The organism is Rahnella sp. PCH160, from assembly GCF_047784855.1.
Taxonomy (GTDB): Bacteria; Pseudomonadota; Gammaproteobacteria; order Enterobacterales; family Enterobacteriaceae; genus Rahnella.
Genome location: NZ_JBLOGT010000001.1, coordinates 748,486 through 863,828, shown reverse-complemented (window position 1 = coordinate 863,828; position 115,343 = coordinate 748,486). Strand labels below are relative to the sequence as shown.

The 115,343-nt window shown below is 52.3% G+C and carries 94 protein-coding genes and 4 pseudogenes (2 of these 98 only partly in view); 41 read left to right on the top strand and 57 right to left on the bottom strand.

The genetic code is table 11. The features are described 5' to 3' along the window. The 3 genes in view from dppC to dppF are tightly spaced (at most 10 nt apart) and all read left to right on the top strand, a layout consistent with a single transcriptional unit that may run on beyond the window. Positions 1-841: the 3' portion of a dipeptide ABC transporter permease DppC gene (dppC, locus tag ACM5QY_RS03955; RefSeq protein ID WP_104923794.1), read on the top strand. Its footprint begins 74 nt before the window's first position; the window shows 841 of its 915 coding nt (coding positions 75-915); its start codon lies beyond the left edge, outside the window; it ends in the stop codon at positions 839-841. Between the two features lie 10 nt (positions 842-851). After that, positions 852-1,877 (top strand): dipeptide ABC transporter ATP-binding protein, encoded by a 1,026-nt coding sequence (gene dppD / locus ACM5QY_RS03950; RefSeq protein WP_095923948.1) that lies wholly within the window; start codon positions 852-854, stop codon positions 1,875-1,877. Then, positions 1,867-2,880: a dipeptide ABC transporter ATP-binding subunit DppF gene (gene dppF / locus ACM5QY_RS03945; RefSeq protein ID WP_104923792.1), complete on the top strand. Its 1,014-nt coding sequence runs from the start codon at positions 1,867-1,869 to the stop codon at positions 2,878-2,880. Before dppD ends, dppF begins: the two co-directional genes overlap by 11 nt. 67 nt (positions 2,881-2,947) lie before the next feature. On the opposite strand, the gene ACM5QY_RS03940 is transcribed toward dppF, so the two are convergent. The 9 genes from ACM5QY_RS03940 to ACM5QY_RS03900 all read right to left on the bottom strand — a co-directional run bounded on the left by ACM5QY_RS03940 (position 2,948) and on the right by ACM5QY_RS03900 (position 16,067). Further along, positions 2,948-3,559, bottom strand: a complete 612-nt coding sequence (locus ACM5QY_RS03940) for a mobile mystery protein B (RefSeq protein WP_416119304.1) — start codon at positions 3,557-3,559, stop codon at positions 2,948-2,950. Further along, positions 3,556-4,023, bottom strand: a complete 468-nt coding sequence (locus ACM5QY_RS03935; RefSeq protein ID WP_416119303.1) for a mobile mystery protein A — start codon at positions 4,021-4,023, stop codon at positions 3,556-3,558. The genes ACM5QY_RS03940 and ACM5QY_RS03935 overlap by 4 nt, the downstream gene beginning before the upstream one ends. Before the next feature lie 202 nt (positions 4,024-4,225). Further along, the gene (locus tag ACM5QY_RS03930; protein ID WP_416119301.1) at positions 4,226-5,239 is read right to left on the bottom strand and encodes a glycosyl hydrolase family 8; all 1,014 of its coding nucleotides are present in this window, start codon (positions 5,237-5,239) and stop codon (positions 4,226-4,228) included. Positions 5,240-5,248: 9 nt separating this feature from the next. Further along, positions 5,249-5,728 (bottom strand): cellulose biosynthesis protein BcsD, encoded by a 480-nt coding sequence (gene bcsD / locus ACM5QY_RS03925; protein WP_416119300.1) that lies wholly within the window; start codon positions 5,726-5,728, stop codon positions 5,249-5,251. 18 nt (positions 5,729-5,746) lie between these two features. Beyond that, positions 5,747-9,706, bottom strand: coding sequence for a cellulose biosynthesis protein BcsC (locus ACM5QY_RS03920; RefSeq protein ID WP_416119299.1), 3,960 nt, complete (start codon positions 9,704-9,706; stop codon positions 5,747-5,749). 85 nt (positions 9,707-9,791) lie between these two features. Further along, positions 9,792-12,290: a cellulose biosynthesis cyclic di-GMP-binding regulatory protein BcsB gene (bcsB, locus tag ACM5QY_RS03915; protein ID WP_416119297.1), complete on the bottom strand. Its 2,499-nt coding sequence runs from the start codon at positions 12,288-12,290 to the stop codon at positions 9,792-9,794. Further along, entirely contained in the window at positions 12,287-14,386 is a 2,100-nt protein-coding gene (bcsA, locus tag ACM5QY_RS03910; RefSeq protein ID WP_416119296.1) for a UDP-forming cellulose synthase catalytic subunit, read from the bottom strand. The genes bcsB and bcsA overlap by 4 nt, the downstream gene beginning before the upstream one ends. A 29-nt stretch (positions 14,387-14,415) precedes the next feature. Then, on the bottom strand, positions 14,416-15,219 hold the full coding sequence (bcsQ, locus tag ACM5QY_RS03905; RefSeq protein ID WP_416119294.1) for a cellulose biosynthesis protein BcsQ: 804 nt from the start codon (positions 15,217-15,219) through the stop codon (positions 14,416-14,418). Continuing rightward, complete coding sequence (locus ACM5QY_RS03900; RefSeq protein WP_416119293.1) at positions 15,210-16,067, bottom strand: hypothetical protein; 858 nt, start codon at positions 16,065-16,067, stop codon at positions 15,210-15,212. The genes bcsQ and ACM5QY_RS03900 overlap by 10 nt, the downstream gene beginning before the upstream one ends. A 559-nt stretch (positions 16,068-16,626) precedes the next feature. Between ACM5QY_RS03900 and hmsP the strand changes: the two genes are divergently transcribed. From hmsP to ACM5QY_RS03885, 3 genes are all read left to right on the top strand, one after another. Further along, on the top strand, positions 16,627-18,609 hold the full coding sequence (gene hmsP / locus ACM5QY_RS03895) for a biofilm formation regulator HmsP (RefSeq protein WP_416119292.1): 1,983 nt from the start codon (positions 16,627-16,629) through the stop codon (positions 18,607-18,609). A gap of 236 nt (positions 18,610-18,845) precedes the next feature. Further along, positions 18,846-20,138, top strand: coding sequence for a dicarboxylate/amino acid:cation symporter (locus ACM5QY_RS03890; protein ID WP_416119290.1), 1,293 nt, complete (start codon positions 18,846-18,848; stop codon positions 20,136-20,138). A 317-nt stretch (positions 20,139-20,455) separates the two neighbouring features. Then, the gene (locus tag ACM5QY_RS03885) at positions 20,456-21,967 is read left to right on the top strand and encodes a M16 family metallopeptidase (protein ID WP_416119289.1); all 1,512 of its coding nucleotides are present in this window, start codon (positions 20,456-20,458) and stop codon (positions 21,965-21,967) included. Between the two features lie 166 nt (positions 21,968-22,133). Here the strand turns inward: ACM5QY_RS03885 and ACM5QY_RS03880 are convergent. Continuing rightward, positions 22,134-23,461: pseudogene (locus ACM5QY_RS03880) on the bottom strand (IS4 family transposase). 704 nt (positions 23,462-24,165) lie between these two features. Then, positions 24,166-25,104, bottom strand: a complete 939-nt coding sequence (kdgK, locus tag ACM5QY_RS03875) for a 2-dehydro-3-deoxygluconokinase (protein WP_416119288.1) — start codon at positions 25,102-25,104, stop codon at positions 24,166-24,168. Between the two features lie 357 nt (positions 25,105-25,461). Between kdgK and pdeH the strand changes: the two genes are divergently transcribed. From pdeH to ACM5QY_RS03850, 5 genes are all read left to right on the top strand, one after another. Further along, positions 25,462-26,238 (top strand): cyclic-guanylate-specific phosphodiesterase, encoded by a 777-nt coding sequence (pdeH, locus tag ACM5QY_RS03870; protein WP_416119286.1) that lies wholly within the window; start codon positions 25,462-25,464, stop codon positions 26,236-26,238. A 211-nt stretch (positions 26,239-26,449) separates the two neighbouring features. Further along, complete coding sequence (locus ACM5QY_RS03865; protein ID WP_416119285.1) at positions 26,450-28,504, top strand: AsmA family protein; 2,055 nt, start codon at positions 26,450-26,452, stop codon at positions 28,502-28,504. Between the two features lie 263 nt (positions 28,505-28,767). Beyond that, entirely contained in the window at positions 28,768-32,895 is a 4,128-nt protein-coding gene (locus ACM5QY_RS03860; RefSeq protein ID WP_416119283.1) for an RHS repeat-associated core domain-containing protein, read from the top strand. 5 nt (positions 32,896-32,900) lie between these two features. Further along, positions 32,901-33,236, top strand: a complete 336-nt coding sequence (locus ACM5QY_RS03855) for an Imm58 family immunity protein (protein ID WP_416119282.1) — start codon at positions 32,901-32,903, stop codon at positions 33,234-33,236. A 44-nt stretch (positions 33,237-33,280) separates the two neighbouring features. Continuing rightward, entirely contained in the window at positions 33,281-34,303 is a 1,023-nt protein-coding gene (locus ACM5QY_RS03850; protein ID WP_416119281.1) for a DUF6258 family protein, read from the top strand. A 37-nt stretch (positions 34,304-34,340) separates the two neighbouring features. Here the strand turns inward: ACM5QY_RS03850 and ACM5QY_RS03845 are convergent, their stop codons facing one another. Both ACM5QY_RS03845 and ACM5QY_RS03840 read right to left on the bottom strand, forming a co-directional pair. Then, positions 34,341-35,171, bottom strand: coding sequence for an IS3 family transposase (locus ACM5QY_RS03845; protein ID WP_416119279.1), 831 nt, complete (start codon positions 35,169-35,171; stop codon positions 34,341-34,343). Then, positions 35,168-35,500, bottom strand: coding sequence for a transposase (locus tag ACM5QY_RS03840; RefSeq protein WP_416119278.1), 333 nt, complete (start codon positions 35,498-35,500; stop codon positions 35,168-35,170). The genes ACM5QY_RS03845 and ACM5QY_RS03840 overlap by 4 nt, the downstream gene beginning before the upstream one ends. A gap of 24 nt (positions 35,501-35,524) precedes the next feature. Between ACM5QY_RS03840 and ACM5QY_RS03835 the strand changes: the two are divergent. Then, positions 35,525-35,695: pseudogene (locus ACM5QY_RS03835) on the top strand (helix-turn-helix domain-containing protein); the annotation flags it as partial. A 13-nt stretch (positions 35,696-35,708) separates the two neighbouring features. On the opposite strand, the gene ACM5QY_RS03830 reads toward ACM5QY_RS03835, so the two are convergent. The 4 genes from ACM5QY_RS03830 to ACM5QY_RS03815 form a co-directional block, all read right to left on the bottom strand. After that, entirely contained in the window at positions 35,709-36,467 is a 759-nt protein-coding gene (locus ACM5QY_RS03830; RefSeq protein WP_416119277.1) for a CDP-diacylglycerol diphosphatase, read from the bottom strand. A gap of 60 nt (positions 36,468-36,527) precedes the next feature. Beyond that, the gene (locus tag ACM5QY_RS03825) at positions 36,528-37,850 is read right to left on the bottom strand and encodes an MFS transporter (protein ID WP_416119275.1); all 1,323 of its coding nucleotides are present in this window, start codon (positions 37,848-37,850) and stop codon (positions 36,528-36,530) included. Between the two features lie 286 nt (positions 37,851-38,136). Beyond that, positions 38,137-39,261, bottom strand: a complete 1,125-nt coding sequence (gene yhjD, locus ACM5QY_RS03820) for an inner membrane protein YhjD (RefSeq protein ID WP_416119274.1) — start codon at positions 39,259-39,261, stop codon at positions 38,137-38,139. Positions 39,262-39,345: 84 nt separating this feature from the next. Then, positions 39,346-40,245 carry a LysR family transcriptional regulator gene (locus ACM5QY_RS03815; RefSeq protein ID WP_416119273.1) on the bottom strand — a complete coding sequence of 300 codons (900 nt, stop codon included), beginning with the start codon at positions 40,243-40,245 and terminating at the stop codon, positions 39,346-39,348. A 125-nt stretch (positions 40,246-40,370) separates the two neighbouring features. Here ACM5QY_RS03815 and ACM5QY_RS03810 point away from each other — a divergent pair, with 125 nt between their 5' ends. Further along, positions 40,371-41,129 carry an SDR family NAD(P)-dependent oxidoreductase gene (locus tag ACM5QY_RS03810; RefSeq protein WP_416119272.1) on the top strand — a complete coding sequence of 253 codons (759 nt, stop codon included), beginning with the start codon at positions 40,371-40,373 and terminating at the stop codon, positions 41,127-41,129. A 39-nt stretch (positions 41,130-41,168) separates the two neighbouring features. Here the strand turns inward: ACM5QY_RS03810 and ACM5QY_RS03805 are convergent, their stop codons facing one another. Continuing rightward, positions 41,169-41,915, bottom strand: a complete 747-nt coding sequence (locus ACM5QY_RS03805; protein WP_416119271.1) for a flagellar brake protein — start codon at positions 41,913-41,915, stop codon at positions 41,169-41,171. Positions 41,916-42,221: 306 nt separating this feature from the next. On the opposite strand from ACM5QY_RS03805, the gene ACM5QY_RS03800 reads away from it, so the two are divergent. The 6 genes from ACM5QY_RS03800 to mqo (ACM5QY_RS03775) all read left to right on the top strand — a co-directional run bounded on the left by ACM5QY_RS03800 (position 42,222) and on the right by mqo (ACM5QY_RS03775) (position 48,661). Beyond that, the gene (locus ACM5QY_RS03800) at positions 42,222-42,800 is read left to right on the top strand and encodes a cytochrome b (protein WP_416119270.1); all 579 of its coding nucleotides are present in this window, start codon (positions 42,222-42,224) and stop codon (positions 42,798-42,800) included. A gap of 31 nt (positions 42,801-42,831) precedes the next feature. Next, complete coding sequence (locus ACM5QY_RS03795) at positions 42,832-43,374, top strand: tetratricopeptide repeat protein (protein WP_416119269.1); 543 nt, start codon at positions 42,832-42,834, stop codon at positions 43,372-43,374. A 79-nt stretch (positions 43,375-43,453) separates the two neighbouring features. Continuing rightward, positions 43,454-43,909 carry a sigma-70 family RNA polymerase sigma factor gene (locus ACM5QY_RS03790; protein ID WP_416119268.1) on the top strand — a complete coding sequence of 152 codons (456 nt, stop codon included), beginning with the start codon at positions 43,454-43,456 and terminating at the stop codon, positions 43,907-43,909. Further along, positions 43,906-44,691 carry an anti-sigma factor family protein gene (locus ACM5QY_RS03785; RefSeq protein WP_416119267.1) on the top strand — a complete coding sequence of 262 codons (786 nt, stop codon included), beginning with the start codon at positions 43,906-43,908 and terminating at the stop codon, positions 44,689-44,691. The genes ACM5QY_RS03790 and ACM5QY_RS03785 overlap by 4 nt, the downstream gene beginning before the upstream one ends. A gap of 303 nt (positions 44,692-44,994) precedes the next feature. After that, positions 44,995-46,638: a malate dehydrogenase (quinone) gene (gene mqo, locus ACM5QY_RS03780; protein ID WP_416119266.1), complete on the top strand. Its 1,644-nt coding sequence runs from the start codon at positions 44,995-44,997 to the stop codon at positions 46,636-46,638. Positions 46,639-47,008: 370 nt separating this feature from the next. Continuing rightward, positions 47,009-48,661 (top strand): malate dehydrogenase (quinone), encoded by a 1,653-nt coding sequence (mqo, locus tag ACM5QY_RS03775; RefSeq protein ID WP_416119265.1) that lies wholly within the window; start codon positions 47,009-47,011, stop codon positions 48,659-48,661. A 69-nt stretch (positions 48,662-48,730) separates the two neighbouring features. On the opposite strand, the gene ACM5QY_RS03770 is transcribed toward mqo (ACM5QY_RS03775), so the two are convergent. The 4 genes from ACM5QY_RS03770 to ebgR all read right to left on the bottom strand — a co-directional run bounded on the left by ACM5QY_RS03770 (position 48,731) and on the right by ebgR (position 55,052). Then, positions 48,731-50,230, bottom strand: a complete 1,500-nt coding sequence (locus tag ACM5QY_RS03770; protein WP_416119264.1) for an amino acid permease — start codon at positions 50,228-50,230, stop codon at positions 48,731-48,733. A gap of 162 nt (positions 50,231-50,392) precedes the next feature. Beyond that, positions 50,393-50,845, bottom strand: coding sequence for a beta-galactosidase subunit beta (locus ACM5QY_RS03765; RefSeq protein ID WP_416119263.1), 453 nt, complete (start codon positions 50,843-50,845; stop codon positions 50,393-50,395). Further along, positions 50,845-53,901, bottom strand: a complete 3,057-nt coding sequence (gene ebgA / locus ACM5QY_RS03760) for a beta-galactosidase subunit alpha (RefSeq protein WP_416119262.1) — start codon at positions 53,899-53,901, stop codon at positions 50,845-50,847. The genes ACM5QY_RS03765 and ebgA overlap by 1 nt, the downstream gene beginning before the upstream one ends. Positions 53,902-54,071: 170 nt before the next feature. Continuing rightward, a complete protein-coding gene (ebgR, locus tag ACM5QY_RS03755) occupies positions 54,072-55,052 on the bottom strand; it encodes a transcriptional regulator EbgR (protein WP_416119261.1) in 981 nt (326 codons plus the stop codon). 211 nt (positions 55,053-55,263) lie between these two features. Between ebgR and ygjJ the strand changes: the two genes are divergently transcribed. Together ygjJ and ygjK are read left to right on the top strand one after the other, a co-directional pair. After that, the gene (gene ygjJ / locus ACM5QY_RS03750; RefSeq protein ID WP_416119260.1) at positions 55,264-56,346 is read left to right on the top strand and encodes a protein YgjJ; all 1,083 of its coding nucleotides are present in this window, start codon (positions 55,264-55,266) and stop codon (positions 56,344-56,346) included. Next, on the top strand, positions 56,346-58,727 hold the full coding sequence (ygjK, locus tag ACM5QY_RS03745) for an alpha-glucosidase (RefSeq protein ID WP_416119259.1): 2,382 nt from the start codon (positions 56,346-56,348) through the stop codon (positions 58,725-58,727). Before ygjJ ends, ygjK begins: the two co-directional genes overlap by 1 nt. A 541-nt stretch (positions 58,728-59,268) precedes the next feature. On the opposite strand, the gene cytX is transcribed toward ygjK, so the two are convergent. Next, the gene (cytX, locus tag ACM5QY_RS03740; RefSeq protein WP_416119258.1) at positions 59,269-60,522 is read right to left on the bottom strand and encodes a putative hydroxymethylpyrimidine transporter CytX; all 1,254 of its coding nucleotides are present in this window, start codon (positions 60,520-60,522) and stop codon (positions 59,269-59,271) included. 220 nt (positions 60,523-60,742) lie between these two features. After that, positions 60,743-61,399 (bottom strand): Qnr family pentapeptide repeat protein, encoded by a 657-nt coding sequence (locus ACM5QY_RS03735; protein WP_416119257.1) that lies wholly within the window; start codon positions 61,397-61,399, stop codon positions 60,743-60,745. Between the two features lie 187 nt (positions 61,400-61,586). On the opposite strand from ACM5QY_RS03735, the gene dcp reads away from it, so the two are divergent. Beyond that, complete coding sequence (gene dcp / locus ACM5QY_RS03730) at positions 61,587-63,740, top strand: peptidyl-dipeptidase Dcp (RefSeq protein ID WP_416119256.1); 2,154 nt, start codon at positions 61,587-61,589, stop codon at positions 63,738-63,740. A 49-nt stretch (positions 63,741-63,789) separates the two neighbouring features. On the opposite strand, the gene ACM5QY_RS03725 is transcribed toward dcp, so the two are convergent. Together ACM5QY_RS03725 and ACM5QY_RS03720 are read right to left on the bottom strand one after the other, a co-directional pair. Beyond that, on the bottom strand, positions 63,790-64,989 hold the full coding sequence (locus ACM5QY_RS03725; protein ID WP_416122810.1) for an MFS transporter: 1,200 nt from the start codon (positions 64,987-64,989) through the stop codon (positions 63,790-63,792). A 154-nt stretch (positions 64,990-65,143) separates the two neighbouring features. Further along, positions 65,144-65,833, bottom strand: a complete 690-nt coding sequence (locus tag ACM5QY_RS03720; RefSeq protein WP_416119255.1) for a TetR/AcrR family transcriptional regulator — start codon at positions 65,831-65,833, stop codon at positions 65,144-65,146. An 84-nt stretch (positions 65,834-65,917) separates the two neighbouring features. Here ACM5QY_RS03720 and ACM5QY_RS03715 point away from each other — a divergent pair, with 84 nt between their 5' ends. From ACM5QY_RS03715 to ACM5QY_RS03700, 4 genes are all read left to right on the top strand, one after another. Further along, a complete protein-coding gene (locus tag ACM5QY_RS03715) occupies positions 65,918-67,432 on the top strand; it encodes an MDR family MFS transporter (RefSeq protein WP_416119254.1) in 1,515 nt (504 codons plus the stop codon). 219 nt (positions 67,433-67,651) lie between these two features. Further along, on the top strand, positions 67,652-68,473 hold the full coding sequence (locus ACM5QY_RS03710) for a glycoside hydrolase family protein (protein ID WP_416119253.1): 822 nt from the start codon (positions 67,652-67,654) through the stop codon (positions 68,471-68,473). Then, on the top strand, positions 68,470-68,856 hold the full coding sequence (locus tag ACM5QY_RS03705; protein ID WP_416119252.1) for a hypothetical protein: 387 nt from the start codon (positions 68,470-68,472) through the stop codon (positions 68,854-68,856). Before ACM5QY_RS03710 ends, ACM5QY_RS03705 begins: the two co-directional genes overlap by 4 nt. Positions 68,857-68,886: 30 nt before the next feature. Continuing rightward, entirely contained in the window at positions 68,887-69,222 is a 336-nt protein-coding gene (locus ACM5QY_RS03700; protein WP_416119251.1) for a hypothetical protein, read from the top strand. Positions 69,223-69,338: 116 nt separating this feature from the next. Here the strand turns inward: ACM5QY_RS03700 and ACM5QY_RS03695 are convergent, their stop codons facing one another. Then, positions 69,339-69,818, bottom strand: a complete 480-nt coding sequence (locus tag ACM5QY_RS03695) for an Hcp family type VI secretion system effector (protein WP_416119250.1) — start codon at positions 69,816-69,818, stop codon at positions 69,339-69,341. Positions 69,819-70,127: 309 nt separating this feature from the next. On the opposite strand from ACM5QY_RS03695, the gene ACM5QY_RS03690 reads away from it, so the two are divergent. Next, positions 70,128-71,960 carry an ABC transporter ATP-binding protein gene (locus tag ACM5QY_RS03690; protein WP_416119249.1) on the top strand — a complete coding sequence of 611 codons (1,833 nt, stop codon included), beginning with the start codon at positions 70,128-70,130 and terminating at the stop codon, positions 71,958-71,960. Positions 71,961-71,970: 10 nt separating this feature from the next. Here ACM5QY_RS03690 and ACM5QY_RS03685 read toward each other — a convergent pair whose 3' ends face one another. Together ACM5QY_RS03685 and ACM5QY_RS03680 are read right to left on the bottom strand one after the other, a co-directional pair. Continuing rightward, positions 71,971-73,098: a GNAT family N-acetyltransferase gene (locus ACM5QY_RS03685; RefSeq protein WP_416119248.1), complete on the bottom strand. Its 1,128-nt coding sequence runs from the start codon at positions 73,096-73,098 to the stop codon at positions 71,971-71,973. A gap of 317 nt (positions 73,099-73,415) precedes the next feature. Beyond that, complete coding sequence (locus ACM5QY_RS03680; protein WP_416119247.1) at positions 73,416-74,051, bottom strand: carbonic anhydrase; 636 nt, start codon at positions 74,049-74,051, stop codon at positions 73,416-73,418. A 220-nt stretch (positions 74,052-74,271) separates the two neighbouring features. Here ACM5QY_RS03680 and msrA point away from each other — a divergent pair, with 220 nt between their 5' ends. After that, complete coding sequence (gene msrA / locus ACM5QY_RS03675) at positions 74,272-74,814, top strand: peptide-methionine (S)-S-oxide reductase MsrA (RefSeq protein ID WP_416119246.1); 543 nt, start codon at positions 74,272-74,274, stop codon at positions 74,812-74,814. 39 nt (positions 74,815-74,853) lie between these two features. On the opposite strand, the gene ACM5QY_RS03670 is transcribed toward msrA, so the two are convergent. The 6 genes from ACM5QY_RS03670 to ACM5QY_RS03645 all read right to left on the bottom strand — a co-directional run bounded on the left by ACM5QY_RS03670 (position 74,854) and on the right by ACM5QY_RS03645 (position 79,157). Further along, positions 74,854-75,159, bottom strand: coding sequence for a hypothetical protein (locus tag ACM5QY_RS03670; protein ID WP_416119245.1), 306 nt, complete (start codon positions 75,157-75,159; stop codon positions 74,854-74,856). A 21-nt stretch (positions 75,160-75,180) separates the two neighbouring features. Continuing rightward, on the bottom strand, positions 75,181-76,446 hold the full coding sequence (locus ACM5QY_RS03665; protein ID WP_416119244.1) for a PTS sugar transporter subunit IIC: 1,266 nt from the start codon (positions 76,444-76,446) through the stop codon (positions 75,181-75,183). 58 nt (positions 76,447-76,504) lie between these two features. After that, positions 76,505-76,807, bottom strand: a complete 303-nt coding sequence (locus ACM5QY_RS03660; protein ID WP_101077610.1) for a PTS sugar transporter subunit IIB — start codon at positions 76,805-76,807, stop codon at positions 76,505-76,507. A 176-nt stretch (positions 76,808-76,983) separates the two neighbouring features. Beyond that, positions 76,984-77,427, bottom strand: coding sequence for a PTS sugar transporter subunit IIA (locus tag ACM5QY_RS03655; protein ID WP_416119243.1), 444 nt, complete (start codon positions 77,425-77,427; stop codon positions 76,984-76,986). A 205-nt stretch (positions 77,428-77,632) separates the two neighbouring features. After that, positions 77,633-78,229 (bottom strand): P-loop nucleotide/nucleoside kinase family protein, encoded by a 597-nt coding sequence (locus ACM5QY_RS03650; RefSeq protein WP_416119242.1) that lies wholly within the window; start codon positions 78,227-78,229, stop codon positions 77,633-77,635. Next, a complete protein-coding gene (locus ACM5QY_RS03645) occupies positions 78,222-79,157 on the bottom strand; it encodes a tagatose-bisphosphate aldolase (RefSeq protein ID WP_416119241.1) in 936 nt (311 codons plus the stop codon). Before ACM5QY_RS03645 ends, ACM5QY_RS03650 begins: the two co-directional genes overlap by 8 nt. 234 nt (positions 79,158-79,391) lie before the next feature. Between ACM5QY_RS03645 and ACM5QY_RS03640 the strand changes: the two genes are divergently transcribed. From ACM5QY_RS03640 to ACM5QY_RS03625, 4 genes are all read left to right on the top strand, one after another. Continuing rightward, the gene (locus ACM5QY_RS03640) at positions 79,392-80,324 is read left to right on the top strand and encodes a sugar-binding transcriptional regulator (RefSeq protein ID WP_416119240.1); all 933 of its coding nucleotides are present in this window, start codon (positions 79,392-79,394) and stop codon (positions 80,322-80,324) included. Between the two features lie 400 nt (positions 80,325-80,724). Then, positions 80,725-81,366: a hydrolase gene (locus tag ACM5QY_RS03635; RefSeq protein ID WP_101077598.1), complete on the top strand. Its 642-nt coding sequence runs from the start codon at positions 80,725-80,727 to the stop codon at positions 81,364-81,366. Between the two features lie 172 nt (positions 81,367-81,538). Beyond that, a complete protein-coding gene (locus ACM5QY_RS03630) occupies positions 81,539-81,961 on the top strand; it encodes a DoxX family protein (RefSeq protein WP_416119239.1) in 423 nt (140 codons plus the stop codon). After that, entirely contained in the window at positions 81,958-83,541 is a 1,584-nt protein-coding gene (locus tag ACM5QY_RS03625) for an MFS transporter (RefSeq protein WP_416119238.1), read from the top strand. The genes ACM5QY_RS03630 and ACM5QY_RS03625 overlap by 4 nt, the downstream gene beginning before the upstream one ends. 93 nt (positions 83,542-83,634) lie before the next feature. Here the strand turns inward: ACM5QY_RS03625 and ACM5QY_RS03620 are convergent, their stop codons facing one another. Then, complete coding sequence (locus tag ACM5QY_RS03620) at positions 83,635-84,543, bottom strand: LysR family transcriptional regulator (RefSeq protein WP_416119237.1); 909 nt, start codon at positions 84,541-84,543, stop codon at positions 83,635-83,637. A gap of 139 nt (positions 84,544-84,682) precedes the next feature. On the opposite strand from ACM5QY_RS03620, the gene ACM5QY_RS03615 reads away from it, so the two are divergent. Together ACM5QY_RS03615 and cho are read left to right on the top strand one after the other, a co-directional pair. Further along, the gene (locus tag ACM5QY_RS03615; protein WP_416119236.1) at positions 84,683-84,991 is read left to right on the top strand and encodes an antibiotic biosynthesis monooxygenase; all 309 of its coding nucleotides are present in this window, start codon (positions 84,683-84,685) and stop codon (positions 84,989-84,991) included. A 124-nt stretch (positions 84,992-85,115) separates the two neighbouring features. Further along, entirely contained in the window at positions 85,116-85,967 is an 852-nt protein-coding gene (gene cho / locus ACM5QY_RS03610) for an excinuclease Cho (protein ID WP_416119235.1), read from the top strand. 114 nt (positions 85,968-86,081) lie between these two features. Here the strand turns inward: cho and ACM5QY_RS03605 are convergent, their stop codons facing one another. From ACM5QY_RS03605 to ACM5QY_RS03590, 4 genes are all read right to left on the bottom strand, one after another. Next, positions 86,082-86,213 carry a hypothetical protein gene (locus ACM5QY_RS03605; RefSeq protein WP_255562170.1) on the bottom strand — a complete coding sequence of 44 codons (132 nt, stop codon included), beginning with the start codon at positions 86,211-86,213 and terminating at the stop codon, positions 86,082-86,084. 70 nt (positions 86,214-86,283) lie between these two features. Next, the gene (locus tag ACM5QY_RS03600) at positions 86,284-86,520 is read right to left on the bottom strand and encodes a hypothetical protein (RefSeq protein WP_416119234.1); all 237 of its coding nucleotides are present in this window, start codon (positions 86,518-86,520) and stop codon (positions 86,284-86,286) included. Between the two features lie 262 nt (positions 86,521-86,782). Continuing rightward, positions 86,783-88,135, bottom strand: coding sequence for a glutathione-disulfide reductase (gorA, locus tag ACM5QY_RS03595; RefSeq protein ID WP_416119233.1), 1,353 nt, complete (start codon positions 88,133-88,135; stop codon positions 86,783-86,785). A 176-nt stretch (positions 88,136-88,311) separates the two neighbouring features. Then, a complete protein-coding gene (locus tag ACM5QY_RS03590) occupies positions 88,312-89,154 on the bottom strand; it encodes a 23S rRNA (adenine(2030)-N(6))-methyltransferase RlmJ (RefSeq protein WP_416119232.1) in 843 nt (280 codons plus the stop codon). Between the two features lie 322 nt (positions 89,155-89,476). On the opposite strand from ACM5QY_RS03590, the gene prlC reads away from it, so the two are divergent. After that, positions 89,477-91,537, top strand: a complete 2,061-nt coding sequence (gene prlC / locus ACM5QY_RS03585; protein WP_416119231.1) for an oligopeptidase A — start codon at positions 89,477-89,479, stop codon at positions 91,535-91,537. A 9-nt stretch (positions 91,538-91,546) separates the two neighbouring features. Beyond that, positions 91,547-92,293 carry a 16S rRNA (guanine(1516)-N(2))-methyltransferase RsmJ gene (gene rsmJ, locus ACM5QY_RS03580; RefSeq protein WP_416119230.1) on the top strand — a complete coding sequence of 249 codons (747 nt, stop codon included), beginning with the start codon at positions 91,547-91,549 and terminating at the stop codon, positions 92,291-92,293. 62 nt (positions 92,294-92,355) lie between these two features. Here rsmJ and uspA read toward each other — a convergent pair whose 3' ends face one another. Both uspA and ACM5QY_RS03570 read right to left on the bottom strand, forming a co-directional pair. Next, positions 92,356-92,796 (bottom strand): universal stress protein UspA, encoded by a 441-nt coding sequence (uspA, locus tag ACM5QY_RS03575; RefSeq protein WP_014333460.1) that lies wholly within the window; start codon positions 92,794-92,796, stop codon positions 92,356-92,358. Positions 92,797-92,990: 194 nt separating this feature from the next. Further along, complete coding sequence (locus ACM5QY_RS03570) at positions 92,991-93,134, bottom strand: hypothetical protein (protein ID WP_416119229.1); 144 nt, start codon at positions 93,132-93,134, stop codon at positions 92,991-92,993. Here ACM5QY_RS03570 and uspB point away from each other — a divergent pair. Further along, positions 93,133-93,468 (top strand): universal stress protein UspB, encoded by a 336-nt coding sequence (gene uspB / locus ACM5QY_RS03565; RefSeq protein WP_104923718.1) that lies wholly within the window; start codon positions 93,133-93,135, stop codon positions 93,466-93,468. The genes ACM5QY_RS03570 and uspB overlap by 2 nt on opposite strands. A 109-nt stretch (positions 93,469-93,577) precedes the next feature. On the opposite strand, the gene pitA is transcribed toward uspB, so the two are convergent. Next, entirely contained in the window at positions 93,578-95,083 is a 1,506-nt protein-coding gene (gene pitA, locus ACM5QY_RS03560; RefSeq protein ID WP_416119228.1) for an inorganic phosphate transporter PitA, read from the bottom strand. Between the two features lie 320 nt (positions 95,084-95,403). Here pitA and ACM5QY_RS03555 point away from each other — a divergent pair. After that, positions 95,404-96,605 (top strand): annotated as a pseudogene (locus tag ACM5QY_RS03555) (BaiN/RdsA family NAD(P)/FAD-dependent oxidoreductase). 82 nt (positions 96,606-96,687) lie between these two features. Here the strand turns inward: ACM5QY_RS03555 and ACM5QY_RS03550 are convergent. The 11 genes and pseudogenes from ACM5QY_RS03550 to ACM5QY_RS03500 form a co-directional block, all read right to left on the bottom strand. Next, positions 96,688-97,653, bottom strand: coding sequence for a LysR family transcriptional regulator (locus ACM5QY_RS03550; protein ID WP_416119227.1), 966 nt, complete (start codon positions 97,651-97,653; stop codon positions 96,688-96,690). A gap of 459 nt (positions 97,654-98,112) precedes the next feature. Further along, on the bottom strand, positions 98,113-98,874 hold the full coding sequence (locus ACM5QY_RS03545) for a fimbrial biogenesis chaperone (protein ID WP_416119226.1): 762 nt from the start codon (positions 98,872-98,874) through the stop codon (positions 98,113-98,115). Positions 98,875-98,892: 18 nt separating this feature from the next. After that, a complete protein-coding gene (locus ACM5QY_RS03540) occupies positions 98,893-99,468 on the bottom strand; it encodes a fimbrial protein (protein ID WP_416119225.1) in 576 nt (191 codons plus the stop codon). Between the two features lie 10 nt (positions 99,469-99,478). Next, positions 99,479-100,015 (bottom strand): fimbrial protein, encoded by a 537-nt coding sequence (locus tag ACM5QY_RS03535; protein ID WP_416119224.1) that lies wholly within the window; start codon positions 100,013-100,015, stop codon positions 99,479-99,481. Positions 100,016-100,024: 9 nt separating this feature from the next. After that, positions 100,025-100,438, bottom strand: a complete 414-nt coding sequence (locus ACM5QY_RS03530; protein ID WP_416119223.1) for a hypothetical protein — start codon at positions 100,436-100,438, stop codon at positions 100,025-100,027. A 128-nt stretch (positions 100,439-100,566) separates the two neighbouring features. Next, on the bottom strand, positions 100,567-101,307 hold the full coding sequence (gene istB / locus ACM5QY_RS03525; protein ID WP_416122809.1) for an IS21-like element helper ATPase IstB: 741 nt from the start codon (positions 101,305-101,307) through the stop codon (positions 100,567-100,569). Between the two features lie 13 nt (positions 101,308-101,320). Continuing rightward, positions 101,321-102,865 carry an IS21 family transposase gene (istA, locus tag ACM5QY_RS03520; protein WP_416119222.1) on the bottom strand — a complete coding sequence of 515 codons (1,545 nt, stop codon included), beginning with the start codon at positions 102,863-102,865 and terminating at the stop codon, positions 101,321-101,323. A 194-nt stretch (positions 102,866-103,059) separates the two neighbouring features. After that, complete coding sequence (locus ACM5QY_RS03515) at positions 103,060-103,818, bottom strand: hypothetical protein (RefSeq protein WP_416119221.1); 759 nt, start codon at positions 103,816-103,818, stop codon at positions 103,060-103,062. A 12-nt stretch (positions 103,819-103,830) separates the two neighbouring features. After that, a pseudogene (locus tag ACM5QY_RS03510) lies at positions 103,831-106,496 on the bottom strand (fimbrial biogenesis usher protein). 48 nt (positions 106,497-106,544) lie between these two features. Further along, on the bottom strand, positions 106,545-107,243 hold the full coding sequence (locus tag ACM5QY_RS03505; protein WP_416119220.1) for a fimbria/pilus periplasmic chaperone: 699 nt from the start codon (positions 107,241-107,243) through the stop codon (positions 106,545-106,547). 261 nt (positions 107,244-107,504) lie between these two features. Then, positions 107,505-108,068: a fimbrial protein gene (locus tag ACM5QY_RS03500; RefSeq protein WP_416119219.1), complete on the bottom strand. Its 564-nt coding sequence runs from the start codon at positions 108,066-108,068 to the stop codon at positions 107,505-107,507. Between the two features lie 742 nt (positions 108,069-108,810). Here ACM5QY_RS03500 and ACM5QY_RS03495 point away from each other — a divergent pair. After that, positions 108,811-109,935: a serine hydrolase domain-containing protein gene (locus ACM5QY_RS03495; RefSeq protein ID WP_416119218.1), complete on the top strand. Its 1,125-nt coding sequence runs from the start codon at positions 108,811-108,813 to the stop codon at positions 109,933-109,935. Between the two features lie 221 nt (positions 109,936-110,156). Continuing rightward, the gene (locus tag ACM5QY_RS03490; protein WP_416119217.1) at positions 110,157-111,170 is read left to right on the top strand and encodes an FKBP-type peptidyl-prolyl cis-trans isomerase N-terminal domain-containing protein; all 1,014 of its coding nucleotides are present in this window, start codon (positions 110,157-110,159) and stop codon (positions 111,168-111,170) included. 61 nt (positions 111,171-111,231) lie between these two features. Here the strand turns inward: ACM5QY_RS03490 and olsF are convergent, their stop codons facing one another. Continuing rightward, positions 111,232-112,941 (bottom strand): bifunctional ornithine lipid synthase OlsF, encoded by a 1,710-nt coding sequence (gene olsF / locus ACM5QY_RS03485; RefSeq protein ID WP_416119216.1) that lies wholly within the window; start codon positions 112,939-112,941, stop codon positions 111,232-111,234. 169 nt (positions 112,942-113,110) lie between these two features. Here olsF and ACM5QY_RS03480 point away from each other — a divergent pair, with 169 nt between their 5' ends. Further along, positions 113,111-113,767, top strand: a complete 657-nt coding sequence (locus ACM5QY_RS03480) for a helix-turn-helix domain-containing protein (protein ID WP_416119215.1) — start codon at positions 113,111-113,113, stop codon at positions 113,765-113,767. Between the two features lie 19 nt (positions 113,768-113,786). Here ACM5QY_RS03480 and ACM5QY_RS03475 read toward each other — a convergent pair whose 3' ends face one another. Together ACM5QY_RS03475 and ACM5QY_RS03470 are read right to left on the bottom strand one after the other, a co-directional pair. Further along, complete coding sequence (locus ACM5QY_RS03475) at positions 113,787-114,881, bottom strand: Ig-like domain-containing protein (protein ID WP_416119214.1); 1,095 nt, start codon at positions 114,879-114,881, stop codon at positions 113,787-113,789. 115 nt (positions 114,882-114,996) lie between these two features. Continuing rightward, positions 114,997-115,343, bottom strand: partial view of a SinI family autotransporter-associated protein gene (locus tag ACM5QY_RS03470; RefSeq protein WP_416119213.1) — the final stretch only. It continues 544 nt past the right edge of the window; 347 of the gene's 891 nt are visible here — the last part of the coding sequence; its start codon lies off the right edge, out of view; it ends in the stop codon at positions 114,997-114,999.

Below are 115,343 nucleotides of genomic sequence, written 5' to 3'. Positions count from 1 at the left end.
ATTCTGGCACTACTTCAAGCGTAATAAAGGGGCCGTCACCGGTCTGGTTTATATCATCATCATGCTGATCCTGGCGATTGGCGCGAACGTTATTGCCCCGCATGCGCCGGCTGAACAGTTCCGCGATGCGTTGCTGCGCCCGCCGGTCTGGATGCAAGGCGGCAGCTGGAAATTCCTGCTGGGCACTGACGACGTGGGCCGCGATATTCTCTCGCGTCTGATGTACGGCGCGCGTTTGTCGCTGCTGGTCGGTTGTCTGGTGGTGGTGCTTTCCCTGGTTCTCGGCGTGGTTTTCGGCCTGTTTGCCGGTTACTACGGCGGTATCGTGGACGCCATCATCATGCGTGTGGTCGATATCATGCTGGCCCTGCCAAGCCTGTTGCTGGCGCTGGTGCTGGTGGCGATCTTCGGCCCGTCGATAGTCAACGCCTCGCTGGCGCTGACGTTCGTCGCCCTGCCGCACTACGTCCGCTTAACCCGCGCGGCGGTGCTGGTGGAAGTGAACCGTGACTACGTGACCGCGTCGCGCGTCGCCGGTGCCGGTGCTGCGCGCCAGATGTTCATCAATATTTTACCTAACTGCTTAGCGCCGCTGATTGTTCAGGCATCGCTCGGCTTCTCCAACGCCATCCTCGATATGGCCGCATTGGGCTTCCTCGGCATGGGCGCACAGCCGCCAACGCCGGAGTGGGGCACCATGTTGTCTGACGTTTTACAGTTTGCTCAAAGTGCCTGGTGGGTCGTGACCTTCCCCGGTGTGATCATTCTGCTGACGGTACTGGCATTTAACCTGATGGGTGATGGCCTGCGTGATGCCCTCGACCCTAAACTCAAGCAGTAAGGGGTTGGAGATGGAAACAACATTAACGAATGACGTTCAGGTCGGTAAAACATTGCTGACCGTGGACAAACTCTCCGTTCACTTTGGTGACGAAGGTACGCCGTTCCGCGCTGTAGACCGTATCAGTTACAGCGTGAAGCAGGGCGAAGTGGTCGGGATTGTCGGTGAATCCGGCTCCGGTAAATCGGTCAGTTCACTGGCGCTGATGGGGCTTATCGACTTCCCTGGCAAAGTGATGGCGGAAAAGCTGGAGTTTGGTGGTCGTAATCTTCAGGGGATCAGCGAGAAAGAGCGCCGTCAGATTGTCGGTGCGGAAGTCGCGATGATTTTCCAGGATCCGATGACCAGCCTGAACCCGTGTTACACCGTCGGTTTCCAGATTATGGAAGCCATCAAGGTGCATCAGGGTGGCAACAAAAAGACCCGCCGTCAGCGCACCATCGACCTGCTGAATCTGGTCGGTATTCCTGATCCGGCTTCGCGTCTCGACGTATATCCGCATCAGCTTTCCGGCGGGATGAGCCAGCGTGTGATGATCGCGATGGCGATCGCCTGTCGTCCAAAATTGCTGATTGCCGATGAGCCGACCACCGCGCTCGACGTGACCATTCAGGCGCAGATTATTGAGCTGCTGCTTGAGCTGCAACAGAAAGAAAACATGGCGCTGATGCTCATCACCCATGACCTGGCGCTGGTGGCGGAAGCTGCGCATCACATCATCGTGATGTACGCCGGTCAGGTGGTGGAATCGGCCAAAGCCACGGAGATTTTCCGTGCGCCGCGCCATCCGTACACGCAGGCGCTGCTGCGTTCCTTGCCGGAATTTGCGGCGGATAAAGCCCGCTTGCAGTCATTGCCGGGCGTGGTGCCGGGCAAATATGACCGCCCGAACGGCTGTCTGCTGAACCCGCGCTGCCCGTATGCAACTGACCGTTGCCGTAAAGAAGAACCTGCGCTGCGTGACCTCGCGAACGGGCGTCAGTCGAAGTGCCATTATCCGCTGGATGATGCCGGGAGACCTACTTATGAGTCCTGATAACACCCAACCGCAGCCGCTGTTGCATGCGATTGACCTGAAAAAACATTACCCGGTGAAGAAAGGGATGTTTGCCCCGGAACGTACCGTCAAAGCGCTCGACGGCGTGTCTTTCACGCTCGAACGCGGGAAAACGCTGGCGGTGGTCGGTGAATCCGGCTGCGGGAAATCCACGCTGGGCCGTTTGCTGACCATGATCGAAGTGCCGACCGGTGGTGAACTTTATTATCGCGGGCAAGATTTGCTGAAACCTGACGCCACGGCGGAAAAGCTGCGTCGTCAGAAGATCCAAATCGTGTTTCAGAATCCTTACGGATCGCTGAACCCGCGTAAGAAAGTCGGTCAGATCCTCGAAGAACCGTTGCTGATCAATACCAAACTGACTGCCGCTGAACGCCGTGAAAAAGCGCTGGCGATGATGGCGAAAGTCGGCCTGAAAACCGAACACTACGATCGTTATCCGCACATGTTCTCCGGCGGTCAGCGTCAGCGTATTGCTATCGCCCGTGGCCTGATGCTGGACCCGGATGTGGTGATCGCAGATGAACCGGTTTCTGCGCTCGACGTTTCCGTGCGTGCGCAGGTGCTGAACCTGATGATGGATTTGCAGCAGGATCTGGGGCTGTCTTACGTCTTCATCTCTCACGATTTGTCCGTTGTGGAACATATCGCTGACGAAGTGATGGTGATGTACCTTGGCCGCTGCGTGGAGAAAGGCTCGAAAGACGCCATCTTCAGCAACCCGCGCCATCCGTACACACAGGCGCTGCTGTCCGCCACACCGCGTCTGAACCCGGACGAGCGTCGTGAACGTATCAAACTGACCGGTGAGCTGCCAAGCCCGCTGAACCCGCCAGCCGGTTGCGCGTTCAACGCCCGCTGCCGCCGCGCGTTCGGCACCTGCAAGCAGTTCCAGCCACAGCTGAAACAATACGGTGACCAGCTGGTTGCCTGTTTCGCCGTCGATCAGGATGAAAACGGAACCACGCAAACCGTCGCGTAATTCTGGCTGATCTACAGAAATGACAAAGCCCGCGAAAGCGGGTTTTTTTGTGGGGCCGGGAGTATCACTATGTCCCTGTAGCAAATTTTATAAGCGGGTCATATTCGCCAATGTCGGCTCTTCGCAGCGCAAGAATATACGCCGCGCGATGTTTATCAGGGGAGACTAACTCTCCACCGGAATTACCCCAGTTGAAGAAACTGCTCCCTAATGATTTGCGCAGGACATCGCAAAATATGCGGGAATGCCTGCCATTACCGTTTGGAAATGGATGGATCCAAACGATATCTCTGTGAACTCTCAGGCAGGTTTCATCGGTGGAACAGATATCGTTTTCTATCCAGAAGACCGCATTATCCAGCACATTCCTTACCTGTGTTGAAATGGCATGAGGAGGGGTGTTTCCGATATTAACTTCTCTTCTCCTGAACTGACCCGCCCATTCCCATGTTTTGTCGAACATATTTCTGTGCAATTGTATGCAGAAATCCACGGTGAGTATGTGCGAGTAGGTTAGCTTCTGCTTGCTGAGTCTGGTTAACGCACTTTGAATATTCAACTTCTCAAACTGATTGAGATCTTCTCTTGTATCGATGTAATCAGGGATTAAACCGACAAGGTCATCAGGGCTCAGTTCCGTTGCCCCATCTGGGAGATCTCTGTTGATATTTTCGCTCATTTTTCATCCCAAAAATCACGCGGCCATTTTTCCAGCAGGTCACTTTTAATTTTATCCTGAGTGGCGTTCTGGAAATTTTTTGATGTCGGTTGCTGCTCCAAAGACATATGTATTTCGGTGTATTGATTCAGAAACTTTGCTTTTTTTTCCGCTTGTCGTTCTCTTATCGCCTTAAGTGTCTGGCTCTGTTTGGGGACTAGAAAGTACACGAGTTCGCAATCCAGACCTTCAGCCACTTTTTCCAACGTGTTTAGCGTCAGAGAACCGTCTGCCTCTCCTTTTTCAATCAGTGATATCCGCGACTGACTGAGTCCGCATCTTTCACCGAGTGCGCGTGCACTCATTCCAAGCGTCGTTCTGATGAGCTGTATCCAGCCTTTCCTGGGCCGCTTAACTTTACGCTGAGGTTTTGTTTCATCGAGAAGGTTATCTACCTGTTTGATTTTTAGCTCTTTATCCCACATGGCGTCACCTTTTAATTGTATATATGCAATAAATCATCGAATATTTTATTGTATATATACAATAGATTTTGATAAATTTCATTGTATATATACAATGAAATGCGAATTATTTTATTGCATATATGCAATTATTTAGACGTTCTTTCTCATAAAAAAAGCCCGTCAGCTTTCACCGACAGGCTTTTTTACTGCAATAAATCCCTTAACCTTTATGACTCGCCCACCAGCTCAGCAGCTGAAGGCTGGAAGAATAATAGTCATCCTTCGGTGCCAGAGTCGGGCTGATGGCACTGGCGTTGGCCATGGTGAAATCACGGATGGCTAACAGACCCGGCGACATGTTGTAGCTGGCTTTGGTGCCGGTCATGACGTCAATCCAGGCGGGCGTCGTATTACGCGGCGATTTCTGCCACCAGAGAATGAACGGAGCCAGCTGCGGGCTTCCCGGGTGTGCCCAGCCGAGATACAGCGGGATACGCACGGCGTCGTAGCTGAAACGCGTTGGCCAGCGGGTGGCCGGTTTCATCGTGCCGTCTGCCTGAATGTCCACCCAGTCTGTCGGTAAACGGAATTCACCAAAAGCCATTTTGCTGAGCATTGCGGTGCCGCTTTCATCGAGTTGTTTCCACACTTTCAGGTGACTGCGTTCGAAGAACGCCTGCCAGGCCGGGAAGATGAAATATGACGGGTTGACCGTGATGTTGCTGGTCTGATTAAAGCCTGATACGCCCGGCAGCATCACTTTGTAGCCTGCGTAATCAATTACAGTATGTTTGAGCAGCGCGGCCTGCAATTTGTCAGAAGCCTTCGTGTAGCGGGATTCATTCCATTTATCCCCCGCCAGCAGCAGCGCCCAGGCGATGAGCACATCGCCGTCAGAGGCATTATTTTTATCCGTAACATGGACACTGTTATTCGGGTCATAGCGCCATGAATAGAGGCCAATATCGTTACGGTAAAGCGTTGTGTTTGCCCACTGCCACAGTTTGTCGAATGTCGCCTGATCGTCATTGAACACGGCCAGCAGCATGCTGAAACCCTGTCCCTCTGTATGGCTGACGTTTTTGTTGGCAGTATCAATAATTCGACCATCTGGCATCAGAAAGCGACTTTTATAAGCCGACCAGCCGGCATCCTGCGCCATTACTGAAGAACTGAAAAATGCAACAATAAGGCTGAACCACAGCACGAGGCTGCAGCGCCGAAATAACCCCATATAAATTCCTTACAAACCATTTTGATAGCGGAAAACGAAGGCGCCTTCCGGTGTGTTTTCCTGCCAGCGCAGAGGAACATAGGGCTGCCCGCCTTGTGATAACAACCATTCAGCATACAGACCTTCAAACAACGAAATCAGGGCGATGCGCCACAATTCGTCATCCTGTCCTTGCGGGGAAACCGGCCAGGCAATGTGCACCAGCGCCAGTTGTTGCTGAGTGGCTTCGAGCTTCACCACACCCCAGTCAAAATGGCTGAGAATATGGTTAATGTTATCTTCCAGTTCACCCAGCGTCGAAGAGGCCGGTAACGCATGCTGACGCGCCAGATTATTGCCCATCAGTGTGATAAAACGACGGCCATCTTCATCGTCAGCGGATGCCAGAATACCTGAAAATAGCACCTGCACCAGGCTTTGCCAGCCTGGTGTGGTGAGACGCTGGCGGTAATACTCCTGCGCAACTTGTGCATAGTTTTGTTCTTGCATGGTTTTATTCCACCAGGATTAATTTTGGCCCATCAGATAACGGAAGTAGACCTGCGCGGTGCTTTCGTTGTAATCGCCGAAAGTATCGTAGCCAACTTGTCCGCCAATCTGCATGTTTTTGTTCAAATGATAGTTACCGCCAACACCTGCGCTCCAGCCAATACCATTCTGGGTTTTACCCGCGTAATACGCTTCAGAGCCATAGCCGGCATTTACCAGTTCTTCCAGTTGTTTCTGCAGATCGGCGTTATTTGGGAAGTACGCACTCTTGTCCTGAGAATAGGACTGATAACCCACCGAGCCGGACAGTTTCAGATCCCAGTCGTCATACTTCTGGGTGTATTCCACCGGGAAGGAGACGCTGACGTAGTTCTGCGGGCTGAAGTAACCGCCCTGGCCGTAGGAGTAGTAGCTGAGGTTCTTGTCGAAGTTCATGTAACCGACGTTGATCCCCGTTTTCAGTTCGCGGTCGTCATAACGGTACGGGCGAATGTACAAGCCCGCATTGGCACTGACCGACTGGTTGCTCTTCACGTTGTTACCCAGATAGCTGTAGTAACCGCCTTCGGCGTAGAAACCGGCATCACCGTCATCATAGGACAGATTCACGCTGCCGCCGTTTTTGGTGACCTGACCCCAGGTTTTGCCGCTGTAGGTATCTTTGGTGCCGACGTAAGAAAGAATACTGTCGGTCACTGCACGACGTTCAGCCGTCAGGCGCAGGGTGGTGAAATCAGTCAGTTTCGGAGCCCACTGCACGCCCCCGACCAGCGAGTTCAGATCCTGCCCGAGCGGTGTACTGCCGACATCGGCTTTATAGCTGTCGCCGGTCAGTGCCGCGTTGACTTCTACACCTGTCGCGCTTTGGTTACCGCCGGAAGGCGCCGCGTAGGTGGTCGGATCCGTGGCTGTGATGGTGTTGTAGGCCGCACACTGCGTCGACGTGGCGTTGGTCGAGCTACAGTTGGCGGTGTAGCCCGCTGCGGCTGCGGTTTGCAGTTTTGCAAAGGTGCTGTAACTGGCAATATCCAGACCTGCGGCGGCGGCGGCGGTCGCGACGTCGCTCTCCGCCGACTGTGCCTGCGCCAGCGCACCTTGCCCATAACGGGCATTGCCGGTGCCGGACGGGCTGCCTGCGCTCAAGGAAACCGGTGTCACGCCGATGCTCAGACGCGAGGTGTCAAACGGCACGAAAGCAAAGGTCATTGGCGCTTTCGCTTCGGTCAGCTGGCTGAGGCCGCTTTCACCGTCACGTCCGCGAATCGACATATCCCCCTGCGCCCAGGTCGCGGTTTTGCCCTGCAAATCGTCGAGCATGCCGTCGATCTGTTTTTCCGTTGCGGTACGTTGTGCCACGGCGGTCGGTACGGCAGGTGTCGGAATATTGCCCGGAATGGTCACCTGATCAGACTGCTGCCAAGGCAACACGGTGCCGTAAGAAGATTGTGTGGTCGGGCGCCCCGGTGAAGTCCGGGTTGAGCGGTTTATAAACGGGTTGTCGCTTATCTGCAAACCGGCCACCTGCGCCGTGCCGTCTGCGCCTTCCAGGCCAATCATCTTGCCCTTCGCGGAACGCAGTAACGCCAGCGCCTGCTGGTGATCGCCCTGAGCTTCGGCCACGCGCGCTTCGAGTAACAAACGGTCCGGCGTGCGTTCGCCGCGCAGGCCGTTCATCAGCTCCTGCGCCCGTTTATTATCGCCTTCACCCAGCGCGACGTTGATGGCACCCACGCGCGCATCCTGCGCTGGTGTATCGTTCAGCATCAGATAGTTATAAACCTGACCGGCCTGTTTATTGAGTTTGCCGGACTGATAAAGGCGCGCCATCGCCAGCATCAGATCCCGGTTTTGTGGATCAGACTGCAACGCGACGACCAGTTTGTCGTAAGCGGCGGCGTACTGGCCCTGTTCACGTAACTGGTCGGCCTGCGTGATCACGAAACCGTTACGCAGATTGGCCAGCGCCGTCGCAGACGTGCCGGACTGAATTTGCGGATTTTGCAGGAAGGCCTGCGCTTCCATGCCCAGCCCGGCGGAATTGAGCACGGTGATCTGATCGGCATAATCGCCCGCATTGCCGTTCACGCCCTGACGCATGTTCTGGCGGACCAGTTGCACGGCCAGCGGTAACTGGCCGGAGGCGGCGAGATTTTTTGCCAGTAAACCGACATCGGCTGGCGCGGAGGGCGGGTTCTGCGCCAGTGCGCGCAGGGTGTTGGCCGCCGCCGCGCTGTTGCCCTGTTGCAGATAACCTTCGGCATCCGCCATTTGTGCATTGAAGTTGGCGCGCTGCGCCAGTTCACGCATACCCTGATTCTGACTGTTGCGCGGAATGCGCGAGAGCAGGGCGTTGGCGGTGGCCCAGTTTTTGGTTTCGGACGCAAACAGCGCGGCGGCGTAAAGATCGGCCGATGACGCGCCCGGACGCGAAGACGGTGCCATGATGGACTGCGCCTGCGCGGTTTGCCCCTGCGATTGCAGAATGCGCGCCATATCCAGTTTTACCCAGACGTTCGACGGCTGGCGTTCCTGCGCCTGCTGAAGAATATTCAGTGCGCGCTGCGGATCGTTGTTGGCAACGGCCTGCGCCGCCTGACGGCGCATCGGTTCAATCACATCGGCGACGGTCGGCGGATTCATCTTCGCCTGCAAACTGGCTGGCAGCGTTTTCAGAACCTGACTGGCTTCAGCGGTTTTGTTTTGCTGACGCAGCACGTAGAACAATCCGGCGCGGGCGTCGGCGTTGTCACCCAGTGCGCTGTACTGCTGCTCCGCACCGGCGAGATCGCCTTTGCGGCGCAGAATATCCGCACGCAGCAAACCGGCTGACTGACCTTTTTCACCGCCGACGGAAGCCAGCGGAGTCACGGCGGCCAGTGCGGCGTCATAACTGCCGGATGCGGCGGCGTCTTTGGCTTTCGCCAGTTGGGCGTAGAACGCAGAATCCTGCGCCTGATTGCCTAACTGGGCACTGTTCGCGCCGCCCTGTGCGGCGGCTTTACTGAGATACTGCGAGGCTTCTTCAAAGTTACCGCTGCGCTGTGCAATATAACCCAAACCGGCCAGTGCATCGGCGTCGTTCGGGTTATCGGCCAGTACGCTTTCAAACTTGGTTTTCGCACTGGTGACGTCGCCGCTGTTGAGCGCGGTGAAGCCCTGGCCTTTCGCCGCGCCACCAATGTTTTTCTGGAAATACGCCATCACGCCGGTGTCATTGGGATGACGCGCCTGATAGGCCTGATACAAGTCGCGGTCGCCTTCCTGCGGTGCCATCCACAGCAACGCCTGGCGCAACGAACGGTCAGCTTCGGAGCTGGAACCGGCCATCGTGCTCAGCAGCTTGATCCCGTCGCGGCGGGTGGATTCCTGATAAGTCAGTACTTTGCCCAGCCCGAGACGCGCCTGCGTGTCGTCCGGGCGTGCCGCTACGCGCTGTTGTAATCCCTGAATGGCCTGTGGCTGGAGCGATTTGTCGCCCGCCATGGTCAGATAATATTCGGTTGCCAGACTGTCGAGCGGCTGGTTGCCATTGAAAATGGTGCGGTAAGCCGAAAGCGCGCCGCTGACGTTACCCTGCGCCGCCATCTGGCGGGCAGCAGCCAGTTGCGCCGGCGGAATTGACTGCATCGCTTTGGCGCTGTTGAGCGACGCCAGACGCGGGTCATCCGGTGAAATGCTGGAGAGTTTCTGACGCCACTGGTTCGCCGCCGTTTTGTCGCCGCTTTGCATGGAATACAGTGACATCAGATACAACGCCTGCGCGTTGTTCGGCTCGACCAGCAGCACTTTCTGCAAGGCATCTTTCGCCAGATCATCATGGGCACGTTCATGCCAGTAAGCCGCCTGATCGAACAGGGCTTTCATGGCCGGATTGGTCGTATTCGCCGCAAAAGTGGTGGCACTGAAACTTGCAACGCCGGCGATCCCTACCAGATAAATAGCCCTGATCACCGCCAGCGACAGTTTATGTTTTCTCATTTTCCAGCTCCGGTAATCGCCAGGTTATAGCCGGGAGTAACGGCTACCTTCATTGTTATTGTTGTTCTTCTTAAGACGACGCTTTTCATTTCTGACCCAGACGTTTAGCCGCATGACGACGCAACACGACGAACAGGCTCAGGCCAATCAGCAGTGAAACCAGTGTGGCAATCAGCGAGAGGATCACGATATGCGTACTCGCATACCACAACACCATCATGTACCACGGCATCTGGCCGGTCGGGAATTGCTGGCCAACGGAGAAGCTGCGAATGCCATTTTCATCGGTAATAATCGCCAGATCACCCCGCACGTTGGCGTTGATTTTGGGTGATTTGAGGTCGTTATGAATTTTCAGCAGTTGTTGGTCATCCGTGCCTGCTGCCACAACGACGACGTGATCGTTAGACCAGCGTGAACGGTAGCTGACGAAGCCGCGCCATGCGCCGGTAGACGACAGATAGCGGTCAGCATCAACCGGCTGGCGGTACCAGTCGCCAGTCAGCCACGCCACGATACGCTGGACTTCGGTCGGTGTTTTCACGCCCATCGAACCGGCATTGACGCTAAACGGTGAATCCGCCAGCAGTTGCTGGTTGAACGACGTATCGCCCAGCGTGGTGACGGCCAGAATATCGCGGTCAAACAACGCATTATTTTTCTCATCGCCTTTCAGACCAAAAGCGACTTGTACGTGATTCACCGGGACGCCAGTCGCTTTACCTGCACGGGCCGCCAGGTTCATCAGCACATGGATTTCATCCGCCGAAGGCGCTTCGGGCAGCAACATCAGTGTGTCGGTAAAGTCCGCCAGTTTGGAGTACGGATAAGACGCACCGACGAAATACGACAGGTTCGGCAACTGCGCGAAATGGTAGCTTCCGCTCAGGTCGATAAAGGATTTCGGATCGATACGACTCTTGATGTTGTCGCTGGTCAGAATACTGCACGGCGCATCTTTTTTCGGCTTGATGTCGAAATAGAATTGCAGCTGGTTATCCCCGTAAATCAGGTACGGCGCGAGCTGGAGGGTATAACGTTCCTGACGGCTGTCACCGCCCAGGCGACGCCAGATGTTTTCCACCAGACCGACTTTGTTTACCGTCAGGCTGCGCAGGAAGTTGCTGTTAATGGAAACATTGAGACGCGAGCTGTCTTCATCAATCCAGTTTTCTGTCGGGAAGCGGTAATCGATGCGCACCGGAATGTTGTGGCCATCCCACATGAACAGGTCGGGCGCGGCGCGGAAAGCGACCTGAATACCGTCGTGGTAAATCCCGTTGGAAATCAGGGAATCCGGATCTTTACCCGCCAGTTCACCCAGCGTGACCGGGCGCGAAGTGTCAATCCAGCGCGGCGCGTCATACAGCTTGCTGGAGGGAATAGTTTGCTGCGTGACGTCCAGACGTTCGGCGTTGTTCGGCATTCCGCCGCTGATCAGGCGGTAAGCGGCCTGACGCAGTTCGTTATCGTCGTTGCCCAGTACCAGCAGCAGTTTATAAATGGGGTTAATCGGGTTATCGATAATCTGAATCGACGCGCCGTTGCTGGCCGGTAACGTCAGTGAACCGATTTTATCGCCCGGTTTACCAAAAAGAATGCCGTTCTGATCCGGCAAATCGTTCAGGATGACCGGGAAATCGACGCTGCGATAATCGGACAACATGCCGAGATAAGAAGAAACCATCGCCGCTGCGCTGACATCGCCGGGTTTCATCGCAGCGGAGAAGCCCATCGTAATTTTCGATTCCTGCATTTGCAGGCCATCAAAGAACGGACGCGGGAAGTTACCCAGATTGCGGCCAATATTCAGCTGCTGACCTTCCAGACCAATGCTGGTGGTCGGCAAAATCGTGACCCAATATTTGTCGGACTGATCTTTCTCGCAGGTCATGGTGTTGCTGTCATGCACGCGGAAGCTCAGGTTGTTGTTGGACACCACCATCGCAGACGGAATATCCAGATCGTAAACATCCCCGCCGTTGCTGCTCTGATTGAGCGGCAGGTTGCCCAGCGGCTGGCCGTTGAGCATCAGTTCCAGCGTAGTATCACGCGCAATCAGCGCCGGGGAGATCTTCAGCGCCAGCGACAGGTGGGCGTTGGTCACCACTTCATCGGCAGGCAGCGTAAAGATAATCCCGGACTGTAACTGGCCGCCGCTGAGGGTCAGGCCGTTGGGCTGCCCCATTTCAGCCACGGTGATATTACTGGTGACCGGCTGGACCAGCGGAACAACCGGCGGCACAGACGGATCGGTGGCCACTGTGGCAGGTACTGCGCTGGTATTCACCGGCGTGGTATCAGGCTGAGGCGCATCGCCTGCCGCAACCGCCGCCGCTGGGGCCGGTGCGGCTGCACTGACGGGCGCACTTTCGCCCGGCATCGGGGTAACCGGCGGCAACCATGACGGCGCAGCAGGAAGGCTGGTCGCCGGATCAACGGCCGGAGCCGCAGCGTCTTCAGCATGGGTTAACGGCAGGCTGCTGAATGTCAGCAGGAGGCCGGTGCAGATTTTCCTGAGCAGGGACGCACCCGGCACAGCAGATAACCGGCGCTTTACGGTCTGTTTACGTGGTCGATTCATGCTGCTTCACTCTTGCTGGTGGCGTCAGCGGGTTTATTTTTGGCACGGCGCTCTTTCCAGGTGTTGTAGAACAGCTCAAATACGCAACGGATAATGCTGATCAGAGATTTGAACGGGTTGTCTGGCGGGTACTCTTCGCCAATCCAGGCGTCAGCACGGCATAACACAACGCGAACCAGTTCACGACGTTTCGACAGCGGCAGGTTTTCAAATTGCAGACGCAGCCGCTCTTTGTTGCCGCTGATTTGTGTCACCGGAAAACTCTCTGCACCGGAGGAAAGCTGAATTTCTACTTCTTCAATTTCTTCGTCGATGTAACGCACATCCGGCGTCACCAGTTGCACGCCGCCCATCGACATATCGATTGTGGTCGTGCGCAGTGAAATCCCGTTTGCATAGTGAATGATGGCCGGAATAGCGACATCAATACGGATGGTTTTACGCACCTGACGGGTTTCTTTCGCTACAGCAATGGCCGCCAGCAGGATCAGCACGCTGAAACTGCCCCAGGCGACGTTCAGGGCGATAACGCTCGGATCGATGGCAAAGTAGTCATGGAAAATCGCGCGTACCACGCCGTAACCAATCCCGATAATCATCAGAATGGCGACAATCAGGTGCGGTTTAACGATGTTGAAGTCAAAGAAGCCGACATCCAGCAGGCCGCCTTTGTCTGTTACGTTAAATTTCCCGCGTTTTGGCGCGAGCATCGTAACCAGCGTCGGCAGGATCAGATGGAATGCCATGACGGTTTCATAGATCTCACCCCAGAACGTGTAGCGGAAGCGGCCATTCATGCGGGAGTTGATATGCAGGGACATCACCAGGTGCGGCAGCGCGTAAGCAAAAATCAGGCTGGCGGACGAGGAAATGATGTTCAGGTTGAACAGCAGGAACGCCAGCGGTGCGGTCAGGAACACCACGCGTGGCAGGCCAAACTGGAAGTGCAGCATGGCGTTCAGATAACACAGGCGTTGCTGCCATTTCAGACCCCGGCCAAATAACGGATTATCCACCCGGAAAATCTGCGTCATGCCACGCGCCCAGCGGGTACGCTGGACGACATGCAGGCCGAGACGTTCTGTGGCCAGACCGGCGGCCAGCGGGATATCCAGAAACGCGGTATTCCAGCCACGACGCTGCATTTTCAGCGCAGAGTGGGCATCTTCTGTGACGGTTTCAACAGCAAAGCCGCCGACTTCTTCGAGTGCAACGCGGCGGATAACGGCACAGGAACCGCAGAAGAACGTGGCGTTCCAGTTATCGTTGCCCTGCTGCACCGGGCCGTAGAACAGCGCACCTTCGTTTGGCATGGTGCGGCCTGCGGAAAGGTTACGTTCGAACGGGTCAGGCGAGTAGAAATAGTGAGGCGTCTGGATCAGCGCCAGACGCGGGTCTTTCAGGAAGCTGCCGACGGTGGCCTGCAAAAAAGCACGCGTGGCGACGTGATCGCAGTCAAATACGCAAATCAGCTCGCCTTTGGTGAGTTTCATCGCATGGTTCAGGTTACCGGCTTTGGCGTGGGCGTTATTATCCCGGGTGATATAACCCACGCCCGCATCGGCGGAGAACACGGCAAATTCGTCGCGCTTTCCGTCATCCAGCACATATATTTTGATTTTGTCTTTCGGATAATCGATGCACTGCGCCGCCAGAACGGTATCGCGCACCACATCGAGGCTTTCGTTATAAGACGGAATATACACGTCAACGGTTGGCCATAGCGTCGTGTCATCTGGCAAGGGTTCAATGGAGCGTTTCAGCGGCCAGGTCGTTTGCAGATAACCGAGTAAAAGAATAAGCCAGACGTACAGTTCGGCGAGGAATAATCCGATCCCTAAAATGGCTTCAATCGTGGAATTAAAATGCAGTGTTTCTGTCGCGCGCCAGTAAATATAACGCGTCGACATAATAATGGACATGATGACCATGACCACACTGATACGCCGGCTCTTGCTGATGCCGAGCAGGAATAAAAGCCCGATACTGATCAGACCAAAAATGTACTGCTTTTGGCTGTCCATAGGGGTGATGATGATCACTGCCGCCACCGGCAGCAGCAGAAGCACAAGTAAGGAAAACAGGAATTTATTCATCGCTTTGGGGTCGCTGTTAACAGTGATAGTTAATAACTGCCAGATTTAGGCGCGGCGTGTAATTCACCATCACCGACTTTAATCCCTAAAATGGCGGCGACTTTCTTGCTGATCAGTTCAATATCAAAAGCCGAAGCCGATACCGGACTAAAATCAATAATAGAGCGCTGCGAGGCGTTGGCCTCTGGCACACATTCATCCCTGTGGATCGTGCCTAATAATCTTTCGTTCAGACGTTGCTCAAAGAATTGCGTGACGTCGCGGCTTAATGTTCTGCGCGTGTCACTTTGGTTAACGACGTAATATTCCCCCTTTTTATTGTTCAAAGGTGTGCCAATTAATTTATTTTTTTCCATTAATGGCAGCAGAGATAATGACGCGGTATCGGCCAGCATGACCACAACATGTAAATCAGCAATAGCCTGCACGGCTTTTAAGGCCGGGCTTGGGCCGGGAGGAAAATCGGCAATAATAATTAAACCTGGATAATTCAGGACGGTGTTCAGTCCCCGCGGTAAAAAATTCGGATCAGACGCTAACTGGTGTTCGAATTCCAGACGCTGATCTTCCGTCACTTCGCCGTAAGGTAATACAAACGTGTTTGAACCCGCTTTGAGAATAAACTGACTCCAGTCGGATTCATTGCCTGAACCGGCGACAAAGCCGCGGGTATCGGAAATAGGTACACCAAAATGAAGGCGAAGGGCGTTCTGCACATCAAAATCGATAACCAGTACTTTGCTGCCACTGCGGGCGAGCGAATAGGCCAGGTTCGAGGCCACCGTGGTTTTTCCTACCCCACCTTTCGGTGAACAAACGCAAACTAACGGCATGAGGCAATCATCTCTAACAGGGGTTGAAGCGGTGTGTCGCGATGTAAATAAGCGCCGGCAGGCTGCGGAGCCCGCTGTTTAAACATTTGTTTAAAGCGCTGGTTAGCATCAGCAGACGCCGGGGCTGCGTGTGTAACGGGCGTAGTGCTGGTTGTGTACGGGCTGACCGGTGCGGGTTGGTGTACAGGCGCGGGCTGATACACCGGAACTGCGGGCTGTACAGGTTGGCTTCGCGGCGGTGCGGCCTGCTGAACAGGGGCAGGTGCCTGAACCGGAGCCGGGGGTACAGGCGCTTCGGGCATTACTTTACGCAATGAATCGAGCAAACCCGAGCCGGTATCAGGAACAACAGACTGAGCGTGCAACGTCGGCGCGGCGTGAACCGGCTGATGTTTTCCGGGCTGCGCGGCCGGCACGGGAGCAGGCTGTGGCGGAGCAGGCGGCAGCGTTTCACGCAGGGCCTCGAGTAACCCAAAACCGGCGGCTGGCGGCGGCACTTCCGAGGATATTGGCGTAGCCTGAGTGTGTGCAACAGGCTGAGCCGCCGGCGCTTGCGGCACAGGTTGCTGATTCAAAGGGGCGTGCGTTGTCGGGAGTTCGTTCACCGGCTGCGAGGCAGAGAGTGAAAACTCATCGGCAGAAATAGATTGTGGTGTGGGTTGCGTCGAACGGCCATTGTCGAGTGGTCCTACCGGGTCTTCGCTGGCTGACACTTGTTTGATCAATGTCCATTGGTTCATGGAGCCGGTAATGGATTCACCCGTTGATTTTTCGTTAAGCTCTTTATAATCAAGCTGTTCCAACTTCGTTTTATCCATAAAACGTTTAATGTCGTCATATTTATTCATAAATCCCGCCCGCTAGGATTATATATATAAGTATTTTCTGAGCGTCAAAGCGCCCCTAAAAAGGCCGCTAACAAAGGATGTGAACCGTTTAATTTTCTTTAGGTTTTTAGTTGGAATCAGACACGTCTTAATATATCAGCTCTTTAACAGCATAGAGCACTTTTTACAAAAAATAGGATTTTCACGCATAAATAGCACCACATTGATAACTGGTTGTCACACAAGGTTTTTGATATTAATTATCTGCTTTTTTGTGTTAGCGCAGACTAATCATTTGCCTCTGGTGTGATCGGCAGCACACAATCTTCATTAAGTATCTTGAAGTCGGAATCTTATTACGCTGCTAAGTATTCAATGACATCCCCTAATGTATGTTTACCGTAAGAGAAATACCCTTAAGAGTTATGAGTGTAGATGCTGCCCATCAAACGTGTTGTTTTTTATAGTCAAACATTGTGAATCACCTCGAAATAACCGGTAATGAGGTATACTGCGCAGAAGTACCGTTCCTGTTAGGGTATGTGGGGCAAATCAGCCCGGGAGTTGAGGGAGAAATAAGTTGCGGGTCAGGCGTTCATTAACGATTAAGCAGATGGCGGCGGTATCCAGTATCGCTTCAATCGCCGTTTGTATTTTTATCGTCATCCAGTTGTTTCACTTTGTGCAACAACGGAGGGACGATTACGCCCAGCAACTTGAAAATATTGCACATTCTGTCCGCGAGCCGTTGTCGCAGGCGGTGCTGGATGTTGATCTGGAAGAAACGCAGGACATCCTCAATACGCTGCAACCGGTTGGGATACTCAGCCGCGCCGACGTCGTGATGCCCAATGAGATTGCGGCCTTACACACGCATTTCCCGCCCGGCAGGCCGGTTCCGCAATGGGTGACGCGCGGTTTTAACCTGCCCGTCACCATTTCTGTTCCTCTTTATTCTGCGGCTGCCAGCCCAAAAGCGCCCAAACCGCTGGCCTACCTGGTACTTCAGGCGGATTCGTACCGGATGTATCAGTTTATCGTCAGTGCGCTCTCGACCATGCTGACGACGTATTTGCTGCTGGCGCTGATCCTGACTATCTCGGTGAGCTGGGTGATTAACCGTCTGATTGTCAAACCGTTACGCTCAATTGCCAGCGAGCTGGAATCGCTGCCGGAAAGCGAAGTGCCTTATCACCAGTTGGCGATGCCGGAACGTCATGAAGACGATGAAATCGGCATGCTGATCCGCAGTTATAACCGCAATCAGTTACAACTGGAGAAAGCACAGCAGAGAATGAACGACGCGCTCTTACCTTCAGAAAATTGTCTCAATAATGAAGAGCAATTTATGCTGCGCCTGCAACACCGGTTGCATTCGTCGGAGCCCGAAAAAGGCTTCCACCTGATGCTGATCGGTATTGAAAGTCTGCGCGATGACGGGCATGTCGATTGCCCGCTGATTGCTTCCATTATGAATGTGCTGCCGGAACACTGTTTGCTGGCGCGTCTGAGTTATAACGAATTTGCGTTGCTGGCAGGTGATGTGTCGCGGCCATTTATGGCGATGCGTCTCGCGCGACAAATGATGGAGCGCATTAATGCGCCGCAGGAAAACGATTCCGGCAATATGTCCCTGCATCCGACGGGCAGCATCGGCATAGTCCAGCACACGGGCGAAACGCCGGTCACGGCGCAGCAACTGATGATGAATGCGCGCGCAGCCAGAGTGTCGGCGTATCAGCGGGGGAAAAACCAGATCCTGTTCTTCGAACCGGAGCTGACAGAGAAAATCCAGAAGCGTCTGTTGCAGGAAAACGAAATTCTGCACGCGATGGAGCAGAGCGATTTCACGTTGTTCATTCAGCCGCAGGTCAATATGGCGACCGGCACGGTCGTGGGGGCTGAAGCCCTGCTGCGCAGGAAAATGGCCAATGGCAGTTATGGTCTGGAAAGCGATTTCATTGTGCTGGCCGAAGAAATTGGCGTGATGAGCATGTTAGGTTACAAAATCCTCGAGCTGGGCTGCGGCATTCTCGCCGACTGGCAACAGCGCGGCATTACCTTGCCGCTCTCGGTGAATTTGTCCGGCGTTCAGGTACAGCAGCGTAATTTCCTGCCTGAACTGCGCAGCCTGCTGAGCCGCTACAAAATTAATCCGGGGCAACTGGTGCTGGAAATCACTGAAACGGCGCGCATTGATGATTTAGATCGCGCGCTGTTGTTGCTCAGCGAGCTTCGTGCCGTGGGCGTCTCAATTGAACTGGACGATTTCGGTCTGGGTTATTCCGGTCTGGATTATCTCAACCGCCTGCGTTCTTTGCCTATCGATGTCATCAAAATAGACCGCAGTTTTGTCAGTGTTCTGCCGGAAGACGAAGTGATGGTGAACATTGTGGCGTCGATTGCCCGCGCGATGAACATTCAGCTGATTGCGGAAGGCGTCGAAACCGAAGCGCAGCGTCAGTGGCTGCTGAAAGAAAATATCCAGTTCGGGCAGGGATATTTGTTCTCTGCGCCGCTATCAAAAGACGAGTTCGAACAGAAGTTCTGTCAGCCCGCCTGAATCTGCCAGGGGGCAGGAAAACCCTTCCTGTCCGGCCTTTTTCTCCCCTCCTTTACTTTTTTTAATTACATTACTTGCTGCTGAATGCTTTCCGCTCTGGTTTTTCATGACCCGTTATTGCAGTGCGAAACGAATTATTTCCATCATGTTGTGTGTGTGTTATTTCCCTGCTGCCGCTCATTACCTTTGACCCTACAAAAACAGAAGGCGGCGCAATCACTTCAGGATGGGTATTTATGAAAAAATCACTCTTCAAGAGCCTGTATTTTCAGGTTCTTACGGCAATCACCCTCGGTATTTTGCTGGGGCATTTCTATCCCGATCTCGGCGCTCAGATGAAACCATTAGGTGATGGTTTTGTTAAATTAATCAAAATGATCATCGCGCCTGTCATCTTCTGTACGGTGGTGACCGGCATTGCGGGCATGGAAAGCATGAAGGCCGTGGGCCGTACCGGGGCTATCGCGCTGCTCTATTTTGAAATCGTCAGTACGCTGGCGCTGATTATCGGTCTGGTGATTGTGAATATCGTCCAGCCTGGCGCAGGAATGAACGTTGATCCGGCGGCGCTGGATGCCAAAGCGGTCGCCGTTTACGCTGAGCAGGCGCAGAGCCAGGGCATCATTCCGTTCCTGCTGGATATCATCCCGTCGAGCGTAATTGGCGCGTTTGCCAGCGGTAATATCCTGCAGGTGTTACTGTTTGCCGTACTGTTCGGCTTCGCGCTGCACCGCATGGGCCACAAAGGCCAGCTGATTTTCAACGTCATCGAAAGCTTCTCACAGGTCATTTTCGGCATCATCAATATGATCATGCGTCTCGCGCCTTTAGGGGCCTTCGGGGCGATGGCATTCACGATTGGTAAATACGGCGTAGGTTCGCTGTTGCAGCTCGGTCAGCTGATTCTGTGCTTCTATCTGACCTGTATTCTGTTTGTGGTCGTGGTGCTGGGGCTGATTGCCCGCTTCACCGGTTTCAGTATCTTCAAGTTTGTTAACTACATTAAAGAAGAACTGCTGATCGTGTTGGGCACGTCGTCCTCTGAATCCGCACTGCCGCGCATGCTGGATAAAATGGAGCGTCTGGGCTGTAAGAAATCCGTGGTAGGTCTGGTTATCCCGACCGGCTATTCGTTCAACCTGGACGGCACATCGATTTATCTGACCATGGCGGCGGTATTTATCGCGCAGGCGACCAATACCCACATGGATATCTGGCATCAGATCACCCTGATTGTCGTGCTGCTGTTATCGTCAAAAGGGGCGGCGGGGGTGACCGGAAGCGGGTTTATCGTTCTGGCGGCAACACTCTCTGCGGTCGGTCACTTACCGGTTGCCGGGCTGGCGCTGATTCTGGGTATTGACCGCTTCATGTCGGAAGCCCGTGCGCTGACCAATCTGGTGGGTAACGGCGTGGCGACAATCGTGGTCGCAAAATGGTGTGATCAGCTGGATGAAGGGCAGTTAAAAGCCACCCTGAATGGTCAGAAAGGCCTGACGGAAGCGGAAAAATCGGCGTCTGGTTTCTGAATAATGACCGCTTAGCGGAGGAAAATATCGCAAAACGCGCCTAAAAACGCATTTATTTAGCCTCAACCCCCCCTAATATCGACCGGTTACTTGATGTAACCGGTGGATTATCTTCATAATAAATCCCTTAAAGGCCACCTCCGGCGCTTTTTACCAGAATATTTTCATGGGCTGCGCGACATTGCGAAAAAGGCGCGGTCTAACGAAGGGCTGTAATTTTCGTCCTTAACTTACGCATTCAGTTCCTGTGGGCTCGCCGAGCGGCACCGGCAGGACAGCATATTTGAACATTAGATTGTTATTACGTAGGGGTTCACATGCAGGGCACCAAAATCCGTTTACTCGTTGGTGGATTGTTGCTGGCAGCAGCCGCAAGTCATGTGCAAGCTGAAGCATTACAACCTGACCCGGCCTGGCAGCAGGGCAAGTTGGATAATGGATTTACCTGGCAGTTGCTGACCACGCCGCAACGCCCAAGCGATCGTATCGAATTACGTCTGGTGGTACGCACCGGCTCGTTGGCAGAATCTGCCCAGCAGGCGGGCTACGCCCATTTCCTTCCGCGTCTGGCGCTGATGCACAGCGAAGGATTCAGCACGTCTGAGCTGCAATCACTCTGGCAGCAAAGTATCAATCCGCAGCGGCCATTGCCGCCCGCGGTCAGTTCTTATGAGTTCACGATGTATAACCTGAGCCTGCCGAATAACCGCCCGGAGCTGCTGAAAGATGCGCTGAACTGGCTGGCGAATACGGCGGGAAAAATCTCCGTGACGCCCGCACTGGTCAGCGCCGCGCGACAGGAATCGCAGGATCCGGTGGGTTCATTGCCGCAAAATACTCAGGATGCCTGGTGGCGTACCCGAATCGTCGGCTCAACGCTGGTGGGGCATAGCCCGGACCAGTTGCCGACTAAACCGGTCAATATCGACGCCCTGACGAAGTTTTATCATCAGTGGTATACGCCAGATGCGATGACGCTGTTTGTGGTGGGTAATGTCGACAGCCGCGGGCTGGGTGAACAAATCAACCGGACATTCTCACCGCTGAAAGGCAGCCGTCAGACGCCACAAACGTTGCCGACGCTGTCGGAAGTCACGACCAAATCGATGACCCTGATGGACGGCAACCTGACGCAGGATCGTCTTTCATTAATGTGGGATAACGCGTGGCAGCCAATCCAGGATTCGCAGGCGCTGGCAGCTTACTGGCGCAGTGATCTCGCCCGCGAAGCGTTGTTCTGGCATTTGCAGGAAGAGCTGAAAAGCGCCTTTGAAAGTAAAAAAGACGCGACAACGCCGGGCCCCGGCCTGGGTTTTGACTGCAACGTGCAGTACCAGCGGGCGCAGTGCGCCATCCGTATCGATGCGCCGCAGGCCAGGCTGACTGAGCTGTTTAAGCGTTTGTCCGAAGAGCTTCTGGCTGTTCGTGATAAAGGGATTTCTCAGGCGGAATTCGATGCGCTGATTGCGCAGAAGAACGATCAACTGAGCAAGCTTTTCGCCACTTACGCCCGGACAGACACCGATGTGCTGATGAGCCAGCGTTTACGTTCGCAGCAAAATGGTGTGGTGGATATTGCCCCGGAGCAGTATCAGCAGTTGCGTCAGCAGTTCCTGACCACGCTGACCCTGCCGGTATTGAATCAGGAACTCAAACAACAGTTATCTCGGGATCCGGCGCTGTTAATCGCGCAGCCGAAAGGGGAACCCGAGGTGAATACGGGTGAGTTACGGGCGTTGTACGATAAGATAATGGCAGCAGCCGATGTTGCTCCGGCGGCGGAAACCCCGGCGGTGGAAGTGCCAGCGGCTTCGGCGACTGCTCAATAAGGGTTGGACCCTTATTTATCCCCATTTCAGGATCGAGAAAGTTTCGGTTTATCGCTTGCAGCGAACGGCTGGATCGAGAAAGTTTCGGTTTTTCAATTGCGGTGACCGCTTAGCTTGTTGCGCCGAAACCGACAAAAGAGGCCCAGGACGGGGTAATGCCAGTCAGTTAAGCAACTGACTGGCTTTTTTCCTGTGCTTTTGGATACTTCCGGGGTCTTTCCTTCACCACTCTCGGAAAGGCCCTTTCTCTTCTTATCGGCAGCTTCACCATCTGCGCCATACTCTCCAGATTACGCAACAGTTCGGGGATCCGGCCCGGAGATGCGCCCTGAAGCGTCATTAACATCCTCATCACCAGACTGCACGAGTCTGAGAAGCTTAGCTGATTCGGCCAGTAACCCTTTAGGGTTTTAGACATCTTAATCATCTGATAACGAACAAGATTATAGGCTAGTAATACCCCCCATAACTCCTGCTCGACAAGTTCTGGTTTTTTACTTCTCAGCGTTAACCGACTCAGTAACATCGTCTGCTTAATTTCACGATAACCCAGTTCGATTTCCCAACGGTGGCCGTAGAGATCGGCCATTTCCCCCCCGGGTACCGCATGGCATCTGTCATTGAGGTCAGCAGATGGCAGACTTTGCCTTTACGGGTAAACGTCAGAAGGCGAGCCGTCATTTCCTCCCCCAGATCAGGCCACTTTTTCCGGGCCTGAGGACTGGTTTTCATCCTTATCAGATGATCGCCTTTACCGAGTTTTCGCACCTCTTCGTACTGCGCTCCTTTTTTCAACGGGATCATCCAGTGACGGCTCTCTCCCGCCTGATGCCAGGCATTCAGCAGCCCCAGAGAATAATAACCTTTATCGAGTAAAGTCAGTGTGTTATCGCCTGTTTGTTCTATCAGTTTTTCTGCCAGCGTATATTCGCTTTCTTTCATCGTACCGAAGGCGGCAGCCGTAAGCAGGTGGCTGGTCAGTTCCATCTGGCAGACCATTTTCACCTGCGGATAAAGCCCCGGTTGCCCGGCATAGGTCTGTCGCGGGAAAGCCACATCATTTTCTGGTGTATCCTGGGTTCGCCAGACGACACCGTCCACCGCCAGTAATGTCAGACCACACCAGTGTGGATGGGTGACGGAGTTGTGCCACACCTGTGCCGTTTGGGTAAACACGCGGCGAACGGCATCACTTCCCAGGCGCTGGCGGGCCTGGATAACGGCGCTTGGGGCAACGAAGGGCCGGTTGCCGGGGAGCATAATATCCAGACGGTTCACGATTTGGTGGAGGGGTTCTTCGCGTTCGAGCGCCATGCCAATGATGCACCAGACCATCATTTCCAACGGGAGACGGCGTTTACGCAGCGTGACGGAACCTGACTCGGCCAGACAGCGGGAGACAAGGTCGGGATCCAGAACATCACCGAGAGAAGTCAGAGGGTTACGGGTAGAGTCGTAGCAGGAAACGAGCTCAAGAGCCTGAGCAATGCGCATAAAAAAAATCCAGAAACGAAGAACGTTTCTGGATTTTTACACAGCCACTGGATCGTTCAACTGATCCTTAACTGATCGGCATTACCCAGGACGGGGCCTCTTTTGAATCTCCGCGTCTTTTTTACTGCGCGCTATCGCTCGCTGGCTATGTTTCAGAAACGTCTGCTAGTGCCGCAAACTCCGCCGCTTCGCGGTACTCTCACTTCGGGTTCGAACCTGCTCGAAAAAACACTCTCGCCGTTTCTCACCACTTACTCGACGTCGTTTTGAAAGCGGCCACAAACTTTCTAATTCGCAACCTCACTACTGAATGTTAATTATAAAACGAGTGAATTTTCTCGCCTGAAGTTAAGCAAGAAAACAGAATGCTGTTGAATTTAGATAAGCCCCCAGCCGCTTTCAGAAAGCTTGCCGAGCGAAGTGTTTCGAGACCTATGGCTCGAAACCGAGCAAGGGAACCGCGTAGCGGCAAGATTTCGCGGCAATAACTGTCGTGGCTGAAACATAACCAGCGAGCGTTAGCGCGTGTTGAAAAGCGGGGAGAAATCCAAAAGAGGGAAAGCTCTTCCCTCTTTTGGTCGGTTTCGGCACTGCGAGTTAAGCGATCACCGCACGTAAGAAACCGAAACCTTCTCGGTCCAGCCATTTGCTGCAAGCGAAAACCGCGCTGCAAGCGCCCCCCTGTGGCAAGCGAAAAACCGCCCTTATGCCCGGTTTGGCATAAACTCCACCGGGATGATCGCCCCGCGATGCTGAATCACTGTACTCGCCGTCTCATGCCCGCGCACTGCGGCTTCCACCGCGCTGCCGCCGGTTAACCGAACCGCCAGATACCCTGCGCTGAACGAATCACCTGCCGCAGTCGTATCAATCACTTTCTCTTTCGGCAACTTAACCGCCGGAACGTCATGCAGCTCGCCGTCGGCGCTGGACACGATGCAGCTGTCTGCGCCGCGTTTCACCACGACTTCGCTGACGCCCAGCGCATGGGTGCGGGCAATCACTTCATCGTACGGCTTCTGGCCCCACAGCATGTCTTCATCATCGAGCGTCAGGAACGCGATGTCCGTGCAGGAAAGCATGGCGTTGTATGCCGCCTGCGTTTGCTCTTTGCTGGCCCACAGGCGCGGACGGTAGTTGTTGTCGAAAATGACTTTTCCGCCGCGTGAACGGCAGGCTTGCAGCAGCGTCATCAGACGTTTACGGCTTTCATCGTTCAGGATTGCCAGGCTGATCCCGCTCAGATACAGATAATCGAACTCCGCCAGCTTCTGGCAAATCTCTTCGGATTGCGGGCTGTCCAGCCAGTAGCGCGCGGCGGCGTCGTTGCGCCAGTAGTAAAACGTGCGCTCGCCGGTGCTGTCCGTTTCAATCACATACAAACCCGGCAGTTTGTTTTCCAGACGCTGCGTCAGCGTGGTGTGGACACCTTCCTGCTGCCACGCTTCCAGCATTTCATTGCTGAAACTGTCATTGCCCAGCGCCGTCACGTAGTGAACGTTCAGCGCATCAGGCGAAACCTGGCGGGAAATATAAACAGACGTGTTCAGCGTGTCGCCACCAAAACCACGGTGAAGGGCATCGCCTTTCTGAGACAACTCGATCATGCATTCGCCGATAACGGCAATGTTTTTGCGGGTCATTGTACCTGGCCTATGTCTGAAGCATTAAAACGAAAGGAAAGAAAAGACCGTCATTATTGCGCTCTAGTCTCTTCATAAGAATGCGGTCAGTCAAATAAATTAAAACGAGGTTTTATTTTTTTAGCCATGAAGCGAAGAAATGAAATAAAAAGAGGGTAAAAGTGGACGTCGCAGGACTTCAGGTTGGGGCGGAACGGCAAGAAATGCGGAGTGATTAAAGTTTCCCCGCGCAGCGCCGATAGATATCTCAACTAATGAAAGCCAGGAAATCGGGCTACTGATCACATTGTAGTCACGCAACACATGTTGCCGCATGTCCCCTGATGATCTGATTCTTATTCATGACGGCAGAAAAATATGATAACTAAGATGATGTTAGGGCTGATAACGCCTTCTTTTACCGCCATCGAACGCGTTAAAGCACAGTCTTACTGGCGTCAATGTCAGAGAGTGTACCGTTTTCAGCCTATTTATCGCACCACAGGAAAACTGTTGGGGATTGAATTGCTGACCGGGGTTTTCCACCCTGCGAACCCGCATAAATTCATTTCGCCCGAAGAATATTTTGTCGCGATCGCCGTCGGTAAACGCCTGCAAATCGTTCAGGAACAACTCGACCTGTTGCAGCGCTGGCAAAGTCTGTTCATCGATAACGAATTACTGGCTTCAATCAACGTCGATGGTCAGGTTCTGGAAATGTTACAGTCTGATTCGGCGCTGCGTGCGCAAATCAGCGCGATGCCGTATGTCCGTTTTGAACTGGTTGAAAGTGCTGAAAATGCGCTGAGCATTCCGTTATCGCAAATCGAACAGTCCGACCGGTTGTGGCTTGACGATTTCGGTCAGGGCATTGCTAACTTCTCTTCCTTCACCACCTGGCACTACGAATACATCAAAATTGCCCGCGATTTGTTTATTCTGCTGGGCCAGAGCGAAGAAGGCTCACGGTTGTTTTACACGCTGGTGACGCTGATGAAGCGCTACAGCAAAGGCGTGATTATTGAAGGGGTTGAAACCGCCGCCGAATGGGCGATGGTGCGTAATTCTGATGCGCTGGCCGCTCAGGGCTATTATCTCGCGCGCCCGGTTGTTTTCGATCATCTCGATAATCTGCCAATACATTTCAAAGAATAATGAATCACACCTAACTCCCTGAGGCTAACGCTCAAAATACCGGGTGAGTTGATGTGGTGTGATGCATTATATCGCGCTGATTTTAAAGATTTTACTGACCTCTCTTCTTGATAATTTCCCCCTTCCCATGCAGGCCGTTTCCGGCAAACTGTGACGAATTCAACTATGGTTATACCTTGGGATTCGTTAACTGCTTGAAAGGAACAGCTTTATGACCCGCACAGGTAAAGTGATCTCCTGGGTTGTCGGTGTGATTGTTATTCTGTTGATTTTCATCGTGATTTTCATTGCGATGTTCGACTGGAACCGCCTCAAACCCACGATAAATCAAAAGGTCAGTACCGAGCTCAACCGGCAATTCGCCATCCGCGGTGATTTGGGCGTGGACTGGTCGCGGCAAAAAGATGAAGCGGGCTGGCGTGCGTGGGTTCCGTGGCCTCACATCCATGCGGAAGATATCGTGCTCGGAAACCCTTCCGACGTTCAGACCGGCGAAAAAGACGCGCAGATGGTGAAACTCGCCCGCGTCGATGCCAGCATTGCGCCGCTCGCGCTGCTGCACAAAGAAGTGCTGATCCCGCGCATCTGGCTGAAACAGCCGGATGCCTCGCTGCTGCGTTTAGATAACGGCAAAAATAACTGGACGTTCAATCTCGCTAACAGCGATACCCAAGACCCTGCGCAGCCGCCGTCAGCCTGGTCATTTACCCTCAACGATATCGTGTTTGATCGCGGGCAGATTGACTATAAAGACGCCAAACTTAAAGCTGATTTCCGCGCTGTGATTGATCCGCTGGGGAAACCGCTGCCGTTTACGGAAGTGGTCGGCGATAAAAAAGAGGCACCGCAAACCAAAACGCCGCCATACGTTTTTGGCTGGAAAGTGGACGGCAAATACAACGGCGAATCGCTGTCGGGCAGCGGGAAAATTGGCGGAATGCTGGCGCTGAAAGACCCGGACGCGCTGTTCCCATTACAGGCGGATGTGCGTTCTGGGAAAACCCGTGTGGCCGTCGCCGGGACATTACAGGATCCGATGAACCTCGGCGGCCTGGATTTACGCCTGAAATTCTCCGGGCAGACGCTGTCTGATTTGTACGGTCTGACCGGTGTCCTGCTGCCGCAAACGCCGCCGTATTCTACCGACGGCCATTTGTCGGCAACGCTGCACGATAAAAGCGGCGCAATTTACCGTTATCAGAATTTCAACGGTCAGATTGGCGACAGCGATATTCACGGCTCGCTGACGTATCAGGCCAGTAAACCAAGGCCGAAACTGACCGGTGAGGTGGTGTCCAAACAACTGCGCTTCGCCGACCTTGCGCCGCTGATCGGTGCAGATTCCAATACGGATAAAGCCAAACGCGGCGAGGCGACCCGTCAGCCTGCCGACAAAGTGCTGCCGGTGGAGAAGTTTGATACTAAAAGCTGGCGCGTGATGGATGCGGATGTGAAATTCAGCGCGACACGCATTGAGCACGGAAAATCGCTGCCGCTGAGCGATTTAAGCACACACCTGAAACTGACCGACGGCGTAATCTTGCTCGACCCTCTGCGTTTTGGCGTGGCGGGCGGTAATCTCAATTCCACGGTCCGGCTGGAAGGTGACAAATCGCCGATGCAGGCGCGTGCGGATATTCATGCGCGTAAGCTCAAACTGAAACAGTTGCTGCCGAGCGTACAGTCGATGGAGCGCAGCCTGGGTGATTTAAACGGTGATGCGACGCTGACCGGCACCGGGAATTCGGTGGCGGCATTGCTCGGCACCAGCAACGGCGACATGAAAATCCTCATCAACGACGGCGTGATCAGCCGTGGTCTGATGGAACTGGCCGGGCTGAACGTGGGGAACTATGTGGTCAGCAAACTGTTTGGCGATGACGAAGTGGCGATTAACTGCGCCGCCGCCAACGTGAATGTTAAAAACGGACTGGTGACGCCACGGTTGTTCGTGTTCGATACCGAGAATGCGGTGATCAACATTACCGGGAATACCAACATGGCGACCGAGCGGCTGGATTTGTCGATCAATCCGGAAAGTAAGGGCGTGCGTATTCTGACGCTGCGGTCGCCGCTGTATGTTCGTGGAACCTATAAAAACCCGGATGCGGGTGTAAAACCCGGCCCGCTGATCGCCCGTGGTGCCGCCGCTATCGCTCTCGGCGCGGTAGTCGCCCCGGCAGCCGCATTACTCGCGCTGATTTCCCCAAGCGACAACGAAGAAAATCAGTGCGGTCCGATATTGCAACAGATGAAAGAGAAGTGATTTTTTAGAAACGCCGTTTTTCTCTTTCTCGTTCATTTGTTTTCCACGTATCCCTGACTTCATGTCGGGGATTTTTTATCTGTTTTCCCTTCACTTTTTCTGCATTCCTCACACCTGTGAACCTCCTCACAACGCACACTCCCTTAAAGATTTATGTTTAACCATGTATTTGATTTTGTTGTATTTATTTTATGAATAAAACAATAAATACCTCATCTTCAAATCAATCATTTCACGGACGCTTCACCTAAAAGGACTTACCCATGACCGGATTTCCCGCTGCCCGACAGTTCGACAACACCGCCATTGGCGGCCCGATTGTTCAGGGTTCTCTGGGCGTTATGATTGGCGCCCCCACCGGCGTGGCGTGCTCGGTTTGCCCCGGCGGCGTTCTGGAAGGCAGCCCGGTTAACCCGTCGCTCGGTGCCAAAGTTCTGCCCGGTGAGACCGATATTGCGCTGCCTGCGGCTTTGCCTTTTGTGCTTTCACGTTCTTACAGCAGCTATAAAACCGATACGCCTGCGCCGGTCGGGATGTTCGGCCCCGGCTGGTCGGCGGCGGCGGATATCCGCCTGCAAATCCGTGCTGACGAACTTATCCTCAACGATAATTCGGGGCGCAGCATTCATTTCCACCTGCTTCCGCCCGGCCAGATTGCCTTCAGCCACAGCGAAAAACTCTGGCTGGCGCGCGGCGGCGTGGATAAGCAGGCCGATAATCATCCGCTCAGTCCGCTCTGGCAGGCCTTGCCGGAGGCACTGCGCAACAGCCCGCATTACTATTTTGTAGCCAATGACGCCACCGGCCCCTGGTGGATTTTGGGCTGCGTTCAGTTACCCGCGACTGTTGAAGACGTGCTGCCCCGCCCGTTGCCGTCATCCCGCGTCCTTTTTGGCCTATCCGACCGGTTCGGCCATCAGCTTAATTATCACCGCGACGCAGAAGGCGAATTTGCCGGGCAGATTACCGGCGTCACTGACAGCGGCGGGCGGCGTTTCCGCCTTGAATTACTCACGCTGCCGGATTTTAAACCCGTTCTGAACACCGGCTGGGGCGCTGATTGCGCCGTTCGCTTATCCGCCGTCTGGCTGACGAAGGATGTGGCGTTTCCGGATTTGCCGTCAAAACCGCTGGCCCGCTACGAGTACAGCCCGCGCGGCGAGCTGAAAACCGTGTACGACCGCGCCGGTGAAAGGGTCCGGCAGTTTGACTGGCATCCCGAACTTTCCGGCCTGATGGTTGCCCACCGCTACGCCGGACGTCCTGCATCCCGCTACGTTTACGACGCGTCCGGCAAGGTTGTTTCGCAGGTCAATCCCGGTGGCCTGAGTTATCAGTTTGAATACGGCAAAAATCAGACCCGCGTCACCGACAGCCTCGGGCGGCTGCGTGTGTATCATTTTGAGGGTGAGAAAGGGTTGCGCCGCGTGGTTAAACTCGACAACGCTGACGGTAGCTGTGTACAAAGCACCTTCGACAGCCGCGGCGGGCTGACGTCGCAGACCGATGCCGCCGGGCGTACCACCGAATTTCATCTCAATCCGGCCAGCGGCGACCTGACCGAAATCGTCCATCCCGGCGGTGAAAAACGCAGCCGGTTCAGCTATAACCGCGCCGGTCAGCTGATTTCGGCTACCGCGCCCGACGGACGTCAGGTACGTAAAGGATACGATTCATTTGGCAGGCTGACGGCTGAGACCGACGCCCTGAATCAGACCCGCAAGTATCATTATGCCGACGATAAAAGTGCGCATCCGGGTGCCACCGAAGATGCGGCGGGCGGACGCCAGACGCTGGACTGGAACGCGACCGGTTTGCTGGAAAGTTTTACCGACTGTTCCGGTTTCAAAACCACCTATCGCTACAACCGCGACGGCCAGCCGGTGGAAATCCTGCATGAAGAAGGGATGAAAACCCGTTTTGCGTACGACGCGCGCGGCAGGCGGATTGTTCGCGAAGATGCGGGCGGAGCCAAAACCTGCTGGGAATACAACGCGGCGGGCGACGTCATTACCATCACCCGCCCCGACGGCAGTCAGTCCACGCAGACTTACGATGAGCGCGGCAACCCGACCTCACAAACCGAAGGCGGGCTCACGCGACAAACCGAATTCAACAGCGCGGGCAGGCTGGTGCGGCTGGTTAATGAAAACGGCGCGGAGACGCATTTTAGCTACGACCTCATGGACCGCCTGATACAGGAAACCGGGTTTGACGGGTGCGTGCAAAATTATCTGTACGACTTATCAGGACAGCTTATCCGCAGCGACGACGCAGGGCTGATTACCCACTGGCACTACGATGAGGAAGGTCACCTTGTGCGTCAGCAGCGCCTGGACACCGGCGACGGCCCGGACGAGGTGCTCTGGCAATATGACGCCGCCGGACGCGTCAACGAAACCGCCCATCGCAGCGAAACGCATCTGGTCACCGTGCGCTTTCAGTACGACGACAACGACAACCTGACCGGCGAGCGGCAGATTATCCGCAACGCGCACGGCGACCTGCTGTGGCAGCACACCGTCCGCCACCAGTTCGACCCGCGCGGGTTCGAGGTCTCAGCCCGCTACGACGGCCTGCCGGAAATCCACTGGCAGACCTACGGCCCCGGCCATTTACTGGGCGTGAAGCTCGGGCACGACGTGGTGCTCGAACTCAGCCGTGACAGGCTGCACCGCGAAACCACACGCCGGTTCAGCCAAAACTGGCAGAGCGAAAACGCCTATTCACTGACCGGACAACTCGCCGCGCAGCAAACGCCGGACACCGGCCATCCGAACCTGAAACGCGATTATCACTACAACACCGCCGGACAGATGACGAAAATGACCACCGGCCTCGGTGACCATCACTACGCTTATACGCCCGCCGGACGCGTGCAAAGCGTCAGCTCCCCCGACGGCTTTCTCGCCACCCTGACCGACCCCGCCGGTAACCGCAACTGCACGCATCCCGACCTGAACACGCCGTTAACCGACACGCTGCCGGTCTGGCATCACAACCGCGTGCAGCACGACGAGCGGTATCTTTATCAGTACGACAAATCTGGCAACCTGACGGAAAAACGCCCGTACCGCGCCGGATGGATGGAGGCACCGCGCGGAGCCATCAGCCACTTCGCCTACGACCAGGCGCACCGGCTGACGCGCCTGACAACGGAAGAAGACGGCCAGATTCAGACGCAAGCGAGGTATATCTACGACCCGCTCGGGCGGCGCGTCGGTAAGCACGTCACGCAAATCAATCCGCAATCGGGCGAAGTACAAACACAGAACACCTGGTTCGGCTGGGACGGCGACCGGCTGGTGCTGACTGAAAACCGCGACACCCAGCTGCACACCATTTATCACCCCGGCAGCTTCGTCCCGCTGCTGCGCGCCGAACACGCACGGATGGAAGACAGCCACCGCACGCTGGCGGAAAAGCTCGAAGAAGACGCGGGCAGCCCGTTCCCCGGCGACATTCACCAGCGTTTTAATGATATTGAAAAGGAAATCCGCCGTAACGACGTCAGCGACGCGCACCTGCAGTGGCTGGCCTCCGTGGGCCTGAAAACCGAAAATCTCGCCCCGTGGCTGGAACCGCTGCCGGAAGCCGGTGAACTCAAACTGCACCTGTACCACTGCGATCATCTCGGCACGCCGGTTGCGCTGATAAATCACAAAACCAGCAAGGTGGAATGGGACGCGATTTTAGACGTCTGGGGCAACGCGGTAGATATTTTCAACCCGTACAAGCTGCGTCAGCCAATAAGAATGCAGGGCCAGCATTACGACGAGGAATCAGGACTGCATTACAACCGCCACCGTTATTATGACCCGGCGCTGGGGCGATATATTACGCAGGATCCGATCGGGCTGAGAGGTGGGTGGAATTTATATGGTTATCCGTTGGATCCTGTTCTTGGAATGGATCCATTGGGTCTGGCTGCATGTACCGTTTTATTTCCAGACTATCCAATAGAGTATGCTGAAGGAAAAACGAGCACATGGCTTGGTGGACATGCTGGCTCTCTCGGATATGATAAAAAAGGTAAAACTCAATATTATGAATATGGAAGGTATAACCCTGGTGCCGCGGGAGTTATAGGCTCTAAACTTCCATCGGAAGATGGAAATATTCGTAAAATCTCTGTCCCTAATCTAGAAATTGGATCTGATGGTTCCCCAACGGAAGCTTCTATGGATAAGTTGCTAACTTCATTAGCCACTAAAGCAGGTAAAGGAACATCTGCGAAATTGACCTGTAATGCAAACGCCGACCAAAACAAGGTTTACAAATATGCCGAAAATGTTGCAAAAAACAAAGATAGAGATAAATACAATTGGAATCCGTTTAGTTCAAATCAATGTAGAACTTTTGCTGAAAAAGCATTAGAAGCAGGAGAGTGAAAATTATGAAAAAAACAACTGCAATTCTTTCCATTTTACTTCTTTTATCACTAATTTCTTGTGTTTGCTTTGCTTATTTATGGGTCGATCGCTCGATTACACTTTCTTATAGTGAAAAATGCGTTAATAACAGCACTCAAAAGACTAATGCATTGGAAATACTGCTTGAAAAGGAGTGGTTCGGGAAGTCAAAGAAAAGTGTCTTGGAAAAAGTCAAAACCGGATTAAAAACCACTGAGCAGGAAAATGAAATCATTCAAAAAGATGATGGGAACATTATTTGGGTCGATAACATAAAAATTTCATTTAGTAATGATAAATTAATTAAAATCGGTGAGTAGGCGATATTTATTAACGTAACCTTTCGATAATTAAATGGTTTATCATGATTGAGCGAGTTTACTTAGGCGATAGGGCAGTCAGAGGGATTGAAATAGACTCTTGGGATTTGATTGTTAGAATTAAGATTGATTTTATTTCGAGGCTAAAGGTTGGTACTCACAATTGGGGGTTTTATACTGATGAAGATATTGAAGATGGTTATATGGTGTTCTCAGGTGTAACACATTTTCAGATAACTCCTCCAGGGGCAATTCCGGATGACTATATTTTTGATTATTCCATGGAGAAAATTAGAGATAATGAATTTCTATTTAAGATGTATTCAGGAGGAATGACTCCTGATATGCCTGATAACAGAGGAGGCTGCTATACTTTAATCAGATACAAGGACTCTTGGCTCGAAGATAGTTCGAAAGTAAAATGGAATGAATATTTCAGAGGCTGCAGTTATTTTAGTGCAATTTACTTTTTGGATATGTTCCCTCCAACTACAAAACTGTCAGGCAGACGGACACAGATCTCGGCGATTATCACTACACACATATGCAGTCGACCGGGACTGATTGCGCTTATTAATCACAAAATCGGCAAGGTGGAATGGGACGCGATTTCAGACGTCTGGGGGAACGCGGTAGATATTTTTAATCCGTACAAACTGCATCAGCCAATAAGAATGGAGGGTCAGCATTACGACGAGGAATCGGGGCTGCATTACAACCGCCATCGTTATTATGATCCAGCGCTGGGACGGTATATTACGCAGGATTCGATTGGGTTGAGAGGCGGATGGAATTTATATGGGTATGTGTTGGATCCGTTGCAAAGCATTGACCCTATGGGGCTGGCTGCAAATCAGCAATGTACAATAGATCCGATTACAGGGCAGCCTGTTGGCCGGTTCATAGGAGACAGCAGAGGAAATGTTATGATGGAGCTAGTAGGAGGAACAACTTGGCCATACCCACTGCGAAATATTAATAGCCCCGACACACATACATTTTATGAGAATGGATCAAATGCGTACAGGCTTAATCCATTAGGGCATAAACCCTCTCAAATTCTGTAATGGTCAACTAAAACCGGACACGGATTTAGGCACATTGTTATAATCGGCGTTCATATTCATTCGGCGATATATTTCCCAGCCGGTAATGCCGACGCTTCAGATTATAAAAACTGTCGATATAATCGATAACGTCCGCAATGCCCTGACTTCGGGTTTCATAGCGACGGTAGTTAACGCTCTCTGCTTTCAGGCTGCGGAAGAACCTCTCCGTAACGGCATTATCCAGACAGTTACCCTTGCGGCTCATACTGCCCGTCACATCAAGTTCCTGCTGGCAGGACTGGAACTGGGCGCTAGTATACTGAGCACCTTGATCGCCATGGAATACGACCGGGCCTGTTGGCCGTCGTTTATTAACCGCCAGTCGTAATGCCCGGATAGTCAGGGCGCTGTCCGGTTTGTCCGAGAAGGCCCAACTCACTATTTTTCTTGAACATAAGTCCATGACAATAGCCAGATATAACCAGCCCTGAGCGGTACGAAGATAGGTGATATCACCTGACCACCAGGTATTTAATGTCTCTGGATTAAACTGTCGATTCAACAGATTAGCCGCCACTACAGCTGGTTTACCACCTCGAGGATAGCGATGACGTCCGGGACGCTTCGCAACCAGTGACTGTGATTTCATTATCTGACGGACACGGTATCGGCCAACGTTAAAACCCTGTTCACGCAGCTCAATACACATGCGCCGACTGCCATACGTCGCATCCATTTCAGCATGAACATGCTTAGCCGCCGCATGAAGCATCAGAACATTTGCTCTGAGGGCTGGCCGCCGGCTCCGGGCGTAAAATACACTGCGCGTGAGCGACAGGCATCGACATACTTGCTGGATGTTTACCCCGGCCTTCTTCAGCTTCACCGCGACTTTTTGTCGTTGTTCATTTCCATGGCGAAGAAGGCTGAAGCCTTTTTTAACAGGTCATTGTCGCTTTGCAACTGACGCACCTGCTTTTCAAGTTCCTGTATTCGTCGTTGTTCAGACGTAATCGCGGTGGCGATGGGAGTATCTCCCCTGACTTCTTCGCGATATTGGCGTAACCAGCGTTGCAATGTTGAAAGACCGATATTCATCGTTTCAGCAGCCTGGGTCACCGGGTACGTATGCTGCAGAACCAAATTGACACATTCCTGCTTGAACTCATGGGTAAACGTTTTTCTTCGCATTTTCACCTCGTTAGCGTTGCTCATTATATCTCTAACAAAGTGTCCGAAATGATTAGACCATTACAGGATCAGTACGGCTTAAAGCAGAGTGATTTTGCCGATGAAATCGGCGGAAAATCGCTGGTGTCGCGGATTTTACGCGGAGAACGCAAGCTGACCGTCGAACATATTGGCAAGCTTGCGGCCCGTTTTGGCATTTCTCCCGCGCTGTTTATTTGAGTAACGGCGCGCTTCAGGGAACCGGCACAGGATCCAGTACCGCGCAGTTATGGTCCTGGATTTCCTCGGTCGAGGCGTTATTGAGCTTCAGTAAATTGCGCTCGCTGGCGAGCAGCAGGAAATCACCGCTTTGCAAGCTGACCATCGCCATGCCGAAGTGGCCCATTTTCTTATCCGCGTCCGGCACGCCTTGCGCCAGAATCCTGAACGCGCCTTTCTCATGCAGCTCGGCGGGCGTCACTTTACGCGCCAGATAGGTGTGGCCGAGCAATTTATCCGGCAGCTCCTGCCAGTTGTATCCCATCTGTGCGCCATCTCTGGCCAGCGTGGTTTTTACCTGCGGCAACAGGCAGGAAATATGGATGTGCAGCTGATTCTGCGAACGTCCGTATTGTGAATTAACCGCCAGCGAGATATTGCTGTCATCAATCGGTTTACCGTATTTATCCGCCATAAAATGCCGCGCATTCCAGGCCTGATTGAAGAAGTTAGGCGTTTCCGGCTCGAGCAGCGCCGGGCTTTCCATGCCGGTGATCCGCGCGCTGGGCATCAGTAAATACTGCAACGGTCCGTTCATATCCTTGAGTACCACAAATCCCTGCTGTTCATCCACCTGCGCGCAGGGATCGGGTTTACCCGCCGGCACGCATTTTTGGCTGATGATGTTCCACAAAGCGTTGGGATTTGAAGAGTGGGGCCAGAAATACCAGAGAGCGGCGGCAATGATGATAAGCAGGAGCAGAGCAGGCAAAACTAATCGTCGTAAACGCATAAGAAACCTTCGCAGAAGGCACCGTGCAGGGCGCAAACCCTGACACGGTGTCCGGATAAGTTATAGCGACTGATGGGCAGTTTCTTTGGACAGCAGCAACGCAATCAGTGTCAGCGTTGCCATAAAGGCCAGATAAATGCCCACATAGAACAACCCGTAATGGGTTGCCAGCCAGGTGGCGATGTACGGCGCGACGGACGCACCCAGTATCGAAGACACATTATAGGAGAAGGATGCGCCGGTGTAGCGGACTTCTGTCGGGAACAGTTCCGGCAGCAGTGCGCCCATCGGGCCAAATGTCAGCCCCATCACCATAAAACCGCACAGCAGGAAGACCATCACCAGCGCCTGCGAGCCTGAGCCGAGGATCGCCGGGAAGTTCAGTGCGAAAACAATCATCAGAAGGGTAATGCAGATCATGGTCTTGCGACGGCCAAATTTATCCGCCAACTGACCGGCAACCGGCACCATGACGCCGAAGCCGATCACGCCAATCATCAGCATCAGCAGGAATTCGTTTCGCGGAATGCCCAGACCGACCGGCTTCGCCGCCGTGCCGTAACCGAGCGAATACACGGTCATGATGTAGAACAGCGTATAGGTTGCCACCATGATGAACGTGCCGAGCAGGGTCGCTTTTTTGTATTTGGTGAACAGGGTGCCAATCGGCACTTTCACCTGTTTACCGGCTTTGGCGATTTTGGCGAACACCGGCGTTTCGTGCAGGGAGACACGCACGTAAAGACCGACCAGCACCAGCACCGCTGAAAGCAGGAACGGCACGCGCCAGCCCCAGGAAATAAACTGTTCGTCGGTCAGCAGCCAGGACAGCAGCAGGAACATGCCGTTGGCGAAGAAGAAGCCAATCGGCGCGCCAAGCTGCGGGAAAGAGCCGTACAGCGCACGTTTATTGGGTGGCGCATTCTCAGTTGCGAGCAATGCCGCGCCGCCCCATTCGCCGCCCAGACCGAGACCCTGACCAAAACGCGCCAGCGCCAGCAGCATTGGTGCGAAAACGCCGATGGTTGCGTAAGTCGGCAGCAGGCCGATCACGACGGTGGAAACGCCCATGGTCAGCAGGGACGCCACGAGCGTCACTTTACGTCCGACGCGGTCGCCGAAATGCCCGAACAGCGCGGAACCAATCGGGCGCGCAATAAAGGCGATAGCGAAAGTGGCGAGCGACTGTAGCGTGGCGGCCGTCGGGTCGCCCTGCGGGAAGAAGATATGCGGGAACACGATCACCGCGGCAGTGGCATAAATGTAAAAGTCGAAAAACTCGATAGCCGTCCCGATCAGCGACGCAACGATGACTTTTCCGCGTGAGTTCTGATTCACCAGATTGGCGTCAGCTTCTAATTCTTGAGCGATGGAGGCTTGCATAAGTGTTTCTTATTTGTTGTTGATGAAATAGAGGGTTTGTAAATAAATGTGCGGTGAAAGGGCATCTTATGCACAGCCAGACGGGTTTTCAACGAGGGAGAAATGCCCAAAAACGGCATTTCGGACGGGATCGGGGGATTCTTTTTTGGCGTTGCCCATTTGCAAATCATAAGTTTGCTCAATGGAATAAATTCAGAGTAACTGACTGCAAAACCGTGAAATAAAAGTACGGCCATTAGTCAGTTATTCTGGTTTTAAGGGGGTGAGAACCGCTATCTGGTGTTATTCACTGCTTTTTGGTTTCACTTGCGGAATTAACGGCGGTGATATGGATTTCATCTGGCACGATGAGATCGTCAGGCGTGTATTCACTGTCGTTTCCCGACGCCGTTTTGGCCGTTTTTGCGCCCTTTTTCGTGTGATCGGGCATAAGCGGGTCATCTTTGTATTTTGCGGTGGCAATCCACGCGGCAATAAACAACGTCAGGCGGGCAAAGAAATAGAAGAACGCCATCAGGCCGATCACCGACCCGAAGGCCGCGCCGGAAGGCGAGGTGGCCAGTTTTGGCAGCGTCATGGTCATCACAAACTTGATTACCTCAAAGCCAATTGCCGCCCGCAGTGTGCCGCGCAGCAGGGCTTTCTTGCGTGGTTTGTGGCGCGGCAGCATCCAGAAAATCCACAGGAACAGCAGATAGTTGGCCGCAATCGAAATGACCAGCGTGATACTGGTCATCACCGGCCTCAGCCACTCGATACCGCCGAGTCCCAGCGCATCCACAATGGTTTTTTGCGCCGCACCGGCAATCGAGGTCAGCGACAGCGTGATAATCAGCGCCAGCACCAGCCCGGTGAGCGAAATAAAATCACGGATGTAGCGGCGGTAAATCTTCTCCTGATCCTGCGGATTGCGTTCCCAGACGTCACGCGACTGAGCACGGATCGCCTCTCGCAGATTCCCCATCCAGCTGATGCCGGAGTACAGCGCAATCAGCAGGCCGGATAACCCGACCGCGGTACGTTGCTGAATGGCCGTGTTGACGGTGCTTTTCAGCGTATTTGCCAGATTCGGGTCGCTGATGCTGTTCACGATTTTATTGATGAGGCCGGCCAGCAGATCCGGATTGGAGGCCAGCACGAAACCCACGGCGGCGAAGGAAACCATCAGAATCGGGATCAGCGACAGAAACGAGAAATAGGTAATCGCTGCGCCAAACTGGCTGCCCAGACGATCGTTGAAACGTTCGGTGGCACGCAGCAAATGCGCGACCCAGCCCCAGGACTGAACGTGTTCCACCAGGCGTGAAAATCTGCCGATGTTTTTATCCACCGTCGAATTGCCGGTTTTGATGTTAATCAGCGGGGCGGGTTTTTCCTGTTTTACCGGTTCTTGCTTGGAAATAATGGGCATTGATCCATGTTGTCCTTAAAAGTGCATCCGGCCTTAAGTATAGACGCCTGAACCGTCCGGGCGATGGCGCGCGGGTTTAACTGCTCAGGCAATGAACGTTTGAGTGATTTCGGTCAGCCAGTCCATGAAGACTTTGACGCGCCGCGACAGGTTCAGGCGGTGCGGATACACCAGCGTCACCGGCATCGGCGGCGCGCGAAATTGCGGCAAAATGCTCACCAGCTGGCCGCCCGCCAGGGCATTGCGCACACCAATCAGCGGTGCCTGAATAATCCCCAGACCGGCCAGACAGGCCGAAACATAGGTTTCCGTGCTGTTGACCGTCACCGCGCCGCCGCTTTTGACGGTTTTCACCTGCTTGCCGTCGAGATATTCAAACGCGGAGGTGTGGCTGCCGAGCGTTTGTTCGTAATGCACCATCGCGTGCTGCGCCAGCTGATCGGGGTGATCCGGCGTGCCGTAACGTTGCAGATAACCGGGGCTGGCGCAGTTGATCACGCTCAGATGCCCCAGCGGGCGGGCGATCAGGCCGGAATCTTTCAAAGTTCCGCTGCGTACCACGCAGTCAAACCCTTCGCGCACCACGTCCACGCGGTGATCGGTGCTGCTCAGTTCGATTTCCAGCGCCGGATAGCGGTTCAGAAACTCCGCCAGACGCGGCAGCACCAGATGCGTCGCCATGCCCACCGACATATCCACGCGCAGCCGCCCGCTGATGCTCGCCGGGTTCGACTGAAACATCGATTCGAGTTCTTCCATGCTGGAAAGCAGTTCTTTGCAGCGCTGATAAAACACCTGTCCGTCCTGCGTCAGCTGAACGCGGCGCGTGGAACGGTGCAGCAAACGGGCGGACATGCGGATTTCCAGTTGCTGGACCAGCCGCGACACGCTGCCTTTCGGTAATCCCAGACTTTCGGCTGCGCGGGTAAAATTGCTCAGTTCCGCGACACGGACGAAAACCTTCATTGATTGAATTTTATCCACATTTTGCCCGATTGTTGTTGGTTCTGAGACAGTGAAACTCATTATGGACTATTTATCATTATGGCGGAGTCCAATAGGCTGTGTTTTAAACAACGAAAACGTACCAAAAGCCAATGAGGTCTGAAATGAATCGTAAAATCGCTATCGTAACCGGCGGAAGCCGTGGTTTAGGCCGGAATGCCATTGAAAAACTGGCGAAAAAGGGTGTAGACGTCATTTTCACTTACCACAGTCAGAGTGAAGCCGCGAAAACCGTGGTGCAGGCGGTGGAAGCCTCGGGCGGAAAGGCGGTGGCTTTAGCGCTCAATACCGGCGAAACCGGATCGTTTGATGCATTTGTGGCTGAGGTGAAAACGCAGCTTCAGCAGGTCTGGCAGCGCGGGACTTTTGATTTTCTGGTCAACAATGCGGGCGTGGGGCTGCATGAAGCGTTCACCGACACCACCGAAGAACAGTTTGACCTGATGATGAACGTCCACCTGAAAGGGCCGTTCTTCCTGACGCAGAAACTGCTGCCGCTGATGGCCGACGGTGGCCGAATTCTGAATATTTCCAGCGGTCTGGCGCGGTTTTCGCTGCCGGGTTCTTCGGCTTACGCCATCATGAAAGGCGCTGTCGAAGTGCTGACCCGTTATCAGGCAAAAGAGTTAGGCGCGCGCGGTATCACCGCCAACGTTCTGGCGCCGGGGGCGATTGAAACGGATTTCAGCGGCGGGATGGTGCGTGACAATCCGCAAGTGAACCAGATTGTCTCCGCGAACACCGCGCTGGGGCGAGCCGGTTTGCCGGATGATATCGGCGGGATGGTGGCGCTGATGCTCAGCGATGAAGCGGGCTGGATGAACGCCCAGCGCGTGGAAGCATCAGGCGGCATGTTTATCTGAGCCGGTATGACTTAACCCTGAGAGTTAAAGCCCTGAACGTTAACTTTCCTGGAAACGTCTGGCTTTGAGATGCTGCTGTTTTTCCAGCTCGAAAATCGCCCGTTGCAGGTCGCGTTCCTGTGCGGGCGACAAATTCGGAAACTTAAAGCTCAGCCGCTGCGTGCTGACCGTTTCGCCTTTATTGCTGACAGATTTACGTGGCATCGCGCCGATATATTGCAAATCGAGCTTGAAAGAGCCGAGTTCGGCCAGCTGAATCAGCGAATCTTTCAGTACTGCACCGGACGAGATTTCCGGTGGCGTCATTCCGTCAATTTCCAGCCCAAGGCCGCCCAGAGAAATGTCTCTGACCCGATACGCAAACGCCGAAGTATCCGGCAGTTTTCCGCTGCAACGGTAATCCGGCAGCCAGGGAACGTTCACGCGGAAGTACTCACGGCGCTGAATAAAATACAAAACAGGCGGAATGTCGCAGGTAAACGTCGGCAGGCCTTCATACGTCACCTGACGCACCTGCCCGCAGGCAAACTCCACTTTCGCACCGGTCGGTTCCGCGACAAAGTTCAGCGTTCCGGCATTGATCGCCAGACTGTTTTCATAATCTGAACTGCCCAGATCGAACAAAAACTGGTGGTTATCGGAATCCACGTCCAAAATTTTACTGATAAATTGCCCGCGGGCGTGACTGACCATGACCAGCGTCTGGTTCTTCTTCAAGTCACGCAGTACGGACAAGATTGCCAGCGTGTTCCGCTTAGCAAACGACTCTCTGGATACTTCGCTCACCTGCCGCACCTCATCAGAAATAAATGCAAAATTATGACGCAGCCTATGACGTATAAAGCGCCCAATACGGTTATCGGCTACTCAGAACAAATCTTTATTGTGTAATAACTGATATTTTCTCCGACTTAACGTGGAATTCTGTCGACGTCAGGCCAGTGTTTATGCCGCCTCCACTTTATATATAGGCTATCTTTCACACTCTCGAAGGCTCTTTCCCCCTTATCCAGGGATTTTTGTTATTCACACCGAATAAAAAGTGGTGCTCAGGTGTTTACTTGATATCGAACACTTACAGGCACCCTTTTTATGCAAACTTCCACATCTGTTTCCCGCCACCGTTACGACGGGCTGACCATTCTTCTGCACTGGCTGACGGCGCTGTGCGTCATTTTCCTTTTTGCCAGCGCGCATATCTGGGAAGTGCTTGAGCGCGGCACGCCGCTGCGCAAAGGGCTGCAATCCGTGCATATTTCTGTCGGGATTTTACTGGCGGCGATCATTCTCGGGCGTTTGCTGTGGCGGCTGTTCACGGTCAGCACCGGACGCAGCAAACAGGAGCCCGTCGCCATGTCGGTGGCGATGAAAGCCGCCGGACATCTGACCCATCTGGCGCTTTATATCTTGCTGATCACTCAGATCGTGCTGGGCTTTTTATTCCGCTGGTCGCAGGCCGAGCCTTTCTACTTCTTCGGGCTTTTCCCCATTCCTGACGTTTTCAATTTCGACAGCGTGATGACCCGCACCTTCGGCGCGTTACACAACAACGTCGCCTGGGCGCTGATTGTGCTGGCGGGCATTCACGCGCTGGCCGCACTTTTCCATCACTACGTTCTCCGCGACGGCATTCTGCGCCGCATGCTACCGGGCCGCATCAGCCGTCCGTAAATAATCTCTGCTCTACAGGAAGACAAAAGTTATGAAGACAAAAACAGTAATTCAGGCGTTGTCGGTAGTGTGTCTGGCGGGTAATTTGCTGATGTTCAGCGTCGCCGCGCATGCGATGGGGGATGATTCTGCTGAAAAGAAAACGCCGGACTGCCCGAAAGGGCAAATCTATGACAGCAAAACCAAAAGCTGCATGGTGGATAAAGGCAGCATGATTTCCGATCAGGATAAAACGCAGTACGCCTATCATCTGGCGAAAACCGGCCGGTATCAGGAAGCGCTGACGGTGCTCAATACGCTGAAAGATCAGAACACCAAAGAGGCCTGGAACTATCGCGGCTACGCCACCCGCAAACTCGGGCGCACCGACGAAGGCATCAGCTATTATCAGAAATCGATCGCCATCGATGCGAATTATGCCAAAGTCCGGGAATATCTCGGCGAGGCTTATATGATTAAAGGGCGTCCTGATCTCGCGAAAGCGCAGCTGGCGACTATCAAGGGCCTGTGCGGCACCGGCTGCGAAGAATATCGCGACCTGAGCGCGGCCATCGACGGGCATCCTGAATCCTGAAACGGGGAAACGCTAAATTTCACCGACCGACTTACGTCATGAACTGAGTCAGTGTCTGGCACGTCTCTGGCGTTACGCGATGGTGCTGTCGCGTAAGCCGGACGTGGCGGATGACCTGGTGCAATCGACCTGCGTGCGGGCACTTGAACGCTGCGCGCAGGTGGTTGATCGCGCCGGAGCCGATCGCTGGTTCTTTTCCATTCTGCACTCCATATGGGTTAACGAACTCAGGGCGCAGCATGTCCGTCAGGGGCAGGGATTTGTCGATATCAGTGAAACAGACGTGCCCGCCGATGCGTTCTCTTTTGAAGACCGGTACTGGCATACGCAGGTGATGCAGCGGGTTCATGCCCTGCCGGAAGCCCAGCGCAACGCGGTGTTTCTGGTGTATGTTGAAGGTTTTACCTATCAGGAAGCGGCAATGACGCTGTCAGTGCCTATTGGCACCATCATGAGCCGTCTGGCCGCCGCCCGGCTTTTGCTGGCAAAAGACACCGCTACTGGCGCTCAGCCGCAAAAGGGAGAGAAAAAATGACCCGCGAAATTCCGCCAGCGCCATTCTCCGATGACGTTCTGGTCGCCTATCTCGACAACCGGTTGAGCGAAAACCAGCGGGCGAATATTGATGAACGGCTGGCCGGAGACGCTTTACTGGCCAGCCGTGTGGCGCAGATGGCGCGCAGCAATTTGCCTTTCCATGATGCTTTCGGGCCGATGTTGCAGAATGCGCCGGTCGGCCGTTTACAGGCCGCGCTGGATGCCATCCCGGACGCACCGGTTGCCCGTTCGCGCGGAGTCAGCCGCCGTGCGTTGCTGGCGGCATCGGTCAGTTTTATGGCTGTCGGGCTGCTCGCCGGACGCTACTCCGCGCTGTTTCCCGGTGAGGCTTCCAAAGACAGCTGGCGCGATCGCGTGGCGGATTACATGTCGCTGTACACCGCGCAGACGCTGGCGGACGTGAATGATTCTCCCGAACAGCAGCAAATTCAGCTGGCGCGGGTGCATAAAACAATGGGAATCGGGCTCAGCCCGGCGGCGCTGGAAGTGCAGGGCGCTGAGCTGAAAAACGCCCGCATTTTGCATTACGACGACTACGATATTGCGCAGATCACTTACCTTGATGCGCGCTACGGGCCGATGGCGCTGTGCATTACCCGCAGCGAACACCGGGATAATACGGCGCAGGAAAGTGAAATCCGGCAAAAAATGAATGTCATTTACTGGCGCGAAGCGGGCTACAACTTCATGCTGATCGGCCACAGTCCCGCAGCCGTTCTGGCCGCGCAGGCCGGGGTTTTGCGGGCAAACCTCGCCTGAGTCTTTTCCCAGCGAAACTAACTTATGTAATTATTTAAAGTAGTAAACTATTTTTAATGCAGGTAACGGCAATGTTAAATTGTTTACGAAATCTCGATAATATGAGTATTCGGTAACATTTGTGTGGTTGATTTGTCGTTGTTCACCGCGGTTTTCGTTACTCCCCATTATTGTCCTTTCAGACTCTGAGGAAATATTCGCGTATTTCCCCACCGCAACGGGTTGTTGATTTCGTTTATCCAGGGAGATCTGGATAGCTTTCACCTGCAAAACTAAAACTAAACATTCAGAGAAACAGACGTCATGAGAAAGATACTCGCCATGATCCTCTGCCTTAACGTGGTTGCATTCAGCCAGACAGCGTTCGCAGAAGATGAAAAGCCCGTTGATGTGTTACTGATCGGCGGCGGCATTATGAGCGCGACGCTGGGGACATACCTTCAGGAATTAGAGCCGGACTGGTCAATCGACATGGTCGAGCGTCTGGACGGTGTGGCGCTGGAAAGCTCCAACGGCTGGAATAACGCCGGTACCGGGCACTCTGCGCTGGCTGAAATGAACTACACGCCGGAAAAAGCTGACGGCATCATCGACATTTCCAAAGCGGTCGAAATCAACGAATCCTTCCAGATTTCCCGCCAGTTCTGGACTTATCAGGTACAGAACGGCGTACTGCACAACCCGCGTTCCTTCATCAACAGCACGCCGCACATGAGTTTTGTGTGGGGTGACGACAACATTAATTTCCTGCGTAAACGTTTTGCAGCGTTGCAACAAAGCACGCTGTTCCGTGGCATGGAATATTCAGAAGACCCGGCGCAAATCAAACAGTGGATCCCGCTGGTGATGGAAGGCCGTGACCCGAAACAGAAAATCGCCGCGACCCGTATTCCGATCGGTACCGACGTGAACTTCGGTGAAATCACCCGTCAGCTGGTGGCATCACTGCAGAAAAAGCCTAACTTCTCGCTGAGCCTCGGCCATGAAGTGCGCGGCATCAAACGTAACCCGGATAACACCTGGAACGTGACGGTGGCTGACCTGAAAAATGACGGCAAAGAAAGCGTCATCAAGGCGAAATTCGTCTTTATCGGTGCGGGCGGTGCGTCCCTGACCCTGTTGCAGGAATCCGGTATTCCTGAAGCGGATAACTACGGTGGCTTCCCGGTTGGCGGCCAGTTCCTGGTGACGGAGAACCCGGAAATCGTGAAGCGCCATCTGGCGAAAGTGTACGGTAAAGCTGCCGTCGGCTCCCCGCCGATGTCCGTTCCGCACCTCGACACCCGAATTCTTGATGGTAAACAGGTTCTGCTGTTCGGGCCGTTCGCGACCTTCTCCAGCAAATTCCTGAAAAACGGTTCCCTTTGGGATCTGTTCGGCAGCGTGAATTTCTCCAACATCATGCCGATGACCCACGTGGGTATCGATAACTTTGATCTGGTGAAATATCTGGTCAGCCAGGTGATGTTGTCCGACGAAGACCGTTTCGATGCGTTACGTGAATACTTCCCGGATGCGAAGAAAGAAGACTGGCGCTTGTGGGAAGCCGGTCAGCGCGTGCAGATCATCAAGAAAGATGAGAAAGAAGGCGGCGTTCTGCGCCTGGGCACCGAAGTGGTCAGCTCGAAAGACGGCAGCATTACCGCGCTGCTGGGCGCATCACCGGGCGCATCTACCGCAGCTCCGATCATGCTGCATCTGATGGAAAAAGTGTTCAAAGACAAAGTCGCCACGCCGGAATGGCAGGCCAAACTGAAGGAAATCATCCCTTCTTACGGCACTGAGCTGAACGGCAACGTCGCGGCCACCGAGAAAGAACTGGGCGACACCAGCCGCGTTCTGATGTTGGACAACCCGCAGCCTAAAGCGGCAGAACCGGCACCGGCGGCGGATAACGATTCCGCGCCGAAAAAAGAGCAAAAAGTCGTGGCTGACGTCGCGCTCTGATCGGATTGGTTAAGCAGTGATTTTGAAGGCGCGGGAGACTGCGCCTTTTTTGTTTCTCTCTTTCCGCCACTTTCTCAAAAACCCGATTTAGCACGAATAGCGCATTCTTTGTACGGTTCACCTACGCCTTAAAACTCCTTCAAACGCTCAAAAAACCCCGACAGGCTGCGGGCTGTGAGGGAGATCACATCATCGGCTACCGTTTTTTTGAAACGTTAAATCCTTTTTTAAATTATGTAGTGATAATGTTATATTCGTAGCCGTCATTTGAAAAAATGAAGTTTCAGTAACGATCCCGCGTGTTTTTTTGCTAATTTCTTGTTCGATAGTCTTAACAAAACAGAACTGAACATTTAGAGAAACAGACGTCATGAGAAAGATACTTGGTATGCTTCTCAACCGTGACTCACTGGGTGCCAGCGAGCCTGCGGCCGCAGAAGACGAAAAATCCGTTGATGTATTGCTGGTCGGCGGCGGAATTATGAGTGCAACGCTGGGGACGTATCTCCGGGAACTCGAGCCGGACTGGTCGATCCATATGATCGAACGCATGGATAGCGTGGCACAGGAAAGCTCCAACGGCTGGAACAATGCGGGCACCGGTCATGCCGCGCTGGCAGAAATGAACTACACCCCGGTGATGCCCGACGGCTCTGTCGATATCACGAAAGCCGTGGCGATCAACGAAGCCTTCCAGGTTTCCCGTCAGTTTATGGCGTATCAGGTGCAAAAAGGTGTGCTGAATAATCCGCGCTCTTTCATTAACAGCGTGCCGCACATGAGCTTTGTCTGGGGCGATGACAACATCGGTTTCCTGCGCAAACGTTTCGCTGCGCTTCAGGAAAGCACCCTGTTCCGCGGGATGGAATATTCGGAAGACCCGGAACAAATTAAACAGTGGATCCCGGCCGTGATGGAGGGCCGTGACCCGAATCAGAAAGTCGCTGCAACGCGCACCACGGCAGGCACGGACGTTAACTTCGGTGAAGTGACCCGCCAGCTGGTGGACGCTTTACAGAAACAATCCAACTTCACGCTGGCGAACGGTCAGGAAGTGCGCGATATCCAGCGCAACCGCGACAAAACCTGGCGCGTCACCATTACCGACCTCAAGCACAGCCACAAACACCACGTCGTGAATGCGAAGTTCGTCTTTATTGGCGCGGGCGGTGCATCGCTGACGTTGCTGCAAAAGTCCGGCATTCCGGAAGCGCGGGAATACGGCGGTTTTCCGGTCGGCGGTGAATTCTTGGTGACTGAGAATCAGGACGTGGTGAAACGTCATCTGGCGAAGGTTTACGGCAAGGCCGCCGTGGGCGCGCCGCCGATGTCCGTTCCGCATCTCGACACCCGCATTATCGATGGCAAACAGGTTCTGCTGTTCGGGCCGTTCGCCACCTTCTCGAGTAAATTCCTGAAAAACGGTTCCCTGTGGGATCTGTTTGGCAGCGTGAACAGCTCCAACTTACTGCCGATGACGCACGTCGGCGTGGGTAACTTCGATCTGGTGAAATATCTGGTCGGGCAGGTCATGCTGAGCGATGAAGATCGCCATGCGGCGTTGAAGGAATTCTTCCCGCAAGCCGAGCTGAAAGACTGGAAACGCTGGGTTGCCGGGCAGCGCGTGCAAATCATCAAAAAAGATGGCAAGCATGGCGGCGTTTTACGTCTGGGCACGGAAGTGGTCAGCGCGAAAGACGGCAGCATCGCGGCACTGCTGGGCGCCTCTCCGGGCGCGTCCACGGCGGCACCCATCATGATGAAATTGCTGGAAACGGTCTTCAAAGAGAAAGCCGCCAGCGCTGAATGGCAGGCGAAATTCCGCGAAATCATTCCGTCCTACGGTACTAAGCTGAACGGCAATGTGGAAGCGACCGAGAAAGAGCTGATGGAAACCAGCCGCATTCTCGAACTGGAAATCCCGTCAATGGAAACGACGCCGGTTGCCGATGTTGTGCAACTCCGTCCGCTCGATGTGCAAACCAAAGAAGAACCGAAACAACCTGCGGATATCGCGCTGTAAGTTCGGATTTCAGAAAAACAAAAACCGCCTTGATTTCTCAGGCGGTTTTTTTATGCTCATAATTCCGATCTACACGCCGGAAAGCGGTTTTGCGATATTCGCTGCTTTCACGCGCGCCGTTTCGTTTTGTGATTCCAGCACAATTCTCGCCAGTGGTGTGTCTTCGTGATAACGCGTTTTATCATCCAGTTCCCTGGAATATTTGTTGTATTTCCACCACGCATACCCGAGGAAAAGTACCAACCCGCCGACGTTATAAAACACGATAGTCATAATACTGGCGCCGGTCGGGAAGGTTGACGCAATAAACCCGACGGTGAAAATCACAATCAACGTACTGACAATGGTGATGCCCTGCATTCTGGAACCCATTTTGAAATCGCGTTCGACGTTATCGTATTTCAGCCGCAGATTCAGGTACGCCAGCATAATAAACAGCGGCGGAAGCATGGATGCCGCGGCGGTCATGTTGATCAGCGTATTCATTAATTCCTGCACGCTGTCGGAGCCTAATGTTGGAATTAACATCAGCGGGATGACGATGAGAAACTGGATCCACGCCGCACGCGTCGGAACGCCGTGTTTATTCAGGCGGATGGTTTTCTCGCCAAAAATCCCCTTAGGAATTTCAGTAAAGAAGATTTTCACCGGCGCGGCCGTCCACATCAGCAGTGATCCAAACATCGCGGTAAAAGAAATGACGCCGACAAAACGGTTCATCATGACGGCAGGTAAACCAAAGTACGCCGATAAGCCTTCAAAAACCTGCACGGTGCCGCCGGTGAAATGCAGCGCCGACTGCGCTACAAAAACGTTAATCAGCAATGACGCGATGGAGTACAGCACGCCAATCACCAGCCCGGAAATGATGATGACTTTCACAAATGAACGGCTGCCGCCTTTGACGTCATTCACATAAACTGCAACGGATTCCGCGCCGCCAGCCGCCTGGAATATCCACGCGATAATGCCTAAGAATGCCCAGTTAAAATGCGGCGTCATAGCTTCCACGTTAATCGGATTCGCCGGTTCCACGCCGCCAATTAATGCCGCGCCCGCCAGTACAATATAAGAGAACGTCAGCAGCAACATTAACGTGGATGTCACCGACGTCATCGGGCCAAGCAGTTTCGCGCCACTGTTGGAAATTAATGTCGAAAAGGCGAACAGACAGATGCTGATAAAAGCCGTGGTGATGGGCGTGAAGATATAGTCGTGCCCTAAAAAGGCGTACGACGCATAGGCAATGACGCGCGGAAGTAATGCCGTGAAGAAGAACAAATTCACGAACCAGTAAGTGTACGCAGTCATAAATGCCCAGCGTCCGCCGAGTGCACTTTTTACCCAGGCGTAAACCCCGGCTTCCGAGTTTTTATTCAGCGAGACAAACTCGGCGATGATCAGACAGAACGGAATAAAGTAAATGATCGTCGCCACCAGAAAGACCGGCGCAGAGGCGATGCCTAACTGAATATTGTTATTAATGACGTTATTGAAGCTAAAAACGGCGGCAAATGTCATGGATAACAATCCAAATTTACCGATTGTGTTTCTGCTCGACCCGGCCATAAGTACTCTCCAACTTCTTTTTGTAGGGTTTACCCTTCATACTTCAAATTGCAGGTGTGTTGGCTGCACTTAGTCACCCGAATCACTTACTTGTGTAAGCTCATCGGGATTCCTGCGTTTGCCGCCTTCCTGCAACTCGAATTATTTTGGGTAAGATTTTTATTATTTATTAACGAAATAACTTTCTTCGATGGTCACTTTTAAGATGACTTTCTTGACGTCTTTTTCCGGCCTGAACCGGCTGGCTTCGTGGTTTTCAAAAATAATAACGTTGCCTTTTTGGGCCGTGATTTTTTCGCCGTGGCCGGTAAACCGTTCGCGGTCGGTTTCATCACAATAAGGCGCGATATTTTCCAGCGCGGATTTGCGGGCGAATTCTATTTCTTCGCGTCCTTCGAGGTAGTAATGCACGTCGAAATAACGGCGGTGGCCTTCGAATTCTTCACGCTGAGGTTCCACGCCGGACGCCAGCCGGTACACCAGCGAATCCCCGATCGAGTGAAAGACGCCGGGGCGGATTTTTTCAATATTATTAATGGCTTCCATACAGCGCTGCCATTTTTTCCCTGCATGATAAAGCTGATGAAACTCAGCCAAAGACCCGAGAATAATCATCAGTTTTCCTCCTGCGGCTGGATGCTGAATTGCGCGAGACTCAGGCTGTCGGTGTCCTGCTGGCAGAACGGTAACATCGTAAAACCGTAGCGGAATGCCGTGAAATACACGCGGTAGGAATCGAGCACTTCCGAACCCCAGGAGTTCGAGCCGAGCCCCATGATCTGGTGATCGAGATTGAGCGTCAGGCAGCTGTCCGGTGTGAGTTCGTCGATGTGCTGCGCCTGTTGCAGCCTCTGCGAACTGTACGGCCAAAGGCTGAAATTGAGCGGCTGGCGAGGCTGAATGAAAATGCCGTTGCCCGTTTTGTCGCGCAGGCTCAGCCAGCGAACATCCTGCCGGTTGCCGTTGTCCTGCGGCATCGGGTAGTTCTCAAACAGGCTGGCCGCTGATTGCTGATAATGGCCGATCAGGTTGGCCTGACGGCTGTCCGGATAGTTTTCACCCGGTCCGCGCCCGTAATATTCCACCTGTCCGAAGCGGCGGCTGAGGCCAAAATCCAGCCCGATTTTGGGGATCACGTGACTGAAATCGCCATACGGCGTGCCGGATAAATCGAGGCTCACCGCGCCCTGCGGCGATATCTGCCAGCGGTAAACGCAGCGCATCCCGAAATCAAAGACCGGCGGCGCAATGACGCTGTGAACTTCAATCACCACGTCGCCATTTTGATTTTTCCAGCTCAGTGAGCGGAAATGTTGCTGCATGATTTGCAGATGATTTGGCTGCCAGATGCCTTCGAACTCCGGTTTATGGTTGTCGATAACCGGCTTGAAGAAGTTGAGTTTCGGCGCGCGCCCGACGATCTCTTCGCCGTCCGTCTGCCAGGATTTCAGTTCGCCGTCGAGACGGGAAAATTCGAGACGGAAGTTTTCGCCACAGACGATCAGCTGATGTTTTTGCTCGTCGCAGACCAGCGCCGTCGTGGCCGTAAGATCCGGCAAAGTGTCCAGAGGCTGAGCCGCCTGCAACAGCACCTGATAATGGCCGAGCGGATGATTCGCTTCGCTGTAAGCGGTCGGGCTGTTTTTGCTGATGCGGATATTCAGGAAGGTTTCCTGCCCGCTGGCGGTGAATTCCGGCAGCGGAACCGTTTCGCTTTCGCCGGATTGCAGATGCGGCAGGGTGATTTCGCGGGTGTTCAGACAGCGGCCCGCCACCTGCACGGTCAGCGTCAGCGTGATGTCTTCCAGTGAGCTGAACCAGTAACGGTTTTTGACCCGCAGCGTATTGCCGACGCGGCGGATTTCCACCGGGCAGAGCACCTGTTTGTATTCGCGCAGGCCGGGGCCGGGAGTCTGGTCCGGGTAAATCAGGCCGTCCATGCAGAAGTTGTAGTTGTTCGGATAATCGCCGTAATCACCGCCGTAGGCATAGCGCGGCTGGCCGTTTTCACCGGTTTCCAGCAACCCGTGGTCGCACCATTCCCAGATGTAATGCCCCTGAAGGCTGGCGTGGCGGTTCATCACGGCCTGATATTCCGCTAATCCGCCGGGACCGTTGCCCATCGCGTGGGCGTATTCGCAGAGGATGCGCGGCTTGGCGTGCGGGTATTCGCCGAACGCATTCATCATTTGCACGCGGGAATACATGGTGCTGATGACGTCGGTGACGTCGGCGTCGCGATCTTCTTCGTAATGGATCAGGCGTGTCGGGTCGAGGGCTTTGCAGCGCGCGGCCATCGCGCGGATGTTACAGCCATAGCCGGATTCGTTACCGAGCGACCACATGATGATGGACGGGTGATTTTTCTGCGCCATTACATGCCGTTCGATACGCTCAACATAGGTATTTTCCCAGCGCGGATCGTCGGTGATACGGCTCAGATCGCCGACGTTCGCGAAACCGTGACTTTCCAGATCGGTTTCGGCCATCACGAATAAGCCGTAGATGTCGCACAGTTCGTAAAAGCGCGGATCGTTAGGGTAATGCGCGGTGCGCACCGAGTTGATGTTGTGCTGTTTCATCAGAATGATATCGCGCTCAACCCGCGCCATATCGACCGCGCGGCCTTTGCGATGATCGTGATCGTGTCGGTTTACGCCGTGCAGTTTGAGGTAGCGCCCGTTGACGTAAAACAGCCCGTCGCGCACGCCAATATCCCGGAAGCCCACGCGCTGCGGCACCACGGAAATCACGTTGCCCGCCTCGTCGTACAGCGTCAAAAGCAGCTGATATAACGCAGGATGTTCGGCGTTCCACTGACGTGGCTGGCTGACCGGGATTTCAAGATGGCAGCGGGTTTCATCCGCGAGATAAAGGTCTGTGACGGAACGCTCCGCCACGCAGTTTTCGCCATCCAGTAACTGCGCGTGCAGGCGATAGCCGTCCACAGGCCGATGCAGATTATGCAAAACGGCATCAATTTTCAGCGTGGCGTCGCAGTAGTTTTCATCGAACGCGGTGACGACGGTTATATCCTGAAGATGTACGGCGTTCTGGCCGGTCAGGGTCACGTCGCGGAAAATCCCGGCCATCCACCACATATCCTGATCTTCGATATAGGTCGAATCCGCCCACTGCAAAACGCGCACCGATAAAAGGTTATCGCCCTGCTGCACAAAGGCGCTGATATCAAACTCCGCGCACAGGCGGCTGCCTTTGCTGAACCCCACGTAATGGCCGTTCACGTACACTTCAAAGTAGGTTTCGACGCCGTCGAATTTAATGAGCGTTTGCGTATTTTCCCACGCCGCATCGAGATGGAATTTCCGCTGATACGCGCCGGTCGGGTTATTGGTCGGAACAAAAGGAATGTCGATCGGGAAGGGGAACCCTTCATCGGTGTATTGCAGCTGGCCGTGGCCTTCCATCTGCCACATGCCCGGCACGGCAATGTCGCCCCAGCCGCATACCGGCTGATTGTAGAACTCGTCCGGGACTAAATCCGGGTGCTCAAAATAGCGAAACTGCCAGCGGCCGCTGAGCAGCTGAAAATGCTGGCTGGCCGCGCGGTCAAAGCTCCGTGCCTGCTGTGCATTTTCATAACTGAAAAAACGGGCGCGCGGCGGTAAACGGTTTTCTGACTGCTTGTCGATGTTTTCCCAATTATTCACGTGATCTCTCCTGAGACGTGTTTCTATGGGAAATAAGATAGTAAATATTTAGTAAAAATAACTAAAAACATTTACCGATTGTTCAGGGGATCACAAAAATTAAAAAATACGCAGAAGGATCATGCAGTTAATTTTTACTGAGACTGATGATCCTTTTTGAGGCCGGGAATTTAGCGTCGGGTGGTGTCGCGCAACTGGAGGGAGCTGGGCACAAACACGGAAAGCGGGACGCTGCGTTCATCGCGCAGACGTTCGGTCAGTAGGTTAACGGCCTGCGCGCCCATGGTTTCGGAATGGATGCGAACCGTTGATAAAGAAGGGAAAACAAAGCGAGCGGTCGGGATATCGTTGACGCTGATCAGCGCAATTTGCTCCGGAATTTTCACGCCGTGTTCCAGCAGCGCGCGGGTGACACCCAGCGCTATGGTGTCGGTGGCGATCAGCAGCGCCGGAGGAAACGGTGTGTTCTCCTGCAACATTTTCTTCGCGCACTGGTAGCCGGACTGGCTGGTGAAATCGCCGTAATAAATATCCTGCGGCTGCACGACGTTTTTCAGGCGGCCATATTCCACAAACGCCTGTTCCCGCTGGTCGGCAAATTCCGGGAGATCGCGCCCGCCGATAAAACCGATCCGCGAATAACCCTGGCCGATAAAGAAGTCGATCACTTTCTGGCTGATCTTAAACAGATCGACGTTCACGCAGTCAAACTGCGCGTCTTCCATCACGCCATCAATGAAAACCACCGGGCTGGATTGCTGGCTGAGCTGGGTGTGCAGCGCGGTTTGTGGCTGGCCGATAACCAGAAAACCGTCGGCAGCCGGCAGCGGTTTATCACCGGTGAAGTCATAACCGGAAATCAGGGTGACGCCGAGTTTTTCGCACTGTGTTTCAATGCCATAGCGCATGGAAAGATAGTAAGGATCGTCGATTTCCAGCCCCTGCCGGTAGGTGAAAAGCGCGGCGAACGTCATCCGGTGCGTGGCGTTACGTTTGGACGGCGACAGTTTATATTCCAGGCGTTCTGCTGCTTCTAAAATCTTCTGCCGGGTTTGCGCTTTCACGCTCAGGCTCGGATCGTCATTTAGCACACGTGAAACCGTCGCAACGGATACGTTCGCGGCCTCAGCGATTTCCTTCAAAGTAGCCATCAGCGTCTCATAATCAGGTAAACTAAAGCCGTAGCTTAATGTGATCAGCGGCTTATGTACACCAGCCCCGGATGCGTAAGCCCCGAAAAACGCAATGTGACAGGGTTAACGCTTTACCGATATTTAAGTATATTTTAGTAAAATATTTACTAGACTGCGTTTTACTTTTTTACCTCAATTCCAAAAGTTCACCCTGAGCGAAGCGCAATCTATGAAGAAAATATCATTCCACAAAATGTTCATGATTTTATTATTCGCCTCGCCAATAAGTTCTTGGGCGCAGGAATCCGTCGTGCCCGCTGAACATACTGTTTTACTTCCTCCGGAAATAACGCCTAAAAATGCAAATGACACCGCGTACCGCTTTTATGGCGAAATGGGCGGCGGTGGCAGCGTATATTTAAAGGGTAAAGACCAGCACAAATACAGCGACGGCACCTATATCGAAGGCGGTCTGGAAATAAAGCACGGCAACTGGTTCGGGCTTATTTATGGGGAAGGCTGGACGGTGCAGGCCGATCATCATGGAAACGCCTGGGTGCCGGACCACAGTTGGGGCGGATTTGAAGGCGGACTGAACCGTTTTTATGGCGGTTACCGCACGGATAATGGCACCGAAATGATCCTGAGTATGCGCAACGATTCCTCGCTGGACGACCTGCAATGGTGGGGCGATTTCACCCCGGAATACGGCTACGTCATCCCCAATACGCGCGATTTAACCCAGGCGGCAAAAATCCAGAATCTCACCGGCAAGTTTCGCTACAGCGTGACTGCCGCCCCGGAAAGTCGCGTGAATGAAAGCACTGCGTTGCTGCATTTCGGGAAATACGACCGTTATTCAGATAAATACACGTACCGAGCGATGGTCAACGGCTACACGCAGTATGACCTGACGGAAGGGCTGACGCTGCTCAACGGCCTCGAATTCACCGACGGCACCGGGCAATTATTCCTCGCCGGATTGCAGGGCAAAAACCTGGCCGGGCGCGTCTGGCATCACACCGGCAAAGGCGACGGCAATCATCCGGGGAGCGAATCCGGCGCGATGGTCAGCGCCATGATTGAAGCGGTGTCCGGCCTCTATTTCTCCACCGCCTACAGTTACGCCGAACATCATTTAGATAACGCAGCGGACACCACGACATCCTACGCGCAGGCCGGTATCTGGTACGAATATTACGGTGGCCGGTTCGCGACGGCGCTCGACAGCAAATTTTATATGAGCAACGACAATACCGGTGCCAGCAATTCCATATTTCTGATGCAATATTTCTATTGGGGAAAATCATAATGAAAACCGTCAGCAAGCGTAAACCTGTTGCTTTATTTATCGTCGCGACATTATTTATTTCCGGCAATGTTTTGGCCGAAACCGCCAATATCCTGCGCGCCGGTGAATATAAGAATGTGATTAACCGAACCGGCGCGCCGCACTATATGCTCGATTATGATTTCGATGAGCATCAGCGTTTTAATCCTTTATTTGACGATGGCTCGTGGCACGGACATTTATTACCGGCCAGCGCGGAAGGGGCTGGCGGATTTCCTGGTCCGGCGCTGCTGACGGAAGAGTACATCAATTTTATGGCGGATAATTTTGACCGCCTGACGGTCTGGAAAGACGGTAAAAAAGTCACGCTGATCATGACCGCTTACAGCATTCCCGGCGCATTAATCCAGACGCTGACCGCGCCCGGAGTCCGTGTCGATCTGACGCTGCGTTTTGTCACGAACCGCACCTCGCTGCTGGAAACCAAAATCACCACCGACGCGCCGCTGGAACTGGTCTGGGACGGCGCATTGCTGGAAAAACTTCACGCTCAGGAGGGAAAGCCGCAGTCGGATAAAACCATCGAGCAGGAATATCCCGGCTATACCCGAAAAATCATCCCGACTGCCGATGGCCTGCGGGTGACGTTTGGCAAAGTGCGTGCGGCCTCCAGCCTGATGACGTCCGGTGAGTCGGAATATCAGATCCATAAATCGCTGCCGGTTCAGACTACCGCGCAAGGCCATCAGTTTACTGCGAAAGCTCAAATCGCCGGTTCCACTACAATTTACACCACCTATTCGCATCTGCTGACCGCCGCCGAAGTGCAGCGAGAACAGCCGAAAATCGCCGATATTCTGGCGCATCCGCAAACGTATCTCGCTGCCTCGGAAAAGCGCTGGGAAGGTTATCTCAATAAAGGACTGACCAACCCTCACGCGACGGCGGCGCAGGAACGCGTGGCGGTGAAAGCGATCGAAACCCTGAACGGCAACTGGCGCGGTGCGGCGGGCGCGATGAAATTTGATTCTGTGACGCCTTCGGTCACGGGGCGCTGGTTCTCCGGCAACCAGACCTGGCCGTGGGATACCTGGAAACAGGCTTACGCCATGGCGCATTTCAACCCCGACGTGGCGAAAGACAATATCCGTGCAGTGTTCGCGTTTCAGATCCAGCCCGGTGATGCGGTTCGCCCGTGGGACGCCGGTTTTGTTCCCGATCTCATCGCTTATAACCCAAGTGCGGAACGCGGCGGTGACGGCACCAACTGGAACGAGCGCAACACCAAACCCAGTCTGGCGGCGTGGTCGGTGATGGAGGTCTATAAAACGACCGGCGATAAACAGTGGCTGGCAGAAATGTACCCGAAACTGGTCGCCTACCACGACTGGTGGCTGCGCAACCGCGATCACAACCACAATGGCTTGCCGGAATACGGCGCAACACGCGATAAGGCGCATAACACCAGCGAGGGGAAAATGCTGTTTACCGTTAAAAACGGGCAAAAAGGACAGACCGAATCAGGGCTGAAAAACTACGAGCGCGTGGTGAGATCCGGCAAATATGACAGCATCGAAATCCCCGCGCAGGTCGCGGCTTCATGGGAATCTGGCCGCGATGACGCTGCGGCTTTCGGTTTTATCGATGCGGATCAGCTGGCGAAATACGTCAAAAATGGCGGTAAAAAACAGGACTGGCAGGTCAGCTTCGCCGAAAACCGCGCCGCCGACGGCACGCTGCTCGGCTATTCGCTGTTACAGGAATCGGTCGATGAAGCCAGTTATATGTACAGCGATAACAGATATCTGGCTGAAATCGCGGATATTCTCGGCAAGAAAGCGGAGGCGGAAACCTTTCGCACCAAAGCCAGTAAATTGGCGGATTACATAAATACCTGCATGTTCGACGACCGCAGCGGCTTCTTCTACGACATCAGGATTGAGGAAAAACCGCTGACGAACGGCTGCGCAGGCAAACCGATCGTCGAACGCGGAAAAGGCCCGGAAGGCTGGTCACCGTTGTTTAACGGAGCGGCGACGCAGGCACACGCCGACGCCGTGGTGAAAGTCATGAAAGACGCGCGTGAATTCAATACTTACGTGCCGCTCGGCACGGCGGCGCTGACCAGTCCGGCGTTCGGCGCAGACATTTACTGGCGCGGCCGTGTATGGGTCGATCAGCTTTATTTCGGGCTGAAAGGCATGGAGCAATACGGTTATGGCAATGACGCCATTGCCATGGCGCAGGCCTTTTTCGACCACGCCGACGGCCTGATGACTGACGGCCCGATCCGCGAAAACTACAATCCGCTTAACGGCCAGCAACAGGGCGCACCCAACTTCTCTTGGAGCGCAGCGCATCTGTATATGCTCTATAACGATTTCTTCGGACAGGGGAAATGAGGAAATATTCACCGCGTAATGGCCGGATTTCAGGCACAAAAAAACCGCTTTAGAGAGCGGTTTTTTTGTTGGGTGATTCAGTTAGCGCTAAATCAGCCCAGTTTTGATTCGCTAAAATAAGCGGGTACGAGCAACCCCAACGAAAAAACTGTACATCATTCAGGCAATGCGGACAAGTATTTGCGTAAAAATAGTCCTTACAGTTGATGTGGGCTTGGTGCTAGTCTCTGCGCGGGGCTAGTTCATCCGTTTAGCGACGGAACATCGGGCTCTGGAATTAGCACTCGAGTACCGCGTGGGCGAGCAATCCCAACTCTGCTTGTCCTTTGTCAGTCGGTCCCGGTGCTGGTTGATGAAACGCGGCTTTTTAAGGCCGTATCAATGAAAAAGTGTATTTATGCACTGATCGTTGTACTGGGTTCTTTGATGACGTCTGCTGGCGATGGATGGAACGTTAACGTTTCTGATATCAACATTAACGTCAACATGGGGTCTGGTTTAAAGCAGTAGAGGAACCGCCCTTCGGGGCGGTTTTTTTACGTTATCTTTTCCGCCCTAATCCCCAGCATACGGCCCCGGCCACAACCAGCGACGGTATCGTTGCGCCGACGTCAGGCAGCAGATTTGCCATCGCGTGATAAACCGCAATGCCCGCAATCCACGCGATCAGCGAGGTGATTTTCAGTGGTTTGCTTGTCGCTTCGCGCAGAACAAAATGATGCGTCAGCACCACGCCAAACAGCGGCGCAAACACCGAGCCAATCAGCAGCAGGAAGTTTTCGTACTGAGTCAGCGGAACGCCCCAGGCGATCAGCGTACACAACAGGCCGATGCCGAGCGTCAGTTTACCAATTCCGACGGGTACGGAAGTGCCCGCTGAAACCGCCGCCGAGTGAATATCGGCAAAGGCGTTTTCATGCTCATCCACCAGAATCAGCAGCAGCGGAATACCGAACGCGACGCCGGAAAGCGCCAGAAGCAACGCATTGGCGTCAGTCGATGTGCTGACAAAGGCCAGCGTATACGCCACGCCGAGCGACATCATCCAGACGCTTCCGAGGAAATACCCGCAGGCGGTGCCCCAGAAATTTTGCCGGGCAGATTTGCCAAAACGGGTGTAATCCGACACCAGCGGCAGCCAGGAAAAAGCCATCGAAACCACGATGTCGCAGGCCAGCGCGAAAGGCATCGAGCCATCTCCGGCTTTGTGCCACAGCGTAAATAAATCGGCGTGCAGGAACAGATAACCGGTCAGCCACGCGCAACTTGCCAGCAATAACCAGATGCCCCAGCGGCGCAGCACGACGCGGATAAACGCCAGCGGGCCGCTGGCTGCCAGCAGCGTGGCGACGGCGCCAAAGATGAACGTCCACATCGTGGGATTGGCCCAGACACTTTCTTCGCCCCATGCGCGTTTTGCCAGAAGGCTGGCCGCATCACGCATTACCACGATTTCAAACGCGCCCCAGCCAATCAGCTGGATCAGATTGAAGATGACCGGCAGCGCAATGCCGCGTTTGCCGAGGCTCAGTTTCAGCGAGGCCATCGAAGACAAACCGGTCTGGCCGCCAATCACGCCGACCAGCGCCAGCAGCCCGACGCCGACTGCCGAGCCGAGCACGATAGCAGCAATCGAACCCGCCAGCCCCAAACCGGGTGCCAGAATCGCACCGGCCTGCAAGACCATCAGACCCATACCTAACGAAAACCACAGTGAGAATAAATCGGACCAGCCCAGAACCCGTGATTTTTCCGGAACTGAAGCCTGAGGAGAATAAATACTATTATCTTTCATGAGGTTAATTTGGTTGCCACAGCGAACGTCTGTTATAGCATAGTGCGGCGAGGATCTGATGACGGGTGGGGGAGAAGCGCACTTTTCGGTTCGCCCTGTTTCAGGCAATGTGGACAAGCTAGTAGCCTCACTGTAGCAGTGATTCTGATGACGTCTGGCGGGATGGATGGAACGTTAATGTTTCTGATATCAGCCCCAAACCCCCTCATTCCGGGTGCCGTTATTTCGAAAAGATCACAACCACGCCCAACTTCTCCAGCAAATGGCTTTGCTGCCAGTCGTCGATTTTCACGCCGTCGAGATCGACTTTTCTGAGGTTTAATTCGCCCAGGTCGGAATTTGTCAGATCGCAGTGGGTGATGTTCACATTATTCCAGTCGAATTCGGTGAATTCTCCGCCAGAAAGGTCGGAACCACTGAGGTTAGCGCCTTGCACATTTGCGCCGGTCCAGCGGTTTTCCCACAGCTCACATTTTTCCAGAATCACTTTGCTGAAGTTGGCGTAGCTGAAATTATTCTTGGTCATGAACGCGCTGCAAAACCAGGTGCGGGTGGTGATCATATTCATAAAGCTGGCGCCGCTGAAATCTGCGCCGGTGGCTTTGCTTTCGCGGATCTCCAGACCCAGCGCCTGGATGTTTTTGAAATCAGCCATTGTCAGATCGCAGTGTTTAAAACTCGCATCCTGCAATTTTGCGTGCTGGAACGAGCAGCCCGCCTGTTCGTCATCATCGTAAAACAGACAGTCAGTAAAAGCGGTTTCCGATAAATCGCAGCTGTCGAAATGGCAGCGGTAAAAGCGGCAGTTTTCCAGCGTTTCGCCGGTGAATTGTTTCACGCCAAAACGCTGGCCGGTGAAAGTCTGGTCTTTAATCATGCTGTTTTCCTGCCCTTTTTACGCACTGCAAAGGGCAATATCCTGACAGAAAAATTCCCCTGAAAATATTGAAACCCCTTGTCATCACACGATTTCCTTACGCACTTCTTTTGCCGGATCGGCGAGCGGGGTCTATTCTCAATGGCTTAATGGAGCAATTTCTCTTAATCAGATAAGGAAGACTGAAATGCGTTTGTCCTACCTCTTTTTGGCAACCAGTCTGGCCATGAGCCAGTTTGCAGGCGCTGCGCAGAGCGTGCAGCCCGCCACGCAGGAGCCCGTCATGAACCATGCCATCAGTAAAGATAATCCGTTTCTGAAACCGAGCCCGCTTGAATATCAGGCACCGCAATTTAACCTGTATAAAGACAGCGATTACGAACCGGCGCTGCTCGAAGGCATCCGTCAGAAGCTCGCTGAAGTCGATAAAATTGCCGACGATACGTCACCGCCGACGTTCGAAAATACCTACGTTGCGCTGGAAAAATCCGGCAGCACGTTGCAGCGTGTACAGAGCGTTTTCGGTGCGATGACCGGCGCGAATACCAACGATACGCTGCAAAAAATTGATGAAGACACCTCGCCAAAACTGGCGGCGATGGACGACAGCATTCACCTCAACAGCAAATTGTTTGCCCGCCTGAAAACCGTGTATGACCAGCGCAATACGCTGAAGCTGGATGCGGAATCGCAGCGTCTGATTGAAGTCACGTATAAAGATTTTGAGCTGGCGGGCGCGAATCTTTCGGACGCCGGTAAAGACCAGCTCAAGGCGCTGAACCAGCAGGCGGCCACGCTGAGTACGCAGTTCACCAATAAACTTCTCGCGGCGACGAAAGCGGGCGGGCTGACGGTAACAGATAAAACGCAACTGGCCGGGCTGAGCGACGCCGAGCTTTCCGCGGCAGCGCAGGCGGCCAAAGACCGTAAGCTGGATAACGCGTGGTTGCTGGTGCTGCAAAACACCACCCAGCAGCCTTTGTTGCAGCCGCTGGAAAACCGCGACACGCGCAAGGCGCTGTACGACGCGTCCATTAATCGCGCTGAAAAAGGCGATGCCAACGATACGCGTACGCTAATCGCAAAACTGGCGAAAGTCCGTGCGGAACAGGCCAAAGTGCTGGGATTCCCAAGTTATGCAGCGTGTAAACTGGAAGATCAGATGGCGAAAACGCCGCAGGCTGCGCTGGATTTCATGCACAAAATTGTGCCAGCCGCGACTGCCCGCGCGGAGCGTGAGGCGAAAGATATTCAGTCAGAAATCGATAAGCAAAAGGGCGGATTCAGCGTAGCGGCCTGGGACTGGCAGCATTACGCCCAGAAGGTGCGCAAAGAGAAATACGATCTCGATGATGCGCAGATCAAACCGTACTTCGAGCTGAATAACGTGCTGGAAAACGGCGTGTTCTACGCGGCGAATCTGCTGTACGGCATCACGTTTAAAGAGCGCAAAGACCTGCCGGTCTGGAACCCCGATGTGCGCGTTTTTGAAGTCTTCGATAAAGACGGTAAATCGATGGCGCTGTTTTACGCCGATTATTATCAGCGTGATAACAAAGGCGGCGGCGCGTGGATGAGTAATTTCGTCGACCAGTCTAAACTGCTCGGCACCAAACCTGTGATTTATAACGTCGCTAACTTCCAGAAACCTGCGGCGGGGCAACCGGCGTTGTTGTCGTGGGATGATGTGATCACGATGTTCCACGAGTTCGGCCATACGCTGCACGGGCTGTTTGCCGACCAGCAATATCCGAGCCTTTCAGGCACTGCGACGCCGCGCGATTTCGTCGAATTCCCGTCCCAGTTTAACGAGCACTGGGCGAGTGACCCGAAAGTGTTTACTCACTTCGCGAAGCATTATCAGACCGGTGAAGTCATGCCGCAGGCCTTGCAGGACAAAATCGAGAAAGCCAGTAAGTTTAATAAAGGGTATGACATGACCGAGCTGCTGGCCGCCGCGCTTCTGGACATGCACTGGCACAGCCTGAGTGCCACGGAACCGCAGCAGGATGTCGATAAGTTCGAAGCCGAATCGCTGGCGAAGGACAAAGTGAATCTGGCGTACGTTCCGCCGCGCTATCGTTCCAGCTATTTCCAGCACATCTGGGGGAACGGGTACGCCGCCGGGTATTATGCGTATCTGTGGACAGAAATGCTGGCCGACGATGCCTTTGCCGGGATCACCGAACAAGGCGGGCTGACGCGGGAAAATGGTCAGAAATTCCGTGATCAAATTCTTTCACGCGGTAACAGTGAGGATCTGGAAAAACTCTATGAAACCTGGCGCGGCAAAGCACCGTCCATTGAACCGATGCTGAAAAACAGAGGTCTGGAAGAGTAATTCAATCCGCCATGAAACAGCCCTGACCGTTATGCGTTCAGGGCTTTTTTTACGCCGTCCGCGCCGCCAGCCGGTGGCCCATCCAGAAGAACACCAGCCCGCCGGCCGAAGCGGCAATCAGCGCAATAAACATCACCGGCGGTGCGGCGTAACTGAGCAGGAAACCGCACATCACCGGGTTTATCGCGCCGCCAAGATTGCTCAGGTTTTGCATCCCGTAGTAGCTGCCTTTCATGTTTTCCGGCGCGATATAGTCGATAAACATGTATTCAACCGGAATGACGATCAGCTCGCCGAAGCTGAAAATCGCCATCGCGATGATCCAGAACAGCACCGATTGCCCGGCCGTCATGAAGCCAATCAGACCGATGATGAAGAAAATGGTGCCGAGCAGCAGCCATTTCAGCAGGCTTTTTTGTTTCATCCGGCTACTTAACGCGTACTGGAAGACGATCACGATGACGGCGTTGGTGATCATCACGGCGCCGATAATTTTGTACGCAAACGCCGCATTGGAAACCAGAATCAGATATTGCGACAGATAACCGGCGAACTGCCCGAAAACGACCGAACCCAGCGTGCTGCCGAGCGTGAAGTAAATCAGGCGGCGATCATGGGCCAGAATGCTGAGCGTCTGGCGCAGGTTAGGTTTGGGCAGCGGTTTTTGTTCCAGCTCTGTTTGCGGTGGTTTTTGCGGGATATTACGCAATCCCCAGCCCAACGAAATCACGGTGCCCAGTGCCAGCACGCCGGAAATAATAAACGGCAGCATCGGGCTGAAACCGGCCAGCCAGACGCCAAGCGACGACCCGACCGCCCAGCCGACGTTCACCAGCGTGTAGTTCATCGAGAAGGCTTTGACCCGCTTTTCAACCGGTAACCAGCTGGCGATACAGGCTTTAAGGGTAATACTCAGCAGGGCGTAAGACGCGTTAAGCAGCGCCAGAACCAGCAAAACGCCGGTGACATCCGGCAGCACCGGCAGCAGTAAAAAGCTCAGGCCGAAAGAACTGATCGACACGGTAATCAGCGTCCGGTGATTAAATTTGTCCACCAGATAACCGCCGTACAGACTGCTGAGAATACCGATCGCCAGGCTGGCGCCAAGAATAATCCCGACGCTTTTTGGCAGCAGATGATAGTGCTCGGTCAGATAAATCGTGATAAACGGCAGAGTGACACCACGTCCGATAGTAAGTACTAACGAACTGGCGAGCAGCGCAAGGATCAGCGGCGGCATTCCCTTCATCCCCTTCATTCTCGAGGCATTCCTTTCAATATTGAGTGTGTTTGTGGTTATGGATAGCCAAAGATAATAGTCGAGTCTGCGCAGTATTTTTCGATACAAAAAGAAGGGATTAAAGAGAGTTGCGCGGGAGTGACCCGCGCGGTCAGAATTTCGCTCAGCGCTTCTCCGGCCCCAGCCCGCTGAAGAGTAGCAGGGAGACGTGTTTACGCAGCATGTCGGGGGAAATCAGTGAGCCGCCTTCTTTTCTCATTTTCATGGAGGCCATCGGGAACAGCGTCAGGCCGAACAATGAAATAAACAGCAGCGCCGGATTCAGATCCGGATTCAGACGCCCTTCGGCCTGCCAGCGGGCAATCGATTCATGCACGACTTTGCGGTTTTTGTCGCCGTTACGTTCTTCCATACGCTTTTTCAGCATGCCGCTTTCGCTGATCACTTCCCGCACCCACAGCGGCGCGACCCACGGGTATTTTTCCGCAGCATCAATCATGCATTGCGCCATGTGCGTAATCGCCATCAGCGGATCGTCGGCGTGGGTTTCGAAAATATCAGTAAACCCGGCGCGTACCGGCTGAAAACGTTCGTCGATCATGACATCCAGCAACTGCTCGCGGGTATTAAAATAGTAATGCAGCATCGCGGTGGTTACGCCCGCTTCTTTGGCAATCTGACTCAGCGGTGTCTCGGCGATACCGTATTGGGCAAACAGTTTCAGAGCGGCATCCAGCAGTAATTCCCGCTTGTCCGCGCCTTTTTTGACGCTGCGCGGGCGGCCCGGACGGCGCGCTGGCGTTTGATCCTTTTGTGCGGATCCTGTCGTTTCTGAGATTTTTCTGTCTGTCATAAGTGGTTTGATCCATTGACCGGATGGGGTGGATGCCTCAATATTAATTATACAGTTAATTAATTACAAGTCAGGAAACTATTCATGACCACTATACATTCAGCGCAGAGTGATGTCGCAGAACAGAAGCCGTCGATAAAGCTGCTGTTCTCCGCCCTGATGCTGGTAATGCTGCTGGCCGCGCTCGACCAGACGATTGTTTCCACCGCGCTGCCGACGATTGTGAGCGAGCTGGGCGGGCTGGATCAGCTTTCGTGGGTGGTGACGTCTTACCTGCTGGCGTCAACCATTGTCGTCCCGCTGTACGGTAAATTCGGCGATCTGCTTGGCCGCAAAATCGTCCTGCAAACCGCCATCGTGGTATTCCTGCTCGGCTCGGTATTGTGCGGGCTGGCGCAGAACATGACGCAGCTGATCCTGATGCGTGCCTTGCAGGGGCTGGGCGGCGGCGGGCTGATGGTGGTCAGTATGGCCGCCGTGGGCGACGTTATCCCGCCGTCTGAGCGCGGGAAATATCAGGGGTTGTTCGGCGGCGTCTTCGGCCTCGCGACGGTTATCGGGCCGCTGATCGGCGGTTTCCTGGTGGAGCATATTTCGTGGCGCTGGATTTTCTACATCAACCTGCCGCTGGGTATTTTCGCGCTGCTGGTCATCGGCGTGGCGCTGAAATCGCAGACCGCGCGTATACGCCATGAAATCGACTTCCTCGGCGCGGGTTATCTTGCGGCGGCGCTGACCTGCATTATTTTGTTCACCAGCGAAGGTGGCACGGTCTATCAGTGGTCGGATCCGCAGCTGTGGTGCATTCTGGCGTTCGGACTGGTTACGCTCGGCGGATTCATCTATGAAGAAACGCTGGCGGCAGAACCGATTATTCCGCTCGGGTTATTCCGCGACCGCACGTTCCTGCTGAGCTGCGCCATCAGCTTTATTATCGGGATGTCACTGATGGGGTCGATGACATTCCTGCCACTGTATTTGCAGGTGGTAAAAGGCTCGACGCCGTCGGAAGCCGGGATGCAGCTGCTGCCGCTGATGGGCGCTTTGCTGGTCAGTTCGATTATCAGCGGACGGATTATCAGCCGCATCGGGCGTTACCGTATTTTCCCGATCCTCGGGACGTTACTGAGCTTTGCCGGCATGGTTTTACTGGGCTTTCTGAAAGTCGGCACGCCGCTTCATATGTTGTATCTCTACATCGGCGTGCTCGGTTTCGGGTTGGGCATGGTGATGCAGGTGCTGGTGCTGGCGGTGCAAAACTCGGTTTCGATGAAGCAAATGGGCGTTGCGACGTCCGGTGTTACGCTGTTCCGCTCGATCGGTGGATCAATCGGCGTGGCGATGTTCGGCGCGATTTTCACGCATGTTTTGCGTAATCAGCTTGAAGCGCGGATCCCCGAAGGAACGCAGCTCCCGCGCTCACTGGGTGCGCAGGCCGTTCAGCAATTGCCCGCTGCAATCCGCGACGATTATTTGCAGGCATTCGGCACGGCGCTGCACTCGGTGTACCAGATCGCCGCAGGTGTCATGGTGCTGGCGTTTATTCTTTCGCTGTTGCAAAAAGAGGGCGTGCTGAAGAAAGAGCAAACCCGCCTCTAAGTTTTCCCTGGCGGTTGTGAGTTTTTTCTCACACCGCCAGAATTTCAATTAAAAATCCTCGTGCGGTCTCCTTTCTGTTATTTATACGTTTTGATGATATTCCGATCTGTTATTATTTTGGCAGGGAAAGTGTATTGCTTTGATGAATGTTTATCAGAAATCCCCATCTAGTAATATATAAATCACTGAGCGTTATTTCATAGCAATAAGGATATTGATATGTTCTCATCATTAAGCCGGAGTGTCGGGTGTTTTGGCGTCAACTTATTCCATGACGTTATCGAGGTGCAGTATAGGTTGAAGAATTCCGGTTTCCCTGATCTGGTGGTTGATGGCAACTGTGGTCAGAAAACTGTCGCGGCGATAAGAGAATATCAGCGCCGCTTTATGTCTTTGCCCGATGGCCTGGTTGAAGTTAATGGCGCAACGATTCGCCGGTTGCAGTCCGCAGCGATTTCACAGGGAAGTGCTCGTCTGGATACCCCTGTGCCGCCAGCGAGTAACGCGCCGGTGTCCGGTGGCGTGAGACGGAATGTTAATGAGTTATCGGTAAGTCCTCAGGGGCATGCATTGATTAAGAATTATGAAAGTTTAAAATTAAAGACATACTTCGACCAAACTGGCTTGGAAATAAATAAATATGTTGATGGAGCGACAATCGGATATGGTCATCTAATAGAAAACGCCAGTGAATTTGAAATTTATAAGAATGGAATAACAGAAATGAAAGCAAATGAGCTATATCTGGAAGATATAAATGAATTCGAGGAGAAAGTAAAGAAAGTTCTCAAAGCGGAAGTAAATCAAAATGAATATGATGCAATAATTATGTTTTCTTTTAATATCGGATATGGAAGCGTTAAACATGACAAAGGATTTGTCTCATCTGAAGTTTTAAAAATAATGAATGGCACATCTACTGGAGATATTGATGAGGCCTGGTTACGGTGGGGGTACAGTCAGCATCATTTTTCTAATGGCCTGATGAATAGGAGAAGGTCAGAGCTGAATGTTTTTCACAATGGAGTCTATGCCCGATGAAAAGAATACTATTGTCATTTCTTATTATGGGCTCTATAGCTTGTCACGCTGAAGGCTATAAACTGCACGCCGGACATCCAGACTTTGAGGGTAAACGTTTTGATATTGATTTAAAATACAATTGTCCCGAAGGCGAAATGACTTGCAAGGATGTTGATTACGACGGGATTAATAAGAAAACAGGTGCGAGATTGCATCTCAAAGGCCGCGTAATGTTCAATTCTCATAGCTATGATTTTCAGGGATATATATTTGACAACGGCGAGTATAGTTATGTTCTGAATCCTGATAATTCTAAAGAGACAGATTCAGGACAAGTTTGGATTTTAAACGTATTTTATAAAGACAAGGTCATAGCAACTGATGAAGGTGTTATGCAGTAATTTTTCCCTTTGAAAAGGAATTTATAATTTATGAAAAAATCAATGTTAATAGTATTAATATGCATGTGTAGCATGAGTTGTTTTGCGCAAAACTACAGACTTCACTCAGGACTCCCAGATTTTGAAGGGCAGCGTTTCGATATCGATCTCAAAGACAATTGCCCTGAAGGAGAAATGGATTGTGATGATGTTAGCTATGACGGGATTAATAAAAAAACGGGGGCGAGACTGCATCTGAAAGGTCGGGTTATTACAAATTATTATAGTCATGACTTCAGGGGTATGAGTTTAAAAATGGAAATTATACTTATACATTGCGACCGGATTCTAAATCTTCCAATGATGTATTTCAAATCTGGAATCTGAACATTTCCTTAAATGATCAAGTCATAGCAACCGACCAGGGCATCATGCATTAGCGTTTCACGGTCTCTGTCTGATAGTGCCATTTGAGATCAACCCAAATGGCACTGACGGAATCGTTAAGAAACTCTGTCAATCCATAGACTATAACCAGAAGTTCCTGCGATATGATGCGTGACATCTATGGTTTCATAGCGCAATGAAAGTGTCTCATAAGGCTGTGAATCTCCTCCCGGAAGCGTGCTGGGATTGGTCGAGGAAATACTTTCAATGGTGGCATCAGTCAGTTTGATGGTTAAATACTTCTCCTGCACGCCGTATTGCGAAGTTCTGTAGTAATCCAAAATACACTGAATACGCTCGTTATTAGAAATAGCGACCAGCAGTAATGGCGTCGATTTATCCAGAGGTTTGGTTACACGCATCGGGTGATGATTAACATTTTGTTCACGGGTAATATCGTGCTGCGATGAATAGATAAGTATCTGATCTGCATGCCCTGCCTGGAATCTGTTACCGATTGAACTGTAACTTGAACAACCGGCTGATATCAGGCCCTGAGTCATTCCATTTATGGTTAAATATGTACAGTTTGACATTCTTAAAATTCCTTTTAAAAGCGATTTGTATGTGTATTTCCTGACGAGATTTTTATGTATTTATTTTCTGAGACTGATTTTAGCATGTTGTGTTTTTTAATTATGAGGCTCTGATTGGATTATTTATTGTTTTAAATGCCCTCCCCGTATTTATTAAATTGTTTATTTAATGCCAATCAATAAGCCAAATGAATATAATTTCTGGGTAAAGCGTCAGAAACCTTCTACGCTTAAAGGTTCTGTAACGTCATGCAAACCAGAACATCAGGGCAGGACAGCCCTGACGATAAATCCATTAAGAGGTGTACCATGCTTTTTCGCCGGTTCGAGCGAATGATCGACATTTTTCGGGAGGCGCCGGGGGCCGAGCCACCGGGCACAGTCTGGCCTTTTTATCTTTATTATCTGCGTCAGGTCTGGCCGAGTTTTGCGGTGCTGCTGGTCGTCGGACTGGTAGCGTCACTGATTGAAGTGTCGCTGTTCAGCTACCTCAGCCAGATTATCGATCTCACTAAAGACACGCCGCCTGGCAGTTTTTTTTCCGACCATAGGGGCGAGTTGCTCTGGATGGCAGCGGTGGCGATGATCATGCGGCCGGTGTTTTTCGGGCTGAATGATTTGCTGGTTCATCAGACGCTTACGCCCGGCATGACCAGCATGATCCGCTGGCAGAATCACAAATACGTCCTCAGACAAAGCCTCAACTTTTTCCAGAGCGATTTTGCCGGGCGTATTGCGCAGCGCATCATGCAGACCGGCAGTTCGCTGCGTGATTCCGCGGTGCAGATGGTCGATGCCATCTGGCATGTGGTGATTTACGCCGCCAGCGCCTTATACCTGTTTGCTGAAGCCGACTGGCGTCTGATGATCCCGCTGATTATCTGGATTTTCTGTTACGCCATCTGCCTGTGGTATTTCGTTCCGCGTGTGAAGCAGCGTTCGGTCGAATCGTCTGAAGCCCGTTCGAAACTGATGGGCTGCATTGTGGACGGCTATACCAATATTTCGACGCTGAAACTGTTTGCGCATACCGATATGGAACAGCAGTATGCCCGCGAGGCCATCACCGAGCAGACTTTAAAAACCCAGCTCGCTGGCCGCCTGTTAACCGGCATGGCGTTTGCGATCACCACGCTTAACGGCCTGCTGATTGTTGCCAGCACCGGGCTGGCACTGTGGCTGTGGACGCAATCGCTGATCACCGTCGGGGCTATCGCGCTGGCGACGGGGCTGGTGATTCGTATCGTGAATATGTCCGGCTGGATTATGTGGGTGGTCAACGGCATTTTCGAGAATATCGGTACGGTTCAGGACGGTCTGCATACCATCGCGCAGCCGCTGACCGTCACGGATAAACCGCAGGCTCCGGCGCTGAAAGTCGATCAGGGAGCGATCCGCTTTGATCACGTGAACTTCAACTATGGGAAAGGCAGCCCGGTGATCCGGAACCTGGATCTGGCGATCCGTCCCGGCGAGAAGATCGGCCTGATCGGGCCTTCCGGCGCGGGAAAATCCACGCTGGTGAACCTGCTGCTGCGCTTATACGACATCGACGGCGGTCGGATTCTCATTGATGAGCAGAATATTGCCGACGTCACGCAGGGCAGTCTGCGCGCGCAAATCGGCATGATTACGCAGGACACATCGCTGTTGCACCGTTCTATTCGCGACAACCTGCTGTACGGCAGGCCGGGCGCGACGGATGAAGAATTGCAGCTGGCGATACGTCAGGCACGCGCCGATGAATTCATTCCGCAACTCTATGATTCACAGGGACGCACCGGGCTGGATGCGCACGTCGGTGAACGCGGCGTGAAACTCTCCGGCGGGCAACGTCAGCGTATTGCGATTGCGCGCGTGTTACTGAAAAACGCGCCAATCCTGATTATGGACGAAGCCACGTCGGCACTCGATTCGGAAGTGGAAGCGGCGATTCAGGAAAGCCTGGAAACACTGATGGGCGGTAAAACGGTGATTGCGATTGCGCACCGGTTATCGACCATTGCCAAAATGGACCGTCTGGTGGTGCTGGAAAAAGGGCAGATCGTCGAAACGGGAAGTCACGCCGAACTGCTGGCGCACGGCGGTCTGTATGCCCGTTTGTGGCAGCATCAGACCGGCGGATTTGTCGGAATGGATTAACCGTCGTTCTTTAAGACGGCGCGTGCCGGTAGGGCAGCACTTCACGGGCTTCATCGGCCCAGCGCTGCACGCCGGCACGTTCTTCCACCAGAAAATCGTCGACGGCGTCGCGCAAACCCGGATGCCGTAAATAGTGCCACGAGTCGGTGATCACCGGCTCAAAGCCGCGCAGCAGTTTGTGTTCGCCTTGTGCGCCTGCGTCGAACCGCGCCAGCCCGTGTGCAATCGCGTATTCCATTCCCTGATAGAAACAGGTTTCGAAATGCAGCCGGTCGAACTCCGCAAGACAGCCCCAGTAGCGGCCATAAAATGTATCGCCGCTGATTAAACTGAACGCCATCGCCACGTCGCGGCCATTTTGTTGCGCCATCACCACGCGGATCGCCTCCGGCATTCTTTCTGCCAGCAGGCTGAAAAATTCACGGGTCAGATAAGGTGACTGGCCGCGGATCCGGTAGGTATTGCTGTAGCAGGCGTACACGAAATCCCACTGCGTTTCGGTCAGCTGCGCGCCTTCCCGCCACACAAATTCAATGCCCTGCGCCGCGACCTGTTCGCGTTCCTTACGGAACTGTTTGCGCTTACGCGAGGTGAGGGCGTCGAGATAATCCTGAAAATCGCGGTAGTCGCGGTTTTGCCAGTGATACTGACAGCCCAGCCGGTGCTGCCACACAGCTTCATCGCCGAGCAGCCGGTTGGCGCGGGTGTCCGTGAAATTGATGTGTGCGCCGGTCAGCCCGTTTGCTTCGAGATATTCCGGCAGTGCTTGTATGAGGTTTACCGCTGCCGCTTCATCGCCCAGCAGCCGTGCGCCGGTCACCGGGCTGAACGGCACTGCGCCCAGCCACTTCGGATAATACGCAATGCCCGACCGCTGGCAGGCGTCCGCCCAGCCCTGATCAAACACGTATTCGCCGTAAGAATGCCGTTTACGATAGCCGGGAATAGCCGCCAGAATTTTGCCGTTTTCCCGCCACAGAAGATGTTCCGGACGCCAGCCGGAAGTCGGCCCCAGGCTGCCGCTGTCTTCCAGCGTGGATAAAAACGCATGGCTGAGGAACGGTTGCTGCGCAGGCACCAGCGCATCCCACTCTTCGGCGGGTAAATCGACCAGACGGTTTAACGGCGTAATGGGCATCAATTTTCTCACTGTGGTGGAAAAGGCGGTAGCGCGTTCAGATTATAATGATTAGTGATTTAGCGGGCGCTGATTTATACCCGTCATACTTCAAGCTGCTTATGCGTTGGCTACACCCGTTCACCCCAGTCACTTACCGGAGTAAGCTCCCGGGGATTTACGGCTTTGCCGCCTTTAAGCAACTCGAATTATTTTGGGTAGAGTGCTCTGGAAAGGATTTTTCAAATAACGAATGGCGTAATTCTCTGATTTACCCTCCGGAATATTAACCACAATATCCCGGAGGGTAATTAATTTTACGGCATGCGAAAAATTAATTAACTGGCTCTGACTTCAGGATTATCTGACAGCGAAATAAAGCTGGCGCTCTTCGCATCAAAGGCTTCAATGCAGCCTGATTCAATATCATAAACCCAGCCGTGCAGGGTAACGTCGCCTTTCGCTAACGCCACCGCCACACAAGGATGTGTGCGCAGATTGCTCAGTTGTGCAACCACGTTCTGATGCACCATCCCGTTGACGCGCGCTTCCGGCGTGTCGTGTTCTGTGGCTTCGTTGATGGCTTTCGCCGCATCGGAATAACGCAGCCAGTGAGCCACCGCTGGCATGTGATCCAGACAGGTACAGTTGGCGATTGCGCTCATCGCGCCACAGTTGGAATGCCCGCAGATGACGATATCTTTCACGCCCAGCGCCTTCACGGCGTACTCGACGGTGGCAGAAACGCCGCCCGGTTCCGGCCCGAATGGCGGCACGATGTTACCGGCGTTGCGGATAACAAACAGTTCGCCCGGCTCACGCTGCGTGACTAATTCCGGCACTAACCGGCTGTCAGAGCAGGATATAAACAGGGTCTTTGGATTTTGGTTTAATGCGAGTTCTTTGAATAATTTAGAGCGTTGTGGGAACGCCTCTTTCTGGAATCTGAGGAAGCCTTCAATTACGTCTTTCATAGGGGGATTTCCTGTATTTCGATCCCATCGATACTGCCACGAAAAAAAAGGCAGATCAATCAGACGGAAAATCACTACTATTTATAGGGTAAATCAGTTTTCCTAAAATATTATAAAATTCAGCGCTAAAGGATTTCATCCGGCATTTTTTATTATCTTCCCTTTATCTCTGCGCGATCCGCCCCCATTATTTCTCTGTTCCCTAAATCAAGGAGTCTGTATGACAATCGAATACGCTATCTTCGGTGGCGGCTGTTTCTGGTGTACGGAAGCAGTGTTCAAAGACGTCATCGGCGTGGAGTCGGTGGAAAGTGTTTACACCGGCGGCGCGCGGCCGAACCCGACCTATGAGCAGGTTTGCAGCGGAGCGACCGGTCACGCAGAAGCCATTCGTGTCGGCTTTGACCCGGCGAAACTCAGTTACGGCGATTTACTGGATATCCACTTCGTCACGCATGATCCGACCCAGCTTAACCGCCAGGGAAATGACGTCGGCACGCAATACCGTTCAGTGATTTTCCCGGCCAATGAGCAGCAAAAAGCTGAAGCTGAGGCGGCTATTTTGCGCGCGCAACAGGATCACAGCGATCCGGTTGTCACCAGTATTGAACCCCTGGGCGAGGTGTATGTTGCGGAAGGTTATCACCAGAATTACTGGGAGGGCGCTGGGCAGCAGAACCGCTACTGCATGGCTGTTATTCCGCCGAAACTGCAAAAGCTGCGTAAGGGTTTTGCACAACGGACGAAATCGCTGAATCCGTAAACGGCAGAAGCCAGAACGTTTGTTCTGGCTTTTTTTGGCTCAAAATCCGTAGCGGATGGCATCCTTACTTTTCTGCATCAGCGTATCTATTTTCTGCGAATACGCCTCGAGCCCCTGGCCGTCACCGGCTTCTGAGCACTGACGACGCCGCGCGTTGTAAGCCTTCATCAGCTGCGCCTGTGCGAAACCGGGCTTTCCGTAGCACGCCATACTTTGCTCCCAGCAGGCAATGGCGGCCTCCAGATCCTGCTGCTCCTGATACTGTTTTCCCAGCTCGTTGAGTGCTTTGGCCGACTCCTGAGGCGGCAGGTGTTGGGATAAAATTTGCTCAATACGCGTATCCATAATGAATGCCCTCCGGCTTAATTAATGGAAGAAGTTGAGAATATGGCCGAACACCAGCCCGACGCCGATGACATCCGAGTCACTGAATGTCACGTTCGAGAAGCCAAATTTGCCGAGCAGTGGCAGCAACAGCGCCGGTAACAGCGTGATAAACAGGCCGTGGAAGATACCGCCGATAATCGCCCCGCGACGCCCGCCGACGGCGTTACCGAAGATACCCGCCGTGCCGCCCGCGAAGAAGTTGGTCAGCATACCCGGCAGAATCATCGCCAGCCCGAGGCTCGGGAACAGGAACATGCCGATGACAGAACCGATGGTGGTCGAGATAAATCCGATGATGACGGCGTTCGGCGCGTAAGGGAAAAGCACCGGGCAATCGAGCGCCGGAATAGCGTTTGGCACGATGCGCAGGGCGATCCCACGGAAAGCCGGCACGATTTCTGCCAGTAGCAGGCGCACACCGGAGAGCAGCACGTAAACGCCGACCACAAACTGAATGGATTGCAGGAACGAGTAGACCAGATAGTTAACGCTGTTGGCGAAAGGCGCGACGACTTCGGGGCCGGCGGCAACGGCGGGGATCAGGTAAATCGGGATCATCACCACCATCATCGAAAGATAGGTGTCTTGAAGGAAAGAGAGAGCCTGTGGCAACTCGAGATCTTCGGTACTTTTGTTGACGTTACCGGTGATTTTCGCCACGCCCGCCTGCACGATGTAGCCGATGGTGCAGAAATGGCCGAGTGCAAAATCATCGGAACCGGTAATTTTGCGCACAATCGGTTGTGCCAGGACCGGCATCCCGACCGCCATCACACCGGCAATCACGCCGCCGGTAATGATCAGCTCCGCACCGCGCAGCCCGCCCATATAGCCGATGACGGAACAGACGGTCGCCATCCATAACGACGCCTGGCCGGTGAGGAAAATGTATTTAAAGCGCGTCAGGCGGGCAATCAGGATATTGACGATAAACGCCAGCACCATAATTAACGCGGTTTCCCGCCCGAGCGTTTGTTGCGCGATACCGGCAATGGAGCCGACGTCGGTGACCACGCCGCGCATATGGAAACCTTTCTGGAATATTTCACCCAGGAAGTTCAGCGCATTCACAATAATACTGGCACCGGAAAGTAAAACCAGAAATCCGAGCAGCGTTTTTAATGTACCGGTAATAATCTGCCCCGGACTTTTCTTTAATGCAATCAGGCCAATCATGGCGATCAGCGAGATTAATATTGATGCCTGGCCTAAAACATCATTGACAATAAAGTGAAGGAAAGACATGAGCGTCCCCTGTAGTAGAGATGTAGAGTTGTTCTATTGGATGACAGTATTTTTATTATCAGACAGCCAGGTGACCCATTTCCTGAAGAACGGGTGTCAGCTTATCTTTTATTTCTTTTTTATCCACTAAGCGTTTCAGATAAATAATATTGGCGCTGATGGTGTAATGCTGGAATTGTGATCTGAAGTTTTCGCCGGTCATAATAATATCGGCTCTGGATGATGTGGCGCTGGAAATATCGCAATGTGATAAATCTGCCTCCACGCCTAAATCCTTCAATGCGGCTTCAATGCTCATTTCACAGGCAAAACTGCTGCCCAGACCTGCACCGCATACCGCAAGAATAGATAACTTTTTCATAAGTATTCCTTACCCTTCATACTTCAAGCTGCAGATGCGTTGGCTGCATTCTCTCACCCGAATCACTGACTTAATGTCAGCTTATCGGGATTCTTTCATGTGCCGCCTTCCTGCAACTCGAATTATTTTGGGTGCTAGAGTTAATAGGGTTATGTTCGTCTCTCTACACTTCACGTCTAAAACTGTCTGATAATATCTAATGCTTCCTCCTTGTTTTTACTCTGTTTTAATTTTTTCGCTGCCTCATCATTGCAGAACAAGTGAGAAAGGCTGGCGATCATTTCAATGTGTGAATGGCTGTCAACCGCCGCCAGCGCGAAGATGACATAGACCGGATCGTTATCTTCGCTGCCGAATTCAACACCTTCTGAAACAATCACCAGAGAGAGTGCGGTTCTGACAGCCCCTTCTTCTGGCCGGGCATGTGGCATGGCAATCCCTTCACCCAAAACATAATAAGGGCCGATTTCCCGATGCATGTCATATATCGCCTGAAGATAGCGACTTTCGGCAGCCCCGGAATCAATTAAAGGTTGCACAGCTAATGCGACGGCACTTTGCCAGTCTTTTATTTTGGTGATAATGGTGGTGTTATTTTCATTAATCCAGTCGCTTAACATAATGCCTCTTCACATTAATAGGGTCTTTTCTCAGTATGATATTTAATTAAAATAAAAACTGTGATCTATCCAATCCTATTTGCCATTAATGAAAGATAATAATTTCAAAAGACATGAAGGAATTAATGATAGTAGGGGTTTAACATTGTCCAGATATCAGAATGTGCTGACTTTTCAGTAAAAGAATATTTCCTATGGTGGATGTTTATTGGGTTTGAGTCTGAAATGAATTTAATATCCATTCATGTATATCAACAATATTTACAGGCTTATTTTGTGCAGTAACATTCTGGTCAACAGAATAAACTGGCCCCAACGCCATTGGTCGCGCATTTCCGGCGAGAATTTTTAATTCGGGAATATATTCTGCCCCGACGTGCCCCGGTAGACGTTCGCCGAGTCGTGAAGCAAAACGCTCCGCTGCGAGTTCTGCATCAATCTGACACCAGATTTCCAGAACCTGCGTCACGCCCGCCCGTTGCAAATAATCCTGCAACACCTCTTTTGGCTGGAATCCAAACCACGCATCAGCAATAAAAGTGCTGCCCTGCGGTGCGCCGCCGATGATATCCCAGATAACCTGATAGCTGGCCAGCCCGAGCACGCGGTTAAAAGGGCGATCGACATTTTGCAGCCGCTGCAGAAACGGGTTTTTGATGCCATCCAGCGACAGTTGCAGCCAGCCGCTGTATTCAGAAAGCTCAACGGCGAGCCGGCTTTTACCTGACGCCGGGATCCCGTTCACCAGGACGACGCGTTTGCCGGTAAAGCCATTTCGTGAGGCGCTTCTGTTTTCAGACATGTTCCACCTGTTCAGTTTGGTTGTGAGCCGGAGCATGGAAATATTGCTGAATGACGGCCTGAAGTTCGTTCAGACGCGGAACTGCCAGTGATTCGAGCCGGGATTTTGTCGCGCTGCGATCCAGCGAAATGCAGTCTTTCCACAACGAACGTCCGGCAATCACGCCTGAAGCGCCTTCGCTCATGGCATCCGCCACTTGTTTGAGGAACGTCGTGTGGTCAACACCCGCTGAAAGCACAGCCCACGGCACGTCTCCGGCCAGTTTAGTGATGTCTGCGCAGGCCTGTTTTGAACCAGGATAGGGCAGTTTCAACACCTTCGCGCCACATTCCAGACAAATCTTCGTGCCACCATAAATCAGCGACGGGACTTTTTCTTTATATTCTTCCTCGGTTTCGTTGTCGAGTTTATAGGTGAGGAACTCCACCACCAGCAGCAGGTCTTCGCGGGCGAAATCCCCGATGCACTGGCGCAGAATTTCAATGTTATGGCGGTTTGCGGCTTCCTGATCCGAACGCAGATACACCATAATTTTGCCGCCGGTCGCGCCCAGTTCACGTACGCGGCGCGCATCCACATTCGCCACTAACCGCGACAGACGGTAGCCTTCCGGCGAAATATCCCAGCCTGACGCATCCAGGCCGATCAGCAGCGCGGTATCACGGGCAATAATGCCGTTATCCACCAACTGCGGCACCGCACAGACCGGATCTACCAGAACGCAGGAGGCTTTACTGGCGAGGTATTGAGTGATATCGGCTTTGATCAGGCCAAGTTGGTGTTCGGAAATGGCAGATTGTTGCTGAGGGTCGCTGGCAAGCAGGCTGCGCATGGCACCGCGTTGATCACAGGCAATCACCAGCATTGCGCCGTTTTTACCGCAAATCTGCTGATAGCTGCGTAATTCTGAAGTAGACATTTTTGACATGGAACTCTCCTTTGCGTGAAATTTATTACAGATGAAAAAATCTCGATTACACTGGACGTTCTGTCTTTGCTCCCTGACTAAAAGGGGCGGTAAAATCGCGTAACACGCCGTTTTACAAGGGTTGTAGCCCGATCCTGCACATTGCATTTTCACAGGTGTTGCGCAATAATCCCTCAATCAACGATTTGAGTGTAATTCATTACTGAAAGGAATTTCAAGCTGAAAGAGCCAATTTTGCAAGATATTGCAGCAACGCGTGCCATGATGCATTTAGTGGCAAAGCTGCATTACGAGTCTGATATGTCTCAGGTGGAGATTGCGCGCAAGCTGGATGTTTCAACGGCGACAATCTCACGGCTGCTGAATAAGGCCCGCGCGGCGGGCATTGTGCGCATCGAAGTGGTGGGATTATCTTCACCGGAAGACATGACATCTGACCTGATAAACCGCCTCGGGCTGAAAAAAGCCTATGTGGTCGATGCACCGCCGGGTAATGAACAAGGTGCGCTGGCCGCCCCGCTGGCTGCGTTGTTGCAGGAGGCGGGTTTAGGTGCCGGTTCGGTGCTGGGCATTGGCTGGGGAAGGGCGGTGCGCGAGGTGACGCTGGCCGGAATGCCGCGCCTGCCGGGCATTATGACCGTGGCGCTGAATGGCGGAATGCAGCAGTCTGCGCCGCATTTTCAAATTACCGAGTTCGTCCGTCGGGCGGCAGAACAGATGGAAGGCACGCCGTATTTTCTGCATGCGCCTTATCTTTCTTCGGCAGAATTGCGCGACGCATTTCTCGCTGACGGCAGCGTGCAGGAAATTATCTCCCTGTGGGACAAACTGGACGCCGCGATTGTCGGCATCGGTCTGACGCATACGCCTAAACCGAGTGAATCGACCACGGCCACGCCGGGCGAACAGGCGCTCAGCGACGCGGCGGGTGATGTGCTGCGTCATTACTTCACGGAATCCGGCGAGTTATTGCACTGGGAGGGCGAGGAGCGAATGATTGCAGCGTCGGTTGAACAGCTTCGTAAAACGCCGCTGACCATTGGCGTGGCCGCGACGCCGGAAAAAGCCGCCGGGATTATTGGCGCGGTGCGTTCGGGCATGATTAATTCGCTGGTCACCGACGTGAATACCGCACAGGCGATCCTGGATAAACTGCCGGTGGCATAAAGCCCGGCATTTCCCCCTGGCACATGGGCCAAACAAAAAGGCATTCCCTTGGCGGGGAATGCCTTTTTAGCTTTTGTCTTTCCTCAGCGAGTGTTTTTGCAGGGTTTTAAGTGAAAGTGTGCTGTGCTGCAATAAACAGTAGACGTGTCCTGGGAATAGTCATAATGGGTTATTTTTAATAACTCGTTAAAAGATTTTGTTGTTCCTATCTATATGATTATTAATAACACTTAAGGCTGTTTATAGAGGCATTAGCCTGTCAAAAAAATCTGAACAAGTTCGCAAATTCTTTCCGCTATCTGCTTTTCCCCTTCTGACCTATCGTTAATTCCAGCAGCACAACAACACAACGTGAAATACAAACACACAACCTGATAATGCACTCTGAGAGGAAATGAAAATGTCTAAATTCGATCTGCTGGACCCACAGAACTCCACCCTGATTTTCATCGACCATCAGCCACAAATGTCTTTCGGCGTCGCAAACATCGATCGCCAGCAGCTTAAAAATAACACCGTCGCTCTCGCTAAAGCAGGCAAAGTTTTTAACGTGCCGGTGATTTACACCTCCGTCGAAACCGAAAGCTTCAGCGGCTATATCTGGCCGGAACTGCTGGCGGTTCACCCGGATGTGAAGCCGATTGAACGCACCTCCATGAACTCCTGGGAAGATGCGGCGTTTGTGAAAGCCGTTGAAGCGACAGGCCGTAAAAAACTGATTATCTCCGCATTGTGGACCGAAGTGTGTCTGACTTTCCCGGCCCTGATGGCGCTGAAAGAAGGCTACGAAGTGTATGTAGTGACCGACACCTCCGGCGGCACCAGCGTGGATGCGCATGAACGTTCCATCGACCGCATGGTGCAGGCCGGTGCAATTCCGGTGACCTGGCAACAGGTTCTGCTCGAGTACCAGCGCGACTGGTCACGCAAAGAAACGTACGACGCCGTGATGGATCTGGTTCGCGAACACAGCGGCGCATACGGCATGGGCGTGGATTACGCCTACACCATGGTGCATAAAGCGCCGCAGCGTAAAGCTTAAAAATACCTTCAGGCTACAGGAGCGTTGGCTGCGTTCAGTCACCCGGATCACTTACTTGAGTAAGCTCATCGGGATTCCCTCGCTTGCCGCCTTCCTGCAACCTGAATGATTTAGGTATTTAATTTATTAATAACGCCGGAACTGCGCTGTGAGCGGGTTCCGGCAGGAGAGAATGATGCGTAATGCACCTGTTTCCGGCCTGTCGGTTCCCGTTGTTCGTTTTGCGTTTATCCGCGGGTTCGCCCTGCTGGCTCTTTGTGCCGCGTATTTGCAGGGCGGTCTGGTTAAGTTGTTTGATTTCGGCGGTGCGATTGCCGAGATGCAGCACTTTGGTTTATCCCCGGCGGCACCCATGGCCGCCGCCGTGATTATTCTGGAACTGGGCGCATCGGCGCTGATCCTTTCCGGACGTTTTCGCTGGGCGGGCGCGCTGGCGCTGGCCCTGTTTACTTTTGTCGCCAACTTTATGGCAAACGCCTTCTGGCAGGCGTCAGGGCATGACCGGGCGATGCTGATGAACGGTTTCTTTGAACATATCGGTCTGGCCGGCGCATTTATTTATGTCGCGTGGGATGACCTGAAGGGGCGCGCATGAGCCAGAATAACGCCGCATCCGGCGCATTTTCACCGCTGAAACAGGGGCTGTTCGCCACGATTTGGGTGGCGACCATTCTCGGCAACACCGGCAGCTTTATGCGCGATGTCGCCAGCTCCTGGCTCGTCACCGGGCTGTCGTCAAACCCGGCGGCCGTCGCGCTGATGCAAACTGCTGCCACGTTGCCCATTTTTCTGCTGGCCATTCCGGCCGGTGTTTTATCCGACATTCTCGACCGCCGCCGTCTGCTGATTTTTGTGCAGTTACTGCTGGCGAGCGTCAGCGGGACTTTGCTGATTTTGTCGCACAATAATTTACTGACCGTCGAATACCTGGTGGCGCTGACGTTTATCGGCGGTATCGGGGCTGCGCTGATGGGCCCGGCGTGGCAGGCGATTGTGCCGGAACTGGTGCCGCGCACGGATTTGCGTAACGCCGTGGCGCTGAATTCTCTGGGCATTAATATCGCCCGCGCCGTCGGTCCGGCGGGTGGCGGTTTGCTGTTAGCCAGCCTCGGTGCGGGTGCGGCTTATGGCGCGGATGTCATGAGCTACGTTTTCGTGATTGGCGCACTGCTGTGGTGGAAGCGTCCGGTTAAAGCGAAAAATGAACTGTCAGAACATTTTCTTGGCGCGTTCCGTGCGGGGCTGCGTTATGTGAAAGCCAGCCGTGAACTGCACCGCGTGCTTCTGCGTGCCGCGATTTACTTTGCGTTTGCCAGTGCGATTTGGGCGATGTTGCCGCTGATTGCCCGCAACATGTTGCACGGAACGGCCGGATTCTACGGCATCCTGCTCGGTGCCGTGGGCGTCGGGGCGATTTTCGGTGCGCTGCTGTTGCCGCGTTTGCGACAGAAGCTCAGTGTTGACGGGCTGGTTCTGCTTTCCGCGCTGTTGTCCGCCGCCGTGATGCTGATGCTGGCGACGTCTCCGGCGAAATGGCTGGCGGTTGTGCTGATGGTGGTGCTGGGCGTGGGCTGGATTATCGCGCTGACCTCGATGAACGGCGTGGCGCAGGCGGTGTTACCCGACTGGGTGCGCGGCCGCGGGCTGGCGGTTTACCTGATGGTTTTCAACGGCGCGATGGCGGCGGGCAGCCTGTTCTGGGGCTTGGTGGCGCGGGAAACCGGCCTGGTTGGCGCGTTAATGTTGGCGGGCATCGGGCTGACAATCGCCGCGTTGCTGTGCTGGCGTCTGAAATTACCGGCCGGTGAAGCCGATTTGCAGCCCGCCGGTCACTGGGAAAATCCGGTGGTAGAAGGCGATGTTCACGGGGATCGCGGTCCGGTGATGATTCAGATTGAATACCAGATTTCACAGGAAGATCGCCCGGCGTTTCTGGCGGAAATCCGCAAGTTGTCTCTGGCACGTCGCCGGGATGGCGCATACGCCTGGGGAATTACCGAGCACAGCGACGATCCTTCACGGCTGGTCGAATGGTTCCTGGTGGAATCCTGGCATGAGCATTTACGCCAGCATCAGCGTGTTTCGCATGCCGACGCCGATTTGCAAAGTGAGGTCACGCGTTACCATCGTGGCGAAAATAAGCCGGTGGTTCAGCATTATTTGTCTGTGAGATGACGTCTTTCCGTGAGATGAAATCTTGCTGTCAGAAAAAGGGATGGATATAAGAAAGGCCGCGCAGTGCGGCCTTTCAGCTTAAACGGGCAATGATTATTCCCGGCTGTAAACGGAACCGATGCCGTCGAAATTTTGCAAATGTTCGCGCCACCACATGGCGGCGTTGCCGGTGGCTTTTTCGTCCCAGGCCATAAAGGCCTGATCGCGGCGGGTTTCGGTATCCAGACGGCGTTCAACCAGCGCACCGCTTTCGAGATGCGGCGCGGCCAGATAACGCGGCAGATAACCGCAGCCCAGACCGGCGACCTGCGCGTGAACTTTGGCGTTGAAGTCGTGAACGCTCAGCATTTTCTGCTCGTCCAGCACGCGTAAATCCGTCCCCGCGCCATGACGCGACGTATCGTGAACCACCACCGCGCGGTACTGACGGATTTGTTCACGCAATAACGGCTCCGGCAGCGCCGCCAGCGGGTGATGCGGCGCGACGGCAAACACATATTCCAGCCAGCCGATAGGACGATATTCAATGCCGCTGCGCGTGACCGGTTCCTGCACCGCGCCGAAAACAATGTCGGCTTCGCCGTAGCTCAGTGCTTCCCAGCAACCGGCGAGTACATCCTGGCGGAACAGAAGTTGTGTGTGCTGATGTTGTGCGTAAAAGCGGTCGATAAGCGGGGTGAGCAGGGCGAAAGGAACGGAAGCATCGACGCTGATTGTCAGTTTGCTTTCCCAGCCGCTTTCGACATATTGCGCCTGTTGTTCCAGCTCACTGACTGCGCGCAGTAAAACGCGGCCTTTTTCCAGCATCAGACGGCCGGTTGGCGTGAATGTCGCGCGGTGTCCGGAACGGTCCAGCAGTTTGATACTCAGGTCACTTTCCATTTTCTGCACGGTGTAACTCAGCGCAGACGCGGTTTTAAACAGTCTGGCCGCTGCCGCAGCAAAAGTGCCGTGACGATCCAGCGCATCCAGGATCAGCAGCGCTTCAAGGCTTAGTCGCATTATTTTCCCCACCCCAAAAATTGTTTAACAACTTCCCAAAAAATTTCCGTTATCAATAACTGTTCGCGTTTCGTATTGTTCATCAATATAACGCAACAATCAGTTAACCAGAACAGCGGTTAACCAGAAGGAACATCCTGTGACTTACCCACATCAACCCGAACACATCACCCTGGTGATTACGCACGGCGTGCGGCGCGATAAGCTGGCGGAATACGAAGGCTGGCTGGAAGAGCTGAAGGCGGATTCGGCACGGTTTGTTGGTTACGAAAGTGTTAACGTTTTACGCCCTGTTCATGGCGAAACGATTTACACCGTGCTGGTGCGTTTCGATAACATCGATAATCTGTATGGCTGGATCCAGTCAGACCAGCGCGAAATCCGCGAGGCCGCATTAGCCAACTTACTGAATGGTCAGGAATATATTGAAATGCGCACGCATGCGTAGTTTTCGCCGGTCAGAATTTACACTTTATTTTAGCCGCATTGGTTGAAGGCTGTACGGATAGCCAGTATTATCGGCCGTTGTTTTTTTAAACGACGTTTTCTCCGATAACAACAGGTCAGCGATTTTGTGGAATCCGGAAAAAGAGCTTTTTACCGAGCTTTATAAATACCCTGAACATCTTCGTCATACGCTCGAAAACTTACCGTCCCGCTCCGGGGTTTATATTTTCTATGGCGACGATAAAACCTTTCCGCTGTATATCGGCAAAAGTGTGAATATCCGCAGTCGCGTGATGTCGCATTTTCGCAACGCCGATGAAGCCAAACTTCTGTACATGACGCGGGATATCGAATTCATCGAAACCATCGGCGAAGTCGGCGCGTTATTGCTGGAATCTGACCTGATCAAAAACCGGCGTCCGTTGTTTAATAAGCGTCTGCGCACCACGCGTAAGCTGTGTTCTATCCGCCTTCAGGGGCTGACCTCCACGGTTGTTTTCAGCAATGAAGTGGATTTTTCCCACACCGATGATCTGTTTGGCCTGTTCAAAACCAAAATGTCCGCGCTGGAAAAAATCCGCGATATCGCCGATCAGGAAAAGCTGTGTTATGGCGCACTGGGGCTGGAAAAGCTGGCAAAAAACCGCGCGTGTTTCCGGTTCTCTCTGAGGAAATGTGCCGGTGTGTGCTGTGGAAAAGAGTCGCCGGAAGCGCATCAGGAACGCCTTAAAAATGCGCTCAGCACCCTGAAAGTCCGCAACTGGCCCTATCCGGGGCGCATCGCCATCGTGGAAGAAGCCGACGGCGTAACGGAATATCACGTCATCAATCACTGGTTCTATCTCGGCACAGTGAAAACACTGGAAGACGCCAAAAAGTTCGATATCGCTGTTCCGCACTTTGACCGCGACAGTTATAAAATCCTCTGCAAACCGCTGTTTGAAACCGACAGCCCGAAGGTGATTTTGCTGGACTGAGGGCAATAGAAAAGGCTTCGGAGATGAAAGTCTGAAGCCTTAATTTTATTACAAACACCGTCAGGTGAAAAAATGCGTCGCCTCACTCATAATATCAAATTATGAAGCGGGCTTTCATTCACCTTTCTTGTGCTTATGCTCTTTCAAATCAGGGTGCTGCGGTTTATTTTCCGGTGTGACTCTTCGTCTTTTATCTTCTTCGCCTGTTGTATCAGCGATGGGTTTTGGGCCAGGTTTAATGCTCATAATAATCTCCAGAGAATATAGGATTCTAGCCGTAGTCGGACTCGGCTATTTGAAATTAAACTTGTTGTTATTACTGATGTTTTATCGGATCCAAACCATCAAACAATGATGGATGATCTTTCAGTGCTGCATCGAGCTCAGACCATCTGACGTTTTTCGCTGAGTCATTGTCTTTCAATTTCTTGAGAATAATGTCTTTTAATTTTTCTACATTGTCATCGCTGGCTGCAAATTCATTGCGCGTAAGCCAGTCTTTTAATTCATAGGGTTGGTTGACATTAATGAAGTCGCTATCTGATTTAGACATTTTTAAATCCCTTTTAAGCACAACAGGATTGTTGTGTTTTAATAATATTGGGATATGGAGTAATGTTTTAATTAGTAATATTGCTAATAAATTCAAATTTTTATCTGTTATAAAGAAATGAGGGTTCAACTTATTGATAATAAAGTAATATAATATTGATGTAATTTTAATAACAGAAAAAATTGATGAAATAATGAGAATTAAAAAAGGCCGGAGATTTTAGAATCTCCGGCCTTTTCATCGGTGCTGTTAAGTTAAATGCTTAACGCATAGTTACAAACTCTTCCGCGCCGGTCGGGTGGATGGCGACGGTGTTGTCGAAGTCTTTTTTGGTGGCGCCCATTTTCAGTGCGACCGCAAAGCCCTGCAACATTTCGTCCATGCCGTAACCGATACCGTGGATGCCGACGATTTTCTCTTCTTTACCGACGCACACCAGTTTCATGCGGCACGGCTGACGGTGCTGCGTGACGGCGGTGTACATCGCGGTGAACGCGGATTTATACACTTTCACATTTTCTGCGCCGTACTGTTCGATAGCCTGCGGTTCGGTCAGGCCGACCGTGCCGATTGGCGGATGGCTGAACACGACAGTCGCGATGTTGCTGTAATCCAGATGTTCGTCCGACTTGTTGTTGAACAGGCGTTCGGAAAGACGACGACCCGCTGCAACGGCCACTGGCGTCAGTTCAACAGCGCCGGTGTTATCGCCCACCGCATAAATGCCCGGAACGCTGGTGTTCTGGAATTTATCGACGACGATGTAACCTTTTCCGTTGGTTTTCACGCCGGTCGCTTTCAGGTTGAAGTTGTCGGTTTCCGGTTCGCGGCCAATTGCCCAAACCAGGCTGTCGACTTCAAATTCCTGACCGTTTTCCAGTTTCAGCGTCAGGCTGCCGTCGGCATTTTTCACCACTTCTTTCGGAATGGATTCTTTGTGCAGCGCCGGGCCTTCGGCTTCCATGACTTCAACCAGCGTATCAACCATCAGCGGATCAAACGTGCGCAGCGGCGCGTGTTTACGCACAAACAGGTGAGTTTCTGCGCCCAGCCCGTTCATCACACCGGCGATTTCCACGGCGATGTAACCTGCGCCGACAACCGCAACGCGTTTTGGCATTTCGGTCAGGTCAAAGAAACCGTCGGAATCGATGCCGTATTCTGCACCCGGAATATTTGGATGGCTCGGGCGACCGCCGGTGGCGATCAGGATGTGATCCGCGGTGATCGTCTCACCGTTCACTTCAACGGTGTGATCGTCAACAAAGCGCGCAAAACCTTTGATCACATCAACGTTATTTTTGCCCAGCACGTTGTCGTACGAGGTGTGGATACGGTCGATGTAGGCGGTACGGTTGGCGACCAGCGTTTTCCAGTTGAAACTGTTCACGGTGGTATCAAAACCGTAATCCGGGCCGTAATTGCGGATCGCTTCTGCGATTTGCGCGGCGTGCCACATCACTTTTTTCGGGACACAACCCACGTTGACGCACGTACCGCCCAGCTCTTTAGCTTCGATCAGCGCACATTTTTTCCCATACATAGCTGCACGGTTGATTGATGCAATACCCCCGCTGCCGCCGCCAATTGCCAGATAGTCATAATGTTTGGTCATCGGATTTTCCATGAGTTGTCGAAAATGAAGTACGCCTTACCGGCGTCGCTAATCTTAAAAATTGCCTAAGAGTTTAACGTGCGAAATGATTTTGTCGCAAAGATTGCATCAATGATTGTAATAGGTTTGATAGCTGAGACCTTAGAAAAAGGTCTCAGCGAGGGGAAAAACTTTACTTACTCGGGCACAACCCAGTTCACGGTGGTGTGGCCGGTACCGGAAGGAACCAGCACTTTCAGCAGCCACGGCAGCACGTTGTTCATCTGCTGTTCGAGCTTCCACGGCGGGTTAATCACAATCATGCCGGAAGCCGTCATGCCGCGCTGATCGCTGTCCGGGCGCACGCCCAGTTCGATTTGCAGAATACGGCGGATGCCGGTGGCTTCGAGATCACGCAGCATTTTTTTGATTTGCTGGCGCATCACGACCGGATACCACAGCGCATAGGTGCCGGTGGCAAAACGTTTGTAGCCTTCCTGAATACCTTTTACCACGTCCTGATAATCGGTTTTCATTTCGTACGGTGGATCCATCAGGATGAAGCCACGGCGTGACAGCGGCGGTAACTGAGCTTTCAACTGCTGATAACCGTCGGCGCGCGCAAGGCGGGTACGGTCATCTTTCTGGAATTCACTGCGCAGCAGCGGGAAGTCGCTCGGGTGCAGTTCGGTCAGGTGCAGTCTGTCGTCTTCGCGCAACAACTGACGGGCAATCAGCGGGGAACCCGGATAATAACGCAGGTTTTCGTTGCGGTTGAAGTGATTCACGACGGACATATAAGCCGACATTTCTTCAGGGATATCATCGCGTTGCCAGATTCGCCCGATGCCTTCCAGATATTCGCCGGTACGTTCGGCGTGTTCGCCGCTCAGCTGATAGCGCCCGGCACCCGCGTGGGTGTCGAGATAAAGGAAGGGCTTTTCTTTTTCTTTCAGAGATTCAATGATCAGGCTCTGAACGGTGTGTTTCAGGACGTCGGCATGGTTGCCAGCGTGAAAACTGTGGCGGTAACTCAACATGGATTTACGTTTCCGAATAATGAATGTAGACAGTAAAATCAGTGGGTTACCGAAATTTTATACTGTGCTGGGCGTATGAAGCAGGCGGCCGATGAAAACGGCACGCCTTTATTGCGGCTTAGTATAAACCGTCTGAGCGTGAAAAAGGCAAAAGCCTTGTCAGACATTCGCAAGGTTTGTACTCCCGTGCCCGGCGGCCCATTGATTTCCCCGCAACTTGACCGCATGTTAGAATTTACGTCATCTTTAAGACGACCCGAATTCACGGCGTGGTGCGCCACAGGCGCATCAGCCCCAAACGCTATAACGAAGGACTGGCCCTATGACTGAACAGCAAAACGCGTCGAATCCGCTCTTAAAACCGTTCTCCCTGCCGCCTTTCTCTGCGATCCAACCTGAACATATCGTCCCTGCGATGCAATCTGCGATCGAAGAAAGCCGCCAGACGATTGAACGCGTGGTCGCTCAGGGCGCGCCTTATACCTGGGAAAATCTGTGCCAGCCGCTGGCGGAAAGCGACGATCGTCTGAGCCGTATCTGGTCGCCGGTCGGGCATCTGAATGCCGTGAAAAACAGCCCGGAACTGCGTGAAGCGTATGAGCAATGCCTGCCAATTTTATCCGAATTCAGCACCTGGACCGGGCAGCACGCTGGTTTGTATCAGGCTTACCGCGATTTAAAAGACAGCGAGCATTTCACCACGCTGTCCGTTGCGCAGAAAAAAGCGATTGATAACGCGCTGCGTGATTTCGAGTTATCCGGCATTGGTTTGCCGGTCGAAGAACAAAAACGTTACGGCGAAATTTCCGCACGTCTGTCTGAGCTGGGTTCGACGTACAGCAACAACGTGCTCGATGCCACAATGGGCTGGAGCAAGCTGATTACCGACGAGGCCGAACTGAAAGGCCTGCCGGAAAGCGCACTGGCGGCGGCGAAAGCGCTGGCAGAATCGAAAGAACAGGAAGGCTGGCTGCTGACGCTGGATATCCCGAGCTATCTGCCGGTGATTACCTACGGTGAAAACCGTGCGCTGCGCGAAGAAATGTATCGCGCGTTCGGCACCCGCGCGTCCGATCAGGGCCCGAATGCCGGTAAGTGGGATAACAGCGACGTGATGGCGGAAATTCTCTCGCTGCGTCACGAACTGGCGCAACTGCTGGGCTTTGATTCCTACGCTGATATGTCGCTGGCCACCAAAATGGCCGAAAGCCCGCAACAGGTGATTGATTTCCTGAGCGGTCTGGCGACGCGTGCCCGCCCGCAAGGCGAACGCGAACTGGCGCAGCTCCGCGCCTTTGCGAAAGAACATTTTGGCGTGGACGAAATGGAAGCCTGGGATTTGCCGTTCTACGGCGAAAAACAGAAACAGCATCTGTTCTCCATCAACGACGAGCAACTGCGTCCGTATTTCCCTGAACAGCGCGCGCTGGAAGGGCTGTTCGAAGTGGTGAAACGCATTTACGGCATCACCGCCAAAGAACGTAAAGACGTGGAAACCTGGCACAAAGACGTGCGTTTCTTCGATTTGTTCGATGAATCCGGCGATCTGCGCGGCAGTTTCTATCTCGACCTGTACGCCCGCGAAAACAAGCGCGGCGGGGCATGGATGAACGATTACGTCGGCAGCATGCGTAAAGCCGACGGCGAACTGCAAAAACCGGTCGCGTACCTGACCTGTAACTTTAACGGCCCGGTCGGCAATAAACCGGCGCTGTTCACGCACAACGAAGTCACCACGCTGTTCCACGAATTCGGCCACGGTTTGCATCATATGCTGACCCGCATCGACACCCCTGGCGTCGCCGGTATTGCCGGTGTGCCGTGGGATGCCGTCGAGCTGCCAAGCCAGTTTATGGAAAACTGGTGCTGGGAGCCGGACGCGCTGGCGTTCATCTCCGGGCATTTTGAAACCGGCGAACCGCTGCCGAAAGAGATGCTGGATAAAATGCTGGCCGCGAAAAACTATCAGGCGGCGCTGTTTATTCTGCGTCAGCTCGAGTTCGGCCTGTTCGATTTCCGTATGCACGCGGAATATGACCCGGCGAAAGGCGCTCAAATTCTGCAAACGCTGGCGGAAATCAAGAAGCAGGTTGCGGTTGTGCCGTCACCAGGCTGGGGTCGCTTCCCGCACGCGTTCAGCCATATTTTCGCAGGCGGTTATGCGGCCGGTTATTACAGCTATCTGTGGGCGGAAGTGTTGTCTGCCGATGCCTATTCCCGCTTCGAAGAAGAGGGGATTTTCAACCGCGAAACCGGGCAGTCGTTCCTCGACAATATTCTGTCACGTGGCGGTTCCGAAGAGCCGATGGAGTTGTTCAAACGCTTCCGCGGGCGTGAGCCGCAGCTGGATGCTATGCTGCGCCATTACGGTATCAAAGGATAATTTCTGCCTGTGAGTGTGTGTTTACTTTGTGAAGAAGGCGCCGATGAAGGCGCCTTATCTGTTCTGGCGCAGCGCTGGAATCTGACGTCTGACCCGGATGCCGTGATGGCGCTGGTGCTGACGCCTGAGCGTCTGGAATTACGCAAACGCGACGAGCCAAAACTCGGCGCGATTTTTGTCGATTTCGTCGGTGGCACGATGGCGCATCGCCGCAAATTTGGCGGCGGACGCGGTGAAGCGGTGGCGAAAGCGGTCGGCATCAAAGGCAAATATATGCCGGATGTGGTCGATGCAACGGCCGGTCTGGGCCGTGATGCGTTTGTGCTGGCGTCTCTGGGCTGCAAAGTGCGAATGCTGGAGCGTAATCCTGTCGTGGCGGCTTTGCTTGATGACGGGCTGGCGCGTGGCTATCGTGATGCAGAAATCGGCCCGTGGCTGCGCGAGCGCATGACGCTGCTGCACGCCTCGAGCCTGACGGCGCTCTCTGAGCTTTCGCCAAAACCGGAAGTGGTGTATCTCGATCCGATGTATCCGCACAAACAGAAAAGTGCGCTGGTGAAGAAAGAGATGCGCGTATTTCAGGGGCTGGTTGGCCCGGACGAAGATGCTGACGGCCTGCTGGAACCGGCGCGCCGGTTAGCGACCAAGCGCATTGTCGTGAAACGCCCGGATTACGCGCCGCCGATGGCTGACATCGCCGCGCAGGCCGCCGTGGTGACCAAAAGCCACCGGTTTGATATTTATACGCCGCTGTAAATCCCCATAAAAAAAGAGGTGCCAATGACACCTCTTTCTCATCAAAGCTCAGACGTTGGGTCTTACGCTTCTTCTTCCTCGTCACGCAATGGCACGATCAGCATGTCGATATGGACGGTGTTGATCAACTGGCGCGCGGAGGACATCAGCTTGCTCCAGAAATCCTGGTGATGGCCGCACAACACGAGATCTACGCCGTACTTGTTGATGGCATCGACCAGCACTTGTGCTAAATCACCGCTGCCGCTCAGGGTTTCTGAAATCGGGTAACCCGCATTTTGCGAAAGCTCATTCAGCGCGTGGTGCGTTTCTTCGGAAATGCGTTTCTGCATATCGCCCAGGTTTACGTCAATCAGGCCGGTGTACAGGTCTGAATAGTTCACGTCGACGTGAATCAGGGATACCTTGGCGTTGTAAGGACGCGCCATGGAAACGGCTTTCTCGACCAGTACCTTACTTTCCGGCGACAGGTCTACAGCGATAAGGATGTGTTTGTAAGCCATAAGAAAACTCCTTCCATAAGTCGGTTAATAGCAATATCAGCATCATGCGAATTCCATGAGTTCAGTATAGCCCCAAAATGGTTAAAGAAATCAAGCATACGGATCCCATTTCCGAATCTGACAATCTATAGATACAAATAATATGAACAGTTACAGATTCGTTTCCTACACTCAATAATGCAGGCTTCTCCTGCTTAAGCATTTTCCTGTGATAAGAAAAGAGGGCGGGCGAATTTAGCCTGGGGTGTGAAATCGCGGAAAGGCAGGGCGAAACGTCGGGTGTGCAGCAGATTTTGGGCGGCATTGCGCGGTGTCAGTTCGCCTTGAGGGGGAATCATGATCAGTCCCGTTGCGCTGTTTTGGGCTTTATGTTTTGTGTGTGTGGTGAATATGCTGCGTTATTACTCGTCTTTGCGCGGGTTGCTGGTGGTGCTTCGGGGATGTGATCCGTTGCTTTACCAGTATGTGGACGGCGGGGGATTCTTTACTTCCCACGGTCAGCCGAGCAAGCAAATAAGACTGGTTCGCTATATTTATGCTCAGCGCTATGTTGAACATCACGACCCAGAGTTTATTCGCCGATGTGAGCGAGTTCGCGGCCAGTTTGTCCTGACGACAGCACTGGTCGGATTGATATTGACGAGCATGATCGCGATGCTGATCTGGTACTAAAACGTCTGAAATCGTTGCGAGGAATGTGTGAAAAAGGGAATAAAAAAAGGCGACCTGTTCAAAGAACAAGGCCGCCTTTTTTACATCCGTGCCTGAACACGGACATTCATCAGATAAGCTTCAGCGCAATCCAGTACAGCCCGCCTGAAAGAACAATCGACACCGGCAGGGTTAAGATCCACGCCATCGCGATGTTTTTAACAGTTTTAGACTGTACACCGCCGCCATCTACAATCATAGTGCCTGCAACCGCAGAGGATAATACGTGCGTGGTGGAAACCGGCATACCGGTGTAACTGGCAACGCCAATCGAAATCGCCGCCGTCATCTGCGCAGACAGGCCCTGTGCGTAGGTCATGCCTTTCTTACCAATCTTCTCACCGATGGTGGTCGCCACGCGCTTCCAGCCAATCATGGTACCCAGCGCCAGCGCCAGAGCCACTGCGATGATGATCCAGATAGGTGCATATTCGACGGTTTGCAGAATGTCGGTTTTCAGCTCGCCGAGGAAGCGTTTATCCGCCGCTGACGTTTCCGGCAACTTAGCGACTTTATCGGCAGTATCAGAAACACACATCAGCAGGCGACGCATATGGCTGCGTTCGTCCGGTGCCAGGTCGCTGTAAGACTGAAGATTGGTCAGCAGTGTCTGCGCGCGGCCAATCGCATCAAGCGCATGGCTGCTGTCACAGTGGAACACTTTTGTCTCGTCGGTCAGGGCGATATTGACGTCAGGAGCAGGCACCAGAGGCGTCTGAGCCACAACGTGCGGCACCGCATCAACATGTTGCGAATAGTACTGACCGAGGTGCGTCACGGCGTCACGGGTACGCGCAATGTCGTAACCGGTCGCGCTCATGTTCACCACGAAACCCGCCGGAGCCACACCAATCAATACCAACATGATCAGGCCGATACCTTTCTGACCATCGTTCGCACCGTGCGAGAAACTCACGCCGATCGCTGACAGGATAAGGCCAATACGGGTCCAGAATGGCGGCTTCTTCTTGCCGTCTTTCTTTTCACGTTCTGCAGGCGTCAGGTGGATACGGGCATGTTTTTTATTACTGCTCCAATAGCGACGCAGCAGGAAAATCATGGTGCCCGCCATAATCATCCCCACCAGCGGCGAGATAATCAGTGAGGCGAAAATGCCGATCATTTTCGGGATGTTTAACGCATCAACCACCGATGTGTGGGTCAACAGCGCGTTAGTCAAACCCACGCCAATAATGGCGCCGATCAGGGTATGAGAACTGGAAGCCGGCAGACCGAAATACCAGGTGCCGAGGTTCCAGATGATCGCCGCCAGTAACATAGAGAACACCATGGCAAGGCCATGCGCGGAGCCTACATTCAGCAACAAATCGGTTGGCAGTAAGTGGACAATGGCATAGGCCACGCTCAAACCACCGAGCAGGACGCCAAAGAAGTTAAATACCCCTGCCATCACGACCGCTAATTGCGAACGCATTGCCCGGGTATAGATGACGGTTGCTACTGCGTTGGCCGTATCATGGAAACCGTTAATGGCTTCATAGAACAGAACAAACAGTAACGCGAGAATCAATAACGAACCGGTATGAATATCCAACCCGGCAAATAGATGCAGCATAATTGTTACGCCAGTTAGTGGTCATGAACGCCGCGCATTATCTGCGAGAACAGGGGGACGGGAAAAGGAAAATATGACATTTTTTTGACTAAAAACAGTTCAATATTTGAGTTTGTTTCAATTAATATTTTAAATATCAAAACGTTATTCCTTCTTTTGGCTCTGAAACATTTACTTACGACGTTCAGAAAACCCCCTCTCTGGCTGGTTTAAGGGGCGTCAGTCCCTTACAATCCGCGTCGCAATGCGGCCAAAGCCCATTCGGACAGCGCAAGTCCTGTCTAAAACGTCGTTGAATTTTTCGTAAAGAGAGGCCAAAAGTGGAACAGGTTGATGTGGTAGTCATTGGTGCGGGTGCGGCAGGCATGTTCTGTGCAGCGCAGGCCGGACAGGGTGGCTGCCGGGTTCTGCTGCTGGATAATGGCAAAAAAACCGGACGAAAAATTCTGATGTCAGGCGGCGGTCGCTGCAATTTCACCAATCTGTATGCCGAACCGGCTGCCTATCTTTCAGAAAACCCGCATTTCTGTAAATCCGCGCTGGCGCGTTATACCCAGTGGGATTTCATCGATCTGGTCAACCGCTACAACATCGCCTGGCACGAGAAAACCCTCGGCCAGCTTTTGTGCGATGATTCCGCGACGCAAATTGTGGGGTTGCTGGATAAAGAATGTGAGCGGGGGAATGTCGAAGTGCGTCTGCGCAGCGTGATTTCTGAGGTTCAGAAAACTGAAGATGGCTTTATTATCAACGTGAATGGCTCAACTGTAAGTACTCACTCACTTGTGGTTGCCAGCGGCGGACTTTCCATGCCGGGGCTGGGGGCGTCGCCTTTCGGTTATCGTCTGGCCGAACAGTTTGGCCTGAAAGTTTTACCGACCCGCGCCGGTCTGGTGCCATTTACGCTGCACAAGCCACTGCTCGACCATTTGCAAACGCTTTCAGGCGTCTCCGTGCCTGCTGTGCTCACCGCACAGGATGGCACCGTATTCCGCGAAAGCATTCTGTTTACGCATCGCGGGATGTCCGGTCCGGCCGTTCTGCAACTTTCCAGCTACTGGCAACCTGGTGAGTTTGTAAGCGTTAACTTACTGCCTGATGTCGATCTGGCGGCGTTTCTCAATGCGCAGCGGCAGGAGCACCCGAACCAGAGCCTGAAAAATACGCTGGCGATGCAGTTACCGAAGCGCCTGGTGGAATGCCTGCAAACGCTCGGCCAGTTGCCGGACGTCACGCTGAAACAACTGAACGTATCGCAACAGGCCGAGCTGGTTGAGCAATTGCAAAACTGGCAGATGCAGCCGAACGGCACCGAAGGCTACCGCACGGCAGAGGTGACGCTGGGGGGTGTCGACACGCGTGAACTGTCTTCCAAAACCATGGCTGCGGCAAAAGTGCCGGGCCTGTATTTTATTGGTGAAGTTGTGGACGTGACCGGCTGGCTGGGGGCTACAATTTCCAGTGGGCGTGGAGCTCGGCGTGGGCGTGCGCGCAGGATCTGATCCTGAAGAAATGCTCATGAGCAAAATGGCATGAAACAGGATTTCACACCTTGCACGGCAGAAGATTTCGTTTACTGAATGACGTAAAATTTACGTAAGAGCTTAACTGACAGGGAGTGATAAATGATTAGTGACCAAATCATCCCTGATTGTTTTTTTCACAACATCAATGAACTTGGCAAAGTGTGCATTGTTTGTTGCGCTTTTATTATCGGTCATAAAGTATTTAATGGGTTTTAGTTCAAAACCCGTATCGAGCTTTTTTAAATTATAACTCTCCCCAAATTTATTGAAAAACCATTCGCTGATAAAAGTTACTGAGTCTGTAATTTCAGCAACCGCTGCGTTGACATCTATAGAACTGCTGGTGAAATTAAAAATACGGCCAGGCAAACTCTCCTCAATATCGACCTGCGTTTTTTGCACTCCGGGTGTATTTATGTTGAAACGTATGAATTTTTCATGAACCATGTTTTCTTTACTCAGGAATGTACCAAGTCGGGGGTGAGATTTACGGCATACAGCAATGATGTTTTCTTCCATATATAATGTTGTGACGGTTGAATTGCTGTAATAGGGTTTAGTGTCAAAAACGAGATCTGCTTTACGGTAGGTAAGAATGTCTTCGCCTGCATCCAATGCAGCATTTGCAGGAATGTGTGTCAATTCGTAGGGTAAGTTTTTTTCGAATAATACGGAGCCTATCTTAGGCAAAATACGTTGCGCGGTATAGGGTGAAGAGTAAATCATAAAGTTATGATTCATTTCAGACTCTGCGACGGTAAACAGGCTTTTTACCAGTGCACCTAATTCAACTCTGACTCTTTCATGTAAGTTAATTGCTACGGTCGTCGGGATCAGACCTTGTCCTTTTCGAATGAAAAGGGGATCTGAAAAGTAAATTCGCAGTCTGTTAAGAGATTGACTCACAGAGGAAGGGCTGGATCCTAATTTTTTTGCCGCAATCGAAACGCTATTATAGGTGAATATAGTTTCGAAAATAAAAAGTAAATTAAAATCAAATGAACTTATTTTATCCAGATTTGGAATAAGGCTGTCGCTGATCATTTTTAATACTCTGAAGTTGAAATCTTAAGCAAAGTATGTGAGCGTGTGATTTAATGACTTTAAGGCGCTTTTCGTATTAAATTACAGGTCATGATTCTAAGTAGTGTAAAGAATTGCACCAGGATTCTATCTCTTTCAGCGTAATGAAAACCGTTTTCCCCAAGATTTCATTTTTTTCTCTTGGGAAACTATACACAATACACGGGTATTCTAAGGGTTTATCCTCCTGGATCCATTCTTCTATTTCAATGTCTTCGACGATATCGCAGACGTAATTTTCGTGAAACCAAATTTTATAATCTTCGAAGTTTTTTAAAATTATCATTCAACACTCCATTTTAGAATAATCAATATTTCTAATCCATTTTTATCAATACCTTCTATGCGATACGGTCAATCGCCTGCTTTTCTTCTGTAAGTCTGGACTTAACAACAAACTTTAATGTTACCGGCTAGAGTTTATAGCTTTATATTTCCAGTCTTTGCTACTTCAACCGGTACAATATTCCAGGCTTTGGTGGGTATGCCCGTATCATCCAGGCTTTGCCATTGCAGCTGACATGGCCCATTTGCCGGGCACCAGGATTCCGTGCGGGCAGAAAAGGGAGATACCACACCTTCGGCAGACTGCGTTTTGCCATTTACCGTCATTTTAAACAATGTCACATAATAAGGCGTGGGATTTTCAACTCTCACAGAGGCGCTATGTCTTTGCCAGGTAAGTTGCTGGTAAGCATCGTCGGGTATGCCTTTCAGGCCAGCGGGCCGGTAAAGCAATTTGAAGTTTGAACGTATGGCGACCTGCAAATCATGGGTGCCGGGTTGTCCGGAAGGAATTGCCGCGACGCTTAGCTGAAATAAACTTTCGCGGTCGGCAGGCAGGTTCCCGCCGGTACGAATGATCCGTAGATAATTCTCCTGTTTCTTCCTGAGAGGTAAAAGAGGGGGCGTAACGACGAAGTCTGCCCCCGTCGAATTTTGTGTCGCGCCCTGATTTTCGTTTCCTTTCGTTTTATCAGGCAACACTCTGGTCTGAATTAAATACGGTGTTTCATCCGTATTTCTGACCAGAAATGCAAGTCCGTTTTCACTTTTTTCATTATAAATAAAACGGGTGCCCCCAATCATGACACCGGCATAGCCTTTTGCAGGAAGCAAGGCTAATAACCACATGAAAAATAAAACAAGCCATGTTTTTTGAAGGGTAATGTGTTTTTTCATCTGTCTGATGTAAACCCGCTAAGGATATGATGTATTAAACGTCACGCTTGAGATAATCGATCCGGGTTGAAATTTTTCACCGTTCGCGACCATTTTAGAATAAAATTTCAATGATGCCGTGGTTGCGCCGCCTGTAATTAAATAGGGCCGGGAACTGCCGCCAACAGCAACCAATTGTTGCGTGTCGTCCATGAGTTCGATAGCAATACCGCTGGCGGAACTTTCAGGTGAGAGCTTTAATAAATCGGTCATACTGTCATCGGGAGTGCCTGAAAAGGAAATAACGACCCCATTGGCAATAGCCCCGCATTTTTCGAGATTAATGTTAAAGGCCACGGGCAGGGAACTCCCCCCGGCACGATAAAAAGTTTTTGCCGGAACTTTCCCTAAATAAACCGTTTTATTTACAGAGTCAGGAGATACCGTACAGGTTGCATCTGTCACGGCACCGGTAATATTCACGGTAACGTCATGTGCTGATACCTGACAGGTCACAAGAGCGCATGATGAAATTATTAGTGGTGTAACCAAAGACAATTTCTTGAAAAATAGCTCATTTAAAATTGAGTTTATATTCGTAAAATAATGACTCATCTTTTTATCCCTATTGATAGGTCAGATCGAGATACAGTACGGCATTAGCATTGCCGGTAGTCACAGGTACTTTGGTTACCTGGTAAGCCAGATTAAACGTTATCGTATTGTCACCCGGGAGCAAAGGTTGAAGCGTCATTTTTTTATTAATATCAATAATATTATTCGCTTTATCACTCAGTCGTATGGCCAGCCCTTTTGCGGTATCCGCCGCATTGGGGTTACTGAGTGCGAGCAATGCGGGTTGATCGTTATCTGTCGCGCCTGAAAACGTCATCACTGTACCAATAATGCCGCTGTTACAACCTGTCAGGGAAACATCAAAAGATTTCCCGGGGGTTATTAGCTGCCCTACCGTGGTTAAGGTATTATTCGTAACAGGCCCCAGGCTAACATCAAGGTTGCTCTTACCGGTGGCTATCGTGCAAGAGCTGGGTAAAATGGGCACGTTAATTATAAGATAATTGCTGCCAACAGTTATTGCGTTCGCCATAAAAGGAAGCAGACAACCCAGTGTAAAAATCCATTTATTCCATTTATTTTTCATTGCCTCCCCTTAATCCATGCTCATTTGAATCGTTAAAAATGAAAAATAATCTTTTTTAGCGTTAGCCGGCGCAGTACCGGTTCGAGATACCAACTGAAGTTGCAGCGGGAAGTCGAAAGTACCTGTGACTATGCCCATTCCCGATGACCTATGCGTTGTCATCGTCACCGCTTCCGTTCCATTCACTAAAAGAGGGGTTCCCGCGCCATCAAGGACTTTAATTCCCACTTCAGGCAAGTCCTGAATGCCCGCAATATACTGCCCGTCCCCGGGGATTCCCGGGATAATTGATATATGAACCAGATCGCCCTCACCCCCTGAGCTACCGCCTTGACATGTCACCTTTCCCGGAACGAACATCGGCGTACCCACAGTGGCGCCTGCGCTAACGTCAGAAAAATCAGAAGCAAAATGAGCAGGCATGGTTACCTGTTGAGTCTCGGGTTGATATCTGCGTATTCTGGCGAAGATGAACGGTCGTTCCGGCTGAACGTGAATGCGTTATTTCCTAACGCGCCCTAACTTCTTTTTATTACACCGACCGTTCACTTTTAGTCAACCTGTGCCAGTCGTTTTCTCATCGATTCACCTTTCATTTCCAGACGGTGCGAGTTATGCATCAGACGATCAAGGATCGCGTCCGCCAATGTGTTATCTCCAACGCAACCGTACCACTCATCCGTTGGCAGCTGGCTTATCATGACCGTGGCGTTCTTACCGTACCTGTCGTCCATCAGTTCCAGCAGATCGTTACGTTGCGCTGGTAGTAACGGTTCGAGACCCCAGTCATCCAGGATAAGCAACTGCGTTTTGGACAGTTGAGCAAGTTGTTTCCGGTAACTGCCGTCTGCCCGGCTGTGGGTCAGTTCAACCAGCAACCGGCTCAGTCGCCAGTACTGTACGCTGTAACCCTGCTGGCAGGCGTTGTTGCCCAGCGCACAGCCTACATAGGTTTTACCGCAGCCGCAGGGACCCGTTATCAGCAGGTTCTGCCCCCTGACCACCCACTCGTTCTGGCTTAACTGAGCGATCCGCGAACGCTCCAGGTTTCTCACCGGCTGATAGTCGATGTCGTGAACCGAGGCTTCAAGCCTCAGCCGGGCCTTTTGCAACAGGCGTTTCTGTTTGCGCTGATCCCTTTCCAGAGATTCACGCGTCACCAGCAACGCCAGCCTTTCCCTGAAGGAGAGCTCTTCGTAAGTGCCGGGTTGTTCCATCTGTGAGGACAGCGCGGCTGCCATTCCCATCAGTTTCATTTCAGTCAGCTGTTTCATCAGCGTATGTGGCATTATCGAGTTCCCTGTTTCAGTGGAAGTGGCGTGGGCCACGGATGTTTTCATGTTCCTGAGGAAGTTCCTGAGACGGATGCAGATCGCCGTCCGCCGGAACAAGGTCGCGATTATTTTTCAGTATCGATTTTATCTGCTTCAGTCGGGTTAGCCCCTCAGCATTAGCCAGCCGGCAGCTGTTGTTGACGCGCTCAGAAGGATACTCGCGCGTCAGGCTCAGTAACCCCAGACACAGGCGGTAGGCCTGCTCCGAATGCGCTTTTTCCACCAGACGCTCACTGACCCACTTGAGCGTGTCGGAGCCCACGCCTGCCGCCCAGTTTTTCAACCGCTCTGGCGTCCACTGCTGATGGTGGCGATGACGCTCCGGCATATGCTCTGCTGCGGTGCTGTTACCGGGATGAAGACGCCGCGGGTGACTGGTGATCATCAGGCCCTCAGCCCAGACCTCCAGCAGGTTGTCGAAGGCATGAAGTTCCACCGTTTTGCCGACGTACTGATGCGGCACAGAGTAATGGTGCTGTTCATATTCAACGTGATAATCGATATTCACTTTCGCTTTTTTGATGTGCCGGTAGCGCCACGGCTGTACCGGTAACGGCCTGAGCGCAGGTTTGTCCAGCCTGTCGAAGGCTTCCCGGCGGTTGCCGGGCAGTTTTTTAAAGGGGCGTTCGTTGAGATCCGTAACCAGCGTACGGATACAGTGGTTCAGTTCTGCCAGCGAGAAGAAGACCTGATGCCGCAGTCGGGCCAGGATCCAGCGCTCAACGATCTGAACGCCAACTTCCACCTTCGGCTTGTCTCTGGGTTTTCGGGGGCGGGCCGGTATTACCGCGACCTGATAGTGCTCCGCCAGTTGCTGGTAGGACGGATTCAGTTCGGGATCGTAGCGACAGGCTTTATTAACCCCGCTTTTGAGGTTATCAGGGACCAGGATTTCGGGAACGCCGCCGAAGAACTCCAGCATCCTGACGTGGCTGAGAAGCCAGTCCGGTAGCGACTGTGTATACGTGGCCTCCGCGAAGGTATAGTTTGATGCCCCCAACACCGCCACAAAGATCTGAGCCTGCCGGCACTCACCGGTTTCGGGTGAGATAACCGCCACCGTGGGCCCACAGTAGTCGATAAAGCATTTTTCACCAGCGAGATGCTGTTGGCGCATGGAGCGCTTCTGTGACTGGGACCAGGTCTGGTAGCGGCAGCAGAACTGTGAGTAGCTGTACGCCCGGATCGGCATCCGCTGACAATACTCTTCCCACAGAAGGTGGCGGGTGACGCCTTTCTTACGCAACTCCATATGGATTTTAGCCCAGTCAGGATCTTCCAGCGCACCGGGACGACTGTCAGAGTCCGGATACAGCATGCTGGCAAGCCTGGGCTCTGACATCCCCTCTGGTAACGGCCAGGAGATCCCGGAGGCCTCAAGGCGTTTGAGCATTTTCTGGATGGCACCTGTGCTGACATCGGCGCACTGGCTTATCTGACGGAATGACAGGCCGACCTCAAAACGCAGCCTTAAAATTTCATGGATTTTACGCATTGCGATTCTCTTGTTTGGCATATATCACCCCCTGTAATGAAAGGGATAGATATAGCAGCAAAAATCAATGCGTTAAGAATGATTCTGGAAACGTGAACAGCAATTCCGGTCAGGTGAACACCGATTCTGGCAAAATGAACAGTGATTCTGGCCATGGTGCAAAATCGTGGTATTTTCCGTCGGAATACGCGTTCACGCGAAACCAGAAAGTGCGTTCACGTTCTGCCAGAATGAGTGTTCACGATAGGCCAGAATATGCAATATCTGCAATAAGGTGGGAAATGGACACGCCCGGAGAGATAAACAGCCGTCATTTCATCTGTATAATTTGAGTAACCGGTTGGGAGCCCCTGCTCCCCTGCTGTTGCCATATATCCAATCAATAAATTATTAATTTCCAGATCTTGAGTGTTAGCGATATCGGGTGGGGGGAAGATGATAAATCCCGGGTAATATACTTGAGGGATATTTACGGTATTGCCACTAAAAAACCAATTTCCCGTTTCATTACCCTTAAGCCCCGGCGTAGTGCCTATCGCCATCGCGAGTTGGAAACCGTAGTCCAGTTTAACTGTATAAACACCCCAGCCAACCACACCATTTGCGTTGACCGCATATGCCGTATATCCCGTAGGAGTATAGGTTGGGCAACTTATTGGGCCGGGCATCATAGCCGGCGTTGAATCAAAGTAATACATTCCACTTAAAGAACCTGCCGGCGGTGCATAAATGTCCGCCTGAATATGTATAGAAGGTATCGTGCCATTGCTCGGTGAGCACAGTAAAGTATTCGCACTGTGCGCGAAATGACTAAATAAAATTACAATCAATAATAATGTAAAAATAAAAAAGTTATTTTTTAACATGTCGAATCGTTTCGGGTTTATATTCATACTTCTTGATTTCATTGTTTTATCCCTGCCAGTGATACCCGATGGCATCACCTTTTCACGATAATTTGTTAAGATCTGCATTATTATTTCCCGTTATTTACAGGCAACATTGGCATAGGTGATGGCATTTTTCAGACTATCATCAGGCAATGAATAATCGACCTGACACTGTTGATCGGCACCGGTACCCCATTGAGATTTCAACGTCCCTTTTAACGGCAGGCCTGCCATGTAGACCTGGCCGGCATCCCCGACAATTCCGCCTGCCGTAATGTCCGTCCGGCTTACGCTTGCGCCAAAGGGTAATGGTTTACCGTTATGCATAAGGGTAATTAATACTCTTGCCCCAACATGTGCATTGAAGCTGGCACGAACAATGGCGCCCTGTGTGGGAACCACGTTGGCGATGGGTTCATCAACATCCGTAAAGTTATTTAACGTATTGATATCGAGCGCAATGCGGTTCTGGCGATAGGTGCTCGCATAAGGCACAACGGCATACCCGCGCCAGTCGGTTTTCACACCGGTATTGTTTTCGATGCCGACGTTATCCGCTCCCGGCGCGGCAACGAGTACGTTGGTATCGCCAAGAGGCTGGCTTAGTGTGACACCATTACGATGAGCGACAATGCCACCGGATACGCTATAGTTGACCTGTTTATATCCGGTGCTGTAGTTGTAGCCCGCGCTGGCATTACCATAGCCCCCCTGATAACCTGCACTGACGCTGCCGCTGTTGCCGACACCATTATTTCCATAACCCTGTGTCACGCTGTAACTCAGGTTGTTATCGTTTAATAACGTGCCTGAAAGCCCCGCCTGTTGGGTCATATTCCCGTCTTTATCCGTGCTGTTGTTATAGGTCGCAAAAGCACTGTTGGATGACTGCCCCGGAATACCTGAACCCGGTGACAGCCACTGAGATAACGGAATAGAGACGTTGAAAGAGAAAACTTGATCCGCTTCTGGCTGGCTCTGTGATTTATTGTAGTTATAGGCAACGTTGTAGCTGGCACCCCACGCCATGCTGTTAAACCCCAACTGTATCAGGGTGTCGGTTCCATCGGTGTGCCAGTAACTTTGCTTACTGCCGGTGACAAATATGCTGCTTTCTTTGCCAATCTGTTGGGATATATTCGCCTGTATCTTTCCGCGCTTTGTGTAATTCAAATTGTAATAATCAAAATAATCGGGCTGATCGTCTTTTCTCTCTTTATCTGTGGTCTCAGTGTCGTTATATCCACTCATTCTTTTATACGTGGTTTCGCTCAATGTATAGAAGCCTTCGGTGGAATAGCGATACCCCAATAACTGGAAGTTAGTGCCATAATTATTGAGACTCTTCGCATACAGAAAACGTACGGACTGCCCCTGATGCTTGCTGTCATCGGCCAGCGTGCTGTTCGCCTGGGTGATATCAACGGAAAGGGCGCCTAAGTCAGCCAGGTTTTTTCCCATCCCCAGTGCAAAACTGCGGTATTTGCTGGAGAGCTGTGTCCCGCCATACACGGTGAAACCATGAGACAGCCCCCACAGTAACGTCGCCTGCTCGAAATCGGTTTGAGTTTGCTGATCGCCGCCGTTACGGTATTGACCTGCACTTATGGCATATTTGATGTGCCCTTCGCGTTGCAAAACCGGCACCCCTGAGAACGGTACGGAATAGGCGTTAATGCTTCCGTCGCTCTCTTCCACCAAAACCTGCAAATCACCGCTGGAAGACGTCGGAAATAAATCGTTTATCGCAAATGCACCCGGTGCAACATAGGTCTGATAGATAACGTAGTTGTTCTGTTTAATGGTGACTTTTGCATTGCTTTTTGCAATACCACGAATCGTTGGTGCAAATCCTTTCTGGCTGTCGGGCAGCATATTATCGTCAGAGGAAAGCAGAACTCCACGGAGCGGCACGCTGTCGAAAACGTCGCCTGACGTACTGGTATCACCAGCCACCAACTCAGCTTTTAAGGGAATAATGGTGCGTTCTACAAAAGTGCTAATATGCTGAAATTCATTGGTATGGCTATCGTCAGTATTACTGGTGCGCCACGACGAGTTGTCACGTAAACGCCAGGCTCCGAAGTTTATTCCACTTTGCAGGCTAAGAAATTTATCAGATTCATGCCCGAAATCAGTGTTAGTTTCATTGCCAGTGAAGTTGTAATTCAAAAGCAGAGCATTGATACCTTCATCCCATTGATCCGGTGGTATATAGCCGCGCGCATCATTTTTCATGGCAATTTGTGGAATACTGAGATCCAAGCGTAATGTTTCAAAGTCAAAAGAGGCTTTTGCACCGGAAACACTCTTTTCCAGATTGTCGATTTGAGTCGGTGGTAAATCTTTAAGCCCGGGCAGGGACTTTGTATTCACACCAAAGTCCTCCAGCTCTTTAATACTAAAATAGGGCGCGAGCGTTGTATCAGAGTTATCTGTTTTCCTAACAGTGGACGACGACTTCTGTTCAGAGTTTGCAATCTTGAATTCAACATCGCGTGTAGAAAAAAAGTGTTGTTAATGTAAATATCAACGCGATAACTTCCCGGCGCCTGACCGGTATTGTTATTAAATTGAGCCAGGTCAGCAACCGCAGACGGATCATTGGACAAAAAAGCGGGGTTGAAATATTGCTCAGCCATCGCTTGCACAGAAGAAAAAATAGCCAGTGAGGAAAAAGCAACGGGTGCATAACGAGTAATAGTTGATTTTATTCGTTTTGCTGAAACGAAATAACGTTGTTTTTTCATCTGACTTTTCATCCTGGGTAAAATAAAAGTAATTTCATTCAATAACAGAATTTTTGGGTTTTATATGGCGCAGCTTTGTTGATCTGTTTTTGAACCGAAATCATTTACCGTTTGGAATTTAATGGTTCCACCGGGGCCGCCTGTCAATGGGATCTGGGTGTCAGATTTTGGTGCGACCATCGTGTTAGGTAATTTCTGATCTCCGACAGTGATACCGACCAGTGTCACGTAATAAGGCGTGGGATTACTCACGCTAACGTTGGCACCGTTCAGTTTGCAACGTATCGCCTTAGGGGCTTCTAAACTCTTCGTCGGCAGATTATCCGGGCGCACGAACATTTTTATCGTAGTTTCTGTGGCGATCTGAAGCGTATTTTTGCCTTCTTCAGGTTTACCCGACGGAATCGCTTTGCTGTTGAGGTAATAAAGTGATTCACGGTCAACAGGAAGTGGATTTTTCCCGACATACATAATACGGATTGTATTTTCTTTATTCGGTTGAATAACGAAAATAGGCGGAGTGATGACAAAATCAGTACTCTTCTTACCGTCAGACTCGGATACCCAGGATTGGATTAAAAATACTTTACCGACATCACTGTTAGCGATAGAAAGTGAGGTTTGAGCAGCACCCTGAGGATATATAACCCGGGTTGCGCCCAGAGAGATCCCTCCGGCCATTGCCGTTGAGATAGAGCACAGAGAGATCGCCCCGGTTAACAACATTGTTAACAGAGGTTTCATTTTATTGTTTACCATAAGGCGTTACCTTGATTAGCATCGTGAATGACATCACGAGGATAGATAATTACATGATGTTTTAAGAACGATGTATTTACTGCAATATACTCTAAAGAAATACATTGATTAAACACGCGGCTTTGAAAACCGTAGTTATTAATTAAACGCCATAATAGTTATGGCGTTTTTTAATGAAATAGAGTCCGTTCGGGTTAATTTTCATTAACACCCGGGTGTAAAACTATTCCAACAAGAATTAATATAACGTCGGATTAACGCTTACTCGTAATGAACCTTAAAATCAGTTGTTGCAACGACATGACCCGTTGTTGCAGCAGTAGTAAGACCGTACATACCCGCAGAGAAACTTGCGATGTTAGTACCCGCTGCAAGCGTCATTTTTGCACCAGAACCTGTCGCAGCTCTTATAGTGATGACTTTGCTGTCCATGTCTTTCAGCTGAACGCCCACGCCAGTTGCCTCACCACCCCCTGCGGTGTTTGCCAGAACCGTAGGGTTATCAAGTGCACTTTGACCACCAAAGTCAAAAGAGGCAGTGGTATAAGTATCAATAGAGCACTCTTCCAGGACGATGCTGAATGGTACGTCTTTAACCGTTGCACCTTTAACAATGGCCTTGGTGTTTACAGAACCTAACGGGATATTCTGGTCGGCAGATTTAACGTTCACAACACAAGCAGCGTCAGTCACTTCCCCGGTAAAATTAATGGTACCACCGGCAACGGTCACTGGCGTGACGACACCCTCGGCCATGGCGGAACCGGCAGCCATCATAAGTGCTAAAGCAGACAATGCAGATACAGCCATTTTTGAAGCTTTCATATTTATATTTCCTATATTCATATGTTTGTGATGTGAATTACCATTCCCGCCTTAATGAATTTATTATCAAGAAGGGCTTCCGGAAATAGTATTAATTATCTGTAATAAAGATATTGTAAATTAATTCACCTCTTACTCTATAAGCGGTGAATTTCACAGGCAAGTCAGTCATTCGACGGAAGGACTATACTCCAGGTGTTTTTATTAATAAAGATGCCCATAAAAGTGCGATTTTATAAAACTACAGCTTTATCAGTATGTTAGTGGTTATGTGGAAAATCTAAATAATACTTTTTGGTTTCATCACAACCAACGGTTCCAATCAATACAACACATTATTTGTTTACGTTAAAAGACGTTTTACCTGAATGTTTAAAACTGGTTAAAAATGCACGATTAATAAGATTTCGATATAATGCATCTGAATATTCAGGTATTAACAGTGTGAGTTCAAGGGGTATTTTTGAGGGGTATGTATTTCATCTTCTGACCTCGAAGCACCTCATTCAGGAAAATATGATGCATTCTCCTGTTAATTGTGAAAAATAAATTCGTCTTATTGGTGAAATTTTGATAAAAAGCGTCATAAAATTTACCCTTTGAAAGTTAGCAATGATCATAATTTTTAAGATTCCAACATTCTCCCGGCTGAAGTCTGCGAAATGAAAAAATAATGCGTCGATTTCACTGTTTAATCGTCCTCCTCCCCTTGTATCTGACCGCCTGTGGAACCTTATCCGACATGCAGGTGAAAGCGCATCCTGATGCTGTACGGGCGCTGGCCTGCACGGGCGATCTCGATGACATGGTCAATGGTGTTGTGCATCAGTATCAGAAAAAAGAGAAAGCAGGGGGTCTGGCGATAGGCATTATCAGAAATAACGGTGAGGCCGGAACCTGGGGCTTCGGCTACACCAATTCCACGAATCGCTACAAAATTGACGGGGAAACGCTGTTCGCGCTCGGTTCAGTCAGTAAAGGCGTGACCGGCGAAGTGGTGGCGGGGCTGGTCAATAAAGGCCAACTGCGCTGGGACGACAAGCTTTCGGATCTGCTGCCGAAAAATATCCCGCTGAGCGAAGATGCCAAAAACATCACGCTGTTGCAGCTCGCGACGCATACGTCCGGCCTGCCACGACAAAATATGAATAAAGACATGCTGGAGAGTTTTCTCCGGTATCTCTATACCGGCGACAATTTCTATCATGAACTGGACAGCGATGCCGTCGTCAACGATCTGTCCGGATTTAAAAGGCCCGAGAAGCGTGAGCCGCAGTACTCAAACTTAGGCTATGCATTGTTGGGTTATATTCTCAAACTAAAAACCGGCGAAGACATCCAGCAGCTTTCTTATGATTTTATTTTCAGTTCGCTGAAGATGGATAACACCAGTTTTTATGCGACACGCCTGAAAGACTATCCTTATCGCGCCATCGGTCATGCGGGCGATCAGCCAAAATTTATCCCGCGTGGCGAAGTGGTGCCGGACTGGCATTTCTCCAATAACATGGTGGCCGCCGCCAGCCTGTACAGCAATGTCGATGACCTGCTTAAGTATCTGCGTGCTCATATCGATGACTCAAGAAACGGTGACCTCAATCTGGCTATCAGCACCACGGAAAAGGTGTATTTCCAGCGAAATATTGAAGCGGCCAATATTGCCTGGGTAACCGATCATATTAATAATCAGAGCATTACCTATCAGGTCGGCTATATCGGCGGCTATTCCAGTTACATTGGCTTTGATAAGAAGCATCAAAATGCTGTGGTGGTATTACAAAATACTTTTAACTGGAGCAATTATATCGGGCATGACCTTTTACTGAGAATGGCCCTGGCCGATGATTATCGCGGGAAATGTCATTAACATTTCCCACATGAATGCATTAGAGTTTTGTTATCGATTTTATTTATCTGAACACGTATTTTTACACAGTAAACTTCGCCCTGAGTGGTTGTTTCATCACATTTTTATTTTTAAGTTTCACCGATTTTGCGCTGAATCAGATATTTCTTTTCTATAAATAATATAACCTGCAGGAAAACTATCACGCCCTCCGGGGACTCTTACCTTTTCTAAGGCCCGTTATGTTCTCTCTTTCTCGCAAAAAAAATGCCTGCCTGGCGGGCATCATGATGTTGTCTGGCGCCGCAATTGCCGCTGAGACCGCCCCGGTTGTCACACCGGAATCTGCTGTGCCGGTTGTTGAAAAATCAACTCCGGCAGTTGCCGCAGAACCTGCCGCGCCAGTTGTTGAAAAATCAGCTCCGGCAGTTGCCGCAGAACCTGCTGCGCCGGTTGCTGAAAAATCAACTCCGGCAGTGACGCCAGAACCGGCTCCTGCAATCGTAGAAAAACCAGCACCTGTTGTAGCTGAAATAGCGGCTCCACTGACCACTTTACCGACATCGACAGCCACTGTTCCGGCCGCTCCTGTCGCAAAAGAAGAGCCGAAATCGCCGGTGAAACCCGCGTTCAGTTTGGACAGCGAAGAGCAAAAACGAGCCTATGCAAGCGGTGTTGCGATGGCGCGTTATATTGAGGATCAGATTGAGCAGCAGAAGGCGCTGCACATTACGCTGGACAAAGACATTATGCTGGCGGGCATCGCCGATACCTTTAATAAAAAGGTGCAAATGAGCGATCAGGATATTCAGGCAACGCTGACGGCGTTTGATGAACAGGTCAAAGTCCTGACGAAAGCCGAAATGGATAAGAAGAGTGCGGCAGATAAAGCCTTCCTTACTGATTTCGCCAAACAAGATGGCGTGAAAAAGACCAAACAAGGCTTGTTGTATCTCGTTAAAAACAAAGGCCAGGGCGACGCACTGAAAGATACCGATACCGTGGAAGTCAGCTTTCAGGGCAAGCTGGTGGATGGCACAATCGTAGACGGTCCGCAGATTGAGAATTCAAATCAGGTATTCCGCGTCGCCAATATGCCGCCGGTTCTGCGCGACAGCGTAAAACTGATCCGCAAAGGCGGTGAGATTCAGGTGGTGATTCCGCCTGCTGCCGTTGAAAATGCGGATGCGGGTAAAAAACCTGACGTCGTGGTGATTTACACCATCTCTGTGGTGAATGTGAATAAAACGCTGTAATCATTCTTAAAAAGAAAAACGCCCCCTTTGTACCTATGCGGGCGTTTTTTTGCTTCAGAATTCAGGCATCAGCCTGATGCACGGCGATATAGCGCTCAAACTTTGAGGGTTTCAGCTGGCTGAGATCGACCAGTACCAGTCCGTCGATACAGTGATTGAATTCCGGGTCGCTGCCGAAATCAATAAACTGCACGCCGCCGGTTTCGCAAAGTTCTGAATATTGCTTATACAACGCCGGAATACTGCATCCGAGGTTTGCCAGCAGGCGCTTCAGGCGCTGTAAATCCTCCTGATAATCTTCACCGCAAAACTGTGCAAGCACGTCGGGTAACGACGCCGGATAAGGGCGGCGCGACGTCGCCAGCGGCAGGGCAGGCGCGAAATACAGGCGATAAAAAGCCACCAGCAAATCGCGTGCGGCCAGCGGTAATCCGCCGGAAATCGACACCGGGCCAAACAGGTAACGCGTCTGTGGATATTTCGCCAGATACGCACCAATGCCGAGCCACAAATAATCCAGCCCGCGCTTGCCCCAGTACGCAGGCTGAATAAAGCTGCGCCCGAGTTCAATGCCCTGCGCCAGAATCGGATCCATCTGGTGGCCGTACTGGAAGAGGCTCTGACTGTAAATGCCGTTCAGCCCTTTGCTGGCGACCTGTTCGGCGGTCGGGATAAACCGGTATGCGCCGACGATTTCCAGCGCCTGCGGATCCCATAAAACCAGGTGATAATAATCGTCATCATAGCCGTCGAGGTCACGACGACGACCGCTGCCTTCGCCTACCGCGCGGAAAGCGATTTCGCGTAACCGCCCCAGTTCACGCAGGATCGGCACGTAGTCTTCGCCGTGGCGGCGATAGAGATAAATCATTTTGCCGTCGGGCGTTTTGCCCAGCACTTCGCTGGCTTCCAGCGCGTGTTTAAGGACGGCGCGGTCTTCGGCGCGGGCAATAGACGTTTCAGTATGAAACAGTGCTGGCTTGCCGCTGGCAAGACGATAAACGTGTTTTCGGAAACGCGCGGCCAGATCGCCTGCGGTCATTTGGCCATCGTGCCAGCTGGAATACGGGATGCGTGCGCCGATTTTCAGCGTCAGGCTGTTTCCGCGTTGCCCGAACATTTCGTGAACCAGCAATAAGGTGCTGAGCGGGCGGTAAATCATTGAGCTAAGATAAAACAATGCGCTGTTGCTGCCGCCGATATGCACCGGAACCACGGGCGCACGCGCTTTGGCGGCGAGGCGAATAAAACCGGTGTGCCATTTGCCGTCACGCACGCCTTTCGAGCTCATGCGCGAGACTTCACCGGCCGGAAAGACAATCAGCACCCCCTGATTTGCCAGGTGTTCCTGCATTTGCGTGACCTGATTACGGCGGGTGCGGTTGCCCATATTATCGACCGGAATCATCAGGCTGCCGAGCGATGTCACCAGCGACAATATCTGGTTAGCCACGACTTTGACGTCAGGACGTACAGACGCCACTGCGTGTAATAATGCCAGCCCGTCAAGCGTTCCGATCGGATGGTTGGCGACAATAACAACCGGCCCGTAGCTTGGGATTTGCTCCCGATCGCGTTCCGTCAGTTCGCAGCGAATAGCAAAATGCTCAAGCACCTGTTCAGCCATATCAATACCTTTCAGATGCTGATGTTGTTCGGCAAAACGGTGGAATTCTTTTTCGCGGAACAGGGCTTTTAAGAGACGACGTTGCCAGGAAGGGGTTTTATGCTGCGGGTCGAGATCCTGAAACAGGGTATCCATGCTGAACATAGGATTTTCTCCGGTTGAAGTCCTCTGAACATAGTCAGCCGGTGTGACAGTGATATGTCACCGAAATGACAGAATAAGGAACCTGTTCGGCGTTCAATTATTTCCGTATAGTGCCCGCGCCAGACTATAGTGTGTAGATATACTCAACAACGTAAGGGAGCGTTCAAAAATGGATACAAACTCAGGTCCTGATTTATCGACTCCTATGCTAAAACCGACCGAGGCGATTAATAAACTCATTGTGGCGTTTCGCACGGAGTCAGTTCCCGTTGAGATAAAAGGCCAGGATTCCGTTATCGATTTACAGCCGGCAAACGGTGAGCCAAGGGTCCTTTTGGTTTTAGAGGGCGCGCTAAACATTTACCGCACGGCAGACAATTTACGGTTTGTCACGGCTGCCGCGCCTAATTTATTTGGAATGCAGGGTTCACCGTTTCGCTACAACCTTTATCAGTTCAGAAGCGAAAAAAGCACTGTGCTTGAGACGTTGCCCCATAGCCGCGCGGTTGAACTCATCAATGAACATCTGCTTTTCAGAGAGGTACTGGATTTCCAGACCTATCTCAGCGATTTTCAGGCATACCGGACGAATTTGCTGATCAGCAAATCGACGTATCAGATTGTCCGCGCATTCCTCTTTGAACTGGAGATGATGCCGCCAGAGCAAAGACTGCGTACCAGCGTCTTTAATTATATCTATGAACATACTCACCTGGCCCGGAGCGGTGTGATGAAAATTTTGTCCGATCTTCGCCAGGGGGAATATATTAATATCGAGAACGGCAAACTGATTGCGATTCTCAAGAAATTACCGCATGAGTATTAATACCTGGTATGCATATTGTTTAATTTACCAGACAGGCAACACCTTCTAACTCATCTTCATCATTTGAAGAGATATGTCCGTCATTGATGTACATATAGTAGTAATGATTGCCTCCCCATCCCTCTGAAGACCAGAAAACACTACCCAAAAATTGAGCATTTTGCTTCGAAATATCGCCCCATTCCTGCCACAATGAATCAGACGGAATTTGTCGCAGATTTTTAGTTGTCGATAAATCATCCGTATCTGGCTGGCTATATCCCTGCGACTCACACCAGTCCTTTGCATCTTTCCAGTCCATTTTAACGGTGCTGAAGGTGAAGAATTTTTTCGGATCAAAATTTATTCGGGCAATGGCTTTATCGTTGCTGGCTTGAATCGTAACCGGGCCTTTGGTGAGGAAAGTCACGACGCCATCCTGTGTAACAGTCGCAACATTTATATTACTGCTCTTCCATATTATCTGCGATGCAGGGTTGTCTGTTTCCAGCTGAATCTCGGCACCCGGCCAGGCGGTGTGCAAAATATTATCCGAAGTGACCGTTTTACTCTGGCTGGTTCCGGGGGCAACAATATAATCCGTAAAGTTCACTGAATGCGGATTGACCGGCCCGTCGGTAATATTATCTGCGTCATCATTGGTGCTTATATCCGGAACGGTAATCGCTTCGCCGGTGCGGGGAATCCCCGTTTGCGTTTGAGATTGTAAAGCCACGCCAATATTGCAACCGTAATCGGCGGAGGTAATGGTGTAGCTGTTCACCTGTGACGCCAGTACGCGACTACCTTTTGTCGGGTGGTCGCAGGTCCAGACGATGGATGCCAGCGTGGCATCTGCATCTCCTTCGTTATCCTCTAATTCCCACGCTAATGTGACGACATCGCCTTCATCGAGTTCATCGGTGTCATCGTGTTCGCTGATTTTTTTCAAATCGACTTTATTGCTGGCACCGGCATTATTTTTGATGACCGGAGGCGTGCCATTTACAATACCTGCCGCTTCCGTCATGACATATCCGGCCTGTGGCTCTGTTGCCTCGGCCCGACAATGTGTCGTGAAAGCGAGTAATATCAGGAGAGAAAACCCTGAATAGGTAAAATATTTAGACAACATAATTTCATCCTGATTTTTTGAGCCTGATAACGCTCAGAGGATGTGAAAAGCTGAGCACTTTCGTGCCCAGCTTTCAAATAACATTCCCGATAAGTTGATTAACCGGCAACGTTAATTATTTCTTAACCGACTGAACGTTTCTTACTGATTTCAGTAATGGTGCGTAATCGACTTTCAGGCTGTAACCCTGAACGCCGTCTGCGCCAGCGGTCGCGAAGACAGAAGTGGCCTGAGCATTGGTTGCAGGAATGACCAGATCTTTATTATTCGTTGCAGATACAGCATAACCGCCCGCCGTGCCGGTGGTGGCGCTGGTGCCATCGAAGTACCATTTGTAGTTATAGTTGCTGGTTGCTTCCAGTTCGCCGGCATCCCATGTGCCGTTGTTGTTCGCGTCATACCAGGTTTTGAACTGATAAGTGTGACCGACCAGCAGCTGGCTATTTGCCTTGCCAATCAGGT

Bases quoted from the DNA above. Each gene is read 5' to 3' on its own strand.
- ACM5QY_RS03500 (WP_416119219.1), bottom strand. From the start codon at position 108,068: ATGAAAGCTTCAAAAATGGCTGTATCTGCATTGTCTGCTTTAGCACTT.
- ACM5QY_RS03625 (WP_416119238.1), top strand. From the start codon at position 81,958: ATGAGCCAGAATAACGCCGCATCCGGCGCATTTTCACCGCTGAAACAG.
- ACM5QY_RS03540 (WP_416119225.1), bottom strand. From the start codon at position 99,468: ATGAGTCATTATTTTACGAATATAAACTCAATTTTAAATGAGCTATTT.
- ACM5QY_RS03720 (WP_416119255.1), bottom strand. From the start codon at position 65,833: ATGACAGACAGAAAAATCTCAGAAACGACAGGATCCGCACAAAAGGAT.
- yhjD (WP_416119274.1), bottom strand. From the start codon at position 39,261: ATGCCCATTATTTCCAAGCAAGAACCGGTAAAACAGGAAAAACCCGCC.
- ACM5QY_RS03620 (WP_416119237.1), bottom strand. From the start codon at position 84,543: ATGCGACTAAGCCTTGAAGCGCTGCTGATCCTGGATGCGCTGGATCGT.
- ACM5QY_RS03505 (WP_416119220.1), bottom strand. From the start codon at position 107,243: ATGGTAAACAATAAAATGAAACCTCTGTTAACAATGTTGTTAACCGGG.
- msrA (WP_416119246.1), top strand. From the start codon at position 74,272: ATGACAATCGAATACGCTATCTTCGGTGGCGGCTGTTTCTGGTGTACG.
- ACM5QY_RS03545 (WP_416119226.1), bottom strand. From the start codon at position 98,874: ATGAAAAAACACATTACCCTTCAAAAAACATGGCTTGTTTTATTTTTC.
- ACM5QY_RS03940 (WP_416119304.1), bottom strand. From the start codon at position 3,559: ATGAGCGAAAATATCAACAGAGATCTCCCAGATGGGGCAACGGAACTG.
- ACM5QY_RS03830 (WP_416119277.1), bottom strand. From the start codon at position 36,467: ATGCGTTTACGACGATTAGTTTTGCCTGCTCTGCTCCTGCTTATCATC.
- ACM5QY_RS03725 (WP_416122810.1), bottom strand. From the start codon at position 64,989: ATGAAGGGAATGCCGCCGCTGATCCTTGCGCTGCTCGCCAGTTCGTTA.
- ACM5QY_RS03900 (WP_416119293.1), bottom strand. From the start codon at position 16,067: ATGAATAAATATGACGACATTAAACGTTTTATGGATAAAACGAAGTTG.
- ACM5QY_RS03705 (WP_416119252.1), top strand. From the start codon at position 68,470: ATGAAAAGAATACTATTGTCATTTCTTATTATGGGCTCTATAGCTTGT.
- uspB (WP_104923718.1), top strand. From the start codon at position 93,133: ATGATCAGTCCCGTTGCGCTGTTTTGGGCTTTATGTTTTGTGTGTGTG.
- ACM5QY_RS03920 (WP_416119299.1), bottom strand. From the start codon at position 9,706: ATGAGAAAACATAAACTGTCGCTGGCGGTGATCAGGGCTATTTATCTG.
- ACM5QY_RS03935 (WP_416119303.1), bottom strand. From the start codon at position 4,023: ATGTGGGATAAAGAGCTAAAAATCAAACAGGTAGATAACCTTCTCGAT.
- ACM5QY_RS03600 (WP_416119234.1), bottom strand. From the start codon at position 86,520: ATGTCTAAATCAGATAGCGACTTCATTAATGTCAACCAACCCTATGAA.
- ACM5QY_RS03700 (WP_416119251.1), top strand. From the start codon at position 68,887: ATGAAAAAATCAATGTTAATAGTATTAATATGCATGTGTAGCATGAGT.
- pitA (WP_416119228.1), bottom strand. From the start codon at position 95,083: ATGCTGCATCTATTTGCCGGGTTGGATATTCATACCGGTTCGTTATTG.
- ACM5QY_RS03665 (WP_416119244.1), bottom strand. From the start codon at position 76,446: ATGTCTTTCCTTCACTTTATTGTCAATGATGTTTTAGGCCAGGCATCA.
- bcsQ (WP_416119294.1), bottom strand. From the start codon at position 15,219: ATGCCGTTAGTTTGCGTTTGTTCACCGAAAGGTGGGGTAGGAAAAACC.
- ACM5QY_RS03530 (WP_416119223.1), bottom strand. From the start codon at position 100,438: ATGCCTGCTCATTTTGCTTCTGATTTTTCTGACGTTAGCGCAGGCGCC.
- ACM5QY_RS03770 (WP_416119264.1), bottom strand. From the start codon at position 50,230: ATGGCCGGGTCGAGCAGAAACACAATCGGTAAATTTGGATTGTTATCC.
- ACM5QY_RS03660 (WP_101077610.1), bottom strand. From the start codon at position 76,807: ATGAAAAAGTTATCTATTCTTGCGGTATGCGGTGCAGGTCTGGGCAGC.
- bcsD (WP_416119300.1), bottom strand. From the start codon at position 5,728: ATGCAAGAACAAAACTATGCACAAGTTGCGCAGGAGTATTACCGCCAG.
- ACM5QY_RS03630 (WP_416119239.1), top strand. From the start codon at position 81,539: ATGATGCGTAATGCACCTGTTTCCGGCCTGTCGGTTCCCGTTGTTCGT.
- ACM5QY_RS03735 (WP_416119257.1), bottom strand. From the start codon at position 61,399: ATGATTAAAGACCAGACTTTCACCGGCCAGCGTTTTGGCGTGAAACAA.
- istA (WP_416119222.1), bottom strand. From the start codon at position 102,865: ATGCCAAACAAGAGAATCGCAATGCGTAAAATCCATGAAATTTTAAGG.
- ACM5QY_RS03605 (WP_255562170.1), bottom strand. From the start codon at position 86,213: ATGAGCATTAAACCTGGCCCAAAACCCATCGCTGATACAACAGGCGAA.
- prlC (WP_416119231.1), top strand. From the start codon at position 89,477: ATGACTGAACAGCAAAACGCGTCGAATCCGCTCTTAAAACCGTTCTCC.
- ACM5QY_RS03865 (WP_416119285.1), top strand. From the start codon at position 26,450: ATGACCCGCACAGGTAAAGTGATCTCCTGGGTTGTCGGTGTGATTGTT.
- dcp (WP_416119256.1), top strand. From the start codon at position 61,587: ATGCGTTTGTCCTACCTCTTTTTGGCAACCAGTCTGGCCATGAGCCAG.
- pdeH (WP_416119286.1), top strand. From the start codon at position 25,462: ATGATAACTAAGATGATGTTAGGGCTGATAACGCCTTCTTTTACCGCC.
- dppF (WP_104923792.1), top strand. From the start codon at position 1,867: ATGAGTCCTGATAACACCCAACCGCAGCCGCTGTTGCATGCGATTGAC.
- ACM5QY_RS03535 (WP_416119224.1), bottom strand. From the start codon at position 100,015: ATGAAAAATAAATGGAATAAATGGATTTTTACACTGGGTTGTCTGCTT.
- ACM5QY_RS03645 (WP_416119241.1), bottom strand. From the start codon at position 79,157: ATGTCAAAAATGTCTACTTCAGAATTACGCAGCTATCAGCAGATTTGC.
- ACM5QY_RS03715 (WP_416119254.1), top strand. From the start codon at position 65,918: ATGACCACTATACATTCAGCGCAGAGTGATGTCGCAGAACAGAAGCCG.
- ACM5QY_RS03570 (WP_416119229.1), bottom strand. From the start codon at position 93,134: ATGATTCCCCCTCAAGGCGAACTGACACCGCGCAATGCCGCCCAAAAT.
- ACM5QY_RS03710 (WP_416119253.1), top strand. From the start codon at position 67,652: ATGTTCTCATCATTAAGCCGGAGTGTCGGGTGTTTTGGCGTCAACTTA.
- bcsA (WP_416119296.1), bottom strand. From the start codon at position 14,386: ATGAATAAATTCCTGTTTTCCTTACTTGTGCTTCTGCTGCTGCCGGTG.
- ACM5QY_RS03670 (WP_416119245.1), bottom strand. From the start codon at position 75,159: ATGGATACGCGTATTGAGCAAATTTTATCCCAACACCTGCCGCCTCAG.
- ACM5QY_RS03590 (WP_416119232.1), bottom strand. From the start codon at position 89,154: ATGTTGAGTTACCGCCACAGTTTTCACGCTGGCAACCATGCCGACGTC.
- ACM5QY_RS03680 (WP_416119247.1), bottom strand. From the start codon at position 74,051: ATGAAAGACGTAATTGAAGGCTTCCTCAGATTCCAGAAAGAGGCGTTC.
- mqo (WP_416119266.1), top strand. From the start codon at position 44,995: ATGAGAAAGATACTCGCCATGATCCTCTGCCTTAACGTGGTTGCATTC.
- bcsB (WP_416119297.1), bottom strand. From the start codon at position 12,290: ATGAATCGACCACGTAAACAGACCGTAAAGCGCCGGTTATCTGCTGTG.
- mqo (WP_416119265.1), top strand. From the start codon at position 47,009: ATGAGAAAGATACTTGGTATGCTTCTCAACCGTGACTCACTGGGTGCC.
- ACM5QY_RS03655 (WP_416119243.1), bottom strand. From the start codon at position 77,427: ATGTTAAGCGACTGGATTAATGAAAATAACACCACCATTATCACCAAA.
- ACM5QY_RS03790 (WP_416119268.1), top strand. From the start codon at position 43,454: ATGGTGCTGTCGCGTAAGCCGGACGTGGCGGATGACCTGGTGCAATCG.
- ACM5QY_RS03825 (WP_416119275.1), bottom strand. From the start codon at position 37,850: ATGCAAGCCTCCATCGCTCAAGAATTAGAAGCTGACGCCAATCTGGTG.
- ygjJ (WP_416119260.1), top strand. From the start codon at position 55,264: ATGAAGAAAATATCATTCCACAAAATGTTCATGATTTTATTATTCGCC.
- ACM5QY_RS03890 (WP_416119290.1), top strand. From the start codon at position 18,846: ATGAAAAAATCACTCTTCAAGAGCCTGTATTTTCAGGTTCTTACGGCA.
- uspA (WP_014333460.1), bottom strand. From the start codon at position 92,796: ATGGCTTACAAACACATCCTTATCGCTGTAGACCTGTCGCCGGAAAGT.
- ACM5QY_RS03690 (WP_416119249.1), top strand. From the start codon at position 70,128: ATGCTTTTTCGCCGGTTCGAGCGAATGATCGACATTTTTCGGGAGGCG.
- cytX (WP_416119258.1), bottom strand. From the start codon at position 60,522: ATGAAAGATAATAGTATTTATTCTCCTCAGGCTTCAGTTCCGGAAAAA.
- ACM5QY_RS03480 (WP_416119215.1), top strand. From the start codon at position 113,111: ATGGATACAAACTCAGGTCCTGATTTATCGACTCCTATGCTAAAACCG.
- gorA (WP_416119233.1), bottom strand. From the start codon at position 88,135: ATGACCAAACATTATGACTATCTGGCAATTGGCGGCGGCAGCGGGGGT.
- ebgR (WP_416119261.1), bottom strand. From the start codon at position 55,052: ATGGCTACTTTGAAGGAAATCGCTGAGGCCGCGAACGTATCCGTTGCG.
- ACM5QY_RS03840 (WP_416119278.1), bottom strand. From the start codon at position 35,500: ATGAGCAACGCTAACGAGGTGAAAATGCGAAGAAAAACGTTTACCCAT.
- ACM5QY_RS03650 (WP_416119242.1), bottom strand. From the start codon at position 78,229: ATGTCTGAAAACAGAAGCGCCTCACGAAATGGCTTTACCGGCAAACGC.
- ACM5QY_RS03495 (WP_416119218.1), top strand. From the start codon at position 108,811: ATGCAGGTGAAAGCGCATCCTGATGCTGTACGGGCGCTGGCCTGCACG.
- ACM5QY_RS03635 (WP_101077598.1), top strand. From the start codon at position 80,725: ATGTCTAAATTCGATCTGCTGGACCCACAGAACTCCACCCTGATTTTC.
- ACM5QY_RS03695 (WP_416119250.1), bottom strand. From the start codon at position 69,818: ATGTCAAACTGTACATATTTAACCATAAATGGAATGACTCAGGGCCTG.
- ACM5QY_RS03855 (WP_416119282.1), top strand. From the start codon at position 32,901: ATGAAAAAAACAACTGCAATTCTTTCCATTTTACTTCTTTTATCACTA.
- ACM5QY_RS03810 (WP_416119272.1), top strand. From the start codon at position 40,371: ATGAATCGTAAAATCGCTATCGTAACCGGCGGAAGCCGTGGTTTAGGC.
- kdgK (WP_416119288.1), bottom strand. From the start codon at position 25,104: ATGACCCGCAAAAACATTGCCGTTATCGGCGAATGCATGATCGAGTTG.
- ACM5QY_RS03850 (WP_416119281.1), top strand. From the start codon at position 33,281: ATGATTGAGCGAGTTTACTTAGGCGATAGGGCAGTCAGAGGGATTGAA.
- ACM5QY_RS03685 (WP_416119248.1), bottom strand. From the start codon at position 73,098: ATGCCCATTACGCCGTTAAACCGTCTGGTCGATTTACCCGCCGAAGAG.
- ACM5QY_RS03490 (WP_416119217.1), top strand. From the start codon at position 110,157: ATGTTCTCTCTTTCTCGCAAAAAAAATGCCTGCCTGGCGGGCATCATG.
- ACM5QY_RS03795 (WP_416119269.1), top strand. From the start codon at position 42,832: ATGAAGACAAAAACAGTAATTCAGGCGTTGTCGGTAGTGTGTCTGGCG.
- ACM5QY_RS03800 (WP_416119270.1), top strand. From the start codon at position 42,222: ATGCAAACTTCCACATCTGTTTCCCGCCACCGTTACGACGGGCTGACC.
- ACM5QY_RS03515 (WP_416119221.1), bottom strand. From the start codon at position 103,818: ATGCAGATCTTAACAAATTATCGTGAAAAGGTGATGCCATCGGGTATC.
- ACM5QY_RS03785 (WP_416119267.1), top strand. From the start codon at position 43,906: ATGACCCGCGAAATTCCGCCAGCGCCATTCTCCGATGACGTTCTGGTC.
- olsF (WP_416119216.1), bottom strand. From the start codon at position 112,941: ATGTTCAGCATGGATACCCTGTTTCAGGATCTCGACCCGCAGCATAAA.
- dppD (WP_095923948.1), top strand. From the start codon at position 852: ATGGAAACAACATTAACGAATGACGTTCAGGTCGGTAAAACATTGCTG.
- ACM5QY_RS03550 (WP_416119227.1), bottom strand. From the start codon at position 97,653: ATGATCAGCGACAGCCTTATTCCAAATCTGGATAAAATAAGTTCATTT.
- ACM5QY_RS03475 (WP_416119214.1), bottom strand. From the start codon at position 114,881: ATGTTGTCTAAATATTTTACCTATTCAGGGTTTTCTCTCCTGATATTA.
- ACM5QY_RS03930 (WP_416119301.1), bottom strand. From the start codon at position 5,239: ATGGGGTTATTTCGGCGCTGCAGCCTCGTGCTGTGGTTCAGCCTTATT.
- ACM5QY_RS03860 (WP_416119283.1), top strand. From the start codon at position 28,768: ATGACCGGATTTCCCGCTGCCCGACAGTTCGACAACACCGCCATTGGC.
- ACM5QY_RS03765 (WP_416119263.1), bottom strand. From the start codon at position 50,845: ATGATTATTCTCGGGTCTTTGGCTGAGTTTCATCAGCTTTATCATGCA.
- ACM5QY_RS03885 (WP_416119289.1), top strand. From the start codon at position 20,456: ATGCAGGGCACCAAAATCCGTTTACTCGTTGGTGGATTGTTGCTGGCA.
- ygjK (WP_416119259.1), top strand. From the start codon at position 56,346: ATGAAAACCGTCAGCAAGCGTAAACCTGTTGCTTTATTTATCGTCGCG.